A 115,343-nucleotide genomic window follows, 5' to 3' on the forward strand; every position below is an offset into this window, starting at 1 on the left:
AATATGGAAATCTCCGTTGAGTATACGCTGAATTAATCCTTAGAAACTTTAACATCAGAAAAAGATCCTTCGGGATCTTTTTTTGTTAGAACTTTACAGCAGCTAAATCCGTTAGGTTTTTGCTACGATTACTAAACCAACTCACAGATTACCATGAATACAATTTCTGCAAGGCGATTGACCTATGATTCTAATCGTATGATATTTGCCAAAAATGCGCTTTTAGCCGTTTTGGTCCTTCTTGTATTTTTTAGCGTCAATGGCTCTCTTTCTATCCAAAACCTAAGAGAGCTGTCCATTTATTTCACCTTCACTCCCATAGCTGCTGGGATTTCTGGAATAATTTTCAAAAATACAGTTGGCCTCCGTCAATCAACCGGCTTCAAAAAAGTAATGGGTTGGGCAATCGGTTTGCTTGCTTACGGATTGTTTATTCCACTAGCTTTGGCTTTGGGATAAAAATTAATCGACCTCAAAAACCAGCTTCATGGTAATCGAAGCTGTTTTATTTTTTGAACTGGTATTAAATGCACCTCCCCAAGAGTAATCTTCTCCGGAATTTTGCCCGGTAATCTGAAACACACCCATATTGGCTGAAATCAAGTTTCCAAGTTTTGCCCCGGAATTTTCGGCTATTCGCTCAGCACGAATCCTAGCATCTTCGGTCGCCTTTGCAATCATTTCCAATTTCAAGGATTCAAGCTCAGTATAATAGTAGCGTGGCTGTTGAGAATAAAAAGCAATTCCCTGATTCAATAGCTCGGTAATTTCCCGGCTGATTTTCTCGACTTTTTCTACCTCCTGTGACTCAATTACAAGAGACTGATCGAGTTGGTAGCCAGTAAAAGTCTGTCCCATATAGCGCCCATCGCTTGAATAATTCTGCTCGTAGGTAGGATTAGTAGTGACTGCATTGAAGACCAATTGTTCCTGAGGAATGCCTTTAGAAACCAAATATTGGGTCACTGCCGCCCTATCCTTTTCCAAATTGGCATAGGCAGATTGAATATTTGCGCTGCTTCTGCTGAAGTTACCTTCCCAAACGATCAAATCTGAGGTGAAATTTTTCTCACCTAAACCAGTCACATTCACTGTTCCCTGAGGGCGATTTCGATTAATCACTGCATAGCCAAAAATGATAGATGACAGCACAATGGCTATTGCGAAAAGTATTGCATTTGATCTCATGGTCGAAAGAGTTAACTAATTAAAGTTATGGATTTTTTGGAAAGAAAAAGTGGCTGTCTCCTAATTGAGCTTTGTCACGCTGAGCGAAGTCGAAACGATGCTAATCAAGCACAAATAGACTTCAACTTTGCTCAGCTTGACAAAAAAATGGCTCTTGAGACAGCCTCTTTCAAATTCTAAAACATGAAAAATCAATAAACGCGCTGCTTAATCAACTGATCTTTTGGATTCTCCAGGTCAATCAAATAGCCATTAACCACAGCATAGCGAATCGTATTTCCATCGGAAAGGAAAAAGGTAGGGTTTGTTCCGGTTTTCCATCCAAAAGAAAATTTATCAGTGCTTTGAAGCACCACAATTGGAAGTTGATGCAAATCCCCAGCCTGACCATTTCTAACTTTTGCAGCGATATAACCTGCTTTCAATAATTCCATCGCTTTATCAACAGTGATTTCATCCACGGATTCAAAAGCCTGTTCATACACTTTCCCTTCTGTAAACTTCAAGCCTGTTGCGTCCAATTCTTCCAAACCAAAATAAACCTGCATGTCACCCAAATCTTCCACATTTCCATTGACAGAATATGTTGGCCCAGCATTGGATTCCCTCCTTCTAATAGCGATGTCCACTGGATAAAACGATCCTTCCACAGGAACTTGTACTTCCTGTAAAATCAAATCCATCAATTGGAAACCATTATCTGGTATCTCAAAATATTGATCCACAGTGTAGGCTTCATAGCCCTTTTTGGCAATCTGATGAAGGGCATTTAGGATTATCATGAAATTGAGCTTGCGGATATATTGCTTCTCGGGATCTCCATTATAACCTCCTGACTCGATCAAAATGGTACTGGTTCCCCATTTTTGAATATTATCACCAAAAGCCCTTGGCTCAAATCCATCGTCATATTTCCCAACCTGTCCGGGAATCAATTGCTGAAGCACTTCATTCATTCCCACGATGGTCTTCATTGCACGGCCACGAACTTCATTGATATCCCGCTCATAATTGTATCCAGGTGCCAAAACAGAGATTGTAGCCTGCTTAGGGGTATTTTCAACATTGTAATAAATCTGCTGATCATGGAGATTGAATCCGAATTCAGGTTCAAAAGAATCACGAGCTCCCTTCAAAATAACAGCCTCTGGTGAAATCTGAGAAATAGCATCCCGGTTAAGATCAATATCCAATGCATTTCTCCGTTTGAATGCTTCTGCCCCATCCGGATTGATCATGGGAATAAATTTGATTTTTAGATTCACCTTTAAGGTTTGTCGAATTGGATCAAATTCATCTCCTGAAGCTTTCAAAAAGTTGAATAAATCAAACAAGGCAATGGTAGCCGTACTTTCATTCCCGTGCATTTGAGACCAAAGCATCACCTTGGTTTCTCCTTGTCCCCAATCCAAAGAAGAAATGCTTCTTCCCTCCACAGAGTTTCCCAACACTTCAATTTCAAAGGCATCCCCATGCTTTTGAATGAGAGGCTGCAAATCTTCATGCTTAAAACGACGATGAGAAATTGCCTCTTCCAAAAACTGTTCATGAGCGCTTTGAAGCGTTTCTAATGGAATAGACTCTGGCGATGTTTTGCTTGCTTGTTCGCATCCATAAGCGAAAAACAAAAACAGGTAGAAAAGACTAGAAATTGATCTTTTATTTAACTTCATCTTTTGAAAATCAATAGTGTGGTTTCGGGTAAAACTAAGCAAATCACCAGAAAAAAACAGCCAAACGCCCAATATCCCAGCGACTATTCTATGAAGCTATCTTATCAGGTCTATGACCTTCCTTTGAAACACAGATTTACCATTGCGCACCAAAGCCGAGAAGTACAAGACACCCTGATTGTGAAATTGGAAGAAGACGGAATTGAAGGTCTAGGCGAAGCAACGAGTAATCCCTATTACTGGGTAACTGTCGAGGGAATGCAAAAAAGTCTAGATCAATTCAGGTCTGTATTTGAAAAGAGTGATTGGAATCACCCCTCCGAACTTTGGGAACTTGGAAAATCTCATTTTAAGGAGGATGCTTTTGCCCAATGTGCCTTGGATATGGCAGCTTGGGACCTTTTTGCCAAAAAGAAAGGCAAAAAACTCTACGAAGTTTTGGGCTTGAATCCAGAACGAATTCCTATCAGTAATTATACCATTGGAATTGATACAGTAGAAAAAATGGTCGCCAAAATGAAGGAAGTGGATTGGCCGATTTATAAAATCAAGTTGGGAACAGAAAATGACTTGGACATTGTCCGGGCTCTTAGAAAAGAAACTGATGCCATTTTCCGAATTGATGCCAATTGTGCATGGACTGCAGAGCAAGCAATTAGAAACTCAGAAGAACTGTCCAAGCTTGAAGTGGAATTTATGGAACAACCTCTTCCTAGAGAAGATTGGGAAGGAATGAAAGAAGTATACCAACATTCCAAACTTCCTGTCATGGCAGATGAAAGTTGTATGGTAGAATCAGATGTGAAACGATGCCATGGACTATTCCATGCCATCAACGTGAAATTGGTGAAGGCAGGCGGGATTACTCCTGGGCTTCGAATGATTCAGGAAGCAAAATCCCTGGGAATGAAAACCATGGTTGGTTGTATGACAGAATCCTCTGTTGGGATTTCGGCTATTGCTCATTTAGCACCTTTATTGGATTATGTGGATATGGATGGAGCACTTTTGCTGGCAAAAGATCCTGCAGAGGGCGTAATCGTAACTTCCTCCGGAGTAGAATTTCCAAACCGTTCTGGGATAGGCGCAATTTTGAAATAAAAAAGCTGGACAAAAGTCCGGCGAAAATTAATCTTCTGTTACAATCAGCTTAAAGCCTTCTCCGTGTACTGTGATGATTTGAACCTTCGGGTCATCCTTGAGGATTTTTCGAATTTTACTCAGGTACACATCCATACTTCGTGCATTGAAATAGCTGTCATCTCCCCAAATTTGCTTCAGTGCATGACTTCGATTTACCAATCGGTTCATCTCTGAAGCCAAAAGACGAAGCAATTCATTTTCCTTAGAAGTCAACTTGTGAGGTCCTTTTGGTCCTTCCAATAATTGCTTATCGTAATGGAGCTCAAAGCCACCAAACTTATAAACTTTCAACGGCGCAGTCTCCTGTCCTTTTTGCGTTCTTCTTAGAATCGCATTAACCCGAAGAAGAAGTTCTTCCATGCTAAATGGCTTAGTCAAATAATCATCGGCTCCGATTTTAAGACCTTCGATGACATCTTCCTTTTGGTTTTTGGCCGTCAAAAAGAGAATAGGTAGATCTTCCTGAACCTTCTTGATCTCCTTTGCCAGGGTAAAACCATCCTTCTTTGGCATCATGATATCCAAAAGACACAGGTCGTATTTGTCTTTTTTAAACTTGCTCCAGCCTTCTTCCCCGTCACGGCATAGGGTTGGCTCATAGCCTTTCATTTCTAAATATTCCTTTAAGATATCTCCCAAATTAGGGTCATCTTCTACGACTAATAATCTTGCTTTGCTCATTTTCTTTTTGGTAAGTTAATGGTAAAGGTACTTCCTTTCCCAAGTTCACTTTTGACGGAAATACCGCCTTTATGGGCTTCCAACATGGTTTTGACATAGGAAAGACCAAGGCCGAATCCTTTTACATCATGAAGGTTTCCCGTAGGAACCCGGTAGAATTTATCGAAAATTTTCCGCTGAGCATCCTTGCTAAGGCCGATCCCCTGATCCTGTATACTAATCAAAATCTGGTCCTCTTCCTCCCATGCTCGAACGGTAATCATTGGTTTCTCCGGTGAGTACTTATTGGCATTATCCAATAGGTTATTGAAAATATGGCTTATGTGAAAACGGTCTGCTTGAATGACCGTATGCTGAAGTTCATTTTCAAAAACCAATTCACCTTCTCTTTTTTCAATTTGCAAACTGAAATGATCTACTGCATCAGCCAATAACTCTGAAAGATCAACTTCCTCCAGTTTGAGTTTGAAATCCTGTTTATCCAATGCGGCAGCCTGTAATACATTTTCAACCTGCGCGACCAAACGTTTATTTTCATCTTTAATGATACCCAGATATCGGTCTCTGAATTTATCCTGGGTGGAAAGTTCAGGATCCTGCAATGCCTCTACCGCCAAACTCACCGTCGCAAGAGGTGTCTTGAACTCATGTGTCATGTTGTTGATAAAATCATTCTTGGTGTCGGAAAGAGCCTTTTGCTTAAAAATCACCCGAATGGCATAAATAAAACACCAGATAATTACTCCTATAAAAAGGATGGAAGAGCTGATTGGCAACCAAACTTGGCGGATCACATGCTGTGTCTTTTCGGGGAAAAAGATGTACAGATAATTTTCCTTTCCCAAAATATCCCGTGGGAAGAGCTTGGCTTGCGTTCCATATTGAACCAATCGAAAAGGCTGGTCCACCTTCCCAATAGGCATCAAAAGGCCATCATCTTGAAGAATTCCTAATTCAAAATCCTCCATAATCCCTCGCTCAAGCAGGTTACTTTTCACCAGTTTCCGCACATTGGTCGTATCGAGCCTTTCCAAAATTTCCTTCTGCCCTTCAGCCATTTCTTCCCATGCCTTGTTCATAAGATCAATCTTCAAATTGGCACGACGAATCTTATCAATAGCTTCAGCAGATATGGCTGGCTCGTAATCCATTACTGGATTAGGAAGTACTCCAGAACCTCTTGAAAAGGAAAAGACCTCTACTCTACTTAAATACTCCAATTGCCGTTCTTTTTCCTCCAACAGAATAGCCATCTCATCGGGAGTAAAAATAGAAGATGCCACCTCTGGAGTCATGTAAGCAAAAAATTGCTCCAATTCCTCCAATAAACTCAGATCAATCCCTCGAACTTCAAGCATCCGCTTAAACCGTGTACTCACCTGAGGAACCGCGGCCATTTCTAAGGTATCTACGATGGAAGTACTCGGACGAATGCGGGGTCTTGGTCTGATTTCGTCAATATTGATAGGCTCGATTTTTTCAAAAAGTGATTCCTGTAGGACTGGATCACGCATGAGCTGCCCCAATAAAAAATCACTGGTTTCCCCTTTTTCGATTTGATCTACAGCACCCGCCAATGCCTGATACACTTCCTGATCAAATCGCTCCTGATTAATCCTAATAGCATTGCTCACCCAATAATATTGGAAGCCCATAAGCCCCAAACTGGCCACGGACATCAATACAATAATCAGGGTGATTTTATTTTTGGACATAGTACAAATTTACGCCCTTTGAATAGGGAGGATTAATCCTTAACAATATTTAACCGGCAGACAATCAAGGACAAGTCTTTTTCGAAACCAATTTGGAAAATCAATCAGGGAAAAGCCTTGATTCATTCGTTGCTTGGATGGATGATCCCTATCTTTGGGGGCAAATTTCAGACCATGAATTTAAACCAACATCCTTCCGAGATTCAGGGAGTAAGCCTAGAGTCTATTGCTCGAGAATTCGGGCTGCCACTTTATGTTTATGATGGAGAAAAAATCGTCAGTCAAATCCGTTCCATTCAAAGGGCATTTTCCGATGTTCCTTTAAAGATAAAGTATGCTACCAAGGCACTTTCCAATATTTCTGTTTTAAAGCTCATCCGAAATGCTGGAGCAGGAATTGATGCTGTCTCCATTGAGGAAGTGAAACTTGGGATAATAGCGGGATTTGATCCAGCAGAGATTATGTACACTCCTAGCGGAGTCTCATTTTCTGAGGTTCAGGAAGCAGTAGAGCTGGGGGTCATGGTCAATTTGGACAGCATCCCATTGATGAAGCAATTTGGGGAGCAATACGGAAACCAAGTTCCAGCCTGCATTCGAATTAATCCACACATTTTGGCGGGAGGAAATGCGAAAATTTCTGTCGGCCATAAGCATAGCAAATTTGGAATTTCTATTGAACAGCTTCCGGAAATCATTGCTACAGTTGCTGCCTATGATCTGAATATCGCAGGACTTCATGTGCATACAGGTTCCGATATTTTAGATGCTGAGATTTTCCTTAGGGGAGCGAATGTGCTATTTGAAGCTGCAAAAAATTTCCCTGACCTGCGATTTATTGATTGCGGAGGAGGATTTAAGGTAGCCTATAAAGCTGGAGATCCGGCTACGGATATTCAGGAGGTAGGAGAAAAGGTCTCCAAAGCCTTTCAGGATTTTTGTAAGGAGTATGGGCGCTCCTTAGAACTTTGGTTGGAGCCTGGTAAATTTTTGGTTAGTGAATCGGGATACTTTTTGGTTGAGGCGAATGTGGTCAAAGAAACCCCAACGATCACCTTTGTCGGCGTGGACTCAGGATTGAACCATTTAATCCGTCCAATGCTCTATGATGCCTATCATGATGTTTACAACCTGAGCAATCCTAAAGGCGAGGACCAAAACTATCATGTGGTGGGTTACATCTGTGAAACAGATACGCTTGCCGCTGATCGAAGTTTACCGGAGGTAAGACAAGGAGATATTCTCGTGATCAAGAATGCTGGGGCCTACGGTTTTAGCATGGCTTCCAATTACAATTCCAGGCTAAGACCTGCTGAGGTTTTAGTATGGAAAGGAAAAGCACATTTAATCCGAAAGCGTGAAAGCTTTGATGATTTGGTAAGAAATCAAATACAGTTAGAGTTTTAGGCAAAAAGCCCAAAAACGTTGATTTGGTATAGTTATTGAATAAAAGAACCTCAACATTTATAAATAGGCAAGAAACAAATCTGATTGATCGCCCCAATCATAAGCCCTAGTAGTTTCTAGTCTTTGTTGAATTTAATTTGGCTTGATTATCAGGCAACTATACCTTTGTCAAAGAGGGGAGAGTTATGTTGAAGAAAATTTTTGGAGCGGTTGTATTGATAGGGCTTAGCTTTTTTAGCAAAGCTCAGGATGTACAATATTCTCAATTTTATGCTGCCCCACTTTACCTCAACCCTGCACTTACAGGAGCTTCCGAACTTACTCGCATTGGGGTAAATTACCGAAACCAATGGCCGGGATTGGATCATAGCTTCAATTCTTACTCTTTTTATATAGACCATTACGTCTTTGATTACAATTCTGGAATTGGGTTGATATTCAACGGAAATCGCGAAAGCATGGCCAATCTCGCCACCAATGAAGTTGGCCTTTCCTATGCCTATAAACTGCAACTTGGAGAGGATACCTTCTTTCGATTTGGAGGTCAGGCAAGTTATATGCAGCGGGACGCTTTTTTCTCGGACTTAGTATTTGGGACCCAAATTGATATCATCAATGGAAATATCGGAGTGATTACCGATGAATTAGATGGGATTCCCATTGATAGCCGATATAGTTTCTTTGATTTCGCTGTTGGGGGAATGTTTTATACCAAAAACTTTTGGCTTGGAGCATCAGCTCATCATTTGGGAGAGCCGAATGTGAGTTTTGTAGAGGGGCAAATTTCAGAGCTACCTATGAAAATTTCAGCTCAGGGGGGAGTCAAATTTGACCTGACTGGAGGTAGAAGGGATTATTTCACCCACGCCTACCAGGAACGGGCTATTTCATTTGCCTTCAATTACAAACAACAAGATCCCTTCAATCAGCTAGATATTGGAACACAGCTCTACTTGGATCCTTTAGTTTTGGGACTTTGGTATAGAGGCTTACCCACCAAGAATTCTCTTCCAAACAATGAAGCAGTGATAGCCTTAGTAGGTGTATCACTCCCTACGGGATTGGACATTGGTTATTCCTTTGATTATACTGTATCTAAACTGGGAATGCGTAACTCTGGTGGGGCTCATGAGATCTCTGTTACCTACAGATTCCTATGGGGAGACCCTAAAAGCAGAAATCAAAGAGCCAGAACAATTCCTTGTTTCCGCTATTAATTTGGCAAAATCGACTCCTCACAGAAAAAAATTTTAAAATTTTTTCAAATTTTTATTCAGGCCTGATTTTCAGGCCTTTTTCATTTCATACCTAGAAAAAAGTTTCACTTCCCTTCTTTTTTGAACAATAGTACATTTTTAAGAAAAATGATAAAATTCTAAGCTGCATTTCATTTTCGGACAGCATTTCAAAATACTTGACAATTAGAATTTTTAAGCTATTTTTCATCGAATTGATTGATTTTATAGAATATCATTTTGCTGTATATGATTTACAAAAAATAATATTCTAAAAAATGAAATACAAAAACTTCGATTTATAAGGCAAAATTACCCTTCTGAAAATTAGTACTGTTCCCATGTCAAGGATTTTGAGATCATATCGCTTCTTATTGGCGGCTGTGTGCTTCAGCTGGGGATTGGTATTTAATGCTCAGAGTCAATTTGCTTTTGAGATTCCTCAGCGGGAAAATGCCCGCATCCTAAGTTATGAAGGAATCCAAGTTTCAGTAAGTGGCAAACTTGCCCTTTGTTCTCATTCCGAAAAAGGCAGTATCATCTTAGATGTGACTGGAGGAACCCCTCCTTATACCTTCCTTTGGAATACACATGAGACTACTCAAAACAGAACCAACCTATATGCAGGATCCTACACTGTTAAAATCACTGATTCAAAAGGATTAGAGCATGTAGAATCTATCGTCGTTCAGCCACCTTACCCTCTTATTCTAAATCCAGTTGAAAAGACAGACGCCTCTTGCGGATCATCAGCCGACGGTTCAGCCAAAATCTCTGTGAAAGTTGGTCGTGGAGAGCCATATCGCGTGACATGGAGCAATGGTCTGAAGGATGTATGGGAAGCCAACAATCTCAAGCCCGGAACATACACAGTCATCGTCGCAGATAAATACAATTGCGATGTTTCTGTTAGTTTCCAAATCGAGTCAAAAGAAGCTGGAATTGAGGTAGCAGAATCGATTTCCAATGCATCCTGTGCAGGCAAATCAGATGGAAATATTTCCCTAAATGTTACTGGAGGAGTTGCACCTTATATATATAAGTGGAACACTGGCGCTCAAACAAAGGATTTGAGCAATGTTCCTGCTGGTATTTATGAGGTATTGATTCAAGATCAGGGAGGATGTACGCTGCAGGCTTCTTATCGGATTGAAGAACCTCAATCCATGCAGGTAGATGTTCAATCTGCAAATCCAACCTGCTCCGGCGACAGCAACGGCTGGATTGATTTGAATATTAATGGTGGAACAGCTCCATATACTATTGAGTGGAATAATGGAGTTAATGGCAAAAAACTTGAAAATCTTTCTGCCGGCACCTACTTAGCTACCATTACTGATGCTTCAGGATGCTTTGTAGAAAAGCAAATCACTATCACTACCGAGTCTGCTTTGAAATTGGATTTGATTGAAACTACTCCTCAAAGCTGTGGTGGAGATCCTGACGGAACCATCACTTTAAAGCTTACTGGATCCAAAGGAAAAACTTCTGTTCTATGGTCTGATGGACAGAAGGACCTTTTGCATCGATCTAATCTTTCTGCTGGAACATACGAGGTAACCATTACCGATGAATCTGGCTGCGAAATCCAAGGTTCTTATACCGTAACTCAAGCAGAAGCTGTAAATGCACGAATCGAATCTGCTTTGGATGTAAACTGTGACCAAGGAAGCGTCACAGGTCATGCATGGGTATCTATTACCGGAGGAAAAGAGCCTTATACTATTCAATGGAGCACTGGTGCTACCAATACCCGTGAAATCAATTACTTCAATGCAGGAACAGTAGAGGTAACCGTAACGGATGCCAATGGATGCATGTCTAAAACCTCAACTGTTTTGGATTTCCCTTCAGAGGTGAACCGAAGTGGCCGATTGGACTTCCAGTATAGAAAACTCCAAATCACTAGTCAGGCTGAAGTATTCACTGATGAAAGCATCCTTTTTGAAAGTGAAATTGCTCCTGAAATCATCGCTTGGGAATGGAACTTCGGCGATGGAAAAACTTCCAGTGAAAAGGATCCAGTGCATGTATATGAGGATCCAGGAATCTACGAGGTCAAGTTGACGGGATATGACATTTTCGGTTGCTCTGCATTCGAGGTGAACCAAGTGCAAGTGACCAGTGCAGATGCCCAAGTAGTTATTCCAAATGCTTTCACTCCAAATGGAGATGGGCTTAATGACTACTTCTTCCCGAAGGCTAAAAACATCGAATCAATTACGCTAGAAATATTCAACACCTGGGGTGAAAAACTCTTTTTCACCAATTCACAGGAAAGTAAAGGTTGGGATGGTACCTATCGTGGACAATTGCTTCCACCCGGGAATTATCTCTACAGAATCACCTATATCGATCGGGAGTCTCAGCTTATCGAGAAAACCGGAGGTGTCACCTTAATCCGATGATTATGAGAAGACTGTTTACGTTTATCATCCTTTTTATTGCCAGCCTGGGCCTTCGCGCCCAGGATGTGCAATATTCTCAATTTTATGCCAACCCACTGTACCTAAACCCTGCCATGGCAGGAGCCTCCGAGATGACTCGCATCGGTGTAAATTACCGTAACCAATGGCCTGGTCTTGATCAATCATTCAATTCCTATTCAGCATACTTGGATCACTTTATTTTCGGAGCAAATAGTGGAATCGGCATCATTTTCAATCGATCTGAGCAGAGCATGGCAAATCTTAGTGTTTCTGAAATTGGAGCAACCTATTCCTACAGAGCTCGACTTGGATTCCGATCATTTTTAAGAGTAGGTGGACAGGTGAGCTACATGGATCGGGATGCATATTTTGGAGACCTAGTTTTTGGAAGCCAAATCGATGACATGACTGGATCTATAGGTGATTTTTCCGGTGAAAATTTGGGTGAAGATATGCGCCATCAATTTGTAGATTACAGCTTTGGAATGCTTTTTCATAATGACAATTTCTGGTTTGGAGCCTCTGCCCATCATGTGACTCAGCCCAATATCTCCTTCATCGATGGGGACATTAGCGAGCTTCCACTCAAACTTTCTGCACATGGCGGCGTAAAACTCGATCTTTCCGGAGGAAGTTCTACCGAATTCTTCAATCAGCGTACTGGTACCAGAGAATTAACATTCGCCTTCAATTACAAAAACCAAGGCCCTTTCACTCAATTGGACTTGGGAACCCAGGTAAATATTCAGCCTTTGGTCTTAGGAGTTTGGTATAGAGGAATACCTCTGAAAGAAACAACTGTTCCTAATCATGAATCAATCATTGCCCTAGTGGGAATCTCTCTTGGTGGAGGATTGGATATTGGATACAGCCATGATTTCACTTTGTCTTCACTAGGCAATGCTAATACCGGCGGAGCTCATGAGATCTCTATTCGATATAGCTTTTTGGCAGGATCAGCAAAAGGGGCCGGAAGAAAGTCTTCTATGCCATGTTTTAAATATTGATTTCTCATAAACAATAGTTGATCAAAGGGGCTTTATCTTAGGGTAAAGCCCTTTTTTTATGGCAAAAATCTTACGACTCATTTTAGGTGATCAGCTCAATGAATCACACTCCTGGTTTGACGAAAAAAACGAGGACATTATCTACCTGATGGCAGAGATGCGCCAGGAGACGGATTATGTGGTACATCATATTCAAAAGGTTCTGGCTTTCTTTCTTTCCATGAGAAGCTTTTCTGATAGACTTCAGGAAAGGGGCCACCGAGTTCATTATTATAAAATTGATGATCCTTCCAATTCTCAAGATTTGGAGAAAATTATTCAGGAATGCATCAAAAACTATCAAATTGAAAAATTCGAATACCAACTCCCTGACGAATACCGCCTGGATGAACAACTGAATGCGATTTGCTCCAAATTATCGATTCAATCCAAGGCTGTAGATTCCGAGCACTTTTTGACTGAAAGAGGGTTTCTAGCTGATTTTTTCAAAGGGAAAAAGACTTACCTAATGGAGTCTTTCTATCGGGAAATGCGCAAAGAATTCAATATCCTGATGGATGGCAAGGAGCCTATGCAAGGCAAATGGAATTTTGATCAGGAAAACCGATCTGCATTAAAAGACAAACGACTGCTACGAAAACCAAAAATCCATCCCAAAAACGTAAGCGAGCTATACGAAGTCATTCAAAAACCTCAAATCAAAACCATTGGTCGGGTGGAACCTGAAAACTTCCTTTGGCCGACTACACGGGAAGAATGTCTTGAAGTTTTGGATTATTTCTGTGAAAACCTCTTGATTCATTTCGGCGATTATCAGGATGCATTGACCACTTGGGATCCCTACCTTTTCCATTCCCGTTTGAGTTTTGCTATGAACAGCAAAATGCTTTCCCCCTTAGAAGTTGTCCAAAAAGTTGAAAAATACTGGGAAAGCCATCGTAAGGAGATCTCGATTTCCCAAGTTGAAGGATTCATTCGCCAGATTATCGGTTGGCGGGAATACATGCGTGGAGTCTATTGGGCAAAAATGCCGGATTATGGGCAGCTCAACTTCTTTGGTCATGAGCGGAAACTTCCCAATTGGTTTTGGACAGGCAAAACAAAAATGAAGTGTCTGTCTAGCTCCATTGGCCAATCTTTAGATTTGGCTTATGCCCACCACATCCAACGTTTAATGGTCACAGGGAACTTTGCTCTTTTGGCGGGAATCCATCCTGATGAAGTGGATCAATGGTATTTGGGAATCTACATTGATGCGCTGGAATGGGTAGAAATCACGAATACCCGAGGTATGTCACAGTTTGCAGATGGGGGGATAGTAGGTACCAAACCCTACGTTTCCTCAGCAAATTACATCAAGAAACAGGGGAATTACTGCGATCACTGCGCTTACAGCCACAAGGAAAAGGTAGGCGAAAAAGCCTGCCCATTCAATAGTTTGTATTGGCACTTTTACAATCGAAATCGGGAAAAACTGGAAAAGAATCCCCGAATAGGAATGGCCTATCGGACTTGGGATAAAATGAAAAACAAAAAGGAAATTCTGGATCAGGCAGAAGCTTACCTTGAAAAGATCAATGAGCTTTAAGCGATTTTAAAATCAATCGATTTGTAAAGCCAGAGAACCCAATAGGAAAAAATTATCGGTTTCTGCTTGATCTAAACCCAGTTCTGGTCCCGTGAGCCAGCGACCTTCTAATCTAAAAGTCGCCAATTTCCCCAGTTTCCAATCAGTATTTAAAGATAAACCACTGGTTTTGATTCCCTGATCTATCAAGCTCGTTGCAATTGCTTGGAAAGGATCGTTGTAGTATTCAAATCGAAATGCAGAAGCAAATTTTTCAGAAAATCGCTTTTGTAAAATGGCGGACATCCCCCACCAGTTGCGGTCAAAATCAAAGGCTAAAGTTCGCCTTCCACCATCTAATCCAGCAATAACACGCCAACCTTTTCCCAATTTAAAATCCACATAGAAGTTGGTGAAATACAGCATAGTTTCCGCTTCAAGAGGCTGATCTGTTCCCAAAAAAGTACTCCAATTAATGGTGGTATTCTCATTAGGAGAAAAGGTAGCCTGAGTTCCAAAAGAAGGTCCGTTTTTCCCCGGAATTGATCGAATTCGCTGCCATCCATTCAAATACAAAAAAGCAAAAAACCATCGTTCATCCTTCTCCCAACTCAATCTCGCACCTGTTTCAAAATAAGGACTATTCTCGGCAATGATGGACCTTGAGAGCGTTAGATTTTCCGTAGAAACTGCATTTTCAAAACCGATATGAGAAGGCAAAACCCCTACATCCAACCAAAGTTTTTGCTCTTTATCAATCGCTACACCAACATTGGCTTGGTGAATCCATTTCAGGGCTTGGGGTTCGTTTTCATAGTTATCTCGCATGTAAGAACCTTGTTGTAAGCCAAGATTAACACGAAAAAAATCAGATTTCACGCTGAGATTTACCAGTGCTAAATTGATCCCCAATTGATTTGGATTGGTGTGATTATACAAAAATGGAAGCCTTTTTGGGTCACCCTGCTGATTAGAAAAATCACGCCCATAATAGACATCAAGAAATGCGGAGAAATCCCATTCCAAACCATTGGTTTTTTCCTGGGAAAAGGCCTTGAAGGAAAAAAGGAAAACAAGAATCAGCCCAAATTTCCTCATAATTAATCCTCTTTATCCAAAACAACTCGAGTTCTTGGAAGTGCCTCAGGATAATTTTTCTGCAAGAATTCAATCATCTTTTCCCGTACATGTACACGCAAATCCCAGGCAGTTGGTGAATTTCTAGCAGAAACTAAAATCCGGGATTCTACTGTTCGCTCCTTAGCATCTGTCACCTGAAGAACTTTGACCTTCTTATCCCAAAGGTTGGTGTTTTCCAAAATTCTATCCAATTCTTCACGCATGGCATCAAATGAAACCGTGTAATCCGTATAGATGAAAACGGAGCCGATGATATCTGCGGAAGTACGAGTCCAGTTCTGAAATGGCTTTTCCAAAAAATAGGTAGTAGGAAGTACCAAACGCCGTTGATCCCAAATCCGCACCACCACATAAGTCAGATTAATCTCCTCAATCCATCCCCATTCTCCCTCGACCACTACAGCATCATCCAGTCGAAAAGGCTGAGCAAAGGCAATTTGAATCCCTGCAATCAAGGTTCCAATGGCCTTTTGAGCTGAAAAACCAATTATTATCCCTGCTACTCCTGCTGAAGCAAATAGCCCCACTCCTATCTTACGGATTGGGTCAAAAGACACCAAAATCAATCCTACCCCCAAAATGATGATTACGAAATTGACAATCTTTTGAAGGATATTCAGCTGGGTATAAATCTTTCTCGCCCGAAGGTTATCCTCCTGACTGATATCAAACTGCTTCAAAAAGATTCTTTTCAAAATCCCCGTTAAGACCAGAAGACACCAGGTGAAACCGGAAATAATCAAGATGGTATTCAGGTGAGGCAACCAGCCCAACAAGCCCTCCCAGTTCTCCGATTCGCCTCGAAAATATAATTTGGCAAAAACCAAAAGTATGGTGACCAGCAGGGGAATGATTAATCTGCGGTAAATCTTCATCTAAAAATCAGTTGGTAAGCTTTCAAATTAAAAAAGGAATCCCATACCACAAAAAAAGCGGGAGTGACGACACCCCCGCTTTCAATATTTTGATGAAGGATTAAACCCTCCTCAATCTCCAATCCATTCTGCTACAAACAGGTTGGTATCGCGTGTACCACCATTGTTTCGGTTGGATGAAAACACCAAATACTTTCCATCATTTGAGAAAACAGGGAAGGCATCAAAGGTGTCGTTCTCTGTGATTCGCACTAGGCCTGTTCCATCCAAATTGATCATGTACAAGTTGAAAGGAAAGCCTCTCTCGGTATGATGATTGGAGGCGAAAATGATTTTCTCACCGGAAGGATGGAAGAAAGGTGCCCAGTTGGCTTGACCGAGATCAGTGATTTTACGCAAATCTGAACCGTCTACGTTGGAAACATATAATTCCATTTCTGTCGGCTTTACCAATCCTTCAGCAAGCAATTCTTTGTATTCTGCAATCTCCTCTTCTGTTTGTGGTCGGGAAGCTCTCCAAATTAATTTGGTGCCGTCCGGAGAAAAGAATGCTCCACCATCATACCCCAAGTCAAAGGTTACCTGACGAACATCCGATCCATCAATATTCATGGTGAACAATTCCAAATCACCGGTACGCATGGAAGTGAAGACGATTTTATCACCATTCGGGGATACAGTTGCCTCTCCATCGTATCCAGGCTCATTGGTCAATTGGGCAAGGATGTTTCCTTCCAAATCCGCGGTGAAAATATCATAGGTGTCATAAATTGGCCACACATATTTCCCATCGGTACGACGCTCCGGAACCGGTGGACAATCATCGCCTCCTAGATGAGTAGAAGCATAGACGATAGTTTCATTTCCAGGAAGGAAATAAGAACAGGTAGTCCGGCCCAATCCAGTAGATAATCGCTGAGGAGCATTATTTTTCAGGTCATCTGTCTTCCAATGGGTATAGAAAATTTGATCACATTCCGCACCCCATTCAGCATAATCAGATTGAAATACCAGCATTTCATCATCGAAGGACCAATATGCTTCTGCATTATTCCCTCCAAAGGTGAGTTGCTTGATATTTCGCAGGTACTTCATTTCATTTTCGGAAAGCAAAAGTGAATCCTGCGCGGTATGCTGTGGTTCATTTTCAGCTACTATTTCACTGGCCTTTTCGGAGCAGGCCATGACAAACATCAATAAAATCAGAAATTGAAATCGCATGTTAGATATTAGTTGATAATCATTGCAGCGCGAAGATACCAATTATTATCTTTGGGCTAAACCGAAATTGTATAATGAAAATCTATCGCTTATCTGTTATTGCCGCAAGCCTTCTGTTGGCATGCAATAGCGCTCCCACAAATGATATTTTACTTCAAAACCTGAAAACAGATGTAAGTTATTTAGCCGCTGACCAGTTGGAAGGTCGGGCTATTGGTACATCTGGTGAAGAACAAGCTGCTAACTACTTGGCGGAGCGCTTCACCGAAATCGGCCTTAGCCCAAAGGGAACCGACGGATATTTTCAGGAATTCACCGTTTCCAAGCCTACCAATCCTCACGAGGAAGCAGTAATTGGTACAGACGGAGAAGGAGTTACTGGACGAAACGTGATTGGAATTATTGATAATCAGTCTGAGCAGACTATCGTCATCGGAGCTCATTTTGACCATTTGGGATATGGAGGTTCAGGCTCTTTGTATCGAGGTGATTCTGCTATCCACAATGGTGCCGATGACAATGCCTCCGGAACAGCTGCTTTGGTGGCTTTAGCTGATATTTTGAAGCATGAAAAGCATCCATCCAATTTCCTTTTCATTGCTTTTTCAGGTGAAGAAAATGGGCTTTGGGGCTCCAATTATTTTGTGAAAAATCCAACCATAGACCTTAGAACGGTCAATTACATGATCAATATGGATATGGTGGGACGATTGAATGAGGAAAATACCCTAGCAATTAATGGAGTTGGTACAAGCCCAAGTTTTGTCCCAACTTTGGACTTGGTCAATACTGATAGCTTGAAACTGGTGACTTCAGAATCCGGAGTTGGCCCTTCAGATCACACTTCCTTTTACCTACAGGATTTGCCCGTTCTGCATTTCTTCACAGGACAGCATGAAGATTATCACCGCCCTTCCGACGATTCTGAGAAAATCAATTACAATGGCCTGCTTCAGGTTGTTCAGTACATCCACCGATTGATCGGTCAATTAGATCAGGAGCCTAAATTGGCTTTCACAAAAACGAAAGACAGTTCCGGTGATTCTCCTCGATTCACGGTGACCCTTGGAGTTGTTCCTGATTATCTTTTTGATGGACAAGGAATGCGAATCGATGGTGTATCTGAAGATAAGCCAGCCCAAGCTGCAGGTTTGCAAAAAGGAGACATCATCGTTCAATTGGGAGACTCAACGATTGTGGACATGATGAGCTATATGCGTTCTCTTAGTGCCTTCCAAAAAGGAGATGAAACCCAAGTGGTTTATGAACGGGATGGAAAACGACTCGAAGCATTAGTCAAATTCTAATACAAAAAATGCCTTCCAAATGATTCTGGAAGGCATTTTTATTTTCTTTTTTCGAATTCCCATTTCGCCCCATCCAAAAACTCGATAAAGCCCTGAATATCTGTGTCATAAGCTCTAGGCTTGGCCAAAAGTTTTTCTTCATGATCCAAAATCACATAATAAGGCTGGGCATTATTTTGAAATTGGGTTATCTGAAAATCAGCATTTTGCTTTCCAAGGGTCTTCTTAACTTTCCCATCATAAGAAGAAGTGTACCACTCACTTTCAGGCAGCTCTAGACGCTCATCAATGTATAGGGCTACCATCACAAAATCCTCTTTCAGACGTCGCAAAACCTCAGAATCAACCCAAACATTTTCCTCCATCTTGCGACAATTCACACAGCCATGGCCTGTAAAATCAATCAGCAGTGGCTTATTAGCTTTTTTTGCCGCCCGAAGTGCCTGATCATAATCGAAGTAGCCTTTGATCCCGTGAGGGATTTCCAGAATATCGGCATATTTCACTGGCTCATCCAAAATATAGGTTTCGGAAGAAGTACTAGATGAAGTTTCACCGATCTGAAATTGCTGGGTGCTCATGGGAGGAAGGTACCCACTCAAATATTTAAGCGGAGCTCCCCAAAGACCTGGAATCATATAGACCACAAACATGAAGGTCAAAAGGGCCAATAGCAGACGAGGGACGGAAATAGATTCCAAAGGTGAATCATGAGGAAGCCGTATTTTCCCAAGAAGATACAATCCCAAAGCTCCGAAAATCACAATCCAGATAACCAGGAAGATATCCCGGTCCAAAATCCCCCAATGGTAAACCAAATCGGCAATAGAAAGGAATTTGAAAGCTAAGGCAAGTTCTAGGAAACCTAATACCACCTTTACGGAATTAAGCCAACCTCCGGATTTTGGAAGGCGATTCATCCATTCCGGGAATATGGCAAATAGGGTGAAAGGGATAGCGAATGCGAGGGAAAAAGAAAACATTCCCAAAATCGGTTTGATCAATTCTCCTCCGGCAGAAGAAATAAGAATCGATCCAACGATTGGACCAGTACAGGAGAAAGACACTAAAACCAGTGTAAAGGCCATGAAGAAAATCCCTGCCAAACCGCCTTTTTCAGCTTTCGCATCCACTTTGTTGACAAAACTGGAGGGAAGTGTGATTTCAAACATTCCCAAAAATGCCAATGCAAAAACAATGAAGATTCCGAAAAAGAATAGGTTTGGAAGCCAGTGAGTCGCCAACCAATTGGCAAATTCAGGACCTTGGATCGCAGAAACAGCCGTTCCTGCGATGGTGTAAATTCCAATAATAGATAAGCCATAAATAAAGGCTTGCCGGACTCCTGCCGATCGACTACTTGCTCGACCCGTGAAGAAACTCACGGTCATTGGAATCATAGGAAATACACAAGGAGTCAAAAGGGCAGCAAGCCCTGCCAAGAAAGCCAATACCATAAATCCCCACAAGCTTTCTTCGGGAGCACCTTCAGGTTCAAAATCGGAAATTATAACCGTTTCATCTTCTTTTGATTCTTCTGAATCAATTTGGTTGAAAAGCATTTCTCCTTCATCCGAAGCCTCACTTTCAAGAGCATCGGTATTTTCCTCCAAGCCTATTGCTGTAAAGGAAAGCTCGATATCTTCCTCATAATTGATACACTGCCCCGTCAAGTCAGAACACATCTGATATTCCAAAACACCAGTAATCTTTCCAGAGGAATTGATTTTTAAGGTCTGCTCAAACTTTCCCTCTTTGATGAAATAGGTAATATCCCCCTCAAAAATCTCATCGAACTTCTTTTTGCCCTCAATTTCCTGCAAGTCCCCCAATCGGTCATAGGCCGAAGATTCATCCAGAATCAAAGTGGTCACCAATGGCCCCAAGTCCGGATCAAAATCGGTCCCATAGATATACCATCCCGCAGGAATTTGGGCTTGAAGAACCAGTTTAGCCTCCTCTCCAATCTTGGGCTGCTCAGGAGCAAGACTAACGGTCCATTGGGGAGGAGATATGATTTGGGCCTGAGTCCCCACACTTATCAAAAATGATAGGAAAAACAGGAGGATTTTAGTCCAAGAATGGGAGTTATTCATACCGATTGAACAGCTTTTTATGAGAAAGGAATTTGATAGAGGCTTAGTTCCGATTAGGCTTCATTCAATTTTCGGAAGTGTCGGAAAAATGCCGCTATAGTCTCAATTCCGATGAAGTAATTTTGAACCCCATAGTGCTCATTAGGTGAATGCAAGGCATCCGTATCCAAACCAAAACCAAATAAGATGGGGTCTGAACCAAGCTCTTTTTGGAATAGGGCTACGATTGGAATAGAACCTCCTTCTCGGGTTGGAATTGGTCTTTTTCCAAAAGTCTCTTCCATCGCCGCTTCTGCCGCTCTGTATCCAATGGAAGTATCAGAAACTACAGCAGGTGAACCGCCATGATGACTTCTCACCTTTACTTTCACTGAAGCAGGAGCAAGAGATTTGAAGTAATCTTCAAAGAGCTTTGCGATCTCTTTCCAATCCTGATCCGGTACTAAACGCATGGATATTTTTGCATAGGCTTTGGAAGGCAAAACCGTTTTTGCACCTTCACCAGTATAGCCTCCCCAAATTCCATTTACATCCAAGGTCGGTCGGATACCCACTCGCTCGATCGTGGTAAATCCTTTTTCTCCATGTACCTCATCGATTTCCAATTTGGATTTGTATTCTTCCAAATCAAAAGGAGCTTCATTAAGTCGCTGTCTTTGCTCGGCAGTTAATTCCTGAACTTTATCGTAAAAGCCCGGAATGGTGATATGCTCATTTTCATCTTTGAGCGAAGCGATCATTTTGCAAAGCACATTGATAGGATTGGCAACGGCTCCTCCATAAGTTCCTGAGTGCAAATCTCGATTGGCACCGGTCACTTCTACTTCCATGTAGGTCAATCCACGCAAGCCAACCGTAATGGAAGGATCCTGCATGGAAATCATATGCGTATCCGAAATCAGGATGACATCGGATTTTAACTTTTCTTTATTCTCAAGAACGAAGGTTTCCAAGTTATCAGAACCAACTTCCTCTTCCCCTTCAATCATAAACTTGACATTGCAAGGCAAATCTCCGGATGCCATCATCGCCTCAAAGGCTTTGACATGCATGTAAAACTGTCCCTTGTCATCTGCAGATCCACGAGCGAAAATGGCTCCTTCGGGATGGTTAGGGGTCTTTTTGATTACTGGTTCAAAAGGAGGCGAATCCCACAATTCATAAGGATCGGCAGGCTGCACGTCGTAATGACCATACACCAAAACAGTCGGCAAATTCGGATCAGTGATTTTCTCACCATAAACGATTGGATAGCCAGCAGTCTCACAAACTTCAGCTACATCAGCTCCAGCTTTGAGTAAACTATCTTTTACAAATTCTGCTGCTTTGAAAACATCATCTTTGAATTTGGGATCAGCACTTACAGAAGGAATCCGCAAGAGGTCCAACAATTCATTTAAAAAACGTTCCTTATGAGTTTGGATATAGTTATTTACAGACATGCTTTTTGGGATTAATGAAAGTTCCCAAAATTATCGGATTCAAGAGGAAATGCCTATTTTCCACTCATCTTTTCTCAGTGACAAACCATACAGAAGCCCATGAAAGCGATTATTTGTGAGCAATTTGGACTACCCGAAACCCTTCGATTTGGAGAATTGCCTGATCCAGTACCGGGGCCTAATCAGGTATTGATTGAGGTGGAGGCCTGTGGAGTGAATTTTCCGGATGTGCTGATTATTCAAAATCTTTATCAATTTAAGCCTGAGCTACCCTTTTCCCCAGGAGGAGAAGTGGCTGGAAAAATAATTGGGATAGGAGAAAAAGTTCAAAATTTCAAGGTAGGAGATTTCGTATTGGCGCTCTGTGGATGGGGAGGTTTTGCGGAAAAAGTTGTCGTAGATGCTGATCGCGCCTTCAAACTTCCTGCAGGACTTCCTGCAGAAATAGCAGCTACCACTTTATACACTTACGGCACATCCTACCATGCTTTAACGGATCGAGCCAACCTTCATTCTGGAGAAACCTTATTAGTATTGGGTGCTGCCGGGGGTGTTGGCTTGGCTGCAGTGGAATTAGGAAAATTGATGGGAGCAAAAGTGATTGCAGCCGCTTCCTCTTCCGAGAAATTGGAACTTTGCCGGGAGAAAGGAGCAGAATTGACCATCAATTACGAAACTGAAGACTTGAAATCCCGAATAAAGGAATTGACCAATGGAAAAGGAGTAGATGTGGTTTATGATCCAGTTGGCGGAAAATTTACTGAGGTTGCACTTCGAGGGATGGCCTGGAAAGGAAGATATCTCATTGTTGGTTTCGCCAATGGAGAAATACCAAAAATCCCAATGAATCTTCCACTTTTGAAAGGTTGTTCCATCGTCGGAGTTTTTTGGGGTCAGTTTTCAAAACTAGAACCAGAAAAAAGCTTCCAAAATATCGCTCAATTGATGAAGTGGATTCAGGAAGGAAAAATTAAACAACACATAGGAGAACACTTTTCTCTTGAAGAATCTCCCGGGGCTTTACGAGCTATCTTAGACAGAAAGATGCTTGGGAAAGGGGTGGTAATTATTAAATGATGGCCTTAATTCCAATCCAATTTTTACCTATTCAAGGAATAAATCCAGTTCAACTCTAAAAAGAATAAGTCTCAGAAATTTCCCAATCCAATAATTTCTCCAAGTTTTCCACATCACGTTCAAAAACAGGCAACGTGGAAGGATTAGATGGATAAGTCTCTCCATTAAATTGAACCACCCTATTCTCTCCTCCACTATACAGAATCAGGTTTTTCCAACCATTAGAACTTTCATTATCCACAAAAACAGGGTATTTCACTACCGAAAACTGAGTGATAATATCACCTTGATCGGTAAGCAAAAGAAGGGTACAACCACCGGAACCGCAGAAAAAAGGGCCAGTCATACCCACCAGAATCTCCAAATTACCATCCTCGTTTAGATCAACTTGAGCATAATTGTATGTTCTTCCTAAAGAATCAATCCATTCTAATTCTTCTTTGAACTGATCCAAGAGAGTCAATTGAATCAAGCTTTGGATATTATTCTTGTCTTCAAGGGCAACTGAATCAGCCTCCATACTCCCTTCGAAATCTTCTTCAAGCACCCTTAGGTTCTCCAGCAATTGTTCCTTTTCAGTCAATGGCCGACACCCAAATGCTACTAGAAAGGAAAAAACAAGTAAATATGCTCTAGTAATCATAAGATAGAAAAGGAAGCCTGAATACTCAGACTTCCTTTTGGGTTAGTGGTTAAATAGGTAATTAGAATCGAAGTCCGGCTGTTAGGAATAGACCATTTGATTTTCCCAATTCAACAGCAGAGACATCCGTAGTAATATTGGTTGCAGACCATTGATAAGACAAATCCACATAAAAAATAGCTATGTCCACTCCTGCTCCAGCAAATACTCCCCACTTAGGAGAATCATAATCATCTTCACTGAGAAATTCATTGCTAACACTTGTAATAAAGAATCCTGAAGCTCCTCCAAATATTCGAAGACCTGCGAAAGAATCCGCATCACCCAACACTTCTAACCCAATTGCTATTGGCACTCTAAATCCCTTGAAGTTTCCATCTGTTACTGGGAAAGGGTTATTCGCACTTGTTACTTCGATAGATTCAGTTTGATAAAATAATCCCGGTTCGAAATAAAATTTTTCACCTAAGGCAACAGAGCCACCAAACTGGAATCCAGGGTTTCCCTGTAAATCATCAAATGATCCTCCCGATACATTGGTGAAGTTGACACCCACACCTGGTTTGATGGTAACTTGAGCTTGAAGAGAAAAAACAAGCAACAAAACCACCGATGCTGTAGCAAAAAGCTTTTTCATAATTTTTGTGAATTTAGATTTTAAGAAATTTCGACTTTTCTGAAGTAGTGGCTAAACTTTTGGGTTGAGAAAAAATAACAGAATATGTTTTTTTTGTTAAAAGCGTTATTTTCAGCTGTTATTTCTGATTCAAATGCGGGTTTTCTCAGCTTTTATACTGTATTTTTTGATTATGGGTATAGCTTATCCACAGGATACGCTTTTTGTAAATAGGCACCTTTTCCAAAGTCCTGTTCAAAATGTTTTCGAAGCTAGGGAAACTGTATTTGCTAAAACTACCCTAGCTTTATATCAGTTGGATGGGGATGATTGGATTCCAATTGAACAAGATTTTTCCAAACCTTATGTCTTTTACAAAGGCAATTTTTTTGAATCTGATTTTATTCCAGACTCTGAATTGTTTGATATCAGTTCGATCAAAGAACTAGTCCCTCAAAGAGGCCAATTTATTGCTACGTCAGCTCGGATCGGTTCTCGATTTTTTATTGCCACTGGAAGTGATTTGTTTGAATATGAGATCAGAGATCATTATACCCGAGCCTACCATAACATGTCCATCCGTGATATTTACATGGAGGACAGCCTAAAGGTGATTCTAACTTATTCGGGGATTTTTGTCAATGATAGCATCAAGCTCAACTATCCCAAATATTCCAATGGTCCTCTGGTGAAGATTAATTCCTCATATTACCTGCCTTGGGATGAGATAAGCTTATTTATTCCACCTGACTCCACCTTACTTATTCCAAATGCCACCAACCTGTTTTCAGGAAAAGCCAGAAAAATTATTTCTTGGAAAGGGGAACTCTATTCCCTTCACACCCAAGCTTTTTCAAAAGTTCTCCCAGAATTTGAACTGCAACCTATTCACCAAGGCTTGGAATATTTGGATTTGGAGGTATTTGGAGAGGATTTGGTTTTTGCAACCTCACAAGGCGTTTGTTTAAAATGGGATGGAGCAAAAGTTGACACGCTAGCCCAAATCCCAAGCATCATCAATGATATCTACCAAGTTGGGAATCGCCTGATATTCAGTTCAGATGATGGAGTGTATGAAATAAATTCCGACAACCTAGAGCCCCTTCAGCTTACAAACACACCAAATGCAGTGATGACATCCTTGGATGATTTCAACAATTTATGGATTGCAACTGAAAACGGGCTCTATGTATTAATCCCTGATTATAAAGACCCAATTTTGATTATTCCCAATGTAGAATTCAATCGGGAAGCGCTGTTACTTAATGGAGAAATGCTCTACGTCGGTGCGGTAGATGGGCTTTATCAACTTAACACCTACGAAATTGAAAAATCCTATCTTCCAAATCTACTTAATACCCTGCAAGTTCCGATTAGCGAACGCAAATCCACCTGGTTAATCGGTGGGGCATTGGCTGTTTTAGGCTTTTTGGCAGGTTTTATTCTTTTCAGAAAGAAAAAGAAAGAAGAGTTGACTGAAGTTAGGAATGGAAATAAAAATGAGTGGAACCTTGAGGAACTTGAAAAACGGATTTTATCCGAAAAAATACAGACTGTAGAAGGCTTGGCCTCAGCACTCGATACTAATACCGTTCAACTTAACCGGAATTTCAAAAAACTGGGAACTACGCCCGGAAAATTCCTCAAACAGATTAAGCTAAAACAAGCAAAAGAAATGCTGCGAGAGGGTAAGGATCTAGAAGAAGTTGCTAAATCCATCGGTTATTCGACCAAACTGATCAAGACGGAATTGAACTTGGATTGATACCAAAAAGACACTCAATTTTTTCAGGTTTACTACCAAAAAAATCCTTTGAAATCCACCTTCAAACAAGCCGAAAACCGTACACGGAGTTTTAGCAGTCAACAGCATCGAATTATTGTAATTTTCTAAAAAACTAAATCCATATGATTTCCCAACTGAAAAAGCTTTACCTACTACTCTTCTTGGGTTTGGGGGCGAGTCTACCTCTTTTCGCCCAAATCACCTATCAAACGCCACCAAAAGCCATTGCAGACCTCGTCAATGCACCGAGTACGCCATCGGTAGTCTTTTCGGAAAATGCCGATTGGATGCTCCTACTCGAGCGCGCAGACAATCCTTCCATTGAGACTTTGTCCCAACCTGAATTGCGGATTGCCGGTATGCGGATTAATCCTGCTACCTCTGGTCCCAGCAGATCAAGAGGAATTGAAAATCTGAAAGTTCGGATGACTCGATCTGGAGAGGAAATCCAAATTAAAAACCTACCTGAAAAGCCTTCCATAGGGGATATCGCTCTTTCTAACGACGAGAAATATCTAGCCTTCACAAATACTGAATCCAATGGAATCAGCCTGTGGGTAGTAGACTTATCCACATTCGAAGCCAAAAAGTTGACAGATGCGATTCTGAATGATGTCTATGGAAATGTGATGACTTGGACTCCGGATAATCAGATTTTGATCAAAGCAGTCAATCCATCCCGAGGCTCCATGCCTCAGGCTCCTGCTGCTCCTGCCGGTCCTATTGTGCAGGAAACTGCCGGAGATGCAGCTCCAAGCCGTACTTATCAGGATTTGTTGAAAAACCCTTATGACGAGCAGCTTTTTGCCTACTTCATGGATTCCCAATTGATGCTTGTGAACCTGGATGGAAACAAAAAAGCTATTGGACCAGCATCCATGATCAAGTCTTTTGATTTGTCTCCTGATGGAAAATACATCTTAGTAGATATCATCAAAAAGCCATTTTCCTACCTAGTGCCTGCTGGAAGATTCCCTTATGATGTGGAAATATGGTCCAGCGCAGGACAAAAAGTAAAGACCTTCGCTCAAATCCCATTGGATGAAGTTCGCCCAACCGGTTTCGATGCAACCGTGACAGGTCCTCGAAGCATCAATTGGAGAGCTGACAAAGGTGCAGTACTGTATTGGGTGGAAGCGCAAGACGGTGGTGATGGAAAAGTAGATATGGAAGAGCGTGAATTCGTATATACCCTTCCTGCTCCTTTCACCGGGGAAAAGCAAAAATTAGCAACCACCTCCCTTCGATTTGGAGGTATTGCTTGGTCTTCTGATGATTTTGCAATTTTGAATGAGCGCTGGTTTGGCGCTCGTCGGGAAATCCGATCTGTGATTAATCCTTCCAATCCATCCCAAGGAAAGCAGGTAATCATCGATCGTTCTTATGATGACATTTATAATGACCCGGGAGATCCGCTTTACGAAACCAATGAGTTTGGAAGAAATGTACTGAAGCGTAAAGGAGATTTACTCTTCATGACTTCTGAAGGCGGAAGCCCTGAGGGAAGCATGCCTTTCCTTTCCACCTTCAATGTGAAAACCAAGGAGCAAAATATCCTTTGGAGATCACAAGCTCCATACTACGAACGAGTAGTCAAAGTAATAGACGAAGACGCTTCTGAATTCATCACTATCAAAGAAAGCACTGACATTCAGCCGAACTATTGGTTGGTCAATACCAAGAAGCGAATCGCTCCTATGCAAATCACTGATTTTGCCCATCCTTATGAAGCTCTCAAAGGGATCAATAAGCAGTTGGTGAAATATAAGCGAAATGATGGCTTAGACCTTTCAGCAGTGATTTATACTCCGGAAGGCTATGATCCAGCAACAGACGGACCGCTTCCAGTCTTGATGTGGGCTTATCCTCGGGAATACAAATCTGCCGAAATCGCAGCTCAGGTGCGAGGTTCCAAGTATCGATTCACACGACTTAGCTGGGGTTCTCCGATCTACTGGGTGACTCAGGGCTATGCCATCATGGATCAGACTGAAATGCCTATTGTTGGGGAAGGAGATCAGGAACCGAATGATTTCTTCATCGAGCAATTGGTAGCCAATGCGGAAGCAGCCATCAATCATATCGTGAGCCTAGGAATCGGTGATCGTAATCGCATTGCTGTGGGAGGCCACTCCTATGGAGCATTTATGACGGCAAATTTACTTTCACACACAGATCTGTTTGCTGCAGGTATAGCCCGAAGTGGTGCATACAACCGAACCTTGACTCCTTTTGGCTTCCAATATGAGCAGCGTACTTACTGGCAAGCTCCTGAGGTATATTTCAACATGTCTCCTTTCTCATTTGCACACAAGGTGAAAACTCCAATTCTACTGATTCATGGACAGGCAGACAACAACTCCGGAACTTTCCCTATTCAATCGGAGCGTTATTATAATGCCTTGAAAGGACATGGAGCCACAGCCAGATTAGTGTTTTTACCACATGAAAGCCACGGCTATGCCGCTCAAGAATCCATCTTGCATACCTTATATGAAATGGATAGCTGGCTTGATAAATATGTGAAAAACAGAAACCAACTCGATCGGTCTAAGTAAAAGAAAAACCCTCTCCAAATAAATGATGTGCCCCCAATAGGTGTCTAACTTATTGGGGGCAAATTATTGCTGGAAAGGCTTCTTTTGTTTTTTGTCAACAGTCCATAGTCGATAGCAGGGGAATATTGTCCATTGACCATGGTCTATTTGCTATGGACTAATCACTATTTACTGCTCACTGAATACTGTTTACTGTAAACCGTGGTCTGTCGTCTGTGGACAGTGGACCACAATGGAGATTGCTTCGCTCTGCCTCCCTACGGCAGGCAAGCTTGCAATGACGTTTCCCTACTGTTTACTGCTTACTGCTCACTACTTACTGTTTACTGAAAACTGCTCCCTGTTGACTGTCATCCGTGGATCGTTGACAAAATCTTATCCTATATGTAATTCCTGAAACAAATACTTCAATCAACCCAGATCAGTTCCCCACATCAAAGCAAGGAAAAGAATTCCCAAAACAATTCTATACCAACCGAAAGCGGTAAATCCATGATTGGAGACATAGCGGATAAAAAGTTTGACGGCAATCCAAGCTGAAATGAATGCTATTCCGGAACCAATTGCCAAAAGAATGATTTGGTCACGGGTGAAGGCCAAATCTGATTTAATCAAATCATAGCCTCCTGCAGCCATCATGGTAGGCACAGCAAGCAAAAATGAAAACTCAGTCGCTTGTTTTTTGTCCAAGCCATTGAAAACACCGCCGATAATCGTAGCTGCTGCACGGGACGTCCCAGGCACCATGGACAGGCATTGAAATAGGCCAATGAAAAAGGCATTTTTGTAAGAAATATCCTCTACTTCTGACAATTCAGACTCACGGCTGACCACCTTCTTATCGATCAAAATCAAGATCACGCCTCCCAAAACCAAGGAGATTGAAACCACTACTGGATTGAATAAATAGCCCTTAATGATATCATAAGCTAAAAGTCCCACAATGGCTGTAGGAATAAAGGCCGCCAATAGTTTGAAATAAATTTTCAAGCCCCGAAAAAAACGTTTGATATACATCAGAGCAATGGCCAAAATTGCTCCCAGCTGAATAAATACCTCAAAGGTTTTGACAAATTCATCGTCATGAATTCCCATTGCGGTAGATGCCAAAATCATATGTCCGGTGGAAGAAATTGGCAAAAACTCGGTAAGCCCCTCGATAATGGCTATGATAATCGTTTGAAAAAGCGTCATAATTTGAAATTCTTTGCCGGCAAAAATACAAATCCCCTTCCTACTGCCTAACATTTTTACTAGGGGCTTTTGGACTCATTACAAAAAAACAGCGGCCACAGACCGCTGTTTTTTCTTTTTTAGACCTCTAAATCAATTTAAAGAAGGTAAAAGCCCTTGAGCTACCCAATGGAAATCAGGTTCTATTTCGACTGCCTTTTCCCAAACTTGCCTAGCCTCATCTTGCAATCCATTCTCCCGATAGATCATTCCCAACCAAGCTAGATTATCCAAATACATCCAATTATCCTGCACTCCTTGTTTTTCAAAAAGCGCATTGGATTTTTCAAATGCCTCTTGGGCTATTTCCACATCTCCTCCCCACATACTTGGGGTGAAGTATTTGTTGCTTGCATAAAGCTTCAGTACTATCGGGTTCTCAGGAGCTTCCTCCATAGCCTCAGCAATCAGTTTGGAGCTTTTTCCTCCAAGCAGCATGCCCTTAAATGGGCTAAAGGCAATTTTGTAGCCGTACAAACCTGAAAGCAGTGCCTTTGCCTCGGCTTGGTTTTTTCCTGACTTCTTCATTCCTTCCAATCGCTCTTCCAAGCCATCCACATAAGCCTCGAACAAAGCCTCGTCCTCATCTGCCATGGTGGCGTTAAGCAATCCAAATTCGGTCAAAGCCAATTCCAGCTCGTTTTCTGGTGTAGGACTTTGCTGAAACGCTTGATATGCCATCCCAACATTCTGCTTCCAAAGCGCTTTGTTAGTTTCCAAATATGCCTGATAATTCATCTTTCGGAGTTCCTGAGGATACCGCATAGCCATCAATACGACCATCAAGACTGTTGCGAAAATTTTAGAGTTCTTTTTCATTGTATAAATTGGTTTATATTATAAACTAAATAGAGAAAATTTTTTACTGAATGTATTTTTTTAAGTTTTCCACATAGGCTTCAAATGCTTTGATTCCTTTACCTGTGATTTTGCAGGTAGTAAGGGGGCGTTTTCCCCGAAAAGACTTTTCTATTTCGATATACCCAGCCTTTTCCAATTTGTCCAATTGCACGCTAAGATTACCCGCAGTGGATTCTGTTTTTTCCTTCAGGAAAGTGAATTCTGCTTCTTCCACACTGAGAAGAAGAGACATCACAGCCAATCGTAGTTGGGAATGCAATAAAGGATCAAGTGGCTTAAACTCGCTCAAGACTTTTCTTTTTAATATGATACCCTGGAATCAAATAACCGACTACAATTGCCAAACCGGATAATAAATACTGATCTGTTACCGGAAGAAAAAAGCTCACAGCAGCAGATACGAGCAGGAAAACGCCTCCAAATCGAACTATTTTTTCCTGAACAAGCGCTCCTGTACCGAATACACCAATCCCTGCAAGAATCAATATGATCGGATTTTGGTGGAAATTAAGTTGGCCCATAAAGGCTAAGACAATGATCATTCCCACGAAAATAACGATCCATAATTGATTGATCACTCTTGTCAAATGGGATTTTGCCGGAGCCTTTTTCGAAAGATGATATCCTTTGATAAAACTGACAAGCGTAGCCGGAATTATCAAAAGCCAAACCACATAGGGTGCCCCATAATTCATTTTTTCCAAGGCATAATGCCCAAAGTTGCAAATCGCAACCACCCAGCCCCAAAGGAGCATCTGAAATCCGCCGTCTCCGACCGTCTCCCTTTTTGCCTTGGCTATCATCTCTGTGATGATCGCTAAAGACTCATTACTCGTTAATGATTTTTCCATATTGAATTCATTTTATCAATACCTACGAGACAAATATAATTTGGTTTACATTATAAACCTATTTATTTCGAAAAATTCTTCTAAATGGGTATATTCAACTCCTAGACCCAAAAAAAAGCACATGAAAAATATTTTTGATCTCCAAGTAAGCAATGAATTAATCCAACGAATAGAAAAACTCACTCCCGAAACCAAACCCCTTTGGGGAAAGATGGCGGTGGACCAAATGCTCGCCCATTGCATCATTGCCTATGAGATGGCCTTTACTGATAAGCACCCCAAGCCGAATGCCCTATTGAGATTTTTACTCAAAACTTTCGTGAAATCTGGCGTGGTCAATGAAAAGCCCTATCCCAAAAATGCACGCACTGCACCTGTATTTATCATCGCGGACAGAAGGAATTTTGAAAAGGAAAAAGATCAGTTAATCGCTTATATCAAAAAGACTCAAGAATTGGGTGCATCCTATTTTGAGGGAAAGGAATCTCCTTCATTTGGCCCCATGACTGCACAGGAGTGGAATAACTTATTCTTCAAACACCTCGATCATCACCTCACGCAATTTGGCGTTTAGTTAGCGGAACGATTAATTATTAAATTAATGCTATGAAAAAATTCAGCTACTTAGTAATCCTTCCTGCTATTGTCTTTTTTTCCTGCCAAAAAGAAGAAACCAAAACAGTGGAAATCACTGAGGAAGTCACGAAAACTATTGCCGAGGAATTTCCTGAAAAGATAGAAATGCCAGTTCCAAAAGGTGATAATTCCATGAATGCTTTGGATTGGAACGGGACCTACATAGGAACTATCCCTTGTGCCGATTGTGAAGGAATTGAAATTGAACTCACGCTTAATCTGGACGGAACCTACGAGTATAAAGCCACTTATTTGGGTGAGGAAGAAAAGGTTTTCGAAATCGAAGCTCCTTTCCAATGGGATGAAACAGGCTCTATGATTACTCTATTAGGTATGGAAGATGCACCTGGAAAATATCAGGTAGGCGAAAACCAACTATGGCATCTCGATATGGAGGGAAAGCGCATTGAAGGAGATTTAGCAGATCGCTATATTCTAAGGAAGCAATAAGCCTACTTGAATCTCACAATTTTCCCATGTGCTTTGGAAGTCATTTCTTCTGGAATGGCTTGGGTGATTTCATTAAATAGTAATTCCACCAATTTCTGCTTCAAAAAACTTCGATTAAGAATAATACTCACTTCGCGCGTAGGCGCCTGACCCTTAAATGGACGAAGCCGGCTTCGTTCCTCATCATTCAAATCATGGGTGGCTAATTCCGGAAGTAAAGTCACGCCTTTATAGCGATTAACCATATTTCGAAGGCCTTCTAGAGAACCTGATTCATAGTGGAAATTTTGATGACCACTACTGTATGGATCGCAGAAATTAATTACTTGATCCCGGAAGCAATGCCCTTGCTGCAAAATCCACAATTCGTCTGATTTGATCTCATCGGCAGTGATTTCTGATTTTGCTAAGAGTTGATGATCCTTGGATAAGTAAGCATAGAATTTTTCATAAAACATGGGCTTTTCCACAATTCCCGGCTCATCCAATGGAGTTACAATTATTCCCAAATCCAATTCGTCATTCTTCAATCTCCGAACCACCTCTTCGGTGACCATTTCCTGCACTTCCAGCTTGACATTGGGATATTTTTCCAAAAAGCCCCGAACAAATAAATGCAATAGATAAGGTGCAAGCGTAGGAATAATGCCTAGCTTGATTGTACCGGAAATATCCCCTTTCAATTGAGCCACCAATTCATAAATTCCCTTGCTCTCAGAGACAACCTTTTTCGCATGTTCAATCACCTGAACCCCTATTTCAGTTGGAATAACAGGCATTTTGCTTCGATCAAAAAGAATCACTCCCAGTTCCCGTTCCAGTTTACTAAGCTGAGCACTGAGCGTAGGCTGAGTGACAAAACAGGATTCGGCCGCATGGCCAAAATGCCGATGCTTATCCACGGCAATCAAATATTCGAGCTGCTGAATCGTCATATTGGACTAAAATCTGAATCCCTAAGTTAGGAAAACCTCAAAGAGTTCAACATTCCTATTTACTTTTTCATTCCACGCGATTCTAAGGCCTTTTATCAAAAAATAGCCGAGATTTTTTCTGAATTGGTTAAATTCCCTTGTCTAGAACCCAAAAACCTTAAATCCATGGCTATTTCAAGAAGAAAATTTTTCCTTACCAGCGCTCTCGCCGGAGCTGGATTGACATTGGCTCCTGAGTTTTCATTTGGTAAAACTAAACGAGCTCCTTTTGGTAAAACAGTCCGGCTGGGCTTTATCGGAGTGGGACGCCAAGCAATGGGCTTGCTGAATCGATTTATGCAACTTCCCGAAGTAGAAGTCACCGCAGGAGCAGATGTATATGAAATCAAACGAACCCGATTTGAAGAACGGGTAAAAGCCGCCTATGCACAGCGAGGAACTCAACCTCTTAGCCTGAAAGTCTATGATGATTATCGAGACCTTTTGGCTAGCTCTGAAGTAGATGCGGTGGTGATTGCTACCCCGGATCACTGGCATGCCAAAATCGCAATTGATGCCTGCCGGGCCAAAAAAGACATTTACCTGGAGAAGCCCCTGACCTTTACTGTCTATGAAGGGCAACAGCTTGTCAAAGCGGTAAGGGAAAATGGAACTGTCCTCGCAGTAGGAAGTATGCAGCGTTCCGCTGTGAATTTTCAAACTGCAGTCGCTCATGTTCAAAAAGGAAGTATTGGAAAAATTCAGGAGGTTTTGGTCCATGTAGGAGAAAATCCTTTCCCAAAGCCTTTTGACCTAACTCCTGAAACTGTTCCTACCGGATTGGACTGGAAAGCCTGGTTAGGTCCCCTACCCGATTTACCTTATCACCCCAATTTGAACCCCCCTATTTCACTGGACCCGGTAGAAAACGAAAAACTATGGGCCGCCTGGCGCTGGTTTAAGGAAACTGGAGGAGGATTGATGACCGACTGGGGTGCGCACATGATTGATATCGCACAATGGGGATTAAATCAGGATAGAAAAGGACCAGTAGAAGTAATACCACCAATGGGAGATGCCCCTCTCACCTACCGCTTTGCAGATGGAATCCCAATGAAAATCACTACTTTCGATGAAGGTAGACAAGGCGTCAAATTCATGGGAGAAAAAGGTTGGATCAAGGTTTCTCGAGGTAATTTCGAAAGCTCTCTTCCAGAAATCAGCTTGGAAAAAAATGATGAAAACTTCAATTATTCCCAGCATTACATAGACTTTATCGAATCAATCCAACGGCGAAAAGATCCTATCGTACCAGTTGAAATCGGTCATAGCACTTGTACTTCCTGTACTATTGGAAATATTGCCAAGGAGCTAAATCGACCACTGAAATGGGATCCAATCACCCAACATTTCGGGGATGATTTTGAAGCCAATACCAAATTGCACTACACCTATCAAAATGGAATTTCCTTAGTGTAGGCACTATGCAAAGCCCAGAATTCATACATCCAAATTAAATAAGGAGAGCCTCCTAGTTTAGGCTCTCTTTTTCAATTCTAACCCTAACCTAAACCCCCATGGAAAAGTCAATTCTACTTAAAGCTCAGTCCAACAGACTTATCTACTGGGGTGTTTTTCTTTTCCTTCTTGGTTTAGTGGTTGGGCTAATGGCACCAGTATTCGCAAACCCAAGAATGGGAGTTTCCAGCCATATTGAAGGGATTTTAAACGGAATGTTCCTGATGATCCTTGGGCTGATTTGGCATAAAATCCAAGTTTCGGATAAGTGGCTGAAGATTACTTTTTGGTTAGCAATCTATGGAACCTTTATGAATTGGTTTGGGATATTACTTGCCGCTGTATTCAATGGAGGAAAAATGCTGGGTATCATGGCTCCCCCTCAGGAAAGTTCTCCCATAGTAGAAGGCATAATCGGTTTTTCGCTTATTTCACTCTCCGTGGCCATGATTGCCACCTGCGCCATTCTATTAATTGGTCTTAGAAGAAATATGTCCGCGATGACTTAAATCTTGATAGCCAATTAATCTTCGATTGAAATCCCTCTCAGATTTTCACCAAAGCATTATAAAATCTAATCCGAAAAAAGTTTTCAACAATGTCTAGAATCCTCGCCTTCATTTCCCTATTGATTCTTGGAATTACAGGATGTCAGCAAGCAGAAAAGTCCATTTCCATTGAACTTTCAGAGCTTACGATTTTGGAAATTCATAATGCATATCAAAATGGGACTTTTTCAGCAGAAGAGTTAACCAAAGCATATCTGGACCGAATTGCAGGATTCGATGGGCCTATCAATTCCATCACAGTCATCAATCCTGACGCGATCACTAGAGCCAAAGAGCTAGATCAGGAATTCGAAACTACCGGAAAATTGAGACCACTTCATGGCATTCCAATCATTGTTAAGGACAATATCAATACGGTCGGACTCCCTACTACAGCTGGCTCCATCGCATTAAAGGATTTTATTCCTGAAGAAAATGCACCCATTATTTCTAGATTGATCGATGCAGGAGCAATTGTTCTCGCCAAATCCAATATGGCGGAATGGGCATTTTCTCCCATGCATTCCGAAAGCTCTACACATGGTACTACTCACAACCCTTACAATCTTGACTTTGTACCTGCAGGTTCTAGCGGAGGCACAGGGGCAGCAGTCGCGGCAAATTTTGGAACGGTAGGCTTGGGAACAGACACCGGTAATTCCATTCGGGGACCATCCTCTCATAATTCCTTGGTTGGATTCCGAACTACCCTGGGCTTGATCAGCAGAACAGGGATTGTTCCTCTTTATCTTCGAAATGATGTAGTCGGCCCTATGTGCCGAACAGTGGAAGATGCTACCCGCGTGATGGAAGCGATGGTTGGGATTGACCCAAAAGATCAGATTACTCAATATTCCGAAGGAAAAACTCAAACAAACTACCAGCAATTCCTAGATAAGGATGGTCTGAAAGGAGCTCGAATTGGAGTGCTTCGGGAAATCAGTGAAGAAATTGATCCAGAGGTCAAAGCCCTTTTTGAGCAATCTTTGGTTGATCTTCAAAACCTGGGAGCAACAGTCATTGATCCTATCGCAGTCCCGAATTTTGCTACTCTACGCCAAAATCAATGGTGTGCTACTTTCCGGAAGGATCTGGAAACCTTCTTGGAGGATTTTGTAAAAAATGACTCAATCCAAACTTTAGAGGACATCATTCGAATCGGCTCCAATTCTCAATTTGCTTTGGATAGGCTGGAAATGATGGCTAACAATTCTGGAAGATGGGGGCTGGAAGAGGAGGTCTGTGGAAATGCCTACGAAGACCCTAGAAGAATTGCTTTTCGAGAGGCGATAGAAAATGTCATGGATTCCCTTCAGCTAGATGCTATTGTTTATCCCTCCTGGAATTTTAAACCCGCAAGAATAGACCATTTTCAAGAGGAATACAGAGGAGACAACAATCAAATCATTTCTCCCCATACCGGCCAACCTGCATTTACAGTTCCGATGGGATTTACCAGTGGTAATCTACCAGCAGGAATTCAGTTTTTAGGAAGAATGTATGCCGAGCCTACCCTTATCAAGCTCGCTTATGCCTATGAGCAGGGAACAATGCATAGACGGCCTCCGATATTATCCAGTGATAAAGAATAATGGTAAAATCATTTTCAGCTGCTTATTGACGGAAGTCCAAACTTTTCCAATTAAATTGAGTCAAATTGAAATATCATGGACTCACTACAAAATCTCACCTATTTACTATACAGCAATTCCCGCCTACTCATCCAACAGATTCAATCCCAACTTCAGGAATTTGGGCTCACTTACACCCAATACCTGACCCTTTCAGTCCTCTGGGAGGAGGATGGTCAATATGTCAACCAAATCGGTCAAAAATTAGAATTAGACTCTGGAACCCTTACTCCTTTGCTGAAAAAATTGGAAGCCCAAAACTACCTTAAACGAATCCGAAGCGAGGAGGATGAGCGGAAAGTAAAAGTAGAACTCACCTATCCGGGAAAATCGCTTCAAAGTAAAGTTGAATCCGTATTGAGCCAATTTTCTGAGCAATTAGAACTTTTGCCAGATTCCCAGCTATTCAAGCTAAACAGTTCGCTCTCGGACTTGTTATCCACATTAAAATCACTTGACTAATTATGGAAAAACTGAATATCGACTACACAGCAGTTGCGATCAATACGGGTGGCCGAAAAGGTCATGTCCGAACCGATGATGGAAAATTGGATTTTGATGTGTCCATGCCCAAAGAAATCGGGGGTGATGGAGAAAAAACCAACCCAGAACAATTTTTTGCAGCGGCTTATGCTACTTGTTTTGGAGGAGCTTTAGGTGCTGTAGCCGGAAAGACTAGCCTCCGAGATTCAGAAATCAAAGCTAAAGTTCACTTGGGTAATTATGGGCCAAATAGCTTCGGATTGGCAGTGGATATCGAAGTCAAAATCCCCCAAGCTGAATCTCTGGAACATGCCCAAAATTTGGTTGAAGCAGCTCATGAGGTTTGTCCTTATTCCAAAGCTACTAGAGGAAATATTGAGGTGAATGTGAAAGCGGTAGAATAATTTTCACTCATTATTTACCAACAAAAAAGGCTAGCCGAATTGATCAGCTAGCCTTTTTTTATTGATTTAACCTTTATTATTTTCCTTTTTCTCCGATAGAGATCATCGCACATCGGAATCCGATGTGGTTAGTCGCAGAATCCTGATGCATGAATCTTCGGGTACCTGGAGCCAACCAGTAAGTTACGTCTCTCCAGCTTCCTCCTTTATAAACACGCATCTCATCAGTTAGCATGGAAACTTCATAGTTTTCTGCTTCATCACCATATCCATCTTTACGAAGGGGGTTCAAATCATCTGCGTCTTGGAAGGTCATTGGACGATATACGTCATATACCCATTCGTTCATATTTCCAGCCATGTGATACAATCCAAAGTCGTTTGGAGCCATATCATACACGTTCGTAGGTAGAATTTCACCGTCATTTCGCTGATTTCCGGAAATACCTCCGTAGTCACCGCGACCTCGCTTAAAGTTAGCTAAGAAATCACCTTGCTTTCCTTTACGCTTCACATTGTATGGGTTACGAACGCCACGACCATCCCAAGGATAGATACGTCCATATTCTTGATTCTCATCCAAATATTGGGTTCCGATCATAGCCTTGGCTGCATATTCCCATTCTGCCTCAGACGGAAGACGGAAATCAGCCATAGCCACACCTCTTTCAATCAATTGGGCTTTGGTAAAGGTGGAATCCAATTCTCTTTCCTGGCGGATCAACTCCTGAACATAATCAGTTCTCCACTTCGCATAGATATTTGCCTGCTTCCAAGAAACACCAGCTACCGGATAGAAATTGAAACCTGGGAATCGGAAATAGTAAGACTGGTACATGTCATTGAATGACAAAGCACCACCCCAAACATCTTCTCTAGGCTCTAACTTCAACAAGGAGTCTGCACTCACTTTTTTCTTCATGTCAAACAGGAATTCCCGATAATCATTATTGGTGATTTCTGTTTCATCCATGTAAAAATTAGCCACTGTCACGGTACGCTCCAGGTTGTCACGGAATGCCATGATATCTTCTTCCTGAGAACCAATAACAGCACGGCCACCTTGGATGAATTTCAAGTTTGGACCAGGAATCTGTTCTGCGTTTCTCGCTACAAAGAATGAAGTTGTGTCTTGCTCATCAAAAGAAAACTCAGCCCCAGTGGTAGCACTTCGCTTACCCGGCTTGGCTGCAGTTCTTCGACCGTAGCCCGGAGTTTTGTTACAAGAGGATAGGATAGACCCGCCTACGATCAATAAGGCTGTAGCCCAAAGTCCCCAAGATTTCTTACTCGAATACATATGAAAAGAGGTTTTTTTGCCCAATTTGATTTGCTAATATAAGTTCATTCGGATGGACTTGCAATCATTGCCAACCGGCTGAAAACGTTGAATTTTGCCAAATTTGCCCAAATAGCAAAGTATCTGCAAAATTCCAGTGCGAAACTGCAATATTTATGCCAGTTAAATTTTTGTAAAATTAGCTTTCAAGCATGTCTTTCAGCCATTTTTGGCCTTCAGAAATGCTGGAAACATTCGAAATCGTAAGAATCAAACGATTCTTGTACTCCTTTATTTTAAAGTATCGGGAGTTTATTTGTGCAAAAGCCATGATTTTCTGGAAGATAGGTGAGGAGTAAAAATCCCCACGATCAGAGGGCAACAAATAGCACTTCATCTGTCCATTTTTCAAGACTAGTTTTTCAATTCCCAGTTTCTCTGCCTTCCATCGTAACCTTACCGTCTCCATCAAATCCTGAACCACTGGCGGAACGGGTCCAAAACGATCGTCCAGCATTTGAGCAAACTGACCCAATTCCTCCTCATCTTTGATGGAGTCCAATTTGGAATACAAGCTCAAGCGTTCGCTGATATTAGCGACATAGTCCTCAGGAATAAGCAATTCCAGATCCGTTTCCACCGTACAATCCTGAACAAGCACCTTTACTTTCTCCTTCAAATCCACTTCGAATAGAGCAGCGAATTCATTCTCCTTCAACTCCTGCACCGCTTCATCCAGGATTTTATGATACATCTCAAATCCTAGATCCGTGATAAATCCACTTTGCTCGGCTCCTAACAAATTCCCGGCTCCTCGGATATCCAAATCCCGCATCGCCACCTTGAATCCATCCCCCAAATCTGAAAATTCCTCCAAAGTCTGCAATCGCTTTCTGGATTCTGGAGTCAAACCTGACATTGGGGTAGTCAACAAGTAACAGAAGGCCTTTTTATTGCTTCTTCCTACTCGACCGCGCATTTGGTGAAGATCACTTAATCCGAACATATGTGCCCGGTTGATGATGATGGTATTGGCATTGGGGATATCGAGACCGGATTCAATGATATTGGTGGAAACAAGTACATCGTACTCATGCTCAATGAAATCCACCATGATCTTTTCCAATTTCTTTCCATCCATTTGTCCGTGAGCACCGATGACCCGGGCATCCGGCACCAGCTTCTTGATCAGATTGGCAATGCTATCAATCTCCCCAACCCGATTGTGGACAAAGAATACCTGACCTCCACGCCTTAGCTCATAGGCTACCGCATCCCGAATTACTTCTTCCTGAAATGAATGAACTTCCGTTGTAACCGGCTGCCGATTGGGAGGGGGAGTGGAAATCACAGAAAGATCCCGTGCTCCCATCAGAGAAAAATGCAGCGTTCTTGGAATCGGAGTCGCTGTCAACGTCAATACATCAACATTGACCCGGATATTTTTCAATTGATCCTTAACCCGCACTCCAAACTTCTGCTCTTCATCTATAATCAATAAGCCCAAATCCTTGAACTCCAGGCTCTTATTTACAATTTTATGTGTACCGATCAGGATATCGATTCTTCCTGATTTAACCTCTTCAACAATCTGCTTGACCTCTTTTGCTGTGCGGAATCGGTTGATATAATCCACAGTAACCGGAAATCCTGAAAGCCGCTCTTTAAAAGTCTGAAAATGCTGCATAGCCAAAATGGTGGTAGGCACCAAGACCGCAACTTGCTTTCCGTCATTGACCGCCTTGAAGGCTGCTCGGATCGCAACCTCAGTTTTTCCAAAACCCACATCTCCACAAACCAAGCGGTCCATGGGATAACTTTTTTCCATATCGGCCTTCACATCACTCGTGGCCATTGCTTGATCCGGAGTATCCTCATATATAAAGGAACTCTCCAACTCCACTTGCAAAACTGAATCCTTGGAAAAAGCAAAGCCATGAGCTGAACGACGCTTGGCATACAAGGCAATGAGGTCTTTTGCAATATCCTTGACCTGCTTTTTGGCGCGCTTCTTTTTATTTTCCCATTCCGGAGATCCCAACTTGGACATGGTTGGCATTTGCCCTTCCTGTCCAGAGTACTTCGAGATTTTATGGAGTGAGTGAATGTTGACATAGAGCAAATCATCATCCCGGAAGACAAGGCGTACAGCTTCCTGCATTTTTCCACCTACTTCCACCTTTTCCAATCCGGCAAATCGCCCAACTCCGTAATCCACGTGGACGATGTAATCTCCCGGATGAAGGGCCTTCAGCTCTTTAATGGTGAGAGCCTTGGATTTGCTGGCTTTCTTTCGGGATCGATAGCGATGAAATCGTTCAAAAAGCTGATGATCCGTGTAGCAAATGAGTTTATTTTGCTTGTCCTCATAGCCTTCCCGCAATCCCAAAAGCATGGTCTGAACCTGCAATGTGGGATCGAGTTCTGCAAAAATCCCAACCAAACGATCAATCTGCTTGGCATTTTCACCAGTAATCAAATTGGTAAGCCCTTGCTTTTCATTTTCTGCAAGGCTACTCACCAATAGGTCAAAGTTTTTATTGAAAGAAGGCTGAGGCTTGGAATCCCAGTTCAATTGATCGCTACCCTTGAGGTAAAACTGCTTCCCGAATTCTACGATTTTAAAGCTTTTCACCTGTCGGATAAAATCATCCGCTCTTTCAAAAAGATCTTCCGGCTTAAGAACGGTCTTCGTCTGATTGGTTTTGGCCAAAATCTGATCAAAAGCCAACTCAGCTTTATGAAAACACTCCTCCATCACATCAGCCGTCAACTGATAATCCTTGATCCAAAGGGTGGTGTTTTCAGGCAGAAAGCCTAAAAATGACTGCCTTACTTCCTGCAATAATTTGGTTTGGGTATTGGGAATCAGGGAAATCAGATCGACTTCCGCGATGGACAACTGAGATTCGGGATCGAAGGTCCGAATACTTTCAATTTCTTTCCCAAATAATTCCAAACGGTAGGGATGCTCATTGGAAAAGGAAAACACATCCAAAATCCCTCCGCGAATGGCAAATTGCCCGGGCTCGTAAACAAAATCCGTACGCTCAAAATCATAGCTATGGAGGAGTTCGGATACAAACTCCATATCTACCTGCTCTCCGACTCGGGCTTGAAAAGTATTTTCCTGAAGGGATCGCTTATTGATTACCTTTTCATACAAAGCTTCAGGGTAGGTGATCAGAATTTGATCTTCTTCCTGAGAATTAAGCACATGGCTGAGAATTTCTGAGCGGAGCAGTACATTGGCATTGTCCACTTCCTCGTATTGATAGGGTTTTTTAAAACTGGAAGGAAAAACCAGGTAATCTTCCTTGCCCGTGAGATTTTGCAAGTCGGTATTGAGATAGGCAGCTTCTTCTTTGTCCTGGGCAATAATCAGATGAAATCCTCCTATCCGCTGTACTATGGTTGTGAATACCACCATATCCAAACTGCCGGAAAGTCCCCGAATCTGGAAATTTCCTTTGGGGCTTTGCGCAAGCTTTTCAGTGAAAGTCCGTAAGAAAGGATCCGAATGATAAATGGAAAGGAAAGATGCTCTATCCAAAACGGTAGGGTTTTGTTTGGGGGCGCAATTTAGGCTATTTCATTTTTTCAAATTAGAAATTGATGAATTATCCCAAGTCCTGAACCTAAGGCGCTGTAATTTGTTTTCCTCTCAATGAATCAGTCTTCCCAACATAAAACTTGGTTTCAGCGCATCGAATCCATGCATCCCTATGAGACACTTTTGTACTTGGGGATGATTGGTAGCGGTTTGATCTTCCTGTTTCTGGTGGCTGCCTTCCTTTTTTCAGGTTTGGACCAATTAGCCGGGATGAATAAAAAAATCCCCGTTTCTTTTCTGATTTCAACCTTTCTATTGGTTTCCAGCGGCTATACTGCCACCAAAATGCGGCTTTACTATCAGGAGGAAAAAGCCGATAAAGTCAGCCGTGCTTTGGGAACGACCTTGCTGTTAGGAATTATTTTCACGGCACTTCAGGTATCCGGATGGATGGAATTGCAATCCATGGGGATTGACTTCAAGGGAATCCCGAGCGGAAGCTTTCTTTACCTCCTGTCCGGAATCCACATCTTCCACTTATTGGGAGCCATGGTTTTTGCCACCATACTTTGGGTGCAACTGCGAAAGCGGAAGCATGATGAAATTCAGCGCCTCATCCTTTTTACCAACCCTTTTGAGAAAATGCGACTTCGTCTTTTTACCGTTTATTGGCAATTTATGGATGGGATTTGGTTGGTACTCTTTTTATTATTTGTGATCAGTTTGTAAAAGATGAAGCTCCAACTCGAAACTCAGGTACAACAAGATTACCTAACCGTAAAGGACGGCTTCGATGAAAGCCTATTCAAGCGATTGAGTCCTCCTTTTCCTCCGGTGAAATTGCTTCGATTTGATGGTTCGAAAAAAGGTGATGTAGTTTCCCTAGAGCTGAATTTTATTTTTTTCAAGCAAAAATGGACCAGTGATATTACGGAAGACCATACCGATGAAAAGGAGTTTTATTTCATAGATCAGGGAACTGAACTTCCCTTTTTCCTCAAAAAATGGACACACAAGCATCGTGTCATCAGAAAAGAAGAGGGCAGCATTATTCGGGATGAAATAGAATTCGAAGGGCCTAATTTCCTGTTGACCTTACTTCTTTATCCGGCACTTTGGGTACAGTTTATTTACCGCAAACCGATCTACCGAAAAATATTTCGAAAGGCTTAAATCTGAGGGAGATTCTCGCAGTTTTTGATCTGACAATCCCCATACAAAACCAAGGAATGGGAAGTGATGGATGAATCGAATTCCTTTCCGATCAACTCCTTGATTTCATTGATTTTAGGATCGGAAAATTCACGGATTTTCCGGCATTGATTGCAGACGTAGTGGTCGTGATGCTTGTAGGTCAAAGCCTGCTCGTAGAGTGCCACCTTATCCTTGAATTGGTGCTTTACTGCCAAGCCACTCTCCACCAATAAATCAAGCGTGTTGTAAATCGTCGCCCGGCTGATAGTGTAGCCTTTGTTTCGCATTTTAAGGAAAAGCCCCTCCACATCGATGTGTTCGTCCTGTGGAAGCAAATACAATTCATCAATGACCGAAAACCGCTCCGGTGTTTTTCGGCTTCCCTTTTTTATCAGGAAATTCTCAAAAATCTTTTTAGCCTTTTCGATTATCGCCGTGTCTGCCATTTTTTTCTACTATCTAAAAAATAAAGATGCGGGATAATCGATTTTTTGACAAGCCAGCTATCCTCTTTACGATAATTTGGTTTCAGTCTAATTAAAAATTTATGGAAACATTGAGGGTGGGGATTTTCGTTTAATCATTGTACGCATTACAAGCAAAATTGTAAATTAAGAAACCACCCGATCCAAAAAGACTTGAAAAGACTTCTGGTTCTATTTTCACTCATCTTTGCCATCGAATTTGGCGCAATCGCCCAAATTCCAGGCTTCTTTATGAAAGAAGATAAGCGGCGTGTGATTTTACCTTTTTACGCCTCCAATAGCTTAATCATCGTTCCCGTCTCCATCAATGGCACTTATCCGGTAAATTTCCTCATCGACACCGGCGTGCGCTCCAATATCCTATTCAGTAAGGATTTGGGAGATGCCATGGGCTTGGAATATTCCCGCCGACTCAATTTGATGGGTGCCGATGGCAAAGAAGAAATCATGGCTCAGGTTTCCCCTGTAAATCATTTGGACTTAGGACCCATAGAGGGCGTTGCCCAGAGTTTGCTGGTTTTGGAAGAGGACTTTTTAGAGTTGGAATCCGTAGTTGGTGTACCGATTTATGGAATCATCGGCTACGAGTTTTTCAAATTCAATCCTGTCAAAATCAATTACGACGACGAGCGAATTGAATTTTTCCGTAGAAAAGCTATGAAATGGCGACCGCCATTCTACACCAAACTGGACATGACCATTGAGCAAAATAAGCCTTATATCAATGCTACAGTCAAGCAGCGAAACGGGGAAATTCTAAAGTCCAAATTACTAATTGATACGGGAGCGAATCACGGGCTCTTGCTCAATCGGGAAACCACCGATCGCATAGAACTTCCTGCACTAAACATCGAAACTGAATTGGGACAAAGCCTAGGAGGAACGCTTTACGGACATATCGCTCGAGTGGATTGGGTCAAAATCAATAGTCTGAAACAGCGGGATGTTCTGACTTCCTATCCTGAGGAAACAGCTTTTAGCTACGTAATCAAAGAAACAGGTCGCTATGGAAGTTTGGGTTCAGAGGTTTTGGGACGAACACGAATTATTCTGGATTACCCGAGAAATCGAGCCATGTTTAAAAAAGGAGAAACCTTTTATGTCCCTTATGAATATGACATGAGCGGGATGACCGTGAAAAAAGTCCCGACTGATGACCAACGCTTTTATATAGGTGCTGTTCGGGAAGGTTCCCCAGCAGCCGAGGCCGGAATTCTCCCATACGATGAGGTTCTAAGCATCAATAAAATTCCGGTTATCATTTGGGAGCTCGCAGAAGTCATCAAACTGCTCCGATCGGAGGAAGGAAAGGTCGTGGAATTCAAAGTGCGCAGGTACTTTGACGAGACCCTAACCCGCTATGAGGATTTTACGTATCAGATTACCTTGCAGAAACAGATTTGATCGAAAGCATAGCATCAAAAATTTCTTACTTTTGATCAACAAGCAGTTAAAAAACTAACCAACTTGATCACAGATTAAAAAACAGACACTATGAAAAAAGTATTGATTCCAATTGCCATCCTAGCTGTAGTGGGAATTTTCATCTACACCAAAGCGGTGGGAACTTATAACACCTTCGTGACAAACGAAGAGCAAGTCAACGGAATGTGGGCAGAAGTAGAAACCCAATATCAGCGTCGTGCTGACCTGATTCCTAACTTGGTGAATACCGTAAAAGGCTATGCTGATTTCGAGCAGGAGACCTTGACAGGTGTGATTGAAGCACGTGCAAAAGCCACTTCTATCACCATCGACCCGACCAATCTGACTCCTGAGAATATCGAGCAGTTCCAGCAGGCTCAGGATCAACTTTCAGGTGCTTTGAGCCGATTGTTAGTAGCGGTGGAGCGCTATCCTGATTTGAAAGCAAACCAAAATTTCCTTGAGCTGCAGGCTCAATTGGAAGGAACTGAAAACCGGATTGCGGTAGCTCGTAGGAACTTCAACCAGGAGGTTGTTGCTTACAACACCAACTTGCGAACCTTCCCGAACAACCTCTTTGCGGGATGGTATGGATTTGAAACCAAAGGAACTTTTGAAGCTTCAGCAGGCGCTGAAAATGCTCCAACGGTTCAGTTTTAAATTCTGAAAAATGGCTGAGAAACTCTTTTCTACCGAAGATCGAGAACAAATCATCCAAGCCATTGTAGGGGCTGAAAAAGTCACTTCCGGAGAAATCCAGGTACATATCGAAAACCACTGCCGCATCGACGTACTCGATCGGGCGGCAGAGGTATTCGAAACCCTCAAAATGTATCAGACCAAGGATAGAAACGGAGTCCTCTTCTACCTGGCTGTGGAAGATCACAAATTTGCTGTTCTAGGAGATGCCGGGATCAACCAAGTGGTGCCCGTGGACTTTTGGGAACAGATCAAAAACCGCATGGCCGAGCTCTTCAGCAAAGGTCAATTTACCCAAGGCCTGATCGAAGGAATCGAATCCGCAGGAAAAGCCCTTTCCGAACATTTCCCTCACCAAGGCGACGCAGACGAAAACGAACTACCTGATGAAATTTCATTCGGGTCTTAAAGACCTCTTATTCCTTTTTCTGACTTTTTTCATTCTGGCAGGAGTGGAAGCTCAAGACTTTCCACCTCCCCCCAATCCTCCACGTTTGGTGAATGATTTCTCCCAAACACTCAGCTCCAGTGAAGTCAATCAACTCGAACGAAAACTGGTAGCCTATAATGATAGCACCAGCACTCAAATCGCTATCGTCATGATTCGATCAGTGGGTCCTTACGATATCTCCGATTATGCTTTCCAACTTGGAGATAAATGGGGAATCGGGGGAGCTGAAAATGACAATGGACTCCTGATTCTAGCTGCCATGGACGACCGAAAGGTGTTTATTGCCACCGGTTATGGTTTGGAAGGAGCTGTGCCGGATGCCTTGGCAAAGCGCATCGTCAGTGACCTGATTATCCCGAATTTCAAAATGGAAAACTACTATGCGGGATTGGATCAGGCTACCGATATGATCATCAAACTCGCATCCGGAGAATACCAAGCCGAACAGGTTCTGGACAACGGAAATGAGGGTGGGGGATTTGTAATTCTTTTCATCTTCATCCTAATTTTTGTGATTATTCCGCTGATTCGAAACCGTAAGGATAATGATAACCACATGGGCGGAAAAGGAGGAGGCATTGACCTTTGGACGACCATCATGCTGGCCAATATGCTGAAAGGCGGAGGAAGAGGGAAGTTTGGAGACTTTTCCAAAGGAGGAGGAAGCTTTGGTGGATTCGGCGGCGGTGGCGGCGGATTTGGAGGCTTCGGTGGTGGTAGTTTCGGTGGCGGCGGCGCCGGTGGAAGTTGGTAGAGAGGGGTTGGAAAGTTGAAAGGTTAAAGGTTGGAAAGTGAGAAGGTTTTCAAATTTGAAAATTGAAAAATTGGAGGAGCTTGGCTGCCGTGACAGAAAAGTAATTTGATGATAATTATTTCAGGGGGGAGTCGAAACCTCTTTCGAGTAAAAAGTTTTATAGTTTACAATCATAGAATACTAAATGGCAAATCAAATCATTTTCACTCCAGAAGTTCCGGCTCCAATTGGTCCTTATTCACAGGCAGTTTTGGCGGGTAATACCCTCTATGTTTCCGGACAAATCCCTTTGGACGCAGATAGCGGGGAATTGATCAATGAAAACATCACGGAAGAAACCCATGCCGTGATGAAAAACCTGGAGGCCGTACTTCGTGCTGCGGGTTTCAGTTTTGCGGATGTAGTCAAATGCACCATTTTCATCAAGTCCATGGATGATTTCGCAACCATCAACGAGGCCTATGGACAATATTTTAAATCCAACCCTCCAGCTCGTGAAACCGTCGAAGTCAGCAAACTCCCCAAAAATGTGAATGTGGAGATTTCCTGTATTGCGGTGAAGTGATAGAGAAGGTGGGAAGGTTGGAAGGTTGTAAGGTTGGAAAGTTTTAAGGTGGAAAAGTGAGAAGGTTGGAAAGTGGGAAGGTTGAAATTAGTGTCACCCTGAGCACATGACCGATGGGAGTCGGGAGGCAAGAATGGTCCTCGACTCCCTGCCTACCGGCAAGGCAGGCGCTCGGACTGACAGTAAAGTAGGTGCTCGGACTGACAAAAATTCTTCATTCCTAATTCAACATTCATCATTCTACATTAAAACCCCGTCAACCGACCTCTCTGCCCCTCGTACTTCGTAACTCGTAAATCGTCCATCGTAACTTTTTTTCGAACCTCACTTCATCATTCCTAATTCAGCATTCATCATTCTACATTAATCCTCGTACTTCGTCCATCGTATTTCGTACTTCCTTTCGTACTTCGTAAATCGTAAATCGATTCCTAATTCGTAAATTGATAACACTATCAACAAAATGCGAGTTATAAACCCATGAATCTCATCCCTTTCTACACCGAAACGCTGGTCAGCGCTCTTTCCAAGGAGGAGGTCATGGAACATATTTCCCGCAAAACCCGGGAAGTGAATTTTTTGGATAAAAATCAGCTAAGCAATCAGGCAGGCATCGCTTTCAATGGCATCGTGGGAAATCAAAGTTTCCGCCTTTCCAAAGTTATTCAGCGCAGCAATACCTTTCTTCCCCTTATCCTCGGGGAAGTGGAAGACACGCCTCGGGGATCCATTATTTTCCTCCGCTACAAACTCTTCCCCGGAGCTCTCTTTTTTGTGCTTTTTTGGACAATAGTCCTCGTAGGATTTTCCGCTTACTACCTAGGAATTTCACAGGAATACCTGAATGGAGGAATCTGCCTGGGATTGGCTTTTATCAACTATTTTCTCGCTGTTTTTCTCTTTCACCGACAGGTAAATCAGTCCCGCAAGGATTTCCATCAAATCATCAATTACCAATTGAAGGATTAAATCGGGTGGATCTAGGGAAAAAGGCTGGCAGACATTAATTTAGCGGCCTGTTAAACCGAAACAAAAACCCAATATCATGAGCATCCGAATTGAAAAAGATACCATGGGCCCGGTAGAGGTCCCTGCTGATAAGTACTGGGGCGCACAGACCCAGCGATCCATCAACAACTTCAAAATCGGTGGCGAGAAAAACCGCATGCCGATCGAAATCATCCGCGCTTTCGCCATCCTGAAAAAGGCTGCTGCCCAAACCAACGCTGAATTGGGTGTGCTTGCCCAGGAAAAAGCCGATATCATCTCTACCGTTTGTGATGAGATCTTAGCAGGAAAACTGGATGACCAATTCCCATTGGTGGTTTGGCAGACCGGTTCCGGTACCCAATCCAACATGAACACCAACGAGGTGATCGCTTACCGAGCGCATGTATTGATGGGAGGTTCGCTGGAAGATGCCAAAAAATCCATCCACCCAAATGACGATGTGAACAAGTCCCAGTCTTCCAATGACACCTATCCGACGGCTATGCACATTGCGGCTTACAAAATGGTGGTGGAAACAACCATTCCGGGTGTTCAGAAATTGCGGGATACCTTGGATGCCAAAGCCAAGGCTTTCAAGGATGTGGTGAAAATTGGCCGAACCCACTTTATGGATGCAACTCCCCTTACCTTGGGTCAGGAGTTTAGCGGCTATGTAGCTCAATTGGATCATGGATTGAGAGCTTTGAAAAATACCTTGAGCCACTTGTCTGAACTGGCCTTGGGAGGTACTGCGGTAGGAACAGGTTTGAACACGCCAAAGGGCTATTCGGAATTGGTAGCGAAGAAAATCGCCGAACTTTCCGGTCAGCCTTTCGTCACGGCTCCAAACAAATTCGAAGCTTTGGCTGCTCATGATGGCATGGTAGAAGCACATGGTGCCTTGAAGCAATTGGCTGTTTCCCTGATGAAAATCGCCAATGACATCCGCATGCTTTCTTCCGGTCCACGTTCCGGTATCGGCGAAATCCTAATTCCTGAAAACGAACCAGGTTCCTCCATCATGCCAGGTAAAGTCAACCCAACCCAGGTAGAAGCCATGACCATGGTTGCCGCGCAAGTAATGGGTAATGACGTAGCCATCTCCATCGGTGGATCCAATGGACATTTCGAACTGAATGTATTCAAGCCTTTGATCGCAGCCAACTTCCTTCAGTCCGCCCGCTTGATCGGGGATGCTTGTGTATCCTTCAATGATAACTGTGCGGTAGGCATCGAACCAAATACCCCTGTCATCAAGCGTCACTTGGAAAACTCCTTGATGCTGGTAACTGCCTTGAATACTCATATCGGCTACGAAAATGCAGCTGCCATCGCTAAGAAAGCACACAAAGAAGGCACCAGCCTTCGTGAAGCTGCCATCGCCTTAGGCCTTCTCACCTCCGAGCAATTCGACGAATGGGTGAAACCTGAGGATATGATTGGGAGTTTGAAGTAATTGTCGGTCAACGGTCCACGGACGACAGTCCACAGTTTGCAGTGGGCGGTTTCCAGTTTACAGTAAACAGTGTTCAGTGAGCAGTAAGCAGTCCATAGCAAATAGACTATAGTCCATAAACAATACGCCCCAGCCATGGACTATAGACTAAAAAAACCATGGTCCATGGACTATCAACTATCGACTATAAAGCCTTTCCAGCAATGGGGAGGCTTTTTTTGTTCACCACAGAGAGCACAGAGAGTTTTTCGAGTCTAACCCGTCATTGCGAGTTTACCTACCGTAGGAAGGTTTACCTGCCGACAAGGCAGGGAGGCAGAGCGAAGCAACCTCCATTGTGGTCCACTGTCCACAGTCGACAGACCACAGCCGATACATCTCTGTCCATTACCCCCCTGCTATGGACCATGGACCGTGGACTATTGACTAAAAAAGGCCAAAAAATACCCATTTTAGGGGATTGCGGGGAAGGATAAAGCCCACTTACTTTGAACTTAGTTTTATAGCTGATTTTTCTGATTGACTTTTAGAAATGTGGAAATAGACCACACAAAAAATAAAGGTTAAATAAAACCAAACAAGAATTCTAAGGAACGGTTGATTATGGTTTAATTTAGCAAAAAGGCTTTCCTGTTTAGGGAAGCTTTTTTTGTAAACCACAGAGAGCATAGAGATTTTTTCTGTCTAACCCGTCACTGCGAGTTTACCTGCCGTAGGAAGGTCTGTCTGCCGTAGGAAGGCTTGCCTGCCGACAAGGCAGGGAGGAACGACGAAGCAGTCTCATGGTGAGGTCCACGGACCACAGTCAACAGACCACAGCCGATACATTTCTGTCCATTACGCCCCAGCTATGGACTTTTGACTAAAAAAACAGGAATTAATTTCAAAAAAGCGTCAATTACTCAGTTTATGGGATAGGTTTTTAGTTTGAAATGCTTTTCTTTGAAAAGAGCGAATGGGGATTTTCAAATCAATCTAGTCTAAAACTCCCTCCAAAGGCTCAGAAGAAAGTGAAAAAAGCGCATTTATATACCAATACTAGGGATATAAACGCCACGAAGTTAGGTATATAAGCAAGTTGGCAGCAATATAAAATGAGTACTCTACAGGAATTAATAAAAGCAATGCAAAAACAAAATGAGCAAATACAAAACTCTTTTGGATTGAACTCTTTGCAAGGGTTAGCTAAGGCGATTTCTGAACAAAGTAAATTACAGAACAAATTAACCGGGGTAAGTGGACTCACTGATATTGCTAAGTCAATATCTAATCAAATGAAAACTTTCAATACAGCAGTACTGGGCAACAGTATCACGGCACAAATAAATACAATGCAATACCCCAAAAATCAAAGTGCATTATTGGGGCTAACATCTACCCTAGAAGAAATAGCAAAGACTAATCAAAAACTTTCTGACAATCTATCTGGGTTTGCTTCAAGTCAATTATTGCTTTCAAGTAACCTAGCAGAAATAGCTAAATCATTAAGCCAAACGCACCTTGATAAATTCAATAGTATTGATGTTGCTCTAAGAGGAATTTCAAAGGCATATTTTAAAAATGTAACAATAAGTCGTGCATGGGATGACATCAAGGTAGCGAAAGAAGCAAATGAAACAATTGCAAATGCATCAGATGATTTATTGAGCCAAAATAAAAAAGTAACAGTTCAAGATCTTGACAATTTGAAACAATCAATTGTCCTTGAACTTTACGGATTGGTTGGTAAAACTAAAACAGAGAAAGCAAAGCAATTCATTTTCGAATTAATTACAATTATCAGCTTTCTTCTGACATTTTATAGTTTCCACAAACAACAGGTGGATTTGAGCAATCAAGATGTCATAGAACAGACAAGGTCTGAAATCGAGAAAATGAATAAAGAACTCTCAAAGAAAATTGAGACTGAACTTCAAAAACTCAAACAAATAAGATTTGCCCGAACAAACGTCAATTTAAGATACGCTGACAAAAAGAACAGTAAAATAATTGGTCTCGTTAAAAAAGGACAAAGAATTACTGTGATTGAAATAAGGCATAAGTACATACTTATTTCCTACATAGACGCTGAAACAGGAGAACCCAAATCAGGTTTTGTAGTCAAAAAGTACTTTGAAAAGGAAAAAAGAAATACTGCTCGAAACAACGGGTATAGTGCATGCCCTTCGGGACACGTACCATACCCAAACCGTTAAACCCAACAAAAAATGACCAAAGAAATCTGTCCAAATTGTGGAGCAAAAACTGGGTTCAGATTAGTTTCTAAAGGGTATTTTCAATATTTTAGAATTTTGTAGTTTTATGTAATAGTTAATATTCCAAATTAGTATGGACTTTTTTAAACGATTTTTTGGAAATCCCGACAGTGAAAAAAAACATAGCCGAAATGAACAAGGAAATTCATATCCAAAATATAATTATGAGTTAGAGTTTTTAGATGCTTTAAATAAAACGCCCACAAATAAACTCTTTGGTTTAAATACATATTGGGAAGGGAGATATAAAGAATTGCTTGGGAATTTGAGTCCAATTCTAGAAAAGTTTCTTTCTCAGGGAATGCTAGAAATAAGTTTAAAAGAAGAAGCACTCAAGGTTTCAGAATTAAAGAAAATCCTAAATGATAATAACCTTCCCCAATCAGGCAAAAAAGAGATTTTGGCAAAAAGGGTTTTTGAAGAAGTAGCAGATAAAAGCTATGCGGCTAATTTAATTCCATTTTATAAGCTTACTCAAAAAGGGCAAGATGCAATAGATCTTTATAGAGAGAACTTTTTCAAAGAGTATTACAACTTTCAATTAAATCAAGCTGATCTCTTTTTACAAAAGAACTTAAATGAGCTTGAGTCCAATCATTTTCAGTTTCGAGAACTCCACCCTGATCAAAGATATTTATTGGGGAAGTTTGACTCATTTGGTGAAAGGGCCAAAAGTATCTTAAAAAAACTTTGTCAAAATGAGGGCTTTCGAATTAAATGGAATTTCCTACCTGAGTTTGAAAAAAGACTTCGGGTATTAATTGCCTTCAAAGAAATTGGTATCCGCTTATTTGACGAGTTTAAAAATGAATATTTAAAAGAAATCGATCTCGATGAGCTGTATCCTATAATTCAAGGCAATCCAGAAAGATTAAACTTTGGATCAAAGGAAGAATTTGTAACTAATCTTGTGAATTTCGAATACCAATATTTTTGGAATCAGGGTAAACTTCAGGAAATCATTGATTATAGGAAGAGCAGTTCAAATTTTAGGTTTCAAGGTATCCAAGTATTAAATGATGGATGTGAATGCCAAGCAAAATATGGGGAGGAAAAATTCACTTGGGATAACATTAAAGATTTACCGGTTTTGCCTAGACATGTAAAATGTCGCTGCATTATTAATTTGATGTGATTAGTGAGATCAAATCCAATCCTTAAACCCAAAGCGTAGCCCACCTCTACGCTTTTTTATTTCACCCATTTCCCAACCCCAAGAGGGTACTTCCCAAGTGGGGGAGGGTACTTCGGAAGTACCCCTCCCCACTTCAGAAGACCTCGCTTGAACCTTTTTACTTCTCCGTTGGACCTCTGAGGTCCTCGCTTGGACCTTTTTGCTTCAAGCTTGCACCTTTTTGGTCCGACGTTGAACCTTTTTGCTGATTTCGAGGACCTTTTTACTGATCGCTTGAACCTTTTTGGCGGAACGTCGAACCTTTTTACTCATCGCTTGGACCTTCTTGGTGCAAAGCCGAACCTTTTTGGTTCAAGCGAGCACCTTTTTGCTCAATGAGTTCACCTTTTTGGTTCGACGTCGGGCCTATTTAGTGGTCTATTTGGCTAAACCACATAGAAACATAGCCCACATAGTTTTTTTGAATAAAGAATAGCTCAGGACGGGTTACTATTTAGGTAAAGCAAGAGTTTGGCTAAAGCCAATCAGGATTGGCATTTCCTTATCCCCGAGTTAAAACTCGGGGCAATTAATACATGTTCTAACCATTTTATTGTGGGATTAAAACCACATAGGAACATAGGACACATAGTTTTTGATGGAATGAGGAGCATCAAAATTCTGTGAAGTCAACAATTCAATAGCCCCCGATTTTAATCGGGGGAAGGTGATTAAACGCAGTCTATAAGCGTGAAGAAAATCGGTTAGCGCCGAGCTTGTCTAGGTGATCCACCGAATCGATTCCTTATATTGAAACATGAAAAAATCCCTCTTGCTCCTATTCTTTTTTCTCCTTTTCCATGGTGGATTTGCCCAAAATGAAAATCGCCCGAATATCATTTTTATCCTCACCGATGATCAGCGATGGGATGCCTTGGGTTTTGCAGGAAATCCCATCATCCAAACCCCGGAGATGGATGCCCTAGCTGAGGAAGGAACTTTCTTTGAAAATGCCTTTGTGACAACGCCTATCTGTGCGGCTAGCCGAGCGAGTATCCTCACCGGACTATATGAAAGAACGCATGGCTATACCTTCGGTCAAGGGGATATCAGTCAGGCATTTATGGATCAATCCTACCCGGTAGCACTAAGAAAAGCAGGCTATTTCACCGGCTTCTTTGGGAAATTTGGCGTGAATTACTCCGAATTCTCTGCACTTTTTGATGTAGGGGAAAGCTATGATCGAAATGGTAATTTCAAGGACCGAAGAGGGTACTTTTTTAAAACAATTGGGAAAGACACAGTCCATCTCACAAGGTATACCGGACAACAGGCCATAGAGTTTATTAAAACTGCTCCGGAAGACAGACCTTTTATGCTTTCCCTCAGCTTTAGTGCCCCTCATGCTCACGATCCTGCCGAGTTGCAGTATTTCTGGTCGGAGGAATTTGATGATTGGTATGAAGATGTGGAGATCCCAGCACCCAGCCTAGGGGATGAAGCTTATTTTTTGGATCAACCCGACTATGTCCGAATGGGTGAAAACCGCACCCGATGGCATTGGCGCTATGATACACCTGAGAAATACCAACATAGCGTCAAAGGGTATTACCGTATGATCTCAGAAGTAGATGCTGAGATTGGGAAAATCAGAAGGACCCTGGTGGAGAAAGGCTTGGCAGAAAACACGATTATCATTTTGATGGGGGATAATGGATATTTTCTCGGGGAAAGACAGCTTGCCGGGAAGTGGTTGATGTATGAAAATTCGCTTCGAGTCCCTTTGATTATATATGATCCGAGAAAAGCGGGAGGCAAAAGAAAAGAAGATTTGGCTCTGAATATTGATGTGCCTGCCACGATTTTGGATTTGGCTAATATTGAAATTCCGAAATCCTGGCAAGGTGTTCCGCTTCATGGTGTAGAGCTGAGTGAAAGAAAATCCATATTGGTTGAACACCTGTGGCAGACTCCCATCATTCCGCCGAGTGAGGGTATACGAACGGATCGCTGGAAATATTTTCGCTATATCAATCATCCCGAGCGGGAAGAGCTCTATGAGCTAAGGGAGGATTTTCTGGAAAAAAGGAATTTGGCAGGGGACCCTGCCTTTCAGGAGGTTTTGCTCCAGTTGAGAGGGCAACTGGAAGAAATGATCAATGCTGGGTTGGAGGAAAGAAAAAGACTTCTTTCTCAGGAAAACCCATAGTGGAAAGGATATTTTGAATGCCTTTAAAAACTAAGAAGAATGCTATTTGGCTTAAGCCAATCAGGGTCGGCATTCCTTATCCCCGAGTTAAAACTCGGGGCAATTAATGCGGGTTCTCACCAATTTTAAGAATATTGAACCACATAGGAACATAGGGCACATAGTTTTTTTGAATAAAGAATAGCACAGCGTTTTATAAGAAATGAGAAGAAGTTACTATCGCTCCCTTCCTGCCTTTGAATCAGGCGGTGATTGAACGCAGTCAATAAGCGTGAAGAAAATCGGTTAGCGCCGAGCTTGTCTCGGTGATCCACCGATTTTTAGCGTTTGACAAATTCAAGCAGGAATGGTCCGAAGGCCATTCCAGCCTGATTCAGGCAAGAGGTTTTTTGTTACTTTTTGACAGCAAAAAGTAAGGAATAGAAAAGCGATAGAAGTCCTCAGGATGGGTTACTACTAAAGAGAAAAATATTTGGCTCAAGCCAATCAGGATTGGCATTTCCTTATCCCCGAGTTAAAACTCGGGGCAATTAATGCGGGTTCTCACCAATTTTAAGAATATTGAACCACAAAGGCACATAGTTTTTGATTTAGAGATTAGCATTAAAATCAGGTAAAAACCATCTATTCAATAGCCCCCGATTTTAATCGGGGGTAATAGATCGACACCCTCCAACCCCAAACCATTTTAATGGTTTTTTTAAACCACATCGAAACATAGCGGACATAGTTTTTGATAAATGATTCTGGGTTTGGGAGATGAAGACTTTACCTACTTTCCCCTTCAGCCCTTCAAAAAATACATATCCCATATCCCGCGATTTTTGATCTCCACACTGCCGCGGTATTCACATTCAAATTCATCCTTGATGATCTCATAGGTCGTACCAGAGATATTGATCTTTCCTTCTTCTGAATTGCTTTCCATTCGGGAAGCGATATTGACGGTATCTCCCCAGATATCGTACTGCCACTTTTTGACCCCTACAATACCGGCGATAATAGGACCCGTGTGGATTCCTATCCGCATTTCAAATTGTACAATCCCTTCGGGCTTTGGCTTTTTAATAAAATCCATCATTTCCAATCCGGCACGAACCACATCAAAGGCATGCCGAGCTGTTTCGGTAGGAAGTCCACCGGCGCACATGTAGGAATCACCGATGGTTTTGATCTTTTCCAGCCCATACTTTTCTACGATCGCATCAAACTCCTTGAAATAATAGTCTATGCTTTCTACCAGCTGTTCCGGAGCGATAATTTCTGCCATGGTAGAAAAACTCTTGAAATCAGTAAAAAGTACCGTAGCTGAATTGAAGCGATGGGCTTTCACTTTTCCATAAACCTTAAGCTCATCAGCGATTTCCTCCGGGAGGATATTGAGTAGGAGTTCCTCGGAGCGATTTTTCTCCTCTTCGATAATTTTTTTGGTCTCCTTTTCAAACTTGAAGCGTCTAAATGAGCCTATCGCCAACAAGGCCACCAAAATGAGCATCAGCAAAACTCCGTAGAGCAGCAAGGTCTGCCGCTTAGCCCGTAGGGTAGCGATAGTCGCCTCACTTTCCAAAAGATCCACTTCGGCCTGTTTTTGAGAAACCTCGTAATCGGTTCGCAGATTGGCCATTTCCTGTACAGCCTGAATGTTTTTAACACTGTCCCGGTATTGAATATGCTTTTTGTAAAATTCCAGCGCTTTGGAGGAATTGTTCAGGCTTTCATAAATAGTGGAAAGTAATAGGTTCGCTTCGCTTATCTGATCTTTTAAACCATATTTTCCCGCGAGTTCAAGACTCCGTTGGGCATAAGCCAAAGCGGATTGGCGATCCCCTTTCTCCAAATAAATATTGGATAAGTAGTTTAAATAGTCGGAAATGGGATAGTACTCCTGATACTTTTCAAGAATCTCAATCGCCTGATTGATGCGACTTTCGGAGCTTATTTTATCTCCATATTCGGCGAATATCATCCCCATATTTCCAAGACAAAATGCCTGCCCTAATTCAAAATCTATCTTTTCGAAGATTAATTGGGCCCGCTCGACGAAGAGCAAGGCAGAGTCAAGCTTCCCCAATTTCAAATACTCATCTCCGGCATTGAAAACTGCCGATCCAAGAGCAGTGGAATCATTTTCCTGCTCAAGGATATCAATTCCTTTCCGATAATAAATGGTGGCGTTTTGACTGTTTTCGCTGGCTGAATAGGTGTCGGCGATCGTGATATAGGATCTCCCCTGCGCTTCCATTGACCCTGATTTCTGAGCATACCTCAGGGACTCTAAGAAGTATTCAAGGGCTTTGGACAAGTCCCCCTTATATTTGTAGGAATAGCCAATCATACTATTGGCGCTTGAAATATGGTTGTCGAGGGAATCTCTAAGCGCTTTATCCAAGTAGATTTCCCCATATTTCAAAAGACTATCCGGATTGGCCTCATACACTATGAGGCTACCCAAATAGTCTAGGTTTTCTTCACCGCTGGCATAGTATAATTCCTTGATGCTGTCAGCCTCAGAGCGAATCTGACTAGATTCCTCCTTAGACTGCGCAAGCGCCATACTAAAAATCGAAAAGTAAAGGAATAAGAAAACCAGATTTTTCAAGTTCAAAGGCTAGCTTTTAGGGCATTAAGTTTAGTCATATTCTTGGTTAGATTGCCTATTTATTAAGCCCTCTTTCAGAAGAGACTAGACAAAAATATCCTTTATGGAGTCGATGTAATTCTGATTTTTGGATCAAGTTGAAATGTCCGAGTCTCTCCAGTTGTCTGAGATCTTATGGTAAAGCGAATGGTATATTTTACCGTTCCATCAGGTGTATTATCCTCTATCTTTACCTTAGCCTTATTGCCTCCTCCTGGGATTGGATTCTGTGCAAATGCTGCAACATTTCCTGTCCAAGGAAAGTCTAAAAACTTAACTTGATAGTTTTCTTGATGAGGTCCCATATCAAAAATTTCCCAATTGACGAATTTGGAAGGATAGGCTGTAGACTCGAAATCAGAAGGTCTTCCATTGTTACTTCTTCCATTATTGTTATCAGAGATTTGAGAGTTATCCTCTACACTTCCTCCAAAAAAGATGGCTTCCGCATTAATTCTAAAATCGATTTTGATATCCTTTGCCCGCTGGCTAAATGCACTTGTTGATCCTAAAAATAGGAGGACAAGTGCCGCTAATAAAAAGCTGTTCTTTTTCATAGTGTAAGTTTTTTTGTCAGAATATAGAAAAAATTATGTAAAGCCTTAAATAAAATCAAATATCTCTTAAAACCATTCATTGGGGATTTTAAATAATTATGCTTTTACGTCAAGGAAAGATCGCTATTTACCCATTGATTTATTAGAAAATTCATCCTTAAAAACACCCATTTTAAGTATTGTACCCTTAGCTTTATAGGCTAAAAGGAGTATCAATAAAAAATGAAATCAGGAAACAAACTAGTAGGACTTGGACTTCTAACTGCAATTTCAGCTTCCCTTTGCTGTATTACTCCCGTTTTGGCTTTGATAGCAGGGACAAGTGGACTTGCTTCTACTTTTTCGTGGCTTGATCCTTTTAGACCTTATTTAATCGGAATAACTGTTGTTGTACTTGGTTTTGCCTGGTACCAAAAGCTAAAACCACAAACTCAAGTAGATTGCGACTGTGATAAGCAAGGAAAAACACCATTTATTCAGACTAAAAAGTTTTTGGGAATTGTGACCCTATTTGCAGGATTAATGATGGCATTCCCAATGTATGTTCATATTTTCTTTCTAAATACGGAAAGTCAAACAGTTGTGACTGACCCATTCAATATCAAAACAGCAGAATTTTCTATAAAAGGAATGACCTGTGAAGGCTGTGAACAACCTATAAACCAAGAAGTGAACAAATTGGCAGGGATTTTAAAAGCAACTGTTTCCTACGAGAATGGTAGCGCAGTCATTAAGTTTGATCAAACTCAAACTAGTATTTTCGAAATAGAAGAAGCTATTGATAGGACTGGCTTTATTGTAACAGAAAAGAAGGAAATAAGATGAAGCTAATTCTGCAATCAACCATTTCTTGCCCAGCATGCGGACATACGAAAGAGGAAACCATGCCTACAGACGCCTGTCAATTTTTTTACGAGTGTGAAAAGTGCAAGAAAGTACTGAAACCAAAACCAGGCGACTGTTGTGTTTATTGTAGTTATGGAACAGTAAAATGCCCCCCAATCCAAGGTGGGAAAAATTGTTGCAATTGAAATAATTTGAATTTATTGGTTTTAGCTTCAACCAATCTGGCTAATACTATATTGGGTTAGGTTTTTTATTCCCAATATTTTGAGGGTTCAAACCACATAGAAACATAGCACACATAGTTTTTTTAATTTTAAGGAGCTTGCTCATGATTTAAATGGATAAAGGAGGTTATGGTAGAAATCCAATTGTATTTTTTCCACAATTATTTCACAATTTCAAGAAAATCAATAGCTTAGATAATCTTTTAACCCTTCCCAGCCATGATAACCATCTCTGCAAAAGACAGCTATCGTCTTACCTCCCTATTGATGATCTTATTAATCCTCGGAATACAATGGGGATTTTATAAACCTTACATCAGCCAGTTTCCCAATTTTGTGGATTCTACTCCCACCATCCATATTCACGGAGCCCTATTAATGGGCTGGATGGTGCTCTTAGTGGTGCAGCCTATGCTCATTTATTTGAAAAAGGTAAAATGGCACCGAAGTCTTGGTAAAGTATCCTGGGTTCTAGGCCCCTTGATCATCATCTCCATGTTTTTGGTGGGAAGAGGTTCCTATTGGAGAGGCTTGGATTTCTTGAGTGCAAACCCTGATAGTCCTTTTGAATTGAGCGATCTCTTGGCCACCATGGTTTTGGATATCCGAGGGTATGTCACTTTCGCGATCTTTTGGGCCTTGGCCATGGCCTATCGAAAAAACTCTTCCGCACATATGCGCTATATGATCGGGACAGGCCTTTTGGCAATTGGTCCTGGAATAGGGAGAGGATTGTCAAATACTTTAGGTTTTTCCTTACAAGCAGCGCTAACTATAACTGATGTATTAGACCTGCTGATTGTAGGTGCCTTTTTGGGATATGATTTGATAAAGAAAAAGGACTACAAACCTAATCTCGTCATTTTCATCGTTTTCCTGATCGGTTCTATTCTTTGGCAATTCGATTACAGTAACTTTTGGCAAACCTTTGCCCAAGGCTATGCCGATCTTTTTTATTGAAGTAAGCCCAGTTGAAAAATCCATTTGGCAAAACCATTTAATGAAACTCAAATTCCTAAAAAAATACACGATATGCCTCTTGGGGGCTGCGCTATTGGCTTGCTCCACCGAATCCGTCCCCGAAAAAAATCCAAATCTAGAATATGTCTCTTATGAGGTGAATGTAACAGACCAAGTCTTGGATCGAGAGCAATATTACTCCAAACTTCAGGGTTTTTGGCTGGGCACCTGCATTGCCAATTGGACCGGATTGGTCACCGAAATGGATAAAATCGGAAATATAGGTGAAATCCAAACCGGGGCATTCTACACTCGAGAGGATTGGGGACAGCCCGATCAGCCCAGCATTTGGGGACAGGGGGTTCCAAGTACACTCTCACCGACTATTGACTTTGTGTTTGCCGATGAGGATAGCCTTTGGGGAGCGGATGACGATACGGATATCGAATACATCTATCAAGAACTTCTTCTTAGGAATCAAACTTCCTTTCTAACAGGTGAACAGATTCGGGAAGGTTGGCTTCGCCATATTCGAGCCGAAGAGGAAAATTACCTCTGGGTTTCCAACCAAAAAGCTTTGGACCTAATGAATGCGGGCTTGATCCCACCTGCCACCGGTGACCCTGCAAATAATCCCGAATACGAAATGATCGATGCCCAATTGACGACCGAAATTTTTGGATTGTATGCTCCGGGGAGACCTGATATTGCCTTAAAAATGGCGCATTTACCCATACAAACCACTGCCCGAAAAGAAAGTGAATGGATTTCAAATTTTTATGTAACCCTCTTTTCTCTTGCTTTAGCAACGGATACTTCTTTACCACTAAAAGATCAACTTTTTTGGATGGCTGAGCAGGCCAAAAAGGAATTGCCTCAGGACTCTTATCCCTTGCACATGTATGAATTTGTCAAAGCAAAATATGAGGAGGGAATCCCTTGGGAACAAGCAAGGGATTCGGTGTATTACCGCTACCAGGTCAATCAAATGGATGGCTATGATTTGACCAGTAGCAATTTGTACTGTAATGCTTGTTTTGCAGCGGGGATCAATTTTGCTGCGAGTTTGGTCAGTTACTTTTATGGAGAAGGAGATTTGATCGAAACCCTTAAAATCGGATCGCTGGCAGGCTGGGATTCCGATAATCCTACCGCCACTTGGGGAGGACTAATTGGCTTTATGATTGGCAAGGAAGGGGTAGAAAAAACCTTTGGTAGGAAATTTTCAAATCGTTTTCATATCCATCGAACTCGGGTGGGATTTGAAGGAGATGGAATCGACACTTTTGAAAATATGGCTAAAAAAGGGATTTGGATCGTGGATCGTGTCATTCAGGATGAGATGAAAGGAGGCATAGATCTCAAAGAAAATCGCTGGTATATTCCTAAGTAATGGAAGTTTTGAACCCCATAGGAACATAAGACAAATAGCTTTTTAATTTAATAGAAGAATCCAAATCCTATGAGAACCCCCCATTCAATTGCCCCCATATTAAAGAGGGGTCATAAGAATCCATCTTTTTCTAATCAAAGTATTTCAATGATTTCCGAAAACCAATTAAACCCTTCTTCGTACATGTGAAAAAATTAACCAATGAAAAAAGCATTGATTTTTTGGGCTGTTTTGGTTCTCTCCTCTTGCACAGGAGAGGAGAGTTCCTCCCGTACTGAAGAAAACCTTTTCCAAACACTTCCTTCAGGGCAATGGGGGATTAGCTATTTTGAAGATGGTGGTAGCGATCGAGCCAGTGATTTTGAAGGCATCAATTTTAATTTTTTATCGAATGGGCAGGTTGAGGCTTTCCGAGGAACTCAATTGCTCGATCTAGGAATATGGAGTACTAGCATAGAAAATCGCCGAGCAGAAATTGAACTTTCATTCCCAAGCAATCCTCTATTCGAAAATCTTAATGGGAATTGGTATCAAATACTCATAGGCTATGAACGGGTTACTTTTAGAAAAGACAATGAGATCTCAGAAGATCGATTAACATTTGAAAAGCTCTGAATTTTTCTCAGGATAAAAATACTTTTCCAGTCCCATAAAATTGATGAACATAGGGCTGTTGTTACAAATTGAATAAAGTTGCTCCTCTAGATTGAATCCATTTTCGCTTTTGAAATCAAAATTTGTGATTTAAGGAATCTATTCCCATTCTGTAAGCTTTAAAGTGTTAATAATTCAAAATTCAAGCATCGAAATTCTTCCTGTTGGGGTATTCAAACTAGATTGGGAGTTGGATCAAATACGAATTTGTAAGAAGACTTTTTAACCCCTTATGAGCAGAAAATTTATTTGGGCAACAATTTTTCTATTTTGCCTCCTAGCTTCCAGGCTCCAAGCGCAGGATGAAGCAGTGATTGATTGGATCAACCAGTATGCGATAGAAATAGAAAGTGCCGATCCAGACTCCCAACCGCTCAACTTCCATAAAAAGGTCCCCAGAAAATTTAGCGAAGCTCAAGTATTTGGTTTTGGAGAAGCTACCCATCAGGGGAAAGAGTTTTTCAATCTTAAAGCGCAGTTTTTTAAATATTTGGTGGAGAACCAGGGAGTCAGAGCTTTTTTGTTAGAAGACTCCTATCCAGCTGAGGCAGGAATCAATGAGTGGATTAGCGGAGGAAGAGGCGATGCCACTACGATTGAACAGGAATTTAGCATTGGAGCTTGGCATGCAAAAGAAGTAGTCAATCTCCTGGAATGGATAAGGAATTATAATATCCAAAAGCCCAAGGAAGAGCAAATCCGTTTTTTTGGAATTGATATTCAAAGTGTAGAAGGCATCAATACAGAAATTCGGCGTTTTGTGGAAAATAATAAACTCCCCATCCGGGAAGAATTACTTCTTGCAGCTGATAGCTGTGCCAAGCCCCAATTTATGTATCAAAGGCCAGCTGCAAATTGGGCGTCTAGCCAAATTCCCAAATTGAAGGAAATTGAAAAAGGGATCGTAGACGCAAAATCAACATTCAATCCAAGTCAGCTTCAGGAGTCATATCAAATTCTAAGGGCTTTAAATTCCTTGATCAGCTACATTGAATTTGTGCAAAACCCTGTCAGCACAGTGAGGGATAAGGGCATGTTTGAAAATACAAGACGAATCCTTGAGTATGAAATCCCAAATAAAAAAGCCTTCATTTGGGCACATAATAATCATATCAACAACCTAGAAATTCCGCCCTATGGAAGCAATTGGATAAACTTGGGTGCCCATTTGAAAAGCTATTATCAAGATCGATATTATAGTGTAGGGTTTGATTTTGGGAGTGGTACATTACCCGGATATGTTGCCAAAAAGAATGAATGGGAGCTTTTTTCCATCAGCAAGCCGTTTAAGGACACCTATGCTAAAACTTTGATTCAGGCAGCATATGATATCTATTTTGTGGATATGGAAGAGGCACTTCGGAGTGAAGCAGCGCCGTTTTTTAAGTCAAGAAAAAAACAGTTCATCACAGGTGGCCCAGGGTTTACCTCCAAAAAACGCTCTTTGATTGAGGCCAACTTTTCGGAAATGTATGATGGTTTGATTTTTCTAAAGAAAGTCTCACCAACCTATTCCTTCTCCAACCTGACTCAAGTAAAAAGTATTCGGGAATGAGGTCGAAAATAAACATATTCAAAAGTATAAGATTTGTCATTTGATCGAGAAAATAGCATTTTATTCAGTCTCAATTAAACAAAAGCTTTATGGGATTCTGTTATAATCAAAAAAGCATAATTTGTTTGAAATGAAATTTATTGGAAATAATAATCAATATCTGGAGATAAGCGCATTGAATGCTATCAATAGCCAATTGATAAAAAATTCATCACCGAGTGACCTCCTAGTATTATGGTTTCTGGAAGATGATAATCAATTAATCATAGACAATATAGACTATACTTTTAATTCCAATGATCTCGTTTTCTTGACGGAATTCCACAAAATAGGAGTTAAAAAGTTCACCAAAGCAAAACTGCTACGATGGAATAAATATTTCTATTGCATCATCAACCATGATAGTGAAGTGGGCTGTAAAGGAATTTTGTTTTACGGTGCCGTAGGACTTCCAAGCATCCATCTATCCCAGCAAAATCTAGATGTTTTTTCGACTGTCTGGAAAATGTTGGAGCAAGAGATGGTTTCTAAGGATAGCCTGCAGGAAGAAATGCTTCAGATGATGCTTAAGAGAATTTTAATTCTTTGCACCAGGATTTATAAGGAACAAAACGATTCATGGAAAACAAATACAAGAAATATTGACATCATCCGTGAATACCATTTTTTAGTGGAGCAACATTTTAAGGAGAAACACTCCGTTGCAGAATACGCCGATTTATTGCATAAATCCCCCAAGTCCCTATCAAATCTTTTCAAAAAGCTTGGAAGCAAGACTCCTCTTCAATTTATAAAAGACAGGAAAATGCTGGAGGCCAGAAGATTGCTTACTTATACAGATATGACAGTTTCAGAAATAGGGTATGAAATTGGCTTTTCAGATATCCAATCTTTTAGCCGTTTTTTTAAGAATGAGGAAGGTATGTCCCCCATTGACTTCAGAAAGAGGTAACTTTTAAGCACATCCCATTTGCTTAGGGAAAAATTGACAATAAGGAAGGAATTATAGCTTACACTAGGGGTTTAAAGCCCCCACATATTTGCATTGTAATTATTTGCTAACCACAAAAATCCATGCAATGCAAAATTTCAAACCTCCAAGAAGACATGAAGTTTCAGTCACAAATCAGGCTATTTTCGACAAACTTCAAAAGTCTTTGGGCTTTGTGCCTAACCTTTATGCCTACTATGCCAAAAACGATACGGCATTAGAAGATTACCTCGCCCTCCAAAACAGAAAGTCCACCTTGAAAGCGAGGGAACGAGAAGTTATTAACCTCGTGGTAAGTCAATTCAACGGATGCCGCTACTGTCTCTCCGCTCATACGGTAATCGGCAAAATGAATGGCTTTTCTGAAGATCAGATTTTCGATATCAGGGAAGGAAAAGCTCCTTTTGATTTTAAACTGAATGCCCTAGCGGAATTCACTCATTCGGTAATGAAAAATCGAGGAAAAGCATCTGAGTCTTCTAAAGAAAACTTCTTTGCGGCAGGTTATGACGAGGCAAACCTAATTGATGTTACCATGACTATTGGAGACAAAATCATCAGCAATTATCTCCACAATTTAACTGGGTTTGAAATTGATTTTCCCCTTGCTCCTGAATTAAAATTTCAATCTATCTAATCGGACAAGCTTTCTTTTTACCATTAAAAGAAAAAATATGGCAACAGAAATAAATCTAAAAAATCTGCCAGAAGGATTTCAAACTATAATTTCTAATGGCAAACACGCTATTCTGGGTGATGAGCCTATCAAAAGCAAGGGAACCGATCTGGGGTTTGCTCCTACAGAACTAGTCCTTGCAGGCCTAGGAATGTGCAAAGTCGCTACTATCCGGTATATAGCCAGATTGAAAGGATGGGAAATCAGGGATGTAAATGCGAGACTTTCCCAAGAAGTGAATCGGGGAGAAAACAAGAAACTCAGCACCCGAGTAAAGGTTCGGATTGATATTGAAGGAAATATCACTGAAGAACAAAGACAAGAGCTCTTAAGTCAAGCAGACAATTGCTATGTGCACCGATTGATTGAAAGCGATTGGCACATAGAAAATGCTACTGACTTGAATGAAGAAATTCAAAATGAATTGTTAACCGCTTGAATTTTCAAGTTTTTCACTCTGACTAGGCCTAAAAAGAGTTTAAACAAAGAGTAGGCACTTAACTTAAACTGATATAAAATGAAAAATGTAAGAATAATTTTCTCTTTAGTAATAGTTTCTATCTGGGGATTGGTAGGATGTAATGATGATGATGTTACACCTCCCCAAACAGGTATTTTGACACTTGATATTTCTGGTCTAGAAGATTTGGGCAGTAATTATGCCTATGAAGGTTGGATAATTGTCAATGGATCGGCCATTTCTGCCGGTATTTTTAATGTAGATGCAAATGGAAATTTGTCACAAAATTCGTTTGAACTGGACAGGGAAGATCTTGCAAACGCTTCTACCTATGTATTGACTATTGAACCAAGTCCTGATAATGATCCGGGACCAAGCGATGTACATATTTTAGCTGGTAACTTTTCCGGAAAGTCCGCATCTGTTACCATTGAACATTCAGCAGCAATTGGAACAGATTTCACCAATTCCACAGGAGAGTTTATTTTAGCTACACCAACAGACGGCGGATCCGATACGGACGAACTAAGCGGTGTGTGGTGGTTAAACCCTGCAAATGGTCCTGGTCCGGGCTTGAATTTGCCAACACTTCCCAATGGGTGGAAATATGAAGGTTGGGCAGTAGTCAATGGAACTCCGGTTTCAACAGGAACATTTACATCTGTCACAGGTGCTGATGAATTTAGTGGGTTTAGCGGAACGGCAAGTGGAGCCCCCCCTTTCCCGGGAGAAGATTTATTGATGAATGCCCCTTCTGGTTTGATCTTCCCAACAGATTTAAGTGGAGGTACTATTGTAATCTCCGTAGAACCAAGCCCAGACAATAGCCCCGCTCCATTTTTACTCAAGCCACTAGTGAGAATGCTTCCATCAGATGCATTAGACCATACATTATACCAAATGAGTAATAATGCAATTTCGACAAACCCTTCAGGAACAGTAAAAAGATAAGGCTACCCTAGCCGTAAATTGAATCCAAATCAGAAAAAGGCGCAGATGAGATCTACGCCTTTTTCATTTAAAGGGGTTCCAAATCTCTTTGGTCCATGTTTTAATTTTCTAGAAATAGCCAGGATTTGGACTTTCCTGGATTAGCTATTTAGGAGCATATACAGCCTTTATCTCATACAATTGAAAGAAATTCTTTGCCCTGCTTCAAATCATTAATGAATGAAAGCATCACTCAAGATGAAAAATTCAGTGATCCATTTAAAAAAGACTAGTGGTTTTTTAAAGCCCCTCCCATTTTATACTAGGAATTCTATCAATAAAAAAGGGAGGCCTTGGGTACAAAACCAAGACACTCCCTAAGATTAGTTGAATTTTAGAGTATTCTAGAAGTCAATAAGAGCTTCGTTTTCCTTTGCTAGGGAATCTGCCATTCTCTAAACCTTACTTCCACCTTACGATCCGAATCTACGGATCCTTTGCTTGCTCCTCTAATGATCAATCCGCCCACATCGGAACTTATTCTTGCGGGATCTATTCCTAGTGATATAAAGTGGTTTTTGACGGATTCCACCCGTTTTCCGGAAATTTGAAGGTTGTAACTCACGGTACCGGTATTATCCGCAAAGCCAATCAATTCTAGTCCCAGGTCTGGATTGGTATCCAAAATTTCCTTCACCTTCATCAGTTTCTCCTTCTCAGAATCTGCGATTTCGGTTTGATTGATTCCGAAAAAGACCTCCACCTTACTCTGATTCAAAAGAGCATGTGAGGTAGAAGGAACGGTGTTTTCAATGAACACTGTATCCGTGACAGTTTCAGGACTGATCGCAACCATTCGTTGTAAACTGTCAATCAAAATAGAATCCGCTTGAATCTGTGCCATTAATAAAGAATCCCTACGGGCTTGCTCTTCTTCCATTCTTCTATCACGGGAATTGGCAATCGCTGCTGTAGTCGCAGCAGTTCCTCCTACCAAAAGCGCATCCTTCAACAATTCATTGTTTTTCTTATCCAGCTTTTCCTGCTTTTTCCTGTTCTTCTCCAGCTTTTTCGCTGTTTTTTCATCTACAGCCTCAGTATTTATTAAGACCTCTTGGGGCTCCGTCTCTTGAGGTTCATAGCTTTGTTGCTCAGGAATTCTAGAGGCAAAAGCCATCATCATTGCCGAATCCCGTGTTGCTTGAGCTTGGAGCATTTCAGACCTGAACTCATCCATTTTTTCCTCAAATTCCTCTCGGGTCATCGTATCATCTGAAGCAGCTGTTCGAGTTCTAGCTGCCTGTTGGGTAGAGTCATTTATGGCAAGACTATCCAAATAAAGTTCTGTATTCCCTGAGGCTGAGTAAAGGATTTTAGAAACTTGACCTGGATAGATTAGCAGTTGCCGAACCATGGCAGCACTATCCAAATATTGGATTTGCTCATTTGCTTTCACCGCCTCGATAGAATCTAATTTGAAGGCCAATTGGGAATCTATAGAATTAAGGTTTGTCAATCGCTCCATGCTGGCGGATCGCTCACTTTCTAAACTAGTCAGGCGACTTTCCGTCACAGCTTCAGAAACCGTAGTATCTCTTTGTGCAAGAGCGATAGTCTCGTCGATTTGAGAAATTTCGCGCTGGGCACCAAGTAATTCCAGTTGGATTCCTTCCCGCTGACTTTCGATAGAATCCCGAATCAGATCCAATTGAGCTAAGGCTGCTGAATCTAGGGCGCTGCTGTCTCGTTGAAAGCCTTTTTGCTCCCAGCTTGGAAGCTGAATAACGGTGAAATAATTATTGGTAACCGGAGTTGGGGATACTCCATATGCCCTGATCGAATCCGCTTTTTCCATTTGCTTTTTCAGCAATTCATCAGGAACAAAAGTATATCGCTGACTAATTACCGGAGGCTGAAAACTTTCCTTGGTAGCACCCAAACTAAATTTGACTCCTATTCCATGGTAGATATACCAATCTCCTCTGCCATTTCTATTCCCTCTGTAGGGATTGTCAAAAGTGGGCACATTGGTACCGGGAAGAGCAGCATATTCTTGAAAATCATTGTCGTATTCCAGTCGGTAGACCCCTGACACATCATCCAAATAATCTGTGGCAGCCCTTTTGAAGTCAGATTGTGCAAAAATTTCTATACCTTTTGCCACCCGAATCCGAAAGCCTAAACCTAGGTTTGCATAAAGAGTTGCCCGCTTATACCCACCGGGAATTTCGGTTTCAATATCTCGTAGGTTCGTTTCAAAGGTACCGTCAGGAATCACATTTAGATTCTTGTAATTATATCGGTTTCCATTGGCATCCAATAAGTCCCCATACACATCAAAACTCTGCACACCCATGCCGAGCGTCAGATAAGGTGCAAAAATTGATTTACCGGAAAGCAACCAATTGTTATCAGGCTTGATGACAAAGGAAAGTCCGGCATCTATCAAATTAGTCTGAAAGTTCAGTGCCCGGTTAAAGTTTTCTCCTTCAGTGTAAAGTGTACCATCATTCTTGACAAAGCGATCCGAAGAACCAAACTGATAACTTCCTGCTGTGAACATCAAACCGATCGAATTCCCTAAAGCATATTCAATCGATGCTTGGTAGGATAAATTTTGGGAATAATTATCGTAGCGCTTATAAAGTTTGGTAAACTGATCAAAGTTCTTGACCCCTAAAGGCCGGATATCTCCAAAATAATTGGTGGTCCCGGCACTGAATCCAAACCTCCACTTGTATCCATACTGCTGCGAATAGATTGGAGAAACTAGCAAGAGGAAGGCGAAAATTGAAAACAGTTTTTTCATGATCTTACCTTTTATTTCCAAAGCCCAACCAAATTCTAAACTCAGCGCTCAGCCCGACATAGGGCTGAAATGCATTGACATTATTCCCGTCAATTTGCTCCGTTGTCAAGAAGGTTCCCCCAGCATTGAGCCTGATGAATCGGAAGAAATTATAACCCAAACCCACAAAAACCGGCCGGCTAAATGCTGGTCCGCTGATTCGCTCACCGATCGAGTTTTCCATGTTTCCAGAAAGAAAAATCCCAGTGCTGATAGACATATTGCTCATGAATCTTGCAAAGGTTCTATTACCTAAAGGAAAAGAGAAACCAACGTACGGACTGTAAACAAATTCCTGCTGAGGCAAATTTTTGGTCAGGGAGATTGCTCCATATCCCAGATTGATTGGGATAGAATTGGGTTTCTTTTCGGTAGGATAGTTCTGAAAAATCTTCTCATCTACCCTTGCCAGTAAATTGGTGCTGAGGTATTGATCCACTTCTGAAAAAATAATAGCCTCAAGTTCATCCAGATATTGTCTGGCATAAGCACCTCTCGCATTATCTGCCTCACTCAATCCCGAAACATTGAATTTGGCTTTTCCCATTTTAAGCTTTTTCCGTTGCTCGAGTTTTTTCCTAGTCAAATCAGAAAAACCAGGGAATTCAGCTCCATTTGGTAATTCAAAGTAATACGCTCCCGCATTTACGATTTGCTCCAAATTGGAAAGAATTTGCTCATCTGAATCTTCAAAATGAATTCCTCCTTTCCTGACTGTCGTAATAGTGCTCAAGTATGTGTCAAGATTGGATTGGATAAGCCGACGGACTTCCTCCACTTCTTCCTTTCCGGCCTTTTGATAAAAACCTATCTCAACATGATAGTCTTCATTAGATCGTAATGGATCATCTACCAAGGCTTGGAATGCGAGTTCTTTGTACCCAAAAGGTGCCTTCCAAAAGTAAACATCCTCCGATTTTACCGATTTCTTGGATTGGTAGATTTCTACTTTTACTAATTCAATCGTGCTTGGAATTGCTCCTCTGATGTAAAATTTTTCCTCTGCCGGAAGAGGCATACCTCCGTTTAGTTTGTTTTGGATAAGATCCAAATTGACCGTGGTAATGGCTTCTTGGCTCCAGCTAGTTTGAATAAAAATGCCTAAGGTCAAAAATAGGAATAGTTGTTTTTTCATACCCTTTCAATTTATTGTAAAATACAGGCTATTAATGATTAACTTCTTAAGTTAGTTAATGTTGAAAATCCCTCAATCTATAAAATATAATTTGATAATAGTTCCTAATTTGAAAGATAAATATTCAGCTAATAATTAAATATAAAATTAAGTTTTACTACAAAGTACTAATTAAAATGCTGTGAATTGTATTTAATCAGGATGTTTTTCAGACAATTATTTCAAGATGCCAAAAATTATCAAAGATGTCAAAATCTCCTTATCTTGATGATAATCAGTTTAATAGGTTCCTCATCTCTTCTTCAAATCTTTTTAAAACTTTCTCTTCATGGCAAAAACAATCAATCAACGCGTAACTGCAAAAATCGAAGGCGATTTTGTGGTCTTTCTGATCGGCATGCGGATCAATAAGTTTTGGAAACTTCATAAATGGATTCCGGTAGCTCAAGCAATGCCTAAAATGCTGAAGGAACTTTCAATGAATCCCGAAAGTGGCCTTCTTGGTTTTCAATTATTTGGCGGGATTCCTCCTGTGATCGTGCAGTATTGGAGATCCTTTGAGCATCTGGAAGCCTATGCCAAAGATCGCGAAAGCTCGCATTATCCAGCATGGCGGGATTTTAACAAGAAAATCAAAAGCAATGGAGATGTGGGGATTTGGCACGAAACCTACAAAGTCAATGCAGACGATTATGAATGCATTTATAACAATATGCCTAAATATGGATTGGGAAAAGTAGGTGAATTGATTCCAGCCACAGGAAAGCGAGAATCTGCTGCTGAAAGAATTTCAAGAAAAGATCATCAATGAAGGAATCTTAACAATTTAAAAACACAAAAAATAGAACCTGATTCACTTCGCAACGTACCTTGGAATTAAATGTATAAAAAGATGAAAATTTCAAGGCTACTATTTTTTCTGCCCTTTTTGATGGCTTTTCAATGCGGGGAGGAGATTTATTCAGATGATGACCTCTTATTGGAAACCGGAATCCTGAATTCTTGGGAATTATCAGAAGAGTCAATCAATGGTTCATCCGACCTACTCCCTAAATGCTGTAAATATTTTAATTTTTATCTGGATGGAGATTCCAATGATCTTGTGGGGAGATACACCTATCATGAAGACAATTCCGGGAACTTGGATGGCGTATTTATTCTAGACCCAAGCAAGCAGGAAATTATTTTTAAGGGGGATGACGGGACAGAAATCATGGCTTCCTATTCTATCAATGACGAGCAGAATTACTTGGTACTTTCCTACCAAGCTGGCCGAACTGAATTGGTGCAAGGATATAGAAAAGTGGATTAGGATTTTCAACCATATATGCCTCTCAGTTTCCCTTCACCTTAAAAGCCAATAAGACATTCCCTGGCATTTCTCCAAACATGCTGTAGCCTGAATTAACGTAAAGCATCCCGTCGGCCACTACCGGCCCCGGGCCATCAATTGATCCTCCCATTCCTTTTTGTCCATTGACGGTTTCGTATTCACGTACCGTATCAAACTCCCATAAAACTGTTCCATCCTGAGAAGAATAGGCTCGAATAAAACCATTCAAATCCCCCTCGAAGACAACTCCGGGAATTAGCGTTGGCGCAGCGGAATTAGACTGTTGGCAGTTTCTTCGTGGACCCTCAGAACATGGAGGTGGAGCAGTTTTCCAAACCTGCTCTCCTGTTTGAAGATTGAGTGCATATATCCCCGGCGTAGGCCCCAAACTTGGATCACTCGGATCCAGCGCAAAAACATTATCGGAGTTGGCAGCATAGACTAAATTTCCATCGGTTGCCATACCCCAGTGAATTCCTCCCAGGGCACCCCCTTTTCCTATTCGGCTTTGCCAAAGCACTTCTCCAGTCTCCGGCAAAAGAGCATGAACAACTCCTGATTTTTGCCCCGCAACTAGCATATCTCGTTGGTTTATCGAGTCATAAACTAATATGGGAGCCATACCAAAATCCACATCCGGACCAGTAGGCGTAGGACAATTAGGATTATCCGGGCAGGATAAATTCCAGGTATCATTGGCAGTTGCCTGCCAATTCCATACAAGCTCTCCAGTTTTCAGATCCAAGGCCTGAATTGCATCGCTCGTATTCGTAGGAGGAAAAGTATAATTTTCCCCTGTCCCAATGTATAGCAATCCTCTTTCGACATCCACCGTAGGACTTGCCCAAACTGGGGCACCTGAAGGTCCATAAGAAGGATATCCATTTTCCTTTTTACCAACTTCCCTAGCTTCCTCTGCAATCACCCGATGTTTCCAGATTTCTTCGCCGGTTTTTGCATTCAAAGCAGTTACTCCGCCAGAAGAAGTACAGCAAGCATATTCGGGATTTTGGGATGAAATGACTTCAAAAGAGGTAATGGGAACATAGACAATGTCATCATAAACGGCCACAGAACCAGTAACCGCAGATAATGGGTGATGCGCAGCACGGCTTTTCCAAATCAATTCTCCCGTTCTAATATCCACGGAATAGGTATTGGTAGCATAGTCTGCAAAATAGGCAGTCAATTGGTCGTCTTGAACAGTATAACTTATCGCTCCTCGAATCGCTGCATCAGCCTGAAACGTCCAACCAATCTGACCGGTGTATCTATTCAATGCATATACTTCTCCAAATTGGCTTCCCACGATCATCCATTTTCCAATGATGGCGGGCTTACTTCTCACGATGGAGGAATTTGGAAAGGCAAAAGCCCATTCAAGCTCAAGAGAGGAAACATTCTCAGGAGTTATCCCTGCCTGAGAAGCAGTTCTAAAACCAGAACCTTTCAGGTCGCCTCCCCAACCTGAGTGATTATACTGAGCATCAAGGTCTTCTGCTGAGATTTCGAAGTCGGTATAAGCTGATTCAGGAATTTCCACCTTTACTAATTTCTGATTGGTCAGGTATTGTGCAACTGCCTCTCGCTCCTCAGCAGTGAGCTGTTCTGCCTGAACTCGCATTTTTCCCATATTTAGAGCTGCCAAAATCGCATGGGGAGACATTCCCGATAAGAGGCCCTGAGCAGGTGCCATGGTTGTGTTTCCTTCGGTATGACAAGCCGCACAGAACGTTTGGTAGGTCTTTTCACCCAACTTGAGGACCTCTTTTGGTACGGGACCATTAGTCAATAATGCTGTGGAATCACCACTGGGATTAGTGCAAGCAAAAGCAACAACAATGAATAGGGCGGGAAAAGCAAAAAACTTCTTCATGGGCTTAGAGGTTGATTTTGAAAGGGCTAAAAGGGAAGGCTGACTGAATCAAGTTAGGTAAAAAATATGGGAATTATAGTTTACGAATCCAGAGCTAAACATTTGAGGAACCCATCCAACAGGCTTTTATTAAAATCCTCTTGGATTCCTAAAGGGTATTTCTTACCTCGTCATTGAATTAAATCTTCACCCAAGTCATGAAAAAAATGCGCATTTTCTTTACTGGAGGATCTGGAAAAGCCGGAAAGCATGTTATCCCTTATTTGCTTAAGCAGGGGCATCGAGTGATGAATGTAGACCTGACTCCTTTGGATTATCCGGGAGTGGATAATATCGCCGCTGACATTACCGATTCGGGTCAAATGTTCAATGCCTTGAGCATGTATGCAGGTTTTGATGAGCTAGAACCTGGAACTGGAGTTCCCAAATTTGATGCGGTTGTTCACTTTGCGGCAGTTCCTAGAATTCTGATCAAACCGGATAATGAAACCTTCCGGGTTAACACCATCGGAACCTATAATGTGATTGAAGCTGCTGTGAAGTTGGGGATCAAGAAGATCATCATTGCCTCTTCGGAAACGACTTATGGGATTTGCTTTTCGGATGGACAAACAAATCCAAAATACCTCCCCTTGGATGAGGAATATGATGTAGACCCAATGGATAGTTATGGATTATCCAAAGTGGTCAATGAACATACGGCTAGAAGTTTTCAGCGAAGATCGGGAGTAGATATTTACGCCCTACGAATTGGAAATGTGATTGAGCCTCACGAATACGCCGAACTTTTTCCACACTATTTTAAGCATCCGGAAGTTCGTCGAAGAAATGCTTTTTGCTACATCGATGCCCGTGATCTTGGACAAATCGTGGATTTATGTCTAAAAAAAGACGGTTTGGGTTTTCAGATTTTTAATGCCGGAAATGACCATAATGGGGCGGTTATCCCAAGTAAAGAATTAGCAGAGCGATTTTTCCCGGGAGTACCTCTCACCCGCGAACTTGAAGAACATGAGGCCCTTTTTTCCAATCGCAAAATCCGCGAAGTCCTTGGCTTCAGAGAGCAGCATAATTGGAGAAATTATGTGGATTGGAAGGAGTAAAAATGATAAAAATGGTTAAAGCCATTCTTGGTTGTATCGTCTAATATCTATTCCCCGGGTTAAAATCCGGGGCTATTTACAATATAGAAAATCTCTTTAGGAACAATAATTCTGCTCACTGCAAACTGCCCTCTGAATACTGCTTACTGACCTAACTTCTCCACAAATAAGGAAACAACAAATACCCAGCAGCGGCTACTATCGCATTGATCGCTACTAAACTCAAGAGTTTGTCAGCACTCACAGACCAATCCAAACCATCCAGTGCATTTTTTGAAATCCGAATTGCCATCAACAAAATGGGAATGATGACCGGGAAACTCAGAATCGCCATCAAGGTGGCATTATTTCCGGCTTTCGATGCGATTCCTGAAACCATGGTGAGACAGGCAGAAAATCCCATGGCTCCCAAAACCAGATTAAGCAAAAAAAGCGTTTGATCCTGAACGGGATTTCCCAAAATGACCGAAAAAACCGCATATCCCAACAGGGCCAAAATCAGGGTAAGAGCTGTATTATAGATAATCTTGGAAAGAATAATGGCCTCGGGCGAGGCGATCATGTAATAGTAAAGTTGTCTCCCCTGATGCTCCTGCACAAAACTTTTCGCCACGGCATTCACAGCCGAGAAAAGTATGATAATCCAATACAAAGCATTCCAAGTAGGAACGGAAAGATTTCCCATTTTGGCCCCGACACTCAGGTAGGTGATAAAAACCGCCGAGACCACATAGAGTAGAATCCCATTAAGGGCATACTTTTGTCGCCACTCCAAAGTGATTTCCTTTCGGATCAAAACGGTGATTTCTTTCCACATAGGCCAAAGATAGGAGTAAGGAGCGAAACTTATCAAACTCCCGGAAAGGAGATGCCTTTCACGCGTCTATACAAGTTGAGTGCATATTTATCCGTCATTCCAGCAATGAAGTCAATCAATTGGCGCAACAAAGGATAAGGGTTAACTTCAGCTCCCCAGCCTTTCAAGGGAAAATCTTCCGGAAGCAATCGCAAAATGCTTTTATCCTGACCGGAGAAAAGTTCGGGTGCATAAAACTTATGATAAAGAGCCTGACCAAATACTTCCAACAATCCCTCCAAAACCTGAAATCCAGCAGCTTCTTTTTCGAGAACAACCTGAGAGCGATAAATCTTTCGAATAGACAACTCTGAAATTTCTTGAAGGGCTTTAGCAGAAGGAATCACATCAGTCAAGGCCTTGTCAAAATGACCCTTGCACATACTCTCTTCGTATTGAGCGAAGGCCTCCACAGTTTCCTGAATCAAAACCCCTATGGTCAAAGCACGTAAAGCTCCCAAATTCTGGGATTGGGTACGGTTTTCTAATTTTTTGGGATTGAATTTATTTCCCAGTATGGGCTTCAATAATGCTACAGTTTCTTCGAAGCTTACCAAACCCATGGTACATCCGTCTTCCAAATCAATAATGGAGTAACAGATATCATCGGCAGCCTCCACGAGGAATGCCAAAGGATGACGAAACCAACATTCCTCACTGGATTTTTCAATCCCCAAGAAATCTGTCAATTGCTCGAAATCCGAAAGCTGATTAATAAAGAAACCGAATTTCTTCTGACTTCGCCGCGCAATATCCCGATGGGAAATAAAGCTAGGCCTTGGGTATTTGGTAAATGCCGCTAGAGTCGCATAAGTAAGCTTGAGCCCATTTTGCTTGGAAACTAGCATACGAAAACCTTGGGCATTTCCTTCAAAATTGCAAAGGTCTACCCACTGTTCGGGGCGTAGGTGTTTTTCCCATGCTCTACCCTTCGGGTGGAATTTGAAGAAATCAGAAATGGCCTCTTCTCCAGCATGGCCGAAAGGTGGATTTCCTATATCATGGGTCAAAGCAGCTGCGGCTACAATTCCGCCTATTTCCGATGCTGAAAGTTCGGTCTTTTTCAGATTAGGATATTTTTCAAGGAGATATTCCCCGGCAGCTTTTCCCAAAGAGCGCCCGACAGAAGAAACCTCCAAGCTATGCGTTAGACGTGTATGCACAAATGCCTGCTCTGGCAAAGGAAATACTTGCGTTTTATCCTGTAGATTACGGAATGGAGCCGAAAAAATAATTCGGTCATAATCGACTTCAAATTCACTTCTTGCAGCCTGTGTGGGAATAAATCCCGGCTTTTCTCCAAATCTACCCCTACTGAGGAGGCGTTCCCATTTCATCATGCCCAAAAATAAGAAGGCTCGGAAAGAATTCACGGGATTTTTAGGGATTTCCCAAGCCAAAAATTCTCATACTTTATTTTTAATTTATAAATTCAAATACAAAATCTCATTCTGCTTCGTTAATTCTTGGCATCACCCTTGTTTGAAAAAGAACCAGAAATTAAACCAAGCTATGAAAAACTTAATCCAAAACGTCTTAATCTTATCCATCCTCCTCATATCGTTTTCATGTGATTTCAACGATTCTCCCGAAAGTGAAAAAGCCTTGGTCAGCTTTACCTTGGTAGATGCCCCAGGAGATTTTGACGAGGTATGGGTTGAAGTCTTATCTGTCAGAGTCCAATATGTTTCAGAAGATGGAGAGGAGAATGAAGACGAATCCACTTGGGAAGAAATCCCTGTAGAAGGAGGAAGTCAACTGGTTAATTTGATGGAATTGACCGGAGAAAATTCTTTCCTAATTGGTACTGAATCCTTTGAAGCAGGAAGAATCAATCAAATCCGATTAGTTCTTGGAGAAAACAACTATGTAGTCAAAGGAGAGGAGCAATTAGATCTGAAGACTCCTTCTGCCCAGCAAAGCGGACTTAAACTCAAACTGGATCAAGACCTAGAAGGTGGGAAATCCTATGGAATCATCATTGATTTTGATGTAGCCAAATCAATTATTGTTGCGGGAAACTCTGGGAATATCAATCTGAAACCTGTTTTGAGAGCATTTTTGCAGGAAACTGCAGGAATTCAAGGACAAGTACTTCCTTCAGAAGCTCAACCTATTTTAGTGGAAGCTTTTCAAAATGGAGAATCCTTCTCGACTTTCACTAACGCTGAAGGAGCCTTCGTTATTAAAGGCCTGGAACCAGGAACTTATTCACTTAAAATTACCCCAAATGAATCCTATCAGCCGTTGGAATTGAATGATGTTATAGTCGAGGAGGGCAAAATCACGACAACCAGTCCAATTGTTTTAGAACCGGTTGAATAAAGCAAAAGCTCAATTTTCCGGAATTGGAGCACGATTCCATCAAAGTTTTGACCTAAATTTGGGCGTGAGAAAAATCCACGCCCTTTTTATTTTTTCGGTCCTATCCCTCAGCTTTATCGCCTGTTCGAGCGGTGATGAAAGCCCCAAAGCCTTGCTTAATCTTGTCCTTGTCGATGCTCCTCCTGCCTATGATTCTGTATTTATAGAAATCGAGGGAGTGGATGTGCTGATGAATGTGGAAGGAAGGGATACCGAACAAGAATCTTTTTTCATTCCCTATGAACTTGGAGACAAAAGGATTAAAGTCTCGGATTTGGTTGGAGGTGAAGTACTCCTGCTAGGTCGTGGCACTTTACCCCCCGGACAAATAATTGGGATGGAAATGAGGCTAGGAACTAGCCATAGCCTTTGGAAAGATGAAAAATCCTACCCGATCCCTTTAAAATCAGGTTTGGATCCTTTGATTTCGATTGATGCTGAACTCAGCTTGGAAGCAGGTCTTTCCTATGATTTGATTTTAGATATTGATTTGGAAAAATCGATACAAACCATTTCTACCGAACCCTATTCATTCGAATTGGACCCGAATGTAGAAACTGTCTATCCAGGACAATTTGGTGAGTTGAAAGGAAGCATTTCTCAAACCTCCCTAAGTCCTGCCATCTATGCAATTTCCAATGGAGATAGCACCAGCACCCATACCAATTCTTCCGGTTCTTTTTTGTTTCGCCTTCCAGCAGGCATCTATGATATTTACCTTGATCCTAAGGATGAAGCATTTTTGGCAGATACGCTTTTAGGAGTGGAAATCATTAATCGAGAGAGTCTCACTTTGGACCGGATAAGTTTTAGACCCAAACCCTGATGGAAAATCCAGCGGCATACATGCGTAGGGCCTTGGAATTGGCCGAATTGGGAAAGGGTAGTGTCAGCCCAAACCCCATGGTTGGATGTGTGATTGTAGCAGATGGAAAAATCATCGGTGAAGGATACCACCAACAATATGGTGGACCGCATGCGGAAGTTCATGCCGTCAATGCGGTTCAACACCCGAGTCTTTTTTCAAAAGCCACAATTTATGTAACCTTAGAACCTTGCGCCCATTTTGGAAAAACCCCTCCTTGTGCCAATATGCTTGTTCAAAAAGGGGTGAAAAAAGTGATAATCGCTGCCTTGGATTCAAATCCTTTGGTCGGAGGAAAAGGAGTAGAAATTCTCCGTCAAGCAGGGATCGAGGTAGAAACAGGGCTTTTGGAAAAGGAAGCCCACTGGCAAAATCGACGCTTTTTTACCCTAATAGAAAAAAGTCGGCCTTATGTGATTTTGAAATGGGCTCAAACAGCAGACGGCTTTGTTGCCCGAAAGGACTTTTCCTCCAAATGGATTTCAAATGCATTGAGCAGGCAGCAGGTTCATCGGTGGCGAGCGGAAGAAGATGCGATTTTGGTAGGAAGAAATACGGCCCACTTTGATAACCCAGCCCTAAATGTGAGAGATTGGGTAGGGAAAAATCCCACTCGAATTGTTATCGATCGGCAATTGGCTCTGGATTCAAACCTTAAGCTTTTCGACGGAAGCCAACCTACCATTTGCTACAATTCCATCAAAAGTGAAAGCCACGAAAACTTGGAATATGTCAAATTATCTCCGGAAATGGATCCGAAGGAAATCCTAGCTGATCTCCACCAAAGGAAGATTCAAAGTGTACTTATCGAGGGAGGAACCTTTGTTTTGAAAAAATTCCTTGAAGCCGAACTTTGGGATGAAGCCCGTGTGTTTACCAGTCAAGTTCGATTTGAGGAAGGAATTGCGGCTCCTGTGATGCCTATTCCTCCATCTGAACAAGTTCAATTAGAAGACGATATACTTTCTTTTTATTTCCATGTCTGAAAATTTATATATCCCTGCAGAAGCTGGTAAAGCTGAAAAATACCAGACCATTCTTCCTCAAATCGAAGCCTTGATTCATGGGGAGCCGGACCTTTATGCGAATCTTTCAAACATTGCTGCAGCCCTGAAAGAGGCTTTTGGGTTCTTTTGGGTTGGTTTTTATCTGGTAAAAAATGATCAGTTGGTTTTGGGGCCTTTTCAGGGTCCAATTGCCTGTACTAGAATTAATTTTGGAAAGGGAGTTTGCGGTACCGCTTGGAAAGATGCCAAAACCCAACTCGTTCCAGACGTTGATTTATTCCCGGGACACATTGCCTGCAGCTCAGCAAGTCGCTCTGAAATCGTGGTGCCTTTGATTAAAAACGGAGAGGTTTTTCTCGTTTTGGATGTGGATAGCGACCAATTGAATGACTTTGACGAAGACGATCAGCGCTATTTGGAGCAATTGATAGATATCCTAGCTAGGCAGATTTAAGTCAGAGATTCCCCGATCCAAAAGAGTTTTTCTGAATAAAAGTGATTCAATCCTTCCGTGATGCTGATAGAAGCTGAAGGGTCAAGGATTTCTTCTCTATTTTCTATTTGAACAGACTGTTCTTCTTTACCAAAAAGCTCCAACTCTCCCTTTGGATACCATTTCTTCAATTCTCCGGACTTGACGGGAAAGTACTTTCTGCCTTGGTCAAAAATGCACAAATCCATCTTTTCCATAAAAAGAACCAAGTCCTCAAACTGCTCAATTGGAAAACCAACCAAATGGGCGGCACGGTGATCTGAGGCCATCAAATAATGTAAGGCATCCTGAGGGAATTCCTCTTTTCCACTTTCAAAAAACCTCAAAGGGTATTGCTCTTCCAAAAGGTGAATATTTTCCTTTTGAAAGGCAGATGATGCCAAAATCACATCGATTTTAATCCCCCAAGAAAGAACTTGATCTACTGCAGACTCCGCCACGAGTACAGTTGGCACCCACTCAAAAAGCCCTGACAACTGCTCCCAGGAAAAATCCTCGACATCGAGAATCACAACCGCTGGTTCTTGTTGCTCTTTGACAAAATGATGAGAGGACATCAGCTGTAAAGGTTTTGGTAGAAATTCTGAACGTTTTTATAAGCCAATTTTTCCAATTGCTCCTGAGTTAGAGATTGCTGGAGTTCCTTTAGAATTTCTGGGTATTTAGAAGCATTTTCTGCCAAAGGAAAATAAAAAGGATGACGACTTTTGTCTGGAAAATCTCCTGTGTAGAAAAAGTCAGCTCCAAAGCTTTGGGCGTTTTCTCCTCCTATCTCAAATCCATGCAAAATATGCTCATACAGTCTTTCTGGAACAGAATTATCCAAAAATGCCCGTAGAAAATTCACTCCAATTATCCCTTTTCGTCGAATAATCTCCTGCGCAAATTCATCAGTCAAATTCCTCTTATGATCCCAAATTGTCCGATAATTGGAATGGCTGGCAATGACCGGAACATCCAAGCCCCGTTTATCGATGTGATTCAAAATTCCTTCTGCCAATAAATCAGAAGTATGGGATAAGTCAACCGGGATTTTCTTTCCATGCATGAGATCAAGTAGGCGCTTTCCATCCTCCTTTAAACCGATTCCTTCGGTGTAATTTCCTCCACCAAATCGGTTCTCGGTATGATGCGTCAAACTGATATAGGCCAATTTCCCAACACTTGAAAGAATCTGATCAAATTGCTGTTGAATATCTACCCAACTTGCATTCTCCTCTCCCAAACCTGCAGCATTTTCGACGGAAGCAATGAGGGCGATTCGATTTGACGGAACCTCCTTTTTAGGCTCAAAAGCACAAAACGTATCCGGATTATTTTGAATTAATTCTTCAAATATCTTGGCTTGTTTTCTTGCCAAGTCCATTGAACCCTGACGAACATCCGTATATATCGCCATGACTTGCATGTGAACATTCCCCTTTTGAAGCCAAGGAACAGCGCAAGCAATATCCTCTGAGGAAAAGGGGTTCGCATTCGGCACTTTGGCCAAATAGGACAGCATATCGCAATGAAGGTCGTAAATGGGGGAGTTCATTAGCAGGTAGTTTCAAACAAAGTAAACCAAAAAAATGCGTGTTTTTTAATACTTTTAGCCCCTCAGCGAGTTAGATCTTAAGATCATCAAAAAAATCACGTCATGGCACTTACTCCTCCTTTTAATTTCAAAAAATGGATTGATGACAATCGGCATTTGTTGAAGCCTCCCGTGGGCAATCAACAGGTATATAAAGGAAATAAAGACTTCATCGTGATGGTAGTTGGGGGCCCAAATGCCCGAAAAGATTACCACTACGAGGAAGGAGAGGAGTTTTTCTACCAACTTGAAGGTGACATTGTCCTCAAGGTGATCGATGAAGGAGTGCCAAAAGATATTCCTATCAAAGAAGGAGAGGTCTTCTTGCTTCCTCCACGCGTTCCACATTCGCCACAACGACCAGCTAACACCGTTGGTTTGGTTATGGAGCGATATCGAAGAGAGGGAGAAAAGGATGGCTTTATGTGGTATTGCGAAAACTGCCATAATCTCCTCCATGAAGAATATGTGGAATTGACCGATATCGTAAATCAGCTTCCCCCAATCATGGACCGCTTCTGGTCAAGTGAAGATCTCCGTACTTGTAAGAAGTGCGGTACTGTCATGGAAAAGTAATTAACCCCACCCCAAATAATCCTATCATAATATGAGCAAGCTGAACTACGAGTTTTCAGAATCCTTTGCCCAAAAAATGGATACCGAAGACCCTTTGAAGGATTTTCGAAATCGCTTTCTTTTCCCAAAAGTAAACGGTCAAGAGGCTATTTATTTTTGTGGAAACTCACTGGGTCTCCAACCCAAAAGCGTTCGGGATTATTTGGATAGAGAGCTCAGCAATTGGGCTGAATTAGGTGTAGATGGCCATTTTCATGGGGAAGATGCTTGGTATCATATCCGAAAAAAATCCAAACCCGCCTTAGCCGAAATTGTAGGTGCTCATGAGCATGAAGTAGTAGCCATGAACAATTTGAGTGTGAATTTGCACTTGCTCATGGTGTCATTTTACCAACCTACCCCAGATCGATATAAGATAATTGTTGAAACCGGAGCCTTTCCTTCAGATCAATACATGCTGGAAAGCCAGGTAAAATTCCATGGATATGATCCTGCCGAGGCTATTATTGAAATAAAACCAAGACCTGGAGAGCATACCCTACGAACCGAAGACATAATCGCTGAAATCAAAAACCAAGGCGATCAATTGGCGGTGGTTAACATGGCCGGCCTGCAATATTATTCGGGGCAGGTTTTTGACATGAAAGCCATAACGGAAGCGGCTCATTCGGTGGGTGCTTATGCTGGATTCGATTTGGCACATGCCGTGGGAAATGCTCCATTGGCTCTTCATGATTGGGAAGTAGACTTTGCGACTTGGTGCAGCTACAAATACCTGAATTCAGGTCCTGGAAATATCTCGGGAATTTTCGTTCATGAAAAATACGCCGAAAGGCCCGACCTACCCCGATTCGCCGGATGGTGGGGCCATGATGAAGGACAGCGTTTTTTGATGGAAAAAGGCTTCATTCCCATGTTTGGGGCTGACGGTTGGCAACTTGCAAACACCAATGTTTTGGCTTTGGCAGCGCATCAAGCTTCTTTGGATATTTTTCAGGAAGCAGGGATCAAAAATCTTCGTGAAAAAAGTGAAAAACTGACTAGATATTTAGAGTTCTTAATTGAGCAAATCAGCGGAGAATCAGAGGTTTTGGAAATAATTACCCCCAAAAACCCAGCAGAAAGGGGCTGTCAGTTATCTTTGCTGATTCATCGTGGCGGAAAAGCCGTCTTCGATGAATGGTATCAACACGGAGTAGTTGGGGATTGGAGAAACCCCAATGTCATTCGATTGGCCCCTACTCCCCTGTACAACAGCTACTTGGATGTGTTCCGATTTGCAAAAATTTTGGAACAATCCTTGGAAAAATTCGCTTAAGGAAGCGAGGATCAACTCATCCCCATGAAAAAAGAAGAAATAACGGTGCTTGGAGCCGGCCTGATCGGGTCCCTCATTAGCATCTTTCTAAAAAAACAGGGACTTGATGTACATGTGTACGACAAGCGCCCTGATATGCGAAAATCCCAATACTACGAAGGTGGGCGCTCCATCAATATGGCACTCAGTCATCGAGGATGGAAAAGCCTAGAGCAGGTGGGATTGGTCGACAAAGTAAAACCTCTTGCGATCCCTATGCATGGCCGTCGTATACACGATGAGCACGGCGGAACGTCCTTTATGCCCTATGGCTTAGAAGGACAGGCCATTTACTCTATCTCCCGAGGCAAATTCAACCAATTGCTGATGGAAGAAGCAGAGCGCCTTGGAGCTACCATTCATTTTGAGCATAAATGCGAAGAGGTCGACTTCAGAGATCAAAGCATCACTTTTTCAAATCCAGAAGGAACAAGCAAAAAAATCGCTCCGGTTATCATTGGGGCAGATGGAGCTTATTCCTCCCTTCGCATGTCCATGCAGAAGCAAGTTCGATTCAATTACAAGCAGGAATATATTTCTCATGGATATAAGGAACTGACCATTCCTGCGACTTCGGAAGGTGAGTTTGCTATGGACCCTAATGCCTTGCATATCTGGCCAAGAGGCAAGTTTATGTTAATCGCATTACCTAATCCCGATAAATCCTTCACCTGCACTTTGTTTTTGCCTTTTGAAGGCACGAAGGTTTGCTTCGAAAAAATCAATGATGAGGATGATTTGGAAACCATCTTCCAGGCTTATTTCTATGATGCATATGAGTTGATGCCTGATTTGAAAACCGAGTTTTTCAAGAATCCTACCTCAGCCCTCATCAATATTGAATGCTATCCTTGGGTTCAAGGCCACAGTTTGCTCTTGGGTGATGCTTCCCATGCCATGGTTCCATTTTATGGGCAGGGAATGAATTGCGGATTTGAAGATTGCTATATCCTCAATCAGCTCATTGATAAATACGGGCACAATTCCTGGGATTTGGTTTTTGAAAAATTCCAGAAGAAAAGAAAGCCTGATACCGATGCGATTTGCCGATTAGCAATGGAAAATTTCATCGAAATGCGGGACTCAGTAGCTGATCCAAAATTTGTCATTAGAAAGAAGATCGAAAGCAAATTGAATGAATTGTATCCAAAAGAGTGGATCCCTTTATATTCCATGGTCACTTTTTCAGATATGGGCTATGCGGAGGCTTATGCTCAAGGAAAGCTCCAAGAAGCCATCATGGATCAGGTGATGGCCGACCCTTTAATCACTGAAAATTGGGATCGATTGGACTACGAAGACATTATCAACAAAATGGAAACCTCAAAAGCTGTTTAATAAAATGGAAAGACCAGATTTCAATATCGAAGAAGTCAATAAAATCATTCGTGGAAGAAGGTCCATGTTTGTCGCTCAATTCAAGGAGAATGATCCCGTGGATGATTCCATCATTGAGGAAATGCTCGAAAATGCCAATTGGGCGCCAACTCACAAACTAACTCAGCCTTGGAGATTCATCGTCTACACCGGAGCTGGTTTGAAAAAATTCGCAGACTATCAGGCAGAATTATATAAAAAGCGAGCTGAGAAAAACGGAACCCCTTTCATTGAAGCAACCTATCAGCGATTCAAAGAAAATCCGCTGAAAGCTTCTCACGTGATTGCCATCTTGATGAACCGAACTGAAGGTTCCGGCATTCCGGTGATGGAAGAAATTGCTGCTGTATCAATGGCGGTGCAGAACATGTACCTGACAGCTTGCGCGCATGGATTAGCCTGCTACTGGGGTACAGGTGGACCAACTTTCTGGGAAGAGGCCAGAGAAGATTTTGGGCTGGAAGGAGAAGATATGTTAATGGGATTCTTTTATGTAGCCAAACCTGCAACTGATAATTGGCCAGCTGGAAAGCGAGAGCCGATTGCAGACCGAGTGGGTTGGATCAGAGAATAAAAAAATGGCCGCTAATAATCTTAGCGGCCATTTTCATTATAGTGCTACAAAAGCTGGAGGAGTGACTCCATTCGCCCTTAAATAGGCGATTGCGGCACCACGGTGGTGTGTGCTATGATCCATGATCAAAGCCATTATCTGTCTTCGGCTTGCACTCATACCAAAAACCTCGATGATTTCACCCGCCTTGTCAGCTGGAACGGCTTTCATTGTTTCTTCCGTATAATCGTAGGCCTTTGCTACATAGTCTGCCAGTTCAGCCTTACTAGCAGTAGCCAAATCAATACTAAAACCAGGATCTTTTCCCATTAAATATCCCTGTGCTATTCCTACAGCAGAAGATGCAATGTGATGGATTTGCTCTTTGAAACTCATTGCTTCAGGATCCGTTTTGTAATCCATGCCTGAGTCAGGCATAGCGTTCAAGACATCAATGGTAAATTGCTTTCCGTTTCTCCATTTGCTGAGAAATTCATCCATGGTCGTTTGAGCATGAAGATTTCCCAAGACAAACAAAAATGCCAAAGTAAATAGGCTAGTAAAAAGTGTTTTAACTTGCTTTTTCATTTTTTGGATTGGGTTGGTTAGATATTAAAGTTCCATTATTCCATAATGAAATCAAATCGAAAGTCTAATTTTATGTTATGAAAAAATCCCTGATTTTCTTTTTAATCGCTGGATTATTAGTCAGTTGTGAAAATACCTTCTTGCCAAAACCCAAAGGCTACAACCGAATTGACCTTCCAAATCATAACTATCAAGCGCTTGAAGAGGGATATCCCTACCAATTGGAATATTCGCGCTATAGCGAATTGGAACCGGATTCTTTTAACCTTAAGGAAAAAGCTTGGATCAATTTGAATTATAAGGATTTTGGAGCCAAAGTACATTTGACCTATAAACCCATTTCGAGTGAACTTGATTTTCGCACTCTATCCAATGATGCCTTTAAGCTGACGGCTAAGCACCAAATCAAAGCTTATGGAATTGAGGAATCAGTCCTCATGACACCTGAAGGCTATACCGGGGTGGTGGCAGAGCTCACAGGAGAAGTTCCTACACAGTTTCAGTTTTTCGTAACCGATTCTACTGAGCATTTCCTTCGCGGAGCTCTTTATTTCAATACAGCTTTAAAAAATGACTCCTTAGCTCCTGTCATTGAATACATCAAGGTGGACATGGCCCACCTGATGAATTCGCTGAAATTTGAAAATTAACTGATATACTTCCAGGATCTGTATACGATCACGCCGCCAGCTAAAGCAACTACCGTTGCGATACTTCCGGCAAGTGCTTCGCCATAAATCCAGAAACCTGTAGCAAAAAGAGCAGAATAGATCATGATGGAGCCTACCAGCATCAAGCCGATTTCTCTTGGGAGCTGTCCTGTAACCTGCTTTTCACCCGGATATCTATCCAATACTTTTTTCCATCCCCAAGAGGCAGGATGTACTTTTCTGTAGAAGCTCAGGAGAACTTCATCCTTTTCAGGCCAAGTCAAAAAGGTTACCAAAAGCCAACCAGCTGTCGTGAAAGAAACCGAATAGATCAATTTGAGATAAGCTTGATTTTCAGGAATCATAATCCAATTGACATTAGGGTTGATCACTTCAAAGAAAATCGCAACCACAAAGGATATCGCCATAGCAGAAATCTCTGTATAGGCGTTGATTCTCCACCAAAACCAGCGAAGGATAAAAATAAGACCTGTTCCGGCTCCAATCTGAAGCAATATGTTAAATGCATCTAAAGCGGAAGAAAGAGCAAGGGCTAAAAATGCGGACAAGACCATCAATGCTACCGTAGAGATTCTACCTACTGCCACCAATTCTTTGTCAGACGCTTCTGGTTTAATAAATCGCAGGTAGAAGTCATTTACGATGTATGAAGATCCCCAGTTGAGATGGGTAGAAAGCGTTGACATGACTGCCGCAATCAAGGAAGCCAAAACAATTCCCAATAAACCTGTAGGAAGGAAAGTCAACATTGCCGAATATGCCAAGTCATCCCCCAATTTATCGGCAGGAATCTCTGGGAAAGCAGTCTGCATATCAGAAATGGTTGGAAACACCACAAGAGAAGCAAGAGCGATGATAATCCAAGGCCAAGGACGAAGCGCGTAATGCGCGATGTTGAAGAATAAAGTGGCCCCAACCGCATTATTCTCATCTTTAGCAGAAAGCATTCGCTGGGCAATGTAACCTCCACCTCCTGGCTCTGCACCTGGATACCAAGTCGCCCACCATTGAATAGCTATGGGAATTATAAATAGCGGGATATAGACATTGGGATCATCAAAATCCGGAACAAAGTCCAGTTTTTCAATCACATTTTCATGGGAGAGTAAGCCTTGTAAGCTTCCGATTTCAGGAAGATCCAAGATAAAGTAAGCCGCCCCAAAGGCTCCGATCATTGCTATAAAGAACTGAAAGAAATCTGTTAGCAAAACACCTTTCAAACCACCCAGGGAACTATAGACTACCGTGACGATAGAAGCCATAAGTAGGGTTTGGATAGGACTTAAACCCAACATCACCCCACCAATCTTGATAGCAGCGAGGGATACTGTAGCCATAATGACCACATTGAAAAATACCCCTAAATAGATGGCTCGAAAAGCCCGAAGGAAGGCAGCCCCTTTTCCTGAATACCGCAATTCATAAAACTCCAAATCCGTCGTGACTTCAGATCTCCTCCACAATTTGGCATAGACAAATACAGTAAGCATCCCTGTCAAAAGGAAAGCCCACCAGGCCCAATTCCCGCTGACCCCATTTTTCCGAACAATATCCGTCACCAAATTGGGAGTATCGGCAGAAAAGGTGGTAGCCACCATACTTACACCAAGTAACCACCAAGGCATATTTCTTCCCGAAAGGAAGAATTCTTTAGCTGAGGACCCGGCTTTTTTGGAGGTTAAAATTCCAATTAATAAGGAGATTACGAAGAAAGCTCCGATGATCACCCAATCAATAGTAGTAACATTCATGGTCTTAGGGGTTTATCGACCAACCAATAAACAAATTTTTATTTGAATGTCTTTTTACTTTATTAATAAATTTTAAAAACTTTTCAATTCTGACAATTCCACATTCGAAAAAGGACAAATTCAAAAGGCTGACTTTGAGAAAAGACTTTACAGAAATTCAAGCCTTCAATTAAATATCCAAAAACTACCAATTCTCCCTACTTTTGAAGATGGATCCGAAATACCTGAAGCAACTTCTTACCTTCTACCCAAAATTATTTTCCGATGAGAAAATAAGCATGGAGCCATTAGGAAATGGGTTGATTCATGAGACCTGGAAAATTTCCAATAACCAAGGGGAATTTGTATTGCAGGCATATAATAAATCAGTTTTTCCTTATCCTGAACGGATTCAAAATAACCTGGATATTCTTTTTCGAGAACAGGTTGCTGAAAGATTACCTTTTGAATTGCCATTGCCCATACAAAATTCTCAAGGAGAGCAATTGACGAATTTTGAAGGGAAATTATGGAGAATATTTCCTTTTGTTTCGGGTAAAACTTTGGAACAGATTCAGGTTCCCAACGAGGCTTGGCTTGCTGCAAAAGCATTTGGGGAATTTGCTTCAGCAGGCAAGGAGCTGAATATGTCAGAGTTTATGGAAACCATTCCAGACTTTCATCGATTGGATCTCAGATTTGAAAAATTCCAACAGACGGCCAGTGCCGTTAAAACTTGGACCAAGGAAGAAGAGGACATTTTACGGTTTTACCTTAATCAAAAACCGCTTATTGAAGAATACAAAGTAGAAAGAGAAAAGCTACCCATTCGATTAACTCATAGCGACACCAAAATCAACAACTTGATCTTTTCGGAGGATCTTCATCAGATAAAGGCTTTGATAGATTTGGATACCGTCATGCCTGGATTGCTGCTTTATGATTTTGGGGATTTGGTTCGGACTATCGCTTGCAGTCTTTCGGAAACTAGCATCCAATGGGAAGGCATTCGACTTCAGGAGGAAATTTTTGAGGAATTGATCTTAGGTTATTTGGAAGGAATAAAAAACCTAGCCACTCAACATGAATTCGAATCCCTATTAATCGGTGGAGAAGTGATGACCTGCATGATGGGCCTTCGGTTTTTTACGGACCATCTTCAGGGGAATATTTATTACCGCGTTCAGTACCCGGAACAAAACCTCCACCGTGCAAAGAACCAGATGATTTTACTTCGGGATCAGCAAGAAAAGCGAGCGCAGTTAAGGAATATCTGGAAAAAATCCTTGGAAAAAGTTCGGGCTTGTGACAATTAGCCAGAAAACTTGGTAAAATTTTCCCACCAAGAGTAAATTGCCTTTTACAAAAACATCCGTCCCTTGTCTGGTTTTTTTTCCACCAAAATAGAGTTCCTAAAAGGAGTAGGCCCGCAGCGTGCCGAACTGCTCAATAAAGAGCTCCAGATTTTTACTTATGGGGACTTATTGCAGCATTACCCATTTCGCTACGAGGATAGAAGTAAGTTTTACAAAATCCAGCAACTCAATGTCGATTTAGAAAATGTGCAGGTCATTGCACGGGTGATGAAATTGGAAATCGTGGGTGTCGGTGGAAAAAAACGACTAGTCGCCCAGGTAGCCGATGAGACAGGGGAAATGGAAATGACCTGGTTTAAGGGAATTCAATGGGTACAAAAGAAATTACCGGTAGGAAGTGTCTTTATTTTCTTTGGCAAGCCTGCTCAATTTGGTCGTAAGTGGAGCATCGCCCATCCAGAAATGGAACCGTTAAGCCAAGCTTCCGAAAATCGTAACAGTTTCCAACCGGTATATTCCACCACAGAAAAACTACGTGCTCGATTCTTGGACTCGAGAGGGATTTCCAAACTCATGGAGCAATTAGTCCATGCGAGTTTGCCCTATATTCAGGAGACACTTCCCACAAGCATCCTGGAACAATACCAATTGATCGGGAAAAAGGAAGCTTTGAGGGAAATTCACTTTCCAAGCCGTCCCGAACTCCTTCAGCGAGCTAGAAAGCGATTAAAATTCGAGGAGTTCTTCTTTCTTCAACTCCGCCTTCTGAAGATGAAAGTTGCCCGTACAGAGAAATTTCGAGGGCAAATTCTGGATAATACATCCTTACTAACTGAATTTTATCAAAACCATATTCCATTTGAATTGACTGGTGCACAGAAACGGGTCATTCGGGAATCTTATCATGATATGAAGTCCGGAAAGCAGATGAACCGACTGATTCAGGGAGATGTGGGAAGTGGAAAAACAATGGTTGCTTTCATCTGCATGTTGATTGCCATTGGCTCCGGAGCTCAGGCTTGTCTGATGGCTCCAACCGAAATTCTAGCCAACCAACACTATGAAGGGTTGAAGGAGTATGCGGATATGATGGGGATCAAAATTGCCTTATTGACAGGTTCGGTGAAAAAGTCCGCTAGGAAAACGATTCATGAGGAGCTTTTATCTGGAGATTTAAAAATTCTCATCGGAACTCATGCACTTTTGGAGGATGTGGTGCAATTCCAAAATCTCGGATTGGCGATCGTGGATGAGCAGCATCGATTTGGAGTTGCCCAGCGGGCAAAATTATGGGCCAAAAATGAGGAATTTTTTCCTCATGTTTTGGTCATGACTGCCACCCCGATTCCTAGAACCTTAGCGATGACGCTTTATGGAGATTTGGATGTTTCAGTCATAGATGAATTGCCGGCAGGAAGGAAACCGATTCAAACTGTCCATCGATATGATAAAGACCGATTGAAAGTATTTGGATTTATCAATCAAGAAATCCAAAAAGGCCGTCAGGTTTACATTGTCTATCCTTTAATTGAAGAGTCCGAAAAGCTGAACTTGAAAAACCTTATGGATGGCTATGAGAGTATTGCCCGGGCTTTTCCTCAATATCCTCTCAGCATAGTCCATGGATCCATGAAAGCCGAGGCCAAGGATTTTGAGATGCAGCGCTTCGTGAAAGGAGAAACCAAAATCATGGTTGCTACCACAGTAATCGAAGTAGGAGTAAATGTCCCAAATGCCTCAGTCATGATTATTGAAAATGCGGAGCGATTTGGTTTGTCTCAGTTGCATCAATTACGCGGAAGGGTAGGACGAGGCGCCGAGCAAAGCTATTGCATCCTGATGAGCAAGTACGAGTTGTCCAAAGATTCCAGAATTCGATTGGAAACTATGGTTCGAACCAATGATGGATTTGAAATAGCCGATGTGGATCTTCGTCTTAGAGGACCTGGAGATTTGATGGGAACCCAACAGAGTGGAGTTACGGATCTTTTGATCGCAGATCTAAGTAAGGATGCAGGTCTTTTGACTTTAGCTCGGGATGCTGCTCAACAATTATTGGCAAATGATCCTCATTTAAGTCTTCCTGAGAATCGACCAATTTTAAAACAAATTCAACAGCAGAAAAAAACAGCGGTGAATTGGAGCAGAATTTCTTAATGCTTTCATTTCCAATTCCAATACTTCAAAACTTCCTATGAACAAGCCAAAAAATCAAACCCTAGACCCACAAGATTGGGAAGCCATGCGAGAGTTGGGGAATCAGATGATCGATGATCTGATTGATTATTGGAAAGGAATTCGGGAAGAGAAAATCTGGAGACCAATCCCAGAGAAAGTGAAAAATAGTCTGGATGTACCAATTCCTGAGAAAGGGAAGGATCCAACTTCCGTGTACGAAGAATTCAAGGAAACCATTTTCCCTTATAACAAAGGGAATGTGCATCCACGTTTCTTTGCATGGATTCAAGGAACAGGTACACCAATGGGATCCTTTGCTGATTTATTGGCCTCCGGTATGAATCCTAACACTACAATCGGAGAGCACTCTGCCATGTATGTGGATCGGCAAGTAGTGAACTGGTGTAAGGAATTGATGGGTTTTCCGAATGATGCTTCCGGTATTCTCGTAAGCGGAGGTTCCATGGCTAATATCACGGCGCTCACGGTTGCCCGAAATGCCTTTGGTGGTGGGAAAATCCGGGAAAAAGGTTTGCTGGAAAATGGAAGGCAATTAATCCTTTATTGCTCCACCGAAACACATGCTTGTATTCAAAAGGCAGCGGAAATTTTGGGTATAGGAAGTCAGTATGTTAGAAAAATCCCAGTAAATGATGCTTATGAAATGCGTGCTGATTTGCTCCGAAAGCAGATTGAAGAGGACTTGGGATCGGAATTAAGTCCATTTGCCATTGTAGGAACTGCCGGCACAGTCAATACGGGAGCGATTGACCCTTTAGATGATATTCTGGAAATATCTAGGGAATATAATTTATGGTTCCACGTAGATGGAGCCTATGGAGCATTAGCCAAGTTGGACCTGGTATATTCAGATCGATTAAAGGCCATCGAAGAAGCAGATAGCTTGGCATTTGACCTCCATAAATGGCTATATGTCCCCTATGAAGTAGGCTGCACCTTGATCCGTGATGCTAAAAAGCACCGAGACGCTTTTGCCAATACGCCTAATTATTTGCTACAGGAAAGTAGAGGACTTTCTGGCGGATTGGATTCCATCAATCATTATGGATTTGAGCTTTCGAGAGGTTTTAAAGCCCTCAAGATTTGGATGTCTTTAAAAGAGCATGGAAGGGAAAAGTATGCACAAATGATTGCTCAGAATAATCGGCAGGCAGAGTACTTGACTCAATTGGTTTTAGAAAATCCCAACTTGGAATTGATGGCTCCTACCTCTATGAGTATCACCTGTTTCCGAATGTCACCTCCAAATTTTTCAGAGGAACAAATTCGAGACCTAAACCGGGAAATATTAGTGCGACTTCAAGAAGAAGGCATCGCTTCTCCAAGTTCCACCATTTTGAATGGAAAGTATACGCTTCGGATTGCCAACGTAAATCAGCGTACCCAATTTGAAGACATGGACCTTTTGGTAAGAGAAGTTATTAGAATAGGAAAGGAAATTATTGGTTGAGTTAAATTTTTTAAAGTAAAAAGGAGAAATCAATAATTAAAAATTTCTATTTTTATTTAAATCAAGAAACAATTTTTTATGAAAAAGCTTTTCGCAGAATTTATTGGAACCTTATGGCTAGTCCTTGGAGGTTGTGGAAGTGCCGTTTTAGCGGCGGGTTTTCCTGAATTAGGAATTGGATTCGTTGGAGTTTCTTTTGCATTTGGTCTTACCGTAGTGACTATGGCATATGCCATCGGCCACATTTCAGGTTGCCATTTGAATCCTGCTGTTTCTGTAGGTCTTTGGATAGGAGGTCGTTTTGATCGCAAAGATTTGGTTCCCTATATCATTGCCCAAGTTTTAGGCGGACTTGCAGGAGCTGGAATTCTTTATCTGATTGCAACCGGAAAGGCAGGAGTGGATATAGGAGGATTTGCCTCCAATGGATTTGGAGAAGCATCACCCGGAGGATATTCAATGATGGCAGCCTTGGTTACTGAAATCGTAATGACCTTTTTCTTTTTAATGGTTATATTAGGATCAACTGATTCCAAAGCACCTGCAGGTTTTGCAGGATTAGCAATTGGATTAGCTTTAGTTTTGATTCATTTAATTAGCATTCCCGTAACGAATACCTCAGTGAATCCAGCAAGAAGTACCTCTCAAGCCTTATTTGCAGGAGGAATTTATCTACAGCAACTATGGCTTTTTTGGATAGCGCCCATAATTGGTGCGATTTTGGCCGGGATTACTTATAAATACATATCAAAAGAATAAATCCACTAATCAATTATTTATATGAAAAAACTAAAATTACTATCCATTTTCTTCTTTCTGACTCTTTTTGTTAGTGTAGAAGCCTATTCTCAAGAGGTAGGTATTCGATTCGGTAATTTCTCTGGAAATAATGTAGCCGTCGACGGAGTATTTGCCTTAGGTGAGTTTTCAAGAATTCACGCCGATGTCAGCTTTGGTGGCGGAGGTGTAGGAATTGATGCACTTTGGAATCCAATTTTCAAGCCTGTTGGCAGCAGTGATTTCAACTGGTATGCAGGTTTTGGTCCATCTTTATTCCTGGGAGATCCATTCACTTTGGGGGCTGCTGGAGAAGTCGGTATAGAATATGCTTTTGCTGATGTTCCGATTACCATTGGTGCTGATTACCGACCTGTATTTGTGATCGTGGAAAACACCCGCTTCGTAGGTGATGGGTTCGGTTTCAACATTCGTTGGCGTTTTGGGCCAAACGATTAAATAATGAATTAGTAAACAGCAGGGTCAAAAGCCCTGCTTTTTTTATGAAAAAAATTTTTGAAGGGATAATCTATCTGGAGAAATTCTCAGGCAAAGGAGGATGGACTTATGCACGAATTCCTCTGACTTTTGAAAAGAAAGGCCATTATTTTGGAATGCGTCAGGTTTCGGGAAAAATTGATGATTATTCATTTGAAAAGAAACACTTGATGCCTCTTGGAGATGGTTCCTTGTTTTTACCTATCTCTAAAGATATCCGAAAAGTGATCAAAAAAGAGGCTGGAGATCCTATCAATCTTCTTTTGGAGAGTCCCGAAACTCCAAATGCAGCTCCTGAAGAATTAATCGCCTGTCTTAAAGACTACCCCGGGAAATTCGAAGCATTTTTGGATTTAGAAGCAAAGGAAAAGTCTGACTGGCTTGAGTTTATTTATTCTTCAAATACAGAAAATCAAAAAGCCGAAAGAATCATTCAGCTACTTGATACACTTGGAATCAAGTAAAAAATGGATTCTTTCGGCTTAAATTAAAACTCTACGATTATTCCAATCGTCGGCAAGATTGTCCCAGCCGTATTTTCAATTTCCTTCAATTGATATCTTGAAGGATCATTTGGATTGATCAAAATATCTCCGGCATCATTTCTAACTGGAACCAATAATGGTGCTTGAAGCGCTTCAAAATTGTAAGCATTCTGAATGTCTAAGTACCAGTTCAAATTCCAATTCTTGAAATAGTACTTCTTGTCAATCCGCAAATCCAGTTGGTGAAATGCTGGCAGGCGCTCCCCATTGATATTATCAAAATCCAAAATAGCCTGATTTCGCAGATCCCAATTACTGATTAGTGAGGACTCTTCTAAATCATAAGGCGTGTAAGGCGTTCCTCCCAAGTATCTCCACCGTGCACCGACTTCCCAATTTTTGGAAAATCGCTTTCCTGCTGTCAAGCTCACAATCACCCTATTGTCCCAAGAAGATGGAATGAACCCATCCGTATTTGGGTTGGTAAATTCACTTCTCACCAAGGTCAAAGCTGCTATTCCATAAAAATCCTGGAATAGACGCTGCTGAGCCAAAAACTCAAGTCCATAGGCTCTTCCTTCGGAATTGGAAACAACCGGTTCATTTCCAATCACTCCAAAATCAGCTCCTAAATTTGCCAATGAAATTCCATTTCGGATGGAGGAGGGATAATTGGAATATTTCTTATAAAAGCCTTCTACTGTAAATCGCCTGTTTTTCTCTGGCTTCAATAACTCAAAGCCAGCAATAAATTGTGTATTACGGATAAAACGAACATCATTTTCTTGATTTACTAGATTGCCTTCATTATCCCGATATCCTAAAACCGTATAGGGAGGTCTTTGATAATAAATCCCCGTATTGGCAGTCAGAAACAAGTTCGGCTTCAATTGATAGGAAACGGAAAACCGAGGACTGATTTGATTCAAAGGATTTTGGGCTGTCTCTCCAAAATCAGCACCATCTACCCGAATTCCTCCTGAAAGCAATAATCGTTCACCATCCAAAGTCCTACTTCCAGAAACAAATGCTCCATAGGAATTGAAATTCGAGGTTGCCTCCACATCAATGACTTGACCTGTTCCAGCCAAAGTAGCCCGATCAAAATTGTCGATGAAATAGCGGGAATACTCATAATTCACTCCATATTTCAAGGTATAGCCACTTCCAAAAATGGAATTTTCAGCCCGGAATTTATTTTCCGATTCTTGAGACAGGTAATCAAACAAGAGATTATCCTCGCTACTTTCGTCATTATTGGAATACTTAAAGGAATGATTGTTTAGCATATTTCGACTGAGGACAAAAGTCCAAAAACCATTTTCCCGGAAGCGCTTTAGCTTTAATCCCGTAGCATAATTCCATTGCTCCTGTATCGGCAATACATCCAAAAGGTACAAGCGATTTTCCCGCTCTTCCTCTGTTTCATCATCCGGGATATCCTGATTCAGGACAAAATTGTCAATCGCTCCCACACCCAAAAATGTCAATTCCGTTTTGTCATTCAACTTGGTAGTTGTCTTGACCTGAAAATCATTGAATGTCGGCAAAAAGGGTAAACCCAAAAGACGAAATAATCCCTGCAAATAAGAGCGTCGGGCTGAAAGTAGGTAGGTCGTATTTTCTCCAATAGGACCTTCATTAGAGAGGGTCAATTCTGAAGCTCCAACCGTCAACTGAGTAAACATCTCATCCCGTCTTCCTTCCTTGAGCTGAATCTCGAAGAAAGAACTCAGCGAATTCATCCGATTGGCAGGAAAACCGCCAGTTATGACATCGACATTTTTGATCAAATTCACATTGAGAAGCCCAACTGGACCGCCGGAAGAACCTTGCGTTGCAAAGTGATTGATCACCGGTACTTCGATCTCATCAATAAAGAATTTGTTTTCGTTTGGAGCTCCTCCACGGATCAAAATATCATTCCGAAAACTTGGGGTACTTGCTACCCCAGGAAGAGCCTGAATTACCCTGGAGATATCCCGATTTCCTCCAGGATAGCGTTCAATTTCATTGGTATTTAATCTCCTGACAGATAAAGGTGTTTCTTCTGATCTAGAAAACTCAGAACTAACCACTACCTCATTCAACTCGGAAGCATCCTCTAGCAATTCAAAATCCAATTGAATGGCTTTCGCCTGACTAATCTGAATTTCGTATTTAGTGGAGGTTTTATAGCCTACAAAACTTGCGCGAACATTATATAGTCCGGGAGGAATGCCTTGGATTTCATAGTTACCATCCTCATCCGAAATCGCACCCAATTCTGTATCCAAGATCAAAATATTTGCGAAGGCAATGGGCTCATTATTGACCGGATTGAATATCCTTCCTCGTATGACACCCTGTCCAAATAAGTCCAGAGTCAGAAAAAGCAAAACAAATGAGAGTAGTTTTGATTTCATAGTTGGTTTTTTAGATACTATGAAAATCAATTTGGCTTAGGATGGTTTCAAAAACTTAAAAGATTTTGACATAAATCATCGAAAATCGGCTGTTTGTTTCTCTTTTACCTTCCAAAGTCTCCACCAAGGTGTGCCTGGTGAATCATGATGTTCATAGTGATAACCGAAAAAATAACAGCTTAAAAATGCCCAAAGATGATTTTTTGATTGAGAATGAGAATGATGAATGTTATCGCTTTCACCACGATGAGGAAGGTAGGTTCCAAAATAGAATAACTGAAGCGTGGAAAGCACGGCTGGTAGCATCCAGAAAACAATCAGGTTTTCGGTAGGAAGAAAAAGCTTTAAAATATTGAATGTGACCGCCATCAATAAGATTTGAAAAAAAGTCACATACTGCTTGATAAAGGAGAAATACCAAATAAAGAAATTGCCGGAAGGATGATAATCCGGATCCTGATCTGTTGCTACGTGACGGTGATGTTCATGATGCTTAGGAAAAAGTTTCCAATAGAAATTAAAGGAAAAAAGGATGGCAGCTATCCAGCCAGTAACATGATTTAATCGCTTATTACTAGAAACTACCCCATGCATTGCATCGTGTGCAGTGATAAACAATCCTGTGTAGAGATGCATTTGGACAAGTATCCCCAAATAGGTCAAAGGAGACTTCCAATTAAGATCAAAATTCAGCCAAAAAATCAAACTAAGAGTCCATAGCACAATTATAGACCAACCAATAATCAGCCCCTTGGGATCAACTTTTTTGGAAATTGTCTGAGTAACCGCCATGAAAAAGGCATTCAGATTTTTAGAAGGTAAGAATTCGCTCCCGAACTTGCTCCATCAGCCACATAGGAGTGGAAGTAGCTCCGCAGATTCCTACTGAATCATTTGCATCAAACCAGGATTCCTCGATTTGATCAGGGTTGGAAACGAAGTAAGTGTTCGGGTTTTTGTCTTTGCAGACATTGTAAAGCACCTTCCCATTAGATGATTTGGTTCCGCTGACAAAGACAATTTTATTGTATTTGTCTGCAAACTCCCGGAGTTCCTTGTCCCGGTTTGAGACCTGTCTACAAATGGTATCGTTGGTATTTACAGTAATTCCATTTTCCCGAAGCACTTCATTGATTTCGTAGAATTTATCCGTGCTCTTGGTAGTTTGGCTGTAAAGCGTCAGATTCTTAGGAAGGGAAGGAATGTCCAGTTCTGAGATATCCTGAAAGACCACTGCTTTATTATTGGTCTGCCCAAGCAACCCAATTACCTCTGCATGCCCATGCTTTCCGTAGATATAAATCGTCTCGTCCTTATCAAAGGAATTCTTGATTCGATTCTGCAATTTCAATACGACAGGACAGGAAGCGTCAATCAGGGTAAGGTTATTTTGTATAGCCAATTCATAAGTTGATGGCGGCTCCCCATGGGCACGAATCAATACTTTTTCATTCGTGAGCTGCTTGAGCTCCTGATGATCAATGATTCTGAGGCCTTTTCGAGTTAGCCGACTTACTTCCTCATCGTTGTGAACAATATCTCCCAAACAATAGAGATATCCTTGTTCATCCAAAATCTCCTCTGCCATTTCGATGGCATAGACCACTCCGAAACAGAAGCCTGAGTGTTGGTCGATTTCTACATGGAGATTCTTCATAGGCTATAAACTTTTGACAGAATGAAATGTTTTTGCGCTTCGAATTGCTTCAAAGAAACTGACATTCATCAATAGCAATGTCATGGAATAAATACTGTCCTCGATGGGAACAGTCCAAATGCGAATGCCTAAGTTTTCGGCATTATTGTATATCACTACCGGCTCATCTGTAATTCCACCCGTTAGGATACCATTACACAGAAAAAACGGAATCAAATGAACCAAGTAAGCAAAGAGAAATTTCCCTAAATACTTATCGTTAAATATCAGAAAATGAACCAATAAGGCAATACCTCCGACCAAAAAATTAACGGATGTGTACCATTTATCCAAATGCAAAAGAGCGAATCCAATCAGGAAAGGAACCATGATATACACAAAAGGCTTACCCCAATCGCGCAAAGGATCTTTCGGGAAAAAGTAAATCAACACCTCGTAAATAAAGAGGCAGGCAAAGGGAATCACAAAGAAGAAAAGCCACTCCTCCACCGGAAGATTCAAGAGATATAAGCCAGAAATATAGGTGGGATTGAATTCCCATACACCGATATCCGTAAACCAAACATCCCAAATCAAAAAGAATGCTGCGGTAATGAGCATTCCGGGGAAAATCTGACCCCATTTGGAAGCATAGCGAATTCGGTGCTCGAAGGATTGCGCCAAGGGATAGGATATGGCAAAAAGCAAAACTCCGAAATACAGGTACTTCTCCATTAGCTAATGCCCAGTTTGGTTCCAAAATAGGTCCCTACCAATAAGGATAGCTTTTTGGTATTCGGAATTCGTATGCGTCGCTGTGTAATTGTCTCGGCGGGTAAGCCTTTAATTTTGTCAAAAAGCTTCTGATAGTATAAGTAAGCGACTTTTACTCCCAATTTAGCTCCCTCGGGCAAGGCTTCGATCCCAACCAAAGCATCATCAAAGTCCTTTTGAATATCTTTTTCAATCTCTTCTTTTACACTTCGATTAAAAAGCTGAAAATCCACTCCCGGGAAATAAACTCGGCCTCGTTCTTCGTAATCACTTTTCAAATCACGGAGGAAATTGACTTTTTGAAAAGCTGCTCCCAATTTACAAGCAGGTTCTTTTAAGCGCTCGTATTGGGCCGTATCCTCTCCACAAAATACTTTCAAGCACATCAAACCAACTACTTCAGCAGACCCATAGATATACTCATTGTAGCGAGAATCATTGTAGGTCTTGAAGTCCAAGTCCATTTCCATGCTATGCAAAAATGCCTCGATGAGATCCAATCCAATCTGATACTGATTGACGATCAATTGAAAGGCATGCAAGACTGGATTTAAAGAGATTTTCTTTTCAATGGCCTCATAGGTATCAGCCTTGAAGCGTTCCAAAAGACCTGCTTTATCCTGATCGTGAAAAGTATCAACAATCTCATCTGCATAGCGGACGAACCCATAGATGGCATAAATCGGTAAATGAAACTTTTTATCCAAGGTTTTAATCCCTAGGGTAAAGCTTGTGCTATATCGCTGAGTGATCAAGCGACTGCACTCGAGCGTGGTTTGATCAAAAAGTTTCTTAGCGTCCATTGCTATAATATACCCATTTATTTACAGATTGTTTTCTTTCATCACTTCTCTTGCCACAACTCCCCCAGAAATCAAAGATGGAGGAACGCCTGGTCCGGGGACAGTGAGCTGACCTGTGTAATACAGATTTTTGACCTTTTTGTTTTTTAAAGAAGGCTTCAAAATCGCCGTTTGCGTCAAAGTATTGGCTAATCCGTAAGCATTTCCTTTGAATGCGTGATAATCAGATTTGAAATCAGAATGCGCATAAGATCGCTTATAGATAATATGTGAGCGGATTTCCTGACCCGTAATTTCTTCCAAACGATCCATAATCACATTGAAATATTTTTCCCGCATTTCTTCCCCGTCCTCTAAATCTGGTGCCAAAGGAATCAACAAGAACATATTTTCTTTTCCTTCAGGAGCTACAGTTGGATCTGTTACAGAAGGAACAGACGCATAAAATAGCGGTTTTTCAGGCCATCTAGGGTTCTTGTAAATCGCATCGGCATGAGGCCCCAAAGGCTCATCAAAGAATAAATTATGGTGCCGAAGGTTTTTAAGCTTTTTGTCAATTCCCAAATAGAACAATAAACTGGAAGGAGCCATTACCCGCTTGTCCCAGTAATCATCAGAATAATTACTGTATTTCGGATTGACGAGATGCTTATCCACATGATGGTAGTCTGCACCGGCAACAACTACGTCAGCATCGATTTTTTCTCCAGAAACCAATCGAACGCGCTTGGCGACTCCATGTTCGATTTCAATCTCCTCCACTTCCGCATCATAGCGGATTTCTACTCCCTTTTCTTCTGCCAACTCAACCATCCCTTTGATGATTTCGTGCATGCCTTTTTTAGGGTACCAAGTACCCAAGGCGATATCTGCATAATTCATCAAAGAATAAAGAGCAGGGATATTTTCGGCTGTTTCACCCAAGAACAAAACCGGGAATTCCATCAGGCGGATAATTTCTTCGGATTTAAAAAACTTCCGTACGTGTTTTGCCATGGACTGGAAAATATCCATTCGAATCATGTCCACCAATAAACCCAGGGAAGTAAATTCGAATAAAGAGCGGCTTGGTTTTTCCACCAAATCATGAATCCCTACCTCATATTTGTATTTGGCTTGAGCCAAAAACTTGTCTAGTTGATTACCGGCACCAGGCTCCAATTTATCCAACATGGACTTAAACTCATCCAAATTGGCCGGGATATCCAGAACCCGGTCTTTCCCATAAACAACCGCATAGGAAGGATCAAGTCGAATTAAGTCATAAAAATCAGAAGGCTTTTTACCAAATTTTCCAAAATAGTCCTCGAAAACGTCTGGCATCCAATACCAACTGGGACCCATGTCAAAAACAAACCCCTGGTGCTCGAACTTACGGGCTCGTCCACCGGGGGTACTGTTTTTTTCTACTATGGTGACTTTACAACTTTTACTCGTAGCAAGATGGGTGGCTGCAGATAATCCGGCAAAACCCGAACCGATGACCACCACATGTTTCTGATTCATAGGATCAATTTTTGTGTCTGTACACTACCAATTCTTCCTTGAGTAGCTTTCTGGCAATATGAATCCTATTTTTGACAGTTCCAATGGGAATCTGAAGCTTATCTGCGATTTCATGATACTTGAAGCCGCGGAAATGCATCATAAATGGAGTTTTATAAACATCATCCAAATTTTCAATAGCTAGAGTGATATCATCCATGGCAAAATTGCCATACGCTCCATTCTCAATTTGAGAATCACTGGAGTTGATGTAATGCAAATTATCTGTGGTATCAACAAAAGTTCCTCGACGCACCATTCGCTGATAGTTGGTGATGAAGGTATTCTTCATAATGGTATACAACCAAGCCTTCAAGTTGGTGCCCTCCGTAAATTTATCGCGATTAGTGAACGCTTTGACCATTGTATCTTGCAAAAGGTCATTAGCATCGTCCATATCACGGGTCAACTTCAGCGCAAATGGCTTCAGTGTACTAGACAATTTGTTTAGTGAATAACTGAATTCTAGAGTTGTCATGGCTGTGGAGTTATTTTGTTTAACCAAAGCTAGTAATCATTAAACAAAATCAAAACATTTTGTCTAATTATTTTCTTTTTTTGTTAAACAAAATCAAATCAGCCTTTATAAAATCTGGGCGAATGGAGAATTTTAGGGCTAAACGGCAAAAAAAAGACAGTTTTTTCAAACTGTCTCTTGTTTAAGTTTTTGTTAAATTTCTTCAACCAATTACTTTTCCTGAGGAATGCGCTCGATCTCTTCCAATAAATCCTTGACATCCCGAATGTAATTCAGCTGTTCGACATTGGAAGGAAGCTTCAAATCCTGACCGATCACCTGATAGCCAGAGATTAAAATCTTGGCATCTTTGAATCGCTCCGCCAAAGCATCTATATATTCCTGCACGTATTCAGCACTTGGTGAGGTAGTGACAACAGTCATCAAATATTCCGGCTGATGCAATTTATATACAGCCAAAAGATCATCATTGGGAGTGCTTTGTCCCAAATAGATCACTTTATGCCCTTTGCTCTTTATTAAATAAGTCGCAAAAAGGATAGCGATTTCATGCAACTCACCTTCTGGAAGGAATAACAAGAACTTCTTACCTCCACCATTAGTCAGCTGACCATCAATCGCCACTATGAGTTTTTGTCTGACCAAATTGGAGATAAAATGCTCTTGAGCTGGATTAATAGCACCCGTTTGCCATAGAACTCCAATCTTGGACATGAATGGGTATATAATATTGAGCATGGTCTGCTCAAAGCCCAATTTGAGAATGTTGGAAGAAAGGATTTTATCAAATCGCTCCTCATCCATTTCTATCATGCAAAGCGTCAAAGCATGAATCTGATCATCATGTGTAAGCGATCGCTCTGTAAGCTTCATCACCTCTTCGCGAATCTCCCGCTCATCCATGGAAGCGATTTTGCTGATCTTGAATCCGTTGTCATTCAGCAATGCCACATTCAAAATCAACTTAAGATCGGCATCATCATAATACCGAATATTCGTATCCGTCCGCTTTGGACTCAACAAATTGTATCGTTGCTCCCAAATCCGAAGCGTATGGGCTTTAATCCCGGAAAGCTGTTCTAAATCCTTAATTGAATAACTGCTCACTTTTCTTCCTTTTTAAAGAATTCCTTTGGAACAATAAAAAGGCCAAATGAAACTGCATCTTCCTTCTTATTAGTCCGGTGATGTGCCTGATGCGCCCGAAATATCCCTTTCAAAAAAGAATTTTTTGGCCGATCAAACCATTTTAATCTACGATGAACCAACACGTCATGAAGAAAGAAATAGGAAATGCCATAAACGCTAATACCTACTCCAATCCAGAAGCGATAGTCCAAACTCTCCATTCCAAGGAAAATCAACACAACCGCAACACTTCCAAATCCCAATGAAAACAGATCATTTAATTCAAAAAATGATTTGGAAGGCTGATGGTGAGTTTTGTGTATCACCCACAACGGCCCATGCATGAGGTACTTGTGAATAAACCATCCAGCAAGTTCCATGAGAAGAAATCCCAAGAATGTAAACCCGATAGCTTCAAACATCTTTTATCTATTCGATAGAGTTTTCCTTTTGTTATAATCCAACAACCTGCCAGACTGTTTAAAATAGTGATAAGAAAATTTCATGATTTTACTCAGCAATTACAATACCGTGAAATTCAGAAGTGTGAAAAAAGCTACCAAAGTCAATAGTAACAACAAGGCCACAGGGTTGTATTTTTCGAAATTCGCTTTCCTGAAAATAAGGTGAATGATATAGGAAACTCCAAACCATCCGATGTAATTCCCCACTGGAATGATATCAAATTTCCAATACCAGAAATCCAAAGCCACTGCTACAGGCTCCATTATGTAATCTAAGGCAGTCATGGCAAAAGCTCCCAAAAATGCCGCATAATAATCATTAGGAACCTTGTGAAATACCGAACCGGTCAAGTAAGCAAGGATAAACCAATTGACTCCGATAATCACGGGGACTTCCCATAGTTTAGGCCCTAATGTCGGACCATAGACATAATCCCCAAATAAGTAACCAGTGTGAATTCCGATTAATTCCGCTCCAAAACCAATCCAAAAGGCCGCTGCTGCGAAAATAGGGAAGGCATCTGTCCAGCCACGATGAAATAACAAAATGATCACCAAAGTGGACAGCAACTGAACCGGCGTCAAAGACAAAAACCAATCTTGATACTCCGGAATACTTAGCCCCACTAGCCCCACCACATGGAGAACCAAAATGACAATCTTGGCGATAGTTAATCGAAGTTGGTAGGAGCTACCTCGCTCGGGTACTACTTTGTGCATGGCAGTGCTTGGATTGGGGAAATTATATTTTCAGTTCGGGATTCCTAACTTTGCAAAACGTAATTTGTTGACAAAGGAAAGTAAATAATCGAAAAAAAGGATGATTCTATATAATGTAACCATCAACGTAACCCCTGAAATCGAGTCGGATTTTATTCAATGGATGCGGGAAACGCATATTCCTGAGGTCATGGCGACAGGACTTTTTTCTGAGCATAAGTTCCTCCGCCTTCTTCATGAGGCAGATGATGGAAGCACCAATTATGCCGTACAGTTCTTCACAGAGAGCCTCAAGCATATGGAAGATTATGAAAAAAACTTTGCTCCGGCACTTCGGGCCAAAACTCTGGAACGCTATCAGGACAAAGCTCTTGCCTTCCGAACTTTACTAGAAATTCTCTAAGCCATGCCCAATTGGCTCAAATTGATCATCAGCCTGGCACTTCCACAAATCGTGGGAGGAACCGGGGCCTACTTTACCATTACCTCCATCGGAAGCTGGTACCAAACTATTAACAAACCAAGCTTCAATCCACCCAATTGGCTCTTCGGTCCTGTTTGGACTACACTTTATATTTTAATGGGGATATCCTGTTATCTGATTTGGGAAAGTGATCATCCCCATAAGAAAAGTCTTTTGACCCTATATTTTGTACAACTTGCCTTAAATGGTATTTGGTCTCCTGCTTTCTTTGGAATGGAATCCCCTCTTTTAGGTCTTATAATCATTCTACCTCTATTGGTATTGATAATTTTCTGTGTTAAAAAATTCCGCGTGATTTCCCCTTGGGCTTCTGGCCTGATGATTCCTTATTTGCTTTGGGTCAGCTTTGCGAGCGTACTCAATTTCTCAATTTGGTGGCTGAATTAAAGAAATCACAGGTATTAAACGAGTTTAACAATATTTCACTAGTCTTTTAGCATCAATGATTTAGTTTTGAGGGAAATTTCACTGTTTTACATGAAAAAGTACATTTCCCTTTTATCTATTTCTCTGCTTTTTGCCTGTAGCAATGCCAATCAAGAAGGCGAAAATCAATCAGGTTCTTCACAAGCTTACACAGAAAACCAACTCAAAAATCTCCAAATCTCCATAGACACAGTCAGAGTAGACGTAGGCGATGAGATAATTAATGCAACAGCCTATTATGGTTTTGGACTAAGTGAGGATGAGAAAACCATCTATTTTGTAGATGGCATGAATACGGAGGTTCATGCCTACAATTTGCCAGAACTGAAGCTGGAGCGCCGTATTGTTTTTGAAAAAGACGGTCCCAATCAAGCCCCGAATTTTATCAACTTTTTCCAAGTTCTACCCACAGGGGAATTCCTGCTCGCCAATTATAATATTCAAGCGGTTTTCAATGACCAAACTGAAAAAGTTTTAAACATCAAAGCCCAACCAGAAGAATATGATGGATTGGATGAGTCATTGAGCAGTTTGTATGGTTTTATCCATGTAAGCCCTGATAAAAAGTTTGCAATCTCCCGCCCAATAGAATATCGGGATGCTTCCGTCGGCCTCGTCATGATGGATATTGAAAACAAAAAGGGTCAAATTCTTCCCCTTCCAGGATTGGAAATCACCAAGAAATTCAGGTCCTCCTTTTCCCAAGGTGGTGGGACAACAACCATGGGAGATAATGTGATTATTCAGGAAGTTCGCAATCAGCTTGTCATATATTCTGGCAGTACAGCCGACATCTATGTATATGACTGGAAAAGTAAGGAATTGAAATTGATCGAATTTGACCATAAACTGGTGCCTAATCAAAAAAGCGGCGACTTCCCAAGCGAGGCTGGAACGCGAGAGGAATTGATGGAAATCGCTCAAGAAATTCGTTCGCAGGTCTCTTTCATGGGCTTTCTCTGGGATGAAAGCCGGCAGCAATATTTCCGTTTTGCCGTCAAACAAAATGGATTTTTAGAGTCGGGAGAACCTCGGAAGGCAGATTGGTATCTCTTTTCATACGATGAAAATTTCAATCTCCTCGGAGAAACCAAAATCGATCAACTCAATAATTTCTTCTACCAAAGCTTTTTCTACGATGGTAAAATCTACAATTACCTCCCTGTGGAAGAAGACCCAGGATTTGTAATCATGACTTTAAACTTTTAATCCCCATTTATGAAAAATTATCTTTTTCCTATACTCCTTGCCGCTTTGGCCTTTTCCTGCAGCGGAGAACATGAGTCCATGGACTCAAGCAATAACAATATTTTTGAAAACTTCTCCTTTTCAGTAGATACCGTGGTTGTGGACCCTGGAGAAGAGATCATCAATCTTTCCCGTGGCGTAAGGGGAAGTTCACTAGATGAAACCAAGACCTATTTCTATCTATTTGATGAAGCGACCACTCAAATCAATAAAATCAACCTGGATGAATTGGTCTTGGAAGAGCAAATACCTTTTGAAAAAGAAGGTCCGAATGGAATAGGGTCCAACTATATTACTACTTCACGATACATGCCTGGTGAAGAGTTCCTTTTTTCTAATTTTCAATCCACAGGTATTTTTAACAAACAAGGCAAAAAGGTACTCGACTTAACCCTCAAGCCTGAAGAGATCGATATCGAGGGACTAGGAGAAAATGAGAGATTCAATATCACAAGTTCCATCCGTCTATCTCGTGATAGAAAGTGGGCCTATTCACTTCCAAGTGACTTTATGGAAGGAACTACACAGTTGGCGAAAATCAACCTTGAAACCAAAAAAGGCGCTGTACTTCCCATTCCGGCTTTTGATATAGTTGGTGAATACCAAATTCTCATTCAGTCTGGTGACGGCATGAGCATTTATAGAGAAGAAATAGCCTTTCAGGAAATTAATGGCAAGTTTTTTATCTCAGGTGCTACAACTAACAGCATTTATCGATTTGAATCAGGCCAGGATTCCTTGGAGTTATTTGAATATGATTTTTCGCTAGTACCGAATCAAAAAGAAATTCCAATTAGGAAAGAAGTGTCGTCTATGGAGGAATTTAGGTCAGAAATGGAAAAAGCAACAACCCAAATCGGTTTCGAAAAATTGCTTTATGATGAAAAAACCAAACGATTTTTTCGTTTTGGCAGAATTTACGAACCAAGAGAAGACCCAGAGGCCCCAAGAAAGGCTCAGGTATTTCTTTTCGCTTTTGATGAAAACCTAAATTTTTTGGGTGAAACAGAAATTCCACAACTAGACCAAACTCCAAGCAATCCCTTCTTCAAAGACGGCAAACTCTGGTCCTATGTCAATGTAGATGATGAGTTGGGTTTTGCTGTCTTTGATTTTAAGTTTTAATTATTTAAACCAACTATCATGAAAAACCTACCCATTTACTTTTTAATTCTTGCCCTGATTTCCTGCGGAGGGGATCCTGAAAGAACAGGATCCAATCAAAATCTAGAAATCTCCTTCGAAATCGACACCGTGATGGTCGATGCAGGAGACCATTTCTTTTTTGTCCAATACGGTCTGGGGATGTCTGATGTGGATGAAAGTAGAAAGCTCCTATACAACTTCAATAATCAGGACTTTAAGATGGAGATCATTAATCTGGAAAATCTAAAGCTGAAAGAAGTAAAACAATACGAAAAAGAAGGACCCAATGGCATCGGAGGGGGATTTATTATGCGTGTCCAAGTGCTGCCTGATGAAAGTGTGCTGTTTTTTGATTTCAATGGAATCCATCATGTCGCTAAGTCCGGTGAAAAAATTGCCACCTACAAACTAAATGAAATCAATTGGCAAGGAGATGAATTGGGAGATGGCGAAGAAATCAATGTGTCTAGCTTGGACACTCAAGACGGGAAAACATTCTATGGATTCTATGGCACAGAAGGTTTTTTTGACAGCAAAAATTTAGGGATTGCCCAATTCAACCTAAGCGATCAATCGCTACGCTTATTTCCATCTGATTTTTTACAATTCACCTCGGCCTATGAAATCAGTCTAGAGATGAATGGAGGAGGAATGGCAAAGGCTCCGGAGCAAAATCGTGTCCGAATAATAGACGATAGAATCCTAATCACGACCTCTGCAAAAATGAATTATGGGAATGGAATTTGGAGCTAGACAGCTTAATAAGTCGAAATTATGAAAGCCAGTTGAGTTCAAATAGCAAAAAAGGAAATTTTCCCATGCAGGCGAGTTCTCCAGAAGAATTTAGAGAAGCAATGAAGGAAAAAAACAAGGAGGTTAGTTTTGGCCTATTGATCCACGCACCTGACCAAGATACATTTTGGAGAGTTCATCGCGAAATGGATCGGATGACTGCGGGAGACACTATTATTTATAAGAATATCCTTACCGCCTTTGATTCAGAGATTAATCAAGTTGGTGAAACGCTTTTACCCGAACGATTCAACTTTTTCGAACCTGCATTTTATCTCGATGGTAGGTTGTGGAAATTCCTGAATATTGACGATGAAGTGGCTTTTGTGCGGGTGAAGCCGAGTATTTCTGAATAAGGCCTCCCGCAGAGCCGCAAAGTAGCAAAGGTTTAAGATTCGAAATATTAAGGGAGAAAATTTTCCCGCTGAACTACACAGAAAAAGACGCTGATTAATGCGGATCCAGGTTCTCTAGCTATGCTTTTTATCAAAAAAATCAGTGAGCATCCGCGCCACAAATCTGTGAAAATCTGCGGGGAAACTATATCCGATAAAAGCTATGTGCGCTATGATTCTATGTGGTTTAAAAATAGAAGTGAACAATATAGGCACATAGGATAAGTTTAAAACTCTCTCTTCACTTAACATTTTTCTCCCACTGATCGACGCAGAAAAATTCGCAGATTAGCTCGGATTCTATAATTAGGCTCTTTTTGAAAGATTGAGAAAACTCTTACCTTGTTTGCGGGAGAATTTTTCGTCGCGCCGTTGCGCCGTTGCGAGTGCTAAATTCAATCCAATCGTGGCAAACTCAGCTTATACTTTACGGCAACCAAGCGAATGGAAATCACCATAGACATGGATATCAAAAGATTCAAGTCCCGGTCTAAACCCAGATAATTCAGCAACAAATATAAAATCGCTCCGGCAAGGCAAGCAGAGGCATATATTTCCTTACGGAATAAAATCGGGATTTCATTGGTCAGGGTGTCTCGAATGACGCCACCCATCACTGCCGAAAACATACCCATAATAGCGGCAATCTCAGGGCGAACACCCAAGCTCAAAGCCTTTTCCACCCCCAATACTGTGAAAAATCCAATCCCAAGGGTATCAAAAAGGAAAAAGGTCTTGCGCAATTGGCTTAAAAAATTCGGAAAAATAAAAGCTGCCAATACACCCAATAGAATAGCATACAAGAAATAAATATCGCCAATCCAAACGAGCGGATACGAATCCAACAAAATATCTCTCAAGGTTCCTCCACCGATAGCGGTGATGAAACCCGTAAAACCTGCCCCAAATAAATCATGCTCTCTTTCCCGAATTGCCAAAGCACCCGAAATAGCGAAAACAAAGGTTCCGACAAGCTCAAGAGCATACTGTAAAGTCATTTTGTAATTGTTTACAATTAAATTGTATTTATATTTTTTCCAGAAGAAAAATCCCCATTTCCCGTTGATCTAAGACCAAAACAGTTTTGGGAACTTCTATGAATCGAAACCCAAGGCTTTCGATTTCATGCAGTAGCTCCCGAGTTAAGACAAATCGCTCAGTTCCATCAGGTAGCAAAAATCTGCCATCACCAAGGGATTCGGATTGTTCTAATATGCCTCCAAAACCAGTACACATCCTAAACCAAAATATTCCGCCAGGTTTTAAGACCCGATGGATTTCTGAAATCATTTGCCAAAAGTTATCCACACTAGAGGCAAAATGGAGCACAGCAGAACAAATCACCGCATCAAAAGCTCCTTGATGAAAAGGAATCTCTTCCAGTCTTCCTAGCTGAAATCGATAAATATCATAGCTAGGATTTAGGCTTTTGGCTTGGTAACGACAATACTGAATCGCGATATCATTCGGGTCAATTCCAAAAACCTGATAGCCTTGATTAATAAAGTAAACCGTGTTGCGTCCTTCACCACATCCTGCATCCAAAATCCGCATTTCTTTGGAAAACCTACCCTTGAGAATTTGATCGAGCAGGTAGATATCCACATTTCCCAGCAGGCGATTCAGATCAGCTATTTCCATTTTCCAATTTATCTAAGGCTTCTTTTGCTTTTATTCGACCCACTTCGATCATTTCTGCAGATCGGTGAAATTCCAAGGTTCCTGCTTGCTTTCGAGCGACCTTGACGAGTACATCCACATTGTTTTGCGCGATAATCATTTCACAATAGCGATCCTGAAGCAAATCGAATGAGCGGGACACCAAATCAAAAGCAGAAAACGAGGTCTGTTTTTCCTCCTCCTTGTCATCTGGAAAATACTGCTTCATTTTATCTCTGTACTCCGCTAGCCATTTGGGAAGGGAAATGAAGCGATTACCCTCTGAGTCCTTTTTCGGCGGAGAAACAAAATCCTGATCCAAGCCATTCACATCAACCACAACCATTAGATTTTCTTCCTCTTTTTTGAGAAGGGAAATAGGAATGGGATTCAAAACTCCTCCATCGATTAACTGCTGTTTCCCGTGCTTAGCAGGGATAATCACAGAAGGAATACTTCCTGAAGCTCGAATGGCGGCCAACAAACTTCCCTCGGTAAACACCACCTCTTTTCCATTATGAACATCAACTGCATTGCAGGAAAATGGGATATTTAAATCTTCAATCTGACAATCCTTAACCACCTTTTTTAAAGCTGAAAAAACTTTCTCTCCCTTTATAAATCCCTTACTTGAAAAAGTGAAATCCATCAAGGAAAAGACATCAATCCGGTCCAGATTACAAATCCAATTTTTGAACTCCGACATTTTGCCGGCTGCATACATGCCACCGACCAAGGCCCCTGCCGAACAACCTGCGATTTCAGCGATCTCATAGCCCCGCTCTTCCAATTCCTCAATGACTCCGACATGGGCTAATCCTCGAGCTCCACCGCTACTTAAAACCAATGAAACTTTCTGCTTTTTTGCCATATCTTTAGGATGAAAATTATCAAACGAATGTACACAATATGAGTCAATTTAAACCTTTCCACCTGGCTTTCCCTATTCGGGATATTGAAGAAACGAGAAAATTCTATGGCGATCTATTGGGTTGCGATATTGGAAGAAGTACCGATAAATGGATTGATTTCAATTTCTTTGGGCATCAACTTTCCGCACATATCAAACCGGAAGAATTAGCGCAAGCCAAGACCAATGCTGTAGATGGTAAAAATGTGCCAGTCCGTCACTTTGGGGTAATTTTACCTTGGGATGAATGGCATGAATTGGCTGATAAACTCAAGACACATGGAATTGAGTTTGTAATCGAGCCCTACATTCGATTTAAAGGGGAAGTTGGCGAGCAGGCTACCATGTTCTTTTTGGATCCTTGCGGAAATGCTTTGGAATTCAAATCCTTCCAGGACGAATCTCAGATTTTTGCCAAATAGGCCTGTTTGAAAAAGCACTACTTACATAGCGGAATAGGTCGAATGATTGAGATAGAGGGAAGAGATTACCTCTATTTCAGCGGCACTTCCTATTTAGGAATTGCTCAAGACATGGATTTCTTGGACATCCTGGCCAATAATATATTCGAGTACGGTTCCAATTTTGGACAGAGCCGAAAGAATAACATACAACTCAGTGTCTTTGATGAATTCGAAGAATTTTTTGC

Annotated in this window: 110 protein-coding genes (2 of these 110 cut by a window edge); 67 read left to right on the forward strand and 43 right to left on the reverse strand. The window is 41.5% G+C overall.

The features are described 5' to 3' along the window. Both NY014_RS10365 and NY014_RS10370 read left to right on the forward strand, forming a co-directional pair. On the forward strand, positions 1–36 hold the 3' end of the coding sequence (locus tag NY014_RS10365; RefSeq protein ID WP_259414515.1) for an OsmC family protein. The gene continues 375 nt to the left of window position 1, outside the view; only the last 36 of its 411 coding nucleotides appear in the window; the start codon falls outside the window, past its left edge; its stop codon occupies positions 34–36. Between the two features lie 117 nt (positions 37–153). Beyond that, positions 154–459 carry a hypothetical protein gene (locus NY014_RS10370; RefSeq protein WP_259414516.1) on the forward strand — a complete coding sequence of 102 codons (306 nt, stop codon included), beginning with the start codon at positions 154–156 and terminating at the stop codon, positions 457–459. A gap of 3 nt (positions 460–462) precedes the next feature. Here the strand turns inward: NY014_RS10370 and NY014_RS10375 are convergent, their stop codons facing one another. Next, positions 463–1,188, reverse strand: coding sequence for an SIMPL domain-containing protein (locus tag NY014_RS10375; RefSeq protein ID WP_259414517.1), 726 nt, complete (start codon positions 1,186–1,188; stop codon positions 463–465). A 191-nt stretch (positions 1,189–1,379) separates the two neighbouring features. After that, positions 1,380–2,861 carry a M14 family zinc carboxypeptidase gene (locus tag NY014_RS10380; protein ID WP_259414518.1) on the reverse strand — a complete coding sequence of 494 codons (1,482 nt, stop codon included), beginning with the start codon at positions 2,859–2,861 and terminating at the stop codon, positions 1,380–1,382. Positions 2,862–2,951: 90 nt separating this feature from the next. Between NY014_RS10380 and NY014_RS10385 the strand changes: the two genes are divergently transcribed. Then, complete coding sequence (locus NY014_RS10385; RefSeq protein ID WP_259414519.1) at positions 2,952–3,962, forward strand: dipeptide epimerase; 1,011 nt, start codon at positions 2,952–2,954, stop codon at positions 3,960–3,962. Positions 3,963–3,989: 27 nt separating this feature from the next. Here NY014_RS10385 and NY014_RS10390 read toward each other — a convergent pair whose 3' ends face one another. Next, positions 3,990–4,685, reverse strand: coding sequence for a response regulator transcription factor (locus NY014_RS10390; RefSeq protein WP_135072362.1), 696 nt, complete (start codon positions 4,683–4,685; stop codon positions 3,990–3,992). Then, positions 4,682–6,400 (reverse strand): sensor histidine kinase, encoded by a 1,719-nt coding sequence (locus NY014_RS10395; RefSeq protein ID WP_259414520.1) that lies wholly within the window; start codon positions 6,398–6,400, stop codon positions 4,682–4,684. Before NY014_RS10395 ends, NY014_RS10390 begins: the two co-directional genes overlap by 4 nt. 174 nt (positions 6,401–6,574) lie before the next feature. Between NY014_RS10395 and lysA the strand changes: the two genes are divergently transcribed. From lysA to NY014_RS10420, 5 genes are all read left to right on the forward strand, one after another. Beyond that, on the forward strand, positions 6,575–7,807 hold the full coding sequence (gene lysA / locus NY014_RS10400) for a diaminopimelate decarboxylase (RefSeq protein ID WP_259414521.1): 1,233 nt from the start codon (positions 6,575–6,577) through the stop codon (positions 7,805–7,807). Positions 7,808–7,992: 185 nt separating this feature from the next. Continuing rightward, positions 7,993–9,024: a PorP/SprF family type IX secretion system membrane protein gene (locus NY014_RS10405; RefSeq protein WP_259414522.1), complete on the forward strand. Its 1,032-nt coding sequence runs from the start codon at positions 7,993–7,995 to the stop codon at positions 9,022–9,024. Between the two features lie 359 nt (positions 9,025–9,383). Then, the gene (locus NY014_RS10410; protein WP_259414523.1) at positions 9,384–11,450 is read left to right on the forward strand and encodes a T9SS type B sorting domain-containing protein; all 2,067 of its coding nucleotides are present in this window, start codon (positions 9,384–9,386) and stop codon (positions 11,448–11,450) included. A 2-nt stretch (positions 11,451–11,452) separates the two neighbouring features. Then, positions 11,453–12,478: a PorP/SprF family type IX secretion system membrane protein gene (locus tag NY014_RS10415; protein WP_259414524.1), complete on the forward strand. Its 1,026-nt coding sequence runs from the start codon at positions 11,453–11,455 to the stop codon at positions 12,476–12,478. Positions 12,479–12,536: 58 nt separating this feature from the next. Further along, entirely contained in the window at positions 12,537–14,066 is a 1,530-nt protein-coding gene (locus NY014_RS10420) for a cryptochrome/photolyase family protein (protein WP_259414525.1), read from the forward strand. 12 nt (positions 14,067–14,078) lie between these two features. Here NY014_RS10420 and NY014_RS10425 read toward each other — a convergent pair whose 3' ends face one another. From NY014_RS10425 to NY014_RS10435, 3 genes are all read right to left on the reverse strand, one after another. Further along, positions 14,079–15,143: a porin gene (locus NY014_RS10425; protein ID WP_259414526.1), complete on the reverse strand. Its 1,065-nt coding sequence runs from the start codon at positions 15,141–15,143 to the stop codon at positions 14,079–14,081. Positions 15,144–15,145: 2 nt separating this feature from the next. Next, complete coding sequence (locus NY014_RS10430; protein ID WP_259414527.1) at positions 15,146–16,060, reverse strand: mechanosensitive ion channel family protein; 915 nt, start codon at positions 16,058–16,060, stop codon at positions 15,146–15,148. Between the two features lie 111 nt (positions 16,061–16,171). Further along, positions 16,172–17,281 carry a TolB family protein gene (locus NY014_RS10435; protein ID WP_259414528.1) on the reverse strand — a complete coding sequence of 370 codons (1,110 nt, stop codon included), beginning with the start codon at positions 17,279–17,281 and terminating at the stop codon, positions 16,172–16,174. Between the two features lie 74 nt (positions 17,282–17,355). On the opposite strand from NY014_RS10435, the gene NY014_RS10440 reads away from it, so the two are divergent. Then, positions 17,356–18,588: a M28 family peptidase gene (locus tag NY014_RS10440; protein WP_259414529.1), complete on the forward strand. Its 1,233-nt coding sequence runs from the start codon at positions 17,356–17,358 to the stop codon at positions 18,586–18,588. Between the two features lie 38 nt (positions 18,589–18,626). On the opposite strand, the gene NY014_RS10445 is transcribed toward NY014_RS10440, so the two are convergent. Continuing rightward, positions 18,627–20,684 carry a protein-disulfide reductase DsbD family protein gene (locus NY014_RS10445; protein ID WP_259414530.1) on the reverse strand — a complete coding sequence of 686 codons (2,058 nt, stop codon included), beginning with the start codon at positions 20,682–20,684 and terminating at the stop codon, positions 18,627–18,629. A gap of 53 nt (positions 20,685–20,737) precedes the next feature. Continuing rightward, positions 20,738–22,126 carry a dipeptidase gene (locus tag NY014_RS10450; RefSeq protein ID WP_259414531.1) on the reverse strand — a complete coding sequence of 463 codons (1,389 nt, stop codon included), beginning with the start codon at positions 22,124–22,126 and terminating at the stop codon, positions 20,738–20,740. A gap of 99 nt (positions 22,127–22,225) precedes the next feature. On the opposite strand from NY014_RS10450, the gene NY014_RS10455 reads away from it, so the two are divergent. Continuing rightward, positions 22,226–23,203 carry an NADPH:quinone oxidoreductase family protein gene (locus NY014_RS10455; RefSeq protein ID WP_259414532.1) on the forward strand — a complete coding sequence of 326 codons (978 nt, stop codon included), beginning with the start codon at positions 22,226–22,228 and terminating at the stop codon, positions 23,201–23,203. A gap of 55 nt (positions 23,204–23,258) precedes the next feature. Here NY014_RS10455 and NY014_RS10460 read toward each other — a convergent pair whose 3' ends face one another. Further along, entirely contained in the window at positions 23,259–23,846 is a 588-nt protein-coding gene (locus tag NY014_RS10460; RefSeq protein ID WP_259414533.1) for a COG3650 family protein, read from the reverse strand. A gap of 61 nt (positions 23,847–23,907) precedes the next feature. Further along, on the reverse strand, positions 23,908–24,483 hold the full coding sequence (locus NY014_RS10465) for a putative outer membrane beta-barrel protein (protein WP_259414534.1): 576 nt from the start codon (positions 24,481–24,483) through the stop codon (positions 23,908–23,910). A gap of 172 nt (positions 24,484–24,655) precedes the next feature. On the opposite strand from NY014_RS10465, the gene NY014_RS10470 reads away from it, so the two are divergent. Then, the gene (locus NY014_RS10470) at positions 24,656–26,227 is read left to right on the forward strand and encodes a helix-turn-helix domain-containing protein (RefSeq protein ID WP_259414535.1); all 1,572 of its coding nucleotides are present in this window, start codon (positions 24,656–24,658) and stop codon (positions 26,225–26,227) included. Between the two features lie 143 nt (positions 26,228–26,370). Next, positions 26,371–28,806: an alpha/beta hydrolase family protein gene (locus NY014_RS10475; protein WP_259414536.1), complete on the forward strand. Its 2,436-nt coding sequence runs from the start codon at positions 26,371–26,373 to the stop codon at positions 28,804–28,806. 411 nt (positions 28,807–29,217) lie between these two features. Here the strand turns inward: NY014_RS10475 and NY014_RS10480 are convergent, their stop codons facing one another. The 4 genes from NY014_RS10480 to NY014_RS10495 form a co-directional block, all read right to left on the reverse strand. Further along, positions 29,218–30,000 (reverse strand): undecaprenyl-diphosphate phosphatase, encoded by a 783-nt coding sequence (locus tag NY014_RS10480; RefSeq protein WP_259414537.1) that lies wholly within the window; start codon positions 29,998–30,000, stop codon positions 29,218–29,220. A 132-nt stretch (positions 30,001–30,132) separates the two neighbouring features. Then, a complete protein-coding gene (locus NY014_RS10485; RefSeq protein WP_259414538.1) occupies positions 30,133–30,858 on the reverse strand; it encodes a hypothetical protein in 726 nt (241 codons plus the stop codon). A gap of 43 nt (positions 30,859–30,901) precedes the next feature. Beyond that, positions 30,902–31,189 (reverse strand): winged helix-turn-helix domain-containing protein, encoded by a 288-nt coding sequence (locus NY014_RS10490; RefSeq protein WP_135072322.1) that lies wholly within the window; start codon positions 31,187–31,189, stop codon positions 30,902–30,904. Next, complete coding sequence (locus NY014_RS10495) at positions 31,176–31,751, reverse strand: hypothetical protein (RefSeq protein ID WP_259414539.1); 576 nt, start codon at positions 31,749–31,751, stop codon at positions 31,176–31,178. The genes NY014_RS10490 and NY014_RS10495 overlap by 14 nt, the downstream gene beginning before the upstream one ends. Positions 31,752–31,872: 121 nt before the next feature. Between NY014_RS10495 and NY014_RS10500 the strand changes: the two genes are divergently transcribed. Together NY014_RS10500 and NY014_RS10505 are read left to right on the forward strand one after the other, a co-directional pair. Then, positions 31,873–32,325 carry a DUF1569 domain-containing protein gene (locus NY014_RS10500; RefSeq protein ID WP_259414540.1) on the forward strand — a complete coding sequence of 151 codons (453 nt, stop codon included), beginning with the start codon at positions 31,873–31,875 and terminating at the stop codon, positions 32,323–32,325. Positions 32,326–32,357: 32 nt separating this feature from the next. Continuing rightward, the gene (locus tag NY014_RS10505; protein WP_259414541.1) at positions 32,358–32,837 is read left to right on the forward strand and encodes a copper resistance protein NlpE; all 480 of its coding nucleotides are present in this window, start codon (positions 32,358–32,360) and stop codon (positions 32,835–32,837) included. A 2-nt stretch (positions 32,838–32,839) separates the two neighbouring features. On the opposite strand, the gene NY014_RS10510 is transcribed toward NY014_RS10505, so the two are convergent. Then, positions 32,840–33,772 (reverse strand): hydrogen peroxide-inducible genes activator, encoded by a 933-nt coding sequence (locus NY014_RS10510; protein ID WP_259414542.1) that lies wholly within the window; start codon positions 33,770–33,772, stop codon positions 32,840–32,842. A 165-nt stretch (positions 33,773–33,937) separates the two neighbouring features. Here NY014_RS10510 and NY014_RS10515 point away from each other — a divergent pair, with 165 nt between their 5' ends. From NY014_RS10515 to NY014_RS10535, 5 genes are all read left to right on the forward strand, one after another. Next, positions 33,938–35,230, forward strand: a complete 1,293-nt coding sequence (locus NY014_RS10515; protein ID WP_259414543.1) for a Gfo/Idh/MocA family protein — start codon at positions 33,938–33,940, stop codon at positions 35,228–35,230. Between the two features lie 98 nt (positions 35,231–35,328). After that, positions 35,329–35,778, forward strand: a complete 450-nt coding sequence (locus NY014_RS10520) for a styrene oxide isomerase (RefSeq protein WP_259414544.1) — start codon at positions 35,329–35,331, stop codon at positions 35,776–35,778. Positions 35,779–35,867: 89 nt separating this feature from the next. Further along, positions 35,868–37,409 (forward strand): amidase, encoded by a 1,542-nt coding sequence (locus NY014_RS10525; protein WP_259414545.1) that lies wholly within the window; start codon positions 35,868–35,870, stop codon positions 37,407–37,409. 75 nt (positions 37,410–37,484) lie between these two features. Continuing rightward, complete coding sequence (locus tag NY014_RS10530; protein WP_259414546.1) at positions 37,485–37,910, forward strand: MarR family winged helix-turn-helix transcriptional regulator; 426 nt, start codon at positions 37,485–37,487, stop codon at positions 37,908–37,910. Positions 37,911–37,912: 2 nt separating this feature from the next. Beyond that, positions 37,913–38,335, forward strand: a complete 423-nt coding sequence (locus NY014_RS10535; RefSeq protein ID WP_259414547.1) for an organic hydroperoxide resistance protein — start codon at positions 37,913–37,915, stop codon at positions 38,333–38,335. A 76-nt stretch (positions 38,336–38,411) separates the two neighbouring features. On the opposite strand, the gene gldJ is transcribed toward NY014_RS10535, so the two are convergent. Beyond that, entirely contained in the window at positions 38,412–39,635 is a 1,224-nt protein-coding gene (gene gldJ, locus NY014_RS10540) for a gliding motility lipoprotein GldJ (protein WP_135072282.1), read from the reverse strand. A 178-nt stretch (positions 39,636–39,813) separates the two neighbouring features. Further along, the gene (gene mfd / locus NY014_RS10545) at positions 39,814–43,167 is read right to left on the reverse strand and encodes a transcription-repair coupling factor (protein ID WP_259414548.1); all 3,354 of its coding nucleotides are present in this window, start codon (positions 43,165–43,167) and stop codon (positions 39,814–39,816) included. 114 nt (positions 43,168–43,281) lie between these two features. Between mfd and NY014_RS10550 the strand changes: the two genes are divergently transcribed. Together NY014_RS10550 and NY014_RS10555 are read left to right on the forward strand one after the other, a co-directional pair. Further along, on the forward strand, positions 43,282–43,896 hold the full coding sequence (locus NY014_RS10550) for a cytochrome c oxidase subunit 3 (RefSeq protein WP_259414549.1): 615 nt from the start codon (positions 43,282–43,284) through the stop codon (positions 43,894–43,896). 3 nt (positions 43,897–43,899) lie between these two features. After that, positions 43,900–44,340, forward strand: coding sequence for an SRPBCC family protein (locus NY014_RS10555; protein ID WP_259414550.1), 441 nt, complete (start codon positions 43,900–43,902; stop codon positions 44,338–44,340). Here NY014_RS10555 and NY014_RS10560 read toward each other — a convergent pair. Continuing rightward, on the reverse strand, positions 44,337–44,807 hold the full coding sequence (locus NY014_RS10560) for a Fur family transcriptional regulator (protein WP_259414551.1): 471 nt from the start codon (positions 44,805–44,807) through the stop codon (positions 44,337–44,339). The two genes, NY014_RS10555 and NY014_RS10560, sit on opposite strands and share 4 nt — an antisense overlap. Positions 44,808–44,999: 192 nt before the next feature. Here NY014_RS10560 and NY014_RS10565 point away from each other — a divergent pair, with 192 nt between their 5' ends. The 10 genes from NY014_RS10565 (at position 45,000) to NY014_RS10610 (ending at position 56,764) form a co-directional block, all read left to right on the forward strand. After that, the gene (locus tag NY014_RS10565; RefSeq protein WP_259414552.1) at positions 45,000–46,250 is read left to right on the forward strand and encodes an aspartyl protease family protein; all 1,251 of its coding nucleotides are present in this window, start codon (positions 45,000–45,002) and stop codon (positions 46,248–46,250) included. Positions 46,251–46,340: 90 nt separating this feature from the next. After that, positions 46,341–46,931, forward strand: coding sequence for a LemA family protein (locus NY014_RS10570; protein WP_259414553.1), 591 nt, complete (start codon positions 46,341–46,343; stop codon positions 46,929–46,931). 10 nt (positions 46,932–46,941) lie between these two features. Beyond that, on the forward strand, positions 46,942–47,379 hold the full coding sequence (locus NY014_RS10575) for a TPM domain-containing protein (protein WP_259414554.1): 438 nt from the start codon (positions 46,942–46,944) through the stop codon (positions 47,377–47,379). Beyond that, entirely contained in the window at positions 47,357–48,175 is an 819-nt protein-coding gene (locus NY014_RS10580) for a TPM domain-containing protein (protein WP_259414555.1), read from the forward strand. Before NY014_RS10575 ends, NY014_RS10580 begins: the two co-directional genes overlap by 23 nt. Before the next feature lie 184 nt (positions 48,176–48,359). Further along, positions 48,360–48,740 (forward strand): RidA family protein, encoded by a 381-nt coding sequence (locus NY014_RS10585; RefSeq protein ID WP_259414556.1) that lies wholly within the window; start codon positions 48,360–48,362, stop codon positions 48,738–48,740. Between the two features lie 480 nt (positions 48,741–49,220). Next, positions 49,221–49,709, forward strand: a complete 489-nt coding sequence (locus tag NY014_RS10590) for a hypothetical protein (RefSeq protein ID WP_259414557.1) — start codon at positions 49,221–49,223, stop codon at positions 49,707–49,709. Between the two features lie 76 nt (positions 49,710–49,785). Next, on the forward strand, positions 49,786–51,186 hold the full coding sequence (fumC, locus tag NY014_RS10595) for a class II fumarate hydratase (protein WP_259414558.1): 1,401 nt from the start codon (positions 49,786–49,788) through the stop codon (positions 51,184–51,186). A 1,094-nt stretch (positions 51,187–52,280) separates the two neighbouring features. Beyond that, entirely contained in the window at positions 52,281–53,381 is a 1,101-nt protein-coding gene (locus NY014_RS10600) for an SH3 domain-containing protein (protein ID WP_259414559.1), read from the forward strand. Positions 53,382–53,514: 133 nt separating this feature from the next. Next, positions 53,515–54,576 carry an SAP domain-containing protein gene (locus tag NY014_RS10605; RefSeq protein WP_259414560.1) on the forward strand — a complete coding sequence of 354 codons (1,062 nt, stop codon included), beginning with the start codon at positions 53,515–53,517 and terminating at the stop codon, positions 54,574–54,576. Between the two features lie 796 nt (positions 54,577–55,372). Further along, complete coding sequence (locus tag NY014_RS10610; RefSeq protein WP_259414561.1) at positions 55,373–56,764, forward strand: sulfatase family protein; 1,392 nt, start codon at positions 55,373–55,375, stop codon at positions 56,762–56,764. 784 nt (positions 56,765–57,548) lie between these two features. On the opposite strand, the gene NY014_RS10615 is transcribed toward NY014_RS10610, so the two are convergent. Continuing rightward, the gene (locus NY014_RS10615) at positions 57,549–59,318 is read right to left on the reverse strand and encodes an adenylate/guanylate cyclase domain-containing protein (protein ID WP_259414562.1); all 1,770 of its coding nucleotides are present in this window, start codon (positions 59,316–59,318) and stop codon (positions 57,549–57,551) included. 146 nt (positions 59,319–59,464) lie between these two features. Then, positions 59,465–59,959, reverse strand: a complete 495-nt coding sequence (locus NY014_RS10620; RefSeq protein ID WP_259414563.1) for a hypothetical protein — start codon at positions 59,957–59,959, stop codon at positions 59,465–59,467. A 222-nt stretch (positions 59,960–60,181) separates the two neighbouring features. Here NY014_RS10620 and merTP point away from each other — a divergent pair, with 222 nt between their 5' ends. The 10 genes from merTP to NY014_RS10670 all read left to right on the forward strand — a co-directional run bounded on the left by merTP (position 60,182) and on the right by NY014_RS10670 (position 68,669). Beyond that, positions 60,182–60,784: a mercuric transport protein MerTP gene (gene merTP / locus NY014_RS10625; RefSeq protein ID WP_259414564.1), complete on the forward strand. Its 603-nt coding sequence runs from the start codon at positions 60,182–60,184 to the stop codon at positions 60,782–60,784. Continuing rightward, positions 60,781–60,990 carry a GDCCVxC domain-containing (seleno)protein gene (locus tag NY014_RS10630; protein WP_259414565.1) on the forward strand — a complete coding sequence of 70 codons (210 nt, stop codon included), beginning with the start codon at positions 60,781–60,783 and terminating at the stop codon, positions 60,988–60,990. The genes merTP and NY014_RS10630 overlap by 4 nt, the downstream gene beginning before the upstream one ends. 258 nt (positions 60,991–61,248) lie before the next feature. Next, positions 61,249–61,989: a hypothetical protein gene (locus tag NY014_RS10635; RefSeq protein WP_259414566.1), complete on the forward strand. Its 741-nt coding sequence runs from the start codon at positions 61,249–61,251 to the stop codon at positions 61,987–61,989. Between the two features lie 40 nt (positions 61,990–62,029). After that, entirely contained in the window at positions 62,030–63,382 is a 1,353-nt protein-coding gene (locus NY014_RS10640; RefSeq protein WP_259414567.1) for an ADP-ribosylglycohydrolase family protein, read from the forward strand. A 201-nt stretch (positions 63,383–63,583) separates the two neighbouring features. Next, the gene (locus tag NY014_RS10645; protein ID WP_259414568.1) at positions 63,584–63,997 is read left to right on the forward strand and encodes a hypothetical protein; all 414 of its coding nucleotides are present in this window, start codon (positions 63,584–63,586) and stop codon (positions 63,995–63,997) included. Between the two features lie 271 nt (positions 63,998–64,268). Further along, positions 64,269–65,591, forward strand: coding sequence for an erythromycin esterase family protein (locus NY014_RS10650; protein ID WP_259414569.1), 1,323 nt, complete (start codon positions 64,269–64,271; stop codon positions 65,589–65,591). Positions 65,592–65,721: 130 nt separating this feature from the next. Continuing rightward, complete coding sequence (locus tag NY014_RS10655; protein WP_259414570.1) at positions 65,722–66,543, forward strand: helix-turn-helix domain-containing protein; 822 nt, start codon at positions 65,722–65,724, stop codon at positions 66,541–66,543. Between the two features lie 127 nt (positions 66,544–66,670). Next, the gene (locus NY014_RS10660) at positions 66,671–67,219 is read left to right on the forward strand and encodes a carboxymuconolactone decarboxylase family protein (protein ID WP_259414571.1); all 549 of its coding nucleotides are present in this window, start codon (positions 66,671–66,673) and stop codon (positions 67,217–67,219) included. A 37-nt stretch (positions 67,220–67,256) separates the two neighbouring features. Further along, complete coding sequence (locus NY014_RS10665; RefSeq protein ID WP_259414572.1) at positions 67,257–67,697, forward strand: OsmC family protein; 441 nt, start codon at positions 67,257–67,259, stop codon at positions 67,695–67,697. Between the two features lie 78 nt (positions 67,698–67,775). Beyond that, positions 67,776–68,669 carry an anti-sigma factor gene (locus tag NY014_RS10670; RefSeq protein WP_259414573.1) on the forward strand — a complete coding sequence of 298 codons (894 nt, stop codon included), beginning with the start codon at positions 67,776–67,778 and terminating at the stop codon, positions 68,667–68,669. Positions 68,670–69,084: 415 nt separating this feature from the next. Here the strand turns inward: NY014_RS10670 and NY014_RS10675 are convergent, their stop codons facing one another. Together NY014_RS10675 and NY014_RS10680 are read right to left on the reverse strand one after the other, a co-directional pair. Then, on the reverse strand, positions 69,085–71,457 hold the full coding sequence (locus NY014_RS10675; RefSeq protein WP_259414574.1) for an OmpA family protein: 2,373 nt from the start codon (positions 71,455–71,457) through the stop codon (positions 69,085–69,087). A 4-nt stretch (positions 71,458–71,461) separates the two neighbouring features. Beyond that, positions 71,462–72,631, reverse strand: a complete 1,170-nt coding sequence (locus NY014_RS10680) for a hypothetical protein (RefSeq protein ID WP_259414575.1) — start codon at positions 72,629–72,631, stop codon at positions 71,462–71,464. A gap of 328 nt (positions 72,632–72,959) precedes the next feature. Between NY014_RS10680 and NY014_RS10685 the strand changes: the two genes are divergently transcribed. Both NY014_RS10685 and NY014_RS10690 read left to right on the forward strand, forming a co-directional pair. Then, positions 72,960–73,442, forward strand: a complete 483-nt coding sequence (locus tag NY014_RS10685) for a DUF4188 domain-containing protein (protein ID WP_259414576.1) — start codon at positions 72,960–72,962, stop codon at positions 73,440–73,442. Between the two features lie 81 nt (positions 73,443–73,523). Further along, complete coding sequence (locus NY014_RS10690) at positions 73,524–73,943, forward strand: hypothetical protein (RefSeq protein ID WP_259414577.1); 420 nt, start codon at positions 73,524–73,526, stop codon at positions 73,941–73,943. 22 nt (positions 73,944–73,965) lie between these two features. Here the strand turns inward: NY014_RS10690 and NY014_RS10695 are convergent, their stop codons facing one another. Next, complete coding sequence (locus tag NY014_RS10695) at positions 73,966–75,840, reverse strand: outer membrane protein assembly factor BamB family protein (RefSeq protein WP_259414578.1); 1,875 nt, start codon at positions 75,838–75,840, stop codon at positions 73,966–73,968. A gap of 197 nt (positions 75,841–76,037) precedes the next feature. On the opposite strand from NY014_RS10695, the gene NY014_RS10700 reads away from it, so the two are divergent. Next, entirely contained in the window at positions 76,038–76,943 is a 906-nt protein-coding gene (locus NY014_RS10700; RefSeq protein WP_259414579.1) for an NAD-dependent epimerase/dehydratase family protein, read from the forward strand. Between the two features lie 151 nt (positions 76,944–77,094). Here the strand turns inward: NY014_RS10700 and NY014_RS10705 are convergent, their stop codons facing one another. Together NY014_RS10705 and dgt are read right to left on the reverse strand one after the other, a co-directional pair. After that, positions 77,095–77,760: a heme exporter protein CcmB gene (locus NY014_RS10705; protein ID WP_259414580.1), complete on the reverse strand. Its 666-nt coding sequence runs from the start codon at positions 77,758–77,760 to the stop codon at positions 77,095–77,097. A 32-nt stretch (positions 77,761–77,792) separates the two neighbouring features. Next, on the reverse strand, positions 77,793–79,139 hold the full coding sequence (gene dgt, locus NY014_RS10710; protein ID WP_259414881.1) for a dGTP triphosphohydrolase: 1,347 nt from the start codon (positions 79,137–79,139) through the stop codon (positions 77,793–77,795). A 172-nt stretch (positions 79,140–79,311) separates the two neighbouring features. On the opposite strand from dgt, the gene NY014_RS10715 reads away from it, so the two are divergent. From NY014_RS10715 to NY014_RS10730, 4 genes are all read left to right on the forward strand, one after another. After that, positions 79,312–80,124 (forward strand): DUF4382 domain-containing protein, encoded by an 813-nt coding sequence (locus NY014_RS10715; protein ID WP_259414581.1) that lies wholly within the window; start codon positions 79,312–79,314, stop codon positions 80,122–80,124. Between the two features lie 64 nt (positions 80,125–80,188). After that, on the forward strand, positions 80,189–80,989 hold the full coding sequence (locus NY014_RS10720; RefSeq protein WP_259414582.1) for a DUF4382 domain-containing protein: 801 nt from the start codon (positions 80,189–80,191) through the stop codon (positions 80,987–80,989). Next, on the forward strand, positions 80,989–82,014 hold the full coding sequence (gene ribD / locus NY014_RS10725; RefSeq protein ID WP_259414583.1) for a bifunctional diaminohydroxyphosphoribosylaminopyrimidine deaminase/5-amino-6-(5-phosphoribosylamino)uracil reductase RibD: 1,026 nt from the start codon (positions 80,989–80,991) through the stop codon (positions 82,012–82,014). The genes NY014_RS10720 and ribD overlap by 1 nt, the downstream gene beginning before the upstream one ends. Continuing rightward, complete coding sequence (locus NY014_RS10730; protein ID WP_259414584.1) at positions 82,007–82,489, forward strand: GAF domain-containing protein; 483 nt, start codon at positions 82,007–82,009, stop codon at positions 82,487–82,489. The genes ribD and NY014_RS10730 overlap by 8 nt, the downstream gene beginning before the upstream one ends. On the opposite strand, the gene NY014_RS10735 is transcribed toward NY014_RS10730, so the two are convergent. Together NY014_RS10735 and NY014_RS10740 are read right to left on the reverse strand one after the other, a co-directional pair. Further along, positions 82,486–83,085, reverse strand: coding sequence for a thiamine pyrophosphokinase (locus tag NY014_RS10735; RefSeq protein WP_259414585.1), 600 nt, complete (start codon positions 83,083–83,085; stop codon positions 82,486–82,488). The two genes, NY014_RS10730 and NY014_RS10735, sit on opposite strands and share 4 nt — an antisense overlap. Continuing rightward, entirely contained in the window at positions 83,085–84,065 is a 981-nt protein-coding gene (locus tag NY014_RS10740; RefSeq protein WP_259414586.1) for a dipeptidase, read from the reverse strand. Before NY014_RS10740 ends, NY014_RS10735 begins: the two co-directional genes overlap by 1 nt. 102 nt (positions 84,066–84,167) lie before the next feature. On the opposite strand from NY014_RS10740, the gene NY014_RS10745 reads away from it, so the two are divergent. From NY014_RS10745 to NY014_RS10760, 4 genes are read left to right on the forward strand one after another with little or no spacing between them, the layout of a single operon-like run. Beyond that, positions 84,168–84,680 carry a 3-hydroxyanthranilate 3,4-dioxygenase gene (locus NY014_RS10745; protein WP_259414587.1) on the forward strand — a complete coding sequence of 171 codons (513 nt, stop codon included), beginning with the start codon at positions 84,168–84,170 and terminating at the stop codon, positions 84,678–84,680. A 31-nt stretch (positions 84,681–84,711) separates the two neighbouring features. Then, on the forward strand, positions 84,712–85,998 hold the full coding sequence (gene kynU / locus NY014_RS10750; protein ID WP_259414588.1) for a kynureninase: 1,287 nt from the start codon (positions 84,712–84,714) through the stop codon (positions 85,996–85,998). 24 nt (positions 85,999–86,022) lie between these two features. Then, positions 86,023–87,375: an FAD-dependent oxidoreductase gene (locus NY014_RS10755; RefSeq protein ID WP_259414589.1), complete on the forward strand. Its 1,353-nt coding sequence runs from the start codon at positions 86,023–86,025 to the stop codon at positions 87,373–87,375. Between the two features lie 4 nt (positions 87,376–87,379). Continuing rightward, complete coding sequence (locus tag NY014_RS10760) at positions 87,380–87,988, forward strand: nitroreductase family protein (RefSeq protein WP_259414590.1); 609 nt, start codon at positions 87,380–87,382, stop codon at positions 87,986–87,988. A 36-nt stretch (positions 87,989–88,024) separates the two neighbouring features. Here the strand turns inward: NY014_RS10760 and NY014_RS10765 are convergent, their stop codons facing one another. Continuing rightward, positions 88,025–88,555, reverse strand: coding sequence for a DinB family protein (locus tag NY014_RS10765; protein WP_259414591.1), 531 nt, complete (start codon positions 88,553–88,555; stop codon positions 88,025–88,027). Positions 88,556–88,632: 77 nt separating this feature from the next. Here NY014_RS10765 and gldD point away from each other — a divergent pair, with 77 nt between their 5' ends. Then, positions 88,633–89,205 carry a gliding motility lipoprotein GldD gene (gene gldD, locus NY014_RS10770; protein ID WP_259414592.1) on the forward strand — a complete coding sequence of 191 codons (573 nt, stop codon included), beginning with the start codon at positions 88,633–88,635 and terminating at the stop codon, positions 89,203–89,205. On the opposite strand, the gene NY014_RS10775 is transcribed toward gldD, so the two are convergent. After that, the gene (locus NY014_RS10775; RefSeq protein ID WP_259414593.1) at positions 89,202–90,977 is read right to left on the reverse strand and encodes a sodium:solute symporter family protein; all 1,776 of its coding nucleotides are present in this window, start codon (positions 90,975–90,977) and stop codon (positions 89,202–89,204) included. The genes gldD and NY014_RS10775 overlap by 4 nt on opposite strands. Positions 90,978–91,255: 278 nt before the next feature. Here NY014_RS10775 and NY014_RS10780 point away from each other — a divergent pair, with 278 nt between their 5' ends. The 6 genes from NY014_RS10780 (at position 91,256) to NY014_RS10805 (ending at position 97,660) form a co-directional block, all read left to right on the forward strand. Next, positions 91,256–92,272, forward strand: coding sequence for a phosphotransferase enzyme family protein (locus NY014_RS10780; RefSeq protein WP_259414594.1), 1,017 nt, complete (start codon positions 91,256–91,258; stop codon positions 92,270–92,272). A 63-nt stretch (positions 92,273–92,335) separates the two neighbouring features. Further along, positions 92,336–94,429: an ATP-dependent DNA helicase RecG gene (recG, locus tag NY014_RS10785; protein ID WP_259414595.1), complete on the forward strand. Its 2,094-nt coding sequence runs from the start codon at positions 92,336–92,338 to the stop codon at positions 94,427–94,429. Between the two features lie 37 nt (positions 94,430–94,466). After that, positions 94,467–95,921, forward strand: a complete 1,455-nt coding sequence (locus tag NY014_RS10790; protein WP_259414596.1) for a pyridoxal phosphate-dependent decarboxylase family protein — start codon at positions 94,467–94,469, stop codon at positions 95,919–95,921. A gap of 78 nt (positions 95,922–95,999) precedes the next feature. Beyond that, a complete protein-coding gene (gene aqpZ, locus NY014_RS10795; protein WP_259414597.1) occupies positions 96,000–96,680 on the forward strand; it encodes an aquaporin Z in 681 nt (226 codons plus the stop codon). A 21-nt stretch (positions 96,681–96,701) separates the two neighbouring features. Continuing rightward, positions 96,702–97,157, forward strand: a complete 456-nt coding sequence (locus NY014_RS10800) for an outer membrane insertion C- signal (RefSeq protein WP_259414598.1) — start codon at positions 96,702–96,704, stop codon at positions 97,155–97,157. 44 nt (positions 97,158–97,201) lie between these two features. Then, positions 97,202–97,660 carry a YdeI/OmpD-associated family protein gene (locus NY014_RS10805; protein ID WP_259414599.1) on the forward strand — a complete coding sequence of 153 codons (459 nt, stop codon included), beginning with the start codon at positions 97,202–97,204 and terminating at the stop codon, positions 97,658–97,660. 23 nt (positions 97,661–97,683) lie between these two features. Here the strand turns inward: NY014_RS10805 and NY014_RS10810 are convergent, their stop codons facing one another. The 10 genes from NY014_RS10810 to NY014_RS10855 form a co-directional block, all read right to left on the reverse strand. Continuing rightward, positions 97,684–100,086 carry a TonB-dependent receptor gene (locus tag NY014_RS10810; protein WP_259414600.1) on the reverse strand — a complete coding sequence of 801 codons (2,403 nt, stop codon included), beginning with the start codon at positions 100,084–100,086 and terminating at the stop codon, positions 97,684–97,686. A 75-nt stretch (positions 100,087–100,161) separates the two neighbouring features. Beyond that, complete coding sequence (locus tag NY014_RS10815) at positions 100,162–100,878, reverse strand: fatty acid desaturase (protein ID WP_259414601.1); 717 nt, start codon at positions 100,876–100,878, stop codon at positions 100,162–100,164. Between the two features lie 19 nt (positions 100,879–100,897). Then, positions 100,898–101,743, reverse strand: a complete 846-nt coding sequence (locus NY014_RS10820) for a 4-hydroxy-3-methylbut-2-enyl diphosphate reductase (protein WP_259414602.1) — start codon at positions 101,741–101,743, stop codon at positions 100,898–100,900. 3 nt (positions 101,744–101,746) lie between these two features. Further along, the gene (locus NY014_RS10825; RefSeq protein ID WP_259414603.1) at positions 101,747–102,457 is read right to left on the reverse strand and encodes a lycopene cyclase domain-containing protein; all 711 of its coding nucleotides are present in this window, start codon (positions 102,455–102,457) and stop codon (positions 101,747–101,749) included. Further along, complete coding sequence (locus tag NY014_RS10830; RefSeq protein ID WP_259414604.1) at positions 102,457–103,299, reverse strand: phytoene/squalene synthase family protein; 843 nt, start codon at positions 103,297–103,299, stop codon at positions 102,457–102,459. The genes NY014_RS10825 and NY014_RS10830 overlap by 1 nt, the downstream gene beginning before the upstream one ends. Positions 103,300–103,320: 21 nt before the next feature. Continuing rightward, positions 103,321–104,805, reverse strand: a complete 1,485-nt coding sequence (gene crtID / locus NY014_RS10835; RefSeq protein WP_259414605.1) for a bifunctional phytoene desaturase/3,4-desaturase — start codon at positions 104,803–104,805, stop codon at positions 103,321–103,323. 4 nt (positions 104,806–104,809) lie between these two features. Beyond that, positions 104,810–105,322, reverse strand: a complete 513-nt coding sequence (locus NY014_RS10840) for an RNA polymerase sigma factor (RefSeq protein ID WP_259414606.1) — start codon at positions 105,320–105,322, stop codon at positions 104,810–104,812. 210 nt (positions 105,323–105,532) lie between these two features. Beyond that, positions 105,533–106,429: a MerR family transcriptional regulator gene (locus NY014_RS10845; protein ID WP_259414607.1), complete on the reverse strand. Its 897-nt coding sequence runs from the start codon at positions 106,427–106,429 to the stop codon at positions 105,533–105,535. Then, positions 106,426–106,872 (reverse strand): sterol desaturase family protein, encoded by a 447-nt coding sequence (locus tag NY014_RS10850; RefSeq protein WP_259414608.1) that lies wholly within the window; start codon positions 106,870–106,872, stop codon positions 106,426–106,428. The genes NY014_RS10845 and NY014_RS10850 overlap by 4 nt, the downstream gene beginning before the upstream one ends. A gap of 99 nt (positions 106,873–106,971) precedes the next feature. After that, on the reverse strand, positions 106,972–107,634 hold the full coding sequence (locus tag NY014_RS10855) for a carotenoid biosynthesis protein (RefSeq protein WP_259414609.1): 663 nt from the start codon (positions 107,632–107,634) through the stop codon (positions 106,972–106,974). Between the two features lie 100 nt (positions 107,635–107,734). On the opposite strand from NY014_RS10855, the gene NY014_RS10860 reads away from it, so the two are divergent. The 6 genes from NY014_RS10860 to NY014_RS16400 all read left to right on the forward strand — a co-directional run bounded on the left by NY014_RS10860 (position 107,735) and on the right by NY014_RS16400 (position 112,086). After that, the gene (locus NY014_RS10860; RefSeq protein WP_259414610.1) at positions 107,735–108,037 is read left to right on the forward strand and encodes a DUF4286 family protein; all 303 of its coding nucleotides are present in this window, start codon (positions 107,735–107,737) and stop codon (positions 108,035–108,037) included. Between the two features lie 3 nt (positions 108,038–108,040). Next, the gene (locus tag NY014_RS10865; protein WP_259414611.1) at positions 108,041–108,505 is read left to right on the forward strand and encodes a TspO/MBR family protein; all 465 of its coding nucleotides are present in this window, start codon (positions 108,041–108,043) and stop codon (positions 108,503–108,505) included. A 90-nt stretch (positions 108,506–108,595) separates the two neighbouring features. Further along, positions 108,596–109,753, forward strand: coding sequence for a DUF4221 domain-containing protein (locus tag NY014_RS10870; RefSeq protein WP_259414612.1), 1,158 nt, complete (start codon positions 108,596–108,598; stop codon positions 109,751–109,753). A 9-nt stretch (positions 109,754–109,762) separates the two neighbouring features. Then, positions 109,763–110,917 carry a DUF4221 domain-containing protein gene (locus NY014_RS10875; RefSeq protein WP_259414613.1) on the forward strand — a complete coding sequence of 385 codons (1,155 nt, stop codon included), beginning with the start codon at positions 109,763–109,765 and terminating at the stop codon, positions 110,915–110,917. An 18-nt stretch (positions 110,918–110,935) separates the two neighbouring features. After that, positions 110,936–111,691: a DUF4221 family protein gene (locus NY014_RS16395; RefSeq protein WP_354003175.1), complete on the forward strand. Its 756-nt coding sequence runs from the start codon at positions 110,936–110,938 to the stop codon at positions 111,689–111,691. A gap of 32 nt (positions 111,692–111,723) precedes the next feature. Beyond that, complete coding sequence (locus NY014_RS16400) at positions 111,724–112,086, forward strand: DUF4221 family protein (protein WP_354003176.1); 363 nt, start codon at positions 111,724–111,726, stop codon at positions 112,084–112,086. Positions 112,087–112,520: 434 nt separating this feature from the next. On the opposite strand, the gene NY014_RS10885 is transcribed toward NY014_RS16400, so the two are convergent. The 3 genes from NY014_RS10885 to NY014_RS10895 are packed head-to-tail and all read right to left on the reverse strand — an operon-like array spanning position 112,521 to position 114,655. Further along, a complete protein-coding gene (locus NY014_RS10885) occupies positions 112,521–113,123 on the reverse strand; it encodes a trimeric intracellular cation channel family protein (protein ID WP_259414614.1) in 603 nt (200 codons plus the stop codon). A 28-nt stretch (positions 113,124–113,151) separates the two neighbouring features. Further along, positions 113,152–113,766: a class I SAM-dependent methyltransferase gene (locus NY014_RS10890; protein ID WP_259414615.1), complete on the reverse strand. Its 615-nt coding sequence runs from the start codon at positions 113,764–113,766 to the stop codon at positions 113,152–113,154. Next, positions 113,753–114,655, reverse strand: coding sequence for a patatin-like phospholipase family protein (locus NY014_RS10895; RefSeq protein ID WP_259414616.1), 903 nt, complete (start codon positions 114,653–114,655; stop codon positions 113,753–113,755). Before NY014_RS10895 ends, NY014_RS10890 begins: the two co-directional genes overlap by 14 nt. A gap of 38 nt (positions 114,656–114,693) precedes the next feature. Between NY014_RS10895 and NY014_RS10900 the strand changes: the two genes are divergently transcribed. Both NY014_RS10900 and NY014_RS10905 read left to right on the forward strand, forming a co-directional pair. After that, positions 114,694–115,116 (forward strand): VOC family protein, encoded by a 423-nt coding sequence (locus NY014_RS10900; RefSeq protein ID WP_259414617.1) that lies wholly within the window; start codon positions 114,694–114,696, stop codon positions 115,114–115,116. Positions 115,117–115,122: 6 nt separating this feature from the next. After that, positions 115,123–115,343, forward strand: partial view of an aminotransferase class I/II-fold pyridoxal phosphate-dependent enzyme gene (locus tag NY014_RS10905; protein WP_259414618.1) — the 5' end (the start) only. The gene runs 838 nt beyond the window's last position; 221 of the gene's 1,059 nt are visible here — the first part of the coding sequence; the start codon lies at positions 115,123–115,125; the stop codon falls past the right edge of the window.

The sequence above is a fragment of the Algoriphagus limi genome, assembly GCF_024919275.1.
In the GTDB taxonomy this organism is placed as follows: domain Bacteria; phylum Bacteroidota; class Bacteroidia; order Cytophagales; family Cyclobacteriaceae; genus Algoriphagus; species Algoriphagus limi.

Excerpts from the sequence above, each read along its gene's own strand:
- NY014_RS10370 (WP_259414516.1), top strand. The coding sequence starts at position 154 with ATGAATACAATTTCTGCAAGGCGATTGACCTATGATTCTAATCGTATG.
- NY014_RS10375 (WP_259414517.1), bottom strand. The coding sequence starts at position 1,188 with ATGAGATCAAATGCAATACTTTTCGCAATAGCCATTGTGCTGTCATCT.
- NY014_RS10380 (WP_259414518.1), bottom strand. The coding sequence starts at position 2,861 with ATGAAGTTAAATAAAAGATCAATTTCTAGTCTTTTCTACCTGTTTTTG.
- NY014_RS10385 (WP_259414519.1), top strand. The coding sequence starts at position 2,952 with ATGAAGCTATCTTATCAGGTCTATGACCTTCCTTTGAAACACAGATTT.
- NY014_RS10390 (WP_135072362.1), bottom strand. The coding sequence starts at position 4,685 with ATGAGCAAAGCAAGATTATTAGTCGTAGAAGATGACCCTAATTTGGGA.
- NY014_RS10395 (WP_259414520.1), bottom strand. The coding sequence starts at position 6,400 with ATGTCCAAAAATAAAATCACCCTGATTATTGTATTGATGTCCGTGGCC.
- lysA (WP_259414521.1), top strand. The coding sequence starts at position 6,575 with ATGAATTTAAACCAACATCCTTCCGAGATTCAGGGAGTAAGCCTAGAG.
- NY014_RS10405 (WP_259414522.1), top strand. The coding sequence starts at position 7,993 with ATGTTGAAGAAAATTTTTGGAGCGGTTGTATTGATAGGGCTTAGCTTT.
- NY014_RS10410 (WP_259414523.1), top strand. The coding sequence starts at position 9,384 with ATGTCAAGGATTTTGAGATCATATCGCTTCTTATTGGCGGCTGTGTGC.
- NY014_RS10415 (WP_259414524.1), top strand. The coding sequence starts at position 11,453 with ATGAGAAGACTGTTTACGTTTATCATCCTTTTTATTGCCAGCCTGGGC.
- NY014_RS10420 (WP_259414525.1), top strand. The coding sequence starts at position 12,537 with ATGGCAAAAATCTTACGACTCATTTTAGGTGATCAGCTCAATGAATCA.
- NY014_RS10425 (WP_259414526.1), bottom strand. The coding sequence starts at position 15,143 with ATGAGGAAATTTGGGCTGATTCTTGTTTTCCTTTTTTCCTTCAAGGCC.
- NY014_RS10430 (WP_259414527.1), bottom strand. The coding sequence starts at position 16,060 with ATGAAGATTTACCGCAGATTAATCATTCCCCTGCTGGTCACCATACTT.
- NY014_RS10435 (WP_259414528.1), bottom strand. The coding sequence starts at position 17,281 with ATGCGATTTCAATTTCTGATTTTATTGATGTTTGTCATGGCCTGCTCC.
- NY014_RS10440 (WP_259414529.1), top strand. The coding sequence starts at position 17,356 with ATGAAAATCTATCGCTTATCTGTTATTGCCGCAAGCCTTCTGTTGGCA.
- NY014_RS10445 (WP_259414530.1), bottom strand. The coding sequence starts at position 20,684 with ATGAATAACTCCCATTCTTGGACTAAAATCCTCCTGTTTTTCCTATCA.
- NY014_RS10450 (WP_259414531.1), bottom strand. The coding sequence starts at position 22,126 with ATGTCTGTAAATAACTATATCCAAACTCATAAGGAACGTTTTTTAAAT.
- NY014_RS10455 (WP_259414532.1), top strand. The coding sequence starts at position 22,226 with ATGAAAGCGATTATTTGTGAGCAATTTGGACTACCCGAAACCCTTCGA.
- NY014_RS10460 (WP_259414533.1), bottom strand. The coding sequence starts at position 23,846 with ATGATTACTAGAGCATATTTACTTGTTTTTTCCTTTCTAGTAGCATTT.
- NY014_RS10465 (WP_259414534.1), bottom strand. The coding sequence starts at position 24,483 with ATGAAAAAGCTTTTTGCTACAGCATCGGTGGTTTTGTTGCTTGTTTTT.
- NY014_RS10470 (WP_259414535.1), top strand. The coding sequence starts at position 24,656 with ATGGGTATAGCTTATCCACAGGATACGCTTTTTGTAAATAGGCACCTT.
- NY014_RS10475 (WP_259414536.1), top strand. The coding sequence starts at position 26,371 with ATGATTTCCCAACTGAAAAAGCTTTACCTACTACTCTTCTTGGGTTTG.
- NY014_RS10480 (WP_259414537.1), bottom strand. The coding sequence starts at position 30,000 with ATGACGCTTTTTCAAACGATTATCATAGCCATTATCGAGGGGCTTACC.
- NY014_RS10485 (WP_259414538.1), bottom strand. The coding sequence starts at position 30,858 with ATGAAAAAGAACTCTAAAATTTTCGCAACAGTCTTGATGGTCGTATTG.
- NY014_RS10495 (WP_259414539.1), bottom strand. The coding sequence starts at position 31,751 with ATGGAAAAATCATTAACGAGTAATGAGTCTTTAGCGATCATCACAGAG.
- NY014_RS10500 (WP_259414540.1), top strand. The coding sequence starts at position 31,873 with ATGAAAAATATTTTTGATCTCCAAGTAAGCAATGAATTAATCCAACGA.
- NY014_RS10505 (WP_259414541.1), top strand. The coding sequence starts at position 32,358 with ATGAAAAAATTCAGCTACTTAGTAATCCTTCCTGCTATTGTCTTTTTT.
- NY014_RS10510 (WP_259414542.1), bottom strand. The coding sequence starts at position 33,772 with ATGACGATTCAGCAGCTCGAATATTTGATTGCCGTGGATAAGCATCGG.
- NY014_RS10515 (WP_259414543.1), top strand. The coding sequence starts at position 33,938 with ATGGCTATTTCAAGAAGAAAATTTTTCCTTACCAGCGCTCTCGCCGGA.
- NY014_RS10520 (WP_259414544.1), top strand. The coding sequence starts at position 35,329 with ATGGAAAAGTCAATTCTACTTAAAGCTCAGTCCAACAGACTTATCTAC.
- NY014_RS10525 (WP_259414545.1), top strand. The coding sequence starts at position 35,868 with ATGTCTAGAATCCTCGCCTTCATTTCCCTATTGATTCTTGGAATTACA.
- NY014_RS10530 (WP_259414546.1), top strand. The coding sequence starts at position 37,485 with ATGGACTCACTACAAAATCTCACCTATTTACTATACAGCAATTCCCGC.
- NY014_RS10535 (WP_259414547.1), top strand. The coding sequence starts at position 37,913 with ATGGAAAAACTGAATATCGACTACACAGCAGTTGCGATCAATACGGGT.
- gldJ (WP_135072282.1), bottom strand. The coding sequence starts at position 39,635 with ATGTATTCGAGTAAGAAATCTTGGGGACTTTGGGCTACAGCCTTATTG.
- NY014_RS10550 (WP_259414549.1), top strand. The coding sequence starts at position 43,282 with ATGAATCAGTCTTCCCAACATAAAACTTGGTTTCAGCGCATCGAATCC.
- NY014_RS10555 (WP_259414550.1), top strand. The coding sequence starts at position 43,900 with ATGAAGCTCCAACTCGAAACTCAGGTACAACAAGATTACCTAACCGTA.
- NY014_RS10560 (WP_259414551.1), bottom strand. The coding sequence starts at position 44,807 with ATGGCAGACACGGCGATAATCGAAAAGGCTAAAAAGATTTTTGAGAAT.
- NY014_RS10570 (WP_259414553.1), top strand. The coding sequence starts at position 46,341 with ATGAAAAAAGTATTGATTCCAATTGCCATCCTAGCTGTAGTGGGAATT.
- NY014_RS10575 (WP_259414554.1), top strand. The coding sequence starts at position 46,942 with ATGGCTGAGAAACTCTTTTCTACCGAAGATCGAGAACAAATCATCCAA.
- NY014_RS10580 (WP_259414555.1), top strand. The coding sequence starts at position 47,357 with ATGAAATTTCATTCGGGTCTTAAAGACCTCTTATTCCTTTTTCTGACT.
- NY014_RS10585 (WP_259414556.1), top strand. The coding sequence starts at position 48,360 with ATGGCAAATCAAATCATTTTCACTCCAGAAGTTCCGGCTCCAATTGGT.
- NY014_RS10590 (WP_259414557.1), top strand. The coding sequence starts at position 49,221 with ATGAATCTCATCCCTTTCTACACCGAAACGCTGGTCAGCGCTCTTTCC.
- fumC (WP_259414558.1), top strand. The coding sequence starts at position 49,786 with ATGAGCATCCGAATTGAAAAAGATACCATGGGCCCGGTAGAGGTCCCT.
- NY014_RS10600 (WP_259414559.1), top strand. The coding sequence starts at position 52,281 with ATGAGTACTCTACAGGAATTAATAAAAGCAATGCAAAAACAAAATGAG.
- NY014_RS10605 (WP_259414560.1), top strand. The coding sequence starts at position 53,515 with ATGGACTTTTTTAAACGATTTTTTGGAAATCCCGACAGTGAAAAAAAA.
- NY014_RS10610 (WP_259414561.1), top strand. The coding sequence starts at position 55,373 with ATGAAAAAATCCCTCTTGCTCCTATTCTTTTTTCTCCTTTTCCATGGT.
- NY014_RS10615 (WP_259414562.1), bottom strand. The coding sequence starts at position 59,318 with ATGGCGCTTGCGCAGTCTAAGGAGGAATCTAGTCAGATTCGCTCTGAG.
- NY014_RS10620 (WP_259414563.1), bottom strand. The coding sequence starts at position 59,959 with ATGAAAAAGAACAGCTTTTTATTAGCGGCACTTGTCCTCCTATTTTTA.
- merTP (WP_259414564.1), top strand. The coding sequence starts at position 60,182 with ATGAAATCAGGAAACAAACTAGTAGGACTTGGACTTCTAACTGCAATT.
- NY014_RS10630 (WP_259414565.1), top strand. The coding sequence starts at position 60,781 with ATGAAGCTAATTCTGCAATCAACCATTTCTTGCCCAGCATGCGGACAT.
- NY014_RS10635 (WP_259414566.1), top strand. The coding sequence starts at position 61,249 with ATGATAACCATCTCTGCAAAAGACAGCTATCGTCTTACCTCCCTATTG.
- NY014_RS10640 (WP_259414567.1), top strand. The coding sequence starts at position 62,030 with ATGAAACTCAAATTCCTAAAAAAATACACGATATGCCTCTTGGGGGCT.
- NY014_RS10645 (WP_259414568.1), top strand. The coding sequence starts at position 63,584 with ATGAAAAAAGCATTGATTTTTTGGGCTGTTTTGGTTCTCTCCTCTTGC.
- NY014_RS10650 (WP_259414569.1), top strand. The coding sequence starts at position 64,269 with ATGAGCAGAAAATTTATTTGGGCAACAATTTTTCTATTTTGCCTCCTA.
- NY014_RS10655 (WP_259414570.1), top strand. The coding sequence starts at position 65,722 with ATGAAATTTATTGGAAATAATAATCAATATCTGGAGATAAGCGCATTG.
- NY014_RS10660 (WP_259414571.1), top strand. The coding sequence starts at position 66,671 with ATGCAAAATTTCAAACCTCCAAGAAGACATGAAGTTTCAGTCACAAAT.
- NY014_RS10665 (WP_259414572.1), top strand. The coding sequence starts at position 67,257 with ATGGCAACAGAAATAAATCTAAAAAATCTGCCAGAAGGATTTCAAACT.
- NY014_RS10670 (WP_259414573.1), top strand. The coding sequence starts at position 67,776 with ATGAAAAATGTAAGAATAATTTTCTCTTTAGTAATAGTTTCTATCTGG.
- NY014_RS10675 (WP_259414574.1), bottom strand. The coding sequence starts at position 71,457 with ATGAAAAAACTGTTTTCAATTTTCGCCTTCCTCTTGCTAGTTTCTCCA.
- NY014_RS10680 (WP_259414575.1), bottom strand. The coding sequence starts at position 72,631 with ATGAAAAAACAACTATTCCTATTTTTGACCTTAGGCATTTTTATTCAA.
- NY014_RS10685 (WP_259414576.1), top strand. The coding sequence starts at position 72,960 with ATGGCAAAAACAATCAATCAACGCGTAACTGCAAAAATCGAAGGCGAT.
- NY014_RS10690 (WP_259414577.1), top strand. The coding sequence starts at position 73,524 with ATGAAAATTTCAAGGCTACTATTTTTTCTGCCCTTTTTGATGGCTTTT.
- NY014_RS10695 (WP_259414578.1), bottom strand. The coding sequence starts at position 75,840 with ATGAAGAAGTTTTTTGCTTTTCCCGCCCTATTCATTGTTGTTGCTTTT.
- NY014_RS10700 (WP_259414579.1), top strand. The coding sequence starts at position 76,038 with ATGAAAAAAATGCGCATTTTCTTTACTGGAGGATCTGGAAAAGCCGGA.
- NY014_RS10705 (WP_259414580.1), bottom strand. The coding sequence starts at position 77,760 with ATGTGGAAAGAAATCACCGTTTTGATCCGAAAGGAAATCACTTTGGAG.
- dgt (WP_259414881.1), bottom strand. The coding sequence starts at position 79,139 with ATGATGAAATGGGAACGCCTCCTCAGTAGGGGTAGATTTGGAGAAAAG.
- NY014_RS10715 (WP_259414581.1), top strand. The coding sequence starts at position 79,312 with ATGAAAAACTTAATCCAAAACGTCTTAATCTTATCCATCCTCCTCATA.
- ribD (WP_259414583.1), top strand. The coding sequence starts at position 80,989 with ATGGAAAATCCAGCGGCATACATGCGTAGGGCCTTGGAATTGGCCGAA.
- NY014_RS10730 (WP_259414584.1), top strand. The coding sequence starts at position 82,007 with ATGTCTGAAAATTTATATATCCCTGCAGAAGCTGGTAAAGCTGAAAAA.
- NY014_RS10735 (WP_259414585.1), bottom strand. The coding sequence starts at position 83,085 with ATGTCCTCTCATCATTTTGTCAAAGAGCAACAAGAACCAGCGGTTGTG.
- NY014_RS10740 (WP_259414586.1), bottom strand. The coding sequence starts at position 84,065 with ATGAACTCCCCCATTTACGACCTTCATTGCGATATGCTGTCCTATTTG.
- NY014_RS10745 (WP_259414587.1), top strand. The coding sequence starts at position 84,168 with ATGGCACTTACTCCTCCTTTTAATTTCAAAAAATGGATTGATGACAAT.
- kynU (WP_259414588.1), top strand. The coding sequence starts at position 84,712 with ATGAGCAAGCTGAACTACGAGTTTTCAGAATCCTTTGCCCAAAAAATG.
- NY014_RS10755 (WP_259414589.1), top strand. The coding sequence starts at position 86,023 with ATGAAAAAAGAAGAAATAACGGTGCTTGGAGCCGGCCTGATCGGGTCC.
- NY014_RS10760 (WP_259414590.1), top strand. The coding sequence starts at position 87,380 with ATGGAAAGACCAGATTTCAATATCGAAGAAGTCAATAAAATCATTCGT.
- NY014_RS10765 (WP_259414591.1), bottom strand. The coding sequence starts at position 88,555 with ATGAAAAAGCAAGTTAAAACACTTTTTACTAGCCTATTTACTTTGGCA.
- gldD (WP_259414592.1), top strand. The coding sequence starts at position 88,633 with ATGAAAAAATCCCTGATTTTCTTTTTAATCGCTGGATTATTAGTCAGT.
- NY014_RS10775 (WP_259414593.1), bottom strand. The coding sequence starts at position 90,977 with ATGAATGTTACTACTATTGATTGGGTGATCATCGGAGCTTTCTTCGTA.
- NY014_RS10780 (WP_259414594.1), top strand. The coding sequence starts at position 91,256 with ATGGAGCCATTAGGAAATGGGTTGATTCATGAGACCTGGAAAATTTCC.
- NY014_RS10790 (WP_259414596.1), top strand. The coding sequence starts at position 94,467 with ATGAACAAGCCAAAAAATCAAACCCTAGACCCACAAGATTGGGAAGCC.
- aqpZ (WP_259414597.1), top strand. The coding sequence starts at position 96,000 with ATGAAAAAGCTTTTCGCAGAATTTATTGGAACCTTATGGCTAGTCCTT.
- NY014_RS10800 (WP_259414598.1), top strand. The coding sequence starts at position 96,702 with ATGAAAAAACTAAAATTACTATCCATTTTCTTCTTTCTGACTCTTTTT.
- NY014_RS10805 (WP_259414599.1), top strand. The coding sequence starts at position 97,202 with ATGAAAAAAATTTTTGAAGGGATAATCTATCTGGAGAAATTCTCAGGC.
- NY014_RS10810 (WP_259414600.1), bottom strand. The coding sequence starts at position 100,086 with ATGAAATCAAAACTACTCTCATTTGTTTTGCTTTTTCTGACTCTGGAC.
- NY014_RS10815 (WP_259414601.1), bottom strand. The coding sequence starts at position 100,878 with ATGGCGGTTACTCAGACAATTTCCAAAAAAGTTGATCCCAAGGGGCTG.
- NY014_RS10820 (WP_259414602.1), bottom strand. The coding sequence starts at position 101,743 with ATGAAGAATCTCCATGTAGAAATCGACCAACACTCAGGCTTCTGTTTC.
- NY014_RS10825 (WP_259414603.1), bottom strand. The coding sequence starts at position 102,457 with ATGGAGAAGTACCTGTATTTCGGAGTTTTGCTTTTTGCCATATCCTAT.
- NY014_RS10830 (WP_259414604.1), bottom strand. The coding sequence starts at position 103,299 with ATGGACGCTAAGAAACTTTTTGATCAAACCACGCTCGAGTGCAGTCGC.
- crtID (WP_259414605.1), bottom strand. The coding sequence starts at position 104,805 with ATGAATCAGAAACATGTGGTGGTCATCGGTTCGGGTTTTGCCGGATTA.
- NY014_RS10840 (WP_259414606.1), bottom strand. The coding sequence starts at position 105,322 with ATGACAACTCTAGAATTCAGTTATTCACTAAACAAATTGTCTAGTACA.
- NY014_RS10850 (WP_259414608.1), bottom strand. The coding sequence starts at position 106,872 with ATGTTTGAAGCTATCGGGTTTACATTCTTGGGATTTCTTCTCATGGAA.
- NY014_RS10855 (WP_259414609.1), bottom strand. The coding sequence starts at position 107,634 with ATGCACAAAGTAGTACCCGAGCGAGGTAGCTCCTACCAACTTCGATTA.
- NY014_RS10860 (WP_259414610.1), top strand. The coding sequence starts at position 107,735 with ATGATTCTATATAATGTAACCATCAACGTAACCCCTGAAATCGAGTCG.
- NY014_RS10865 (WP_259414611.1), top strand. The coding sequence starts at position 108,041 with ATGCCCAATTGGCTCAAATTGATCATCAGCCTGGCACTTCCACAAATC.
- NY014_RS10870 (WP_259414612.1), top strand. The coding sequence starts at position 108,596 with ATGAAAAAGTACATTTCCCTTTTATCTATTTCTCTGCTTTTTGCCTGT.
- NY014_RS10875 (WP_259414613.1), top strand. The coding sequence starts at position 109,763 with ATGAAAAATTATCTTTTTCCTATACTCCTTGCCGCTTTGGCCTTTTCC.
- NY014_RS16395 (WP_354003175.1), top strand. The coding sequence starts at position 110,936 with ATGAAAAACCTACCCATTTACTTTTTAATTCTTGCCCTGATTTCCTGC.
- NY014_RS10885 (WP_259414614.1), bottom strand. The coding sequence starts at position 113,123 with ATGACTTTACAGTATGCTCTTGAGCTTGTCGGAACCTTTGTTTTCGCT.
- NY014_RS10890 (WP_259414615.1), bottom strand. The coding sequence starts at position 113,766 with ATGGAAATAGCTGATCTGAATCGCCTGCTGGGAAATGTGGATATCTAC.
- NY014_RS10895 (WP_259414616.1), bottom strand. The coding sequence starts at position 114,655 with ATGGCAAAAAAGCAGAAAGTTTCATTGGTTTTAAGTAGCGGTGGAGCT.
- NY014_RS10900 (WP_259414617.1), top strand. The coding sequence starts at position 114,694 with ATGAGTCAATTTAAACCTTTCCACCTGGCTTTCCCTATTCGGGATATT.